This window comes from Ectobacillus polymachus (assembly GCF_048159605.1).
Lineage (GTDB): Bacteria > Bacillota > Bacilli > Bacillales > Bacillaceae_G > Ectobacillus > Ectobacillus polymachus.
The window spans coordinates 230687-346029 of the sequence record NZ_JBLREB010000001.1; the positions used below are offsets into that span (position 1 = coordinate 230687).

Here is a 115343-nt window from a genome sequence, read left to right on the forward strand (position 1 = left end):
AGATTGGGAATGGCTACTGTACCGATATCTGGCGGAAATTCTACTCGGCAAATAACGATTATAGAAGACTTTAAGCCTACCGTTATAGCAGGTACTCCTTCGTATATTTTAAAGCTTATTGAAGATATGGAGGATATGGGGAAAGATCCAAGTGATACTTCTTTACAATTTGGTATTTTTGGTGCTGAACCTTGGTCAGAAGAAATGAGATGTATCCTAGAAAAGAAGCTAAATATTAAGGCCTGTGATATATACGGACTTAGCGAAGTGATGGGACCTGGGATTGGAATGGAGTGTCATGAGGCTCAAGATGGACTGCACATAGCAGAAGATCATTTTATTATCGAAGTAATTAATCCCGAAACACTTGAACCTGTTCCTGACGGTCAGGAGGGAGAATTAGTATTTACGAGCTTAACAAAGGAAGCGTTTCCAATTATTCGTTACCGTACTGGGGATATAGCTTCCATTACGAAAGAAAAGTGCAGCTGTGGTAGAACGACAACAAGAATGTCCCGCGTGAAAGGGCGTATCGATGATATGCTGATTGTCCGAGGAGTTAATGTGTTCCCGTCGGAAATCGAGCATTACCTTGTTCAGCTTGAAGAAATAGGACCGCATTATCAAGTCCATCTAAATCAACATGGATCACTAGATTCCATTGAACTACATGTTGAAGTGAAAGAAGACATTTACAAGGAAATTAATTTTGACTTAAATCATATATGGGTTCAATCGATTATAAAGAAAATACAACATTCTATGAAGAATAACTGCTTAGTCACTATGAATGTAAAAGTACTGGCACCAAGAACCATCCCTCGATCAGAAGGCAAAGCCATCCACATTGTTGATAATCGTCTAAAAACATTGACACCTTAAACCTAGATATTTTTTTGTTTAATAATATAACGATTTTCTGTCAGCCGTTAAATAATAGTTATAAAGAGGTGATAAAGAATGACGACTCAAGTAGAGACAAATGAGGAAAGCAAGAACTACGAGCAATTTTTAAGAAAGATTGATGCCGGGGAAAAAATCGAGGTAGATGATTGGATGCCTGAAGAGTATAGAACAACGCTAATCAAGCTTATTTCTATGCATGGCATCAGTGAAATTATGGGGGCATTACCGGAAAAGGAATGGGTTCCAAAAGCTCCGAGTCTTCGGCGTAAGCTTGGCATTATGGCTAAAGTACAGGATGAGATGGGGCATGGTCAATTGCTGCTTCGTGTAGCGGAGGATTTACTAAAGCCCTACGGAAAAACAAGAGGAAATATAATGGAAGATTTGTTTAATGGAGATTTGAAGTTTCATAACGTCTTTCATATGCGAACACAAACCTGGGCAGATGCAGGACTTATTGGCTGGTTAGTAGATGGAGCTGCCATTATTACGCAAACGAATATGCTGCATGCATCGTATGGCCCCTATTCAAGAGCTCTTCAGCGGATTTGTGCTGAGGAAGTGTTTCATGCACAGCACGGAGAATCCATTATCATGGCATTAGCGGAAGGAACGAACGAACAAAAGGCGATGGTTCAAGATGCTTTAAACCGTTGGTGGGAGGCGCTACTAATGTTTTTTGGCCCGCCAAGTAAGGATACAGTTGGAACTTCAAAGCAAGATATTACAGTCAAATATAAAATTCGAACGAAAACGAATGAACAACTAAGACAGGATTTCTTAACCAAATATATTCCTCGTATTTTATCTCTAGGATTAAAAATTCCAGATGACACCCTTTGCTTTGATGAGAGCAAACAAGTGTGGATTTATCAGCAGCCGGACTGGAATGAATTTAAAAAGATTCTAACGAACAACGGACCGTGCTCGAAGGAACGACTTCAACTTCGCTCCCTTTCCTACAAAACGAATACATGGGTGCGAGAAGCATTAAGTGTAAGAAGTAGTTAGAAGGGAGGTAGACGTGATGGATAAGGTGGAACAAGAATTCTATCAAGAGTTTGAAGTATTTAGTAAGCGTACCCAGAATGCTTCCTTTACACATCAGTTTAGCTTACTAGCTCCAAATAAGGAGATGGCCCTCATCTTGGCGCAGGAGAATTTCATGCGGCGAGAGCCAGTTGCTGATATTTGGGTTGTGAAAAGTGAAGACATTCGGAAATTATTACCGGAAGAACGAAATATGGTAAAACGTTTAGACAACAAAGATTATCGGACTACGAAAGGTTATGGCTATTTGAAAAAGAAGTGGAGACATTACGAGCAGGTCATGCTAGATGAAAACGAAATACTTTCTTGGGCTAGGAGGGGAGAAGAATGATAAATACTACGCAAATTCAAGATCCAGTCTACAAAGCAGCGCTCGTTGACCTATTGTTTCAGCTCGCAGATGATGATTTTATCTTTGCATATCGAGGCTCAGAATGGCTTGGACTTGCACCCCATATTGAAGAGGATGTAGCGTTTTCTTCCATTAATCAAGACACGATGGGGCATGCATCTCTGTATTATCGTCTATTAGAAGAGTTAGGTGTCGGTGAAATGGATGCATTAGCTCATGGGCGCGCGGCAAGTGAAAGAAAAAATAGTATTCTAGTTGAACTAGCAAATGGCTCAGGCCATTATATGAAAGATCCCGACTACGATTGGGCTTTTACTGTAGTAAGAAATTACTTCTATACAACTGCGAAAAAGATAAAAATAAACTCTTTACAAACGAGTTCCTATCCTCCTCTATCCGAAGCAGCTATAAAAATCAACACGGAACTTTATTATCATCTGATCCATTGGAAAACATGGTTTACACAACTATTAAACTCAACTGAGGAAGCAAGAATAAGGATGCTACAAGCAATCGAAAAGGTATGGGCAAATTTCGGAGATATGTTCTTGTTAGGACCAAATCAAGAGGATATCGAAGCGTTCGGTTTCATTGAAAGCGAGACTATATTAAAGGAACGCTTTATAGCAGAGGTAAAACCGATCTTCGATTTCGTGCAAATCGTATTTCCAACGAATTTTGCAGAGTTGAACAGGAATGGACGTAACGGAGTTCATACACAAGATTTAGAGGATGCTATACGTATTTTAGCAGAAGTATATAACGCTAATCCTGAAGCATGCTGGTAACAGTTATATAGGGAGGTGACTTACATGATGTCTCAAGCCCTTATGAAAGTTTGGGAAATTTTAAATACTGTGAAAGATCCTGAGATTGATACAGTTAGCATTGTAGATTTAGGTATGGTGGAGGATGTAAAGATCCATGACACAGGTATAGTAATTACACTTCTTCCTACCTTTTCTGGTTGTCCTGCTCTTGACATTATTAAAAACAATGTAATGCAAAGCTTACAACGTACACTTGATTATCCTGAGATTCAAGTAGAATTCTCTTTTTCGCCAGCATGGACATCGGACCGTGTTACGGAGAAAGGGAGAGCAGGTCTTAAAGTATTTGGAATTGCTCCGCCGCCCGAAAAATTAGAAGAAAATGGTGGGTGGGTTGTGGAATGTCCGTACTGCGGCTCCAAACATGTAAGGATGGAGAATATGTTCGGTCCAACTTCTTGCAGAAGCATTTTATATTGCAAGAATTGCAAAAATCCTTTTGAGGCTATGAAGCCGATTATAAATCTAAACAATGAGGTGAAACAATGATTAAGTTAATCGCATTATATGAACATCCTGAAAATAAAGAAGCGTTCGATGATCATTATTTCAATGTACATGGACCGATTACGTCTAAAATTCCCGGTCTTCGTAAGATGGAAGTAACAAGAATAGTAGGTTCTCCGATGGGAGGAGAGGGGAAATATTACTTACAGTGTGAAATGTATTATGACAATCATGAGGCCTTGCAAGCAGGTATGCGATCTGCAGAAGGAAAAGCTTCTGGAAAAGACTTAATGGGGTTTGCCGGTAAGCTCGTCACGTTAATGATTGGTGAAGAAGTACAATGAGCCTTTACGAATTTATCATCGTTTCCGAGTTAGATAGGATTGGGATGATTGTATTGAATCGTCCCAATCAATATAACGCTTTAAATCGGACAATGGTTCGAGAGATTGTGGAAGCAATGGAAATGTTCGATCGAAAGGATTCGATTCAAGCCATTTTGATTACAGGGAAAGGAAAATCTTTCTCTGCAGGTGCTGATATTGAGGAAATGATGAACGATGATTCAACTACATTGGAATTATTAAATCAATTTGCAGAATGGGATCGATTGGCGTTAATAAAGAAACCTATTATTGGCGCCGTAAAAGGATTTGTGCTTGGCGGAGGGTTTGAATTGGCTCTATGCTGTGATGTACTGTTTGCAGCATCCAATACAGAGTTTTCCTTTCCAGAAGTAACACTTGGCGTTATGCCAGGAGCAGGCGGCACACAACGATTGACCAAGCTCGTTGGCCGTGCGAAAGCTTTAGAATGGCTGTGGGCAGGAGAACGTATCCATGTAGAAGATGCGTTACATTATGGAATTGTAAATAGAATCGTAGCACCCGAATTATTAGATGAAGAGGCAATAAAGTTTGCCCAAAAAATTGCTAAGCAGCCCGCTATGTCAGTAAGACTAATCAAAGATTCGGTGAACAAGGCTGTCGACTATTCATTATATGAAGGAATGCAATATGAACGTAAAAACTTCTATTTATTGTTTTCTACGCAGGATCAAAAGGAAGGTATGCAGGCTTTCAAGGAGAAACGAAAGCCGCAATTCGAAGGGAGATAGATGATAAATGTTTGAAACTATTCAGTATGATGTGAAAGATAACGTTGCTTGGATTGTATTAAATCGTCCTGAAAAATTGAATGCATTTATAGCGAAGATGAATATGGAATTGAAAGAAGCTGTTAAAACAGCTTCTCATGATGACAATATTCGCTGCATTGTCATAACGGGTGCAGGTCGTTCCTTCTGCTCGGGGCAAGATCTATCTGAAGTAAAAGAGGATACGGATCTTGGTGACGTCATTCGAAGTAGTTATACGCCTATGATAAACCAAATCGTACAATGTGAAAAACCAATTGTAGCTGCGATTAATGGTGCAGTAGCAGGTGCAGGACTTAGTCTAGCATTAGCATGCGATTTTCGCCTAGCATCGGAAAATACGAAATTCGTAAATGCCTTTGTTCAGATCGGATTGATACCGGATGCTGGCAATCTTTACTTTTTACCTAAAATAATTGGATACGCCAAGGCACTGGAATTCTCTATATTAGGCGGAAAACTATCCGCAAAGGAAGCTTCAGAATTAGGAATCGTGACAGAGATAGTACCGTCAGAGGATTGGGAGAAAGAAGTGGAACAATTTGCTCTTCGTTTAGCCAATATGCCAACGACAGCAATTGGCCTTATTAAGCGACAATTGAAGCTTGGATATCAGTTACCTTTTCATGACTTTATGGAACAGGAAGCAGAGGGTCAAAGTATTGCTAGTTTATCTAATGATTTTAAAGAAGGTGTATCGGCCTTTTTAGAAAAAAGAAAACCGGTATTTTCCGGGAAATAGGAGGAGATTAACAATGGCAACAATTCAGGAGAGAAGTTTCGAAACATTACCTTTAAAAAGAGAATTCTATCATTTGCTTATTAATGGTGAAAGAGTGGAAAGCAGTTCAGGAGAAACATTTAAAACCTTTAACCCTGCTACAGGAGAAGTGATTGCTGAGGTAGCAAAAGCAACGCAAACGGACGTAGAACAGGCAATCGTTGCTGCACGAAATGCTTTTGATCACGGAAAATGGAAGAAATACCCAATTAATCGTCGTTCTCAAATTATGAATAAGATTGCTTCCATTATGCGCGCTAGATTCAATGAACTAGTAGAGTTAGAAATTTTAAATAGTGGAAAATCTTTAAGTGCTGCCCAAGGGCAAGTGATGCAAGCAATTGAGGATTTTGAATTTTATGCTAGCGCGATAGTAGGGCATAGAGGAACCGTCAATAATGTACCAGGGCAATTCCATAATTACACGGAAAAAGAACCGGTAGGCGTATGCGGACAAATTATCCCTTGGAATTATCCACTGATGATGGCTGCGTGGAAAATTGCACCTGCCATTGCGGTTGGCTGTTCGGTTATTGTAAAACCGGCAACGTTAACACCGATTACAGCAATTATTTTAGGAGAGATTTGTTTGGAAGCGGGCGTACCTGCTGGTGTTGTAAATATTGTGCCGGGATCTGGTTCAGAGGTTGGAAATTATCTAGTAGAACATGAAAAAGTTGATAAGATCGCATTTACAGGATCCACTTCAATCGGTAAGACGATAATGGCTCGTGCAGCACAAACGTTAAAACGAGTGACATTAGAATTAGGAGGAAAATCTCCGAATCTTGTCTTTGAGGATGCTGATATAGATGCAGCAGTAGATGGATCATTGTTTGGAATTTTCTACAATACAGGACAATCCTGCGAAGCGCGTTCCAGATTATATGTTCATGAGAATATTTATGATGAATTTGTAAGTAAATTCGTTGAAAAAACGAAAAAATTGAAACTCGGCAATCCATTTGATAAGGAAACGCATGTAGGTGCCATTATTGACCAGCATCAGGTGGATGTGATTGATAGCTTTGTCCAATCCGCACGTAAGGATGGAGCAGATATTCTTGTAGGAGGAAAGGTAGCGCATGTAGAGGGATTTGAGAATGGATTCTGGTATGAGCCTACCGTTATCGTAAACGTTACTCATGATATGCAGGTTGTACAGGAAGAAATATTTGGCCCAGTTGTCGTCATTATGAAGTTTAAGGATGAGAAAGAAGCTGTTCGCTACGCCAACGACAGTATATATGGATTAGGATCTGCTGTTTGGACGAAAGATGGTGCTAAGGCTACTCGTATTGCAAATCAAATACAAGCAGGGATTGTTATGCTAAATTGTCCGTTCTCTGCCTTTCCAGGAACACCATTTGGCGGATACAAACAATCAGGATTTGGCCGAGAGCTATGTATTGAAACGCTAGATTTATATACAGAAACGAAAAGTATTCTTTCCTATTACGGAAGCCGTCCTTTAAATCCTATGGGTTTGTAATATAAATCGCGCTATGTAAGGGCAGAACACCCCCATACTTTTAGTTTTTTATTACTACTAGTGGGGGTTTACTGCTCAAATTATTCCAATTTGAAAGGAGTTTTGTAGATGATCCAACGCTTGATTGTGATTGGCGCAGGTGTCATGGGACGAGGTATTGCATACACGGCAGCGTGCAGCGGGTATGACGTATCTTTAGTCGATGTAAATGTAAACTCCTTAGAGCATGCAGAGAACGAAATTGAAAAGATTTTTCAAAAAGGAATCGAATATGGAAAACTTTCTACCTTGCAAGTTCAAGCAGCAAAACAAAGATTGAAGTATACCAATATTTTAAAAGAGGCTTGTAAGGATGCTGATCTTGTCATTGAAGCCGTTCCAGAAATCGCAGAAATAAAAAGGAAGGTTTTTGAGGAGTTAGAAGAATATACACCAGCACACTGCTATTTTGCAACGAACACTTCTACGATGAGCCCCACTGAAATTGGCGCATACACGAAGCGCCCAGAAAAGACAATTGCCATGCACTTCTTTAATCCGGTTCATAAAATGCCTCTTGTAGAAATAATACGAGGGTTGGAAACGGATGATCGAACGGTATCGGTTGTAAAAGAGGTAGCTGAGCAGTTAGGGAAAGAAACGGTCGTGATCAATGAATTTCCTGGTTTTGTAACAAGCAGAATTAGTGCCCTCGTTGGCAATGAAGCGTTTTGCATGCTGCAAGAAGGACTCGGGACGCCGGAAGAAATTGATAAAGCGATAAAGCTTGGCTTGAATTTCCCGATGGGTCCATTTGAATTAGTTGACTTAGTAGGTCTTGATGTTCGCTTAAATAATTTAAAATATTTGCATGAAAAGCTAGGAGAGAAGTATCGTCCTGCCCCGCTATTAGAGAAGTATGTAAGTGCTGGAAGATTAGGGCGTAAGACAGGAAAAGGGATTTACGATTACACAAATAAAGCAAATGAGGTTATACAAAAATGAGAGAGGTAGTCATTGTAGATGCTGTCCGCACACCGATTGGGCGTTATAAAGGAGCGTTAAAAGACGTACGACCGGATGATTTAGGCGCAATGGTTATTAAAGCTATTTTAGATCGTAATCCGAATGTTTTACATGAAGAGATTGAAGAAGTGATTCTTGGAAATGCAAATCAAGCTGGAGAAGACAATCGAAATGTAGCAAGAATGTCAGCATTACTAGCTGGACTTCCTATATCAGTAGCTGGAACATCCATTAACCGACTATGTGGGTCAGGGCTAGATGCAGTTATGTATGCTGCTCGCGCGATCGCAGTAGGAGAGGGAGACATATATATAGCTGGTGGTACAGAAAGTATGACACGTGCTCCATTTGTAATGGCGAAACCAAGTGCAGAATTTCCTCGTGGAAATATGGAACTGCATGATACAACCATTGGCTGGCGCTTTATTAATGATAAATTACAGAAGATGTATGGAACAGATTCGATGCCTGAAACAGCAGAAAATGTTGCAAAACGGTTTGCAGTTTCTCGAATCGATCAAGATCGATTTGCTTATGAAAGTCAGCAAAAAGCGAAAATAGCGATAGAAACGAATCGATTTAAAGACGAAATAGTACCAGTTATGTATAAGGACCGGAAAGGGAAGGAATATATCATTGATAAAGATGAACATCCTCGGCCTGATACGAGTCTAGAAAAGCTGGCAAAACTAAAGCCGATTTTTCCAGATGGTACGGTAACAGCTGGAAATGCTTCAGGTGTAAATGATGGAGCCTCCGTGCTATTGCTTATGAGTGCTGATAAAGCGAAAGAGCTTGGACTAAAACCTCTTGTGAAATATGTCGTAGGTGCGACTGCTGGACTGGAGCCTGACATTATGGGATTAGGTCCAATCTTTTCAACTAGAAAAGCTTTGCAGCGTGCACAACTCGGTATACAAGATATTGGATTAGTAGAGCTGAACGAAGCATTTGCCTCTCAATCTATCGAATGTATCCGCCAGTTAGAGCTAGATGAGAACATAGTAAATGTAAATGGGGGCGCAATTGCTTTCGGTCATCCACTTGGTGCGAGTGGAGCAAGGATTTTAACGACACTTATTTATGAAATGAAAAAACGTCAAGTCGGGTATGGACTTGCTACCATGTGTGTTGGAGTTGGGCAAGGTATATCCGTAATTATTGAAAATATTGAAGGATGATAGCACCCCATATTTGGCTAACCAAATATGGGGCATATAAAAAGGGGGAAACTTAGAAATGACTCTTGTAACATGGGATGTTCATTCACATATCGCTTATGTAACCATTTCTCGTCCAGAAGTATTAAACTGTTTAAACTATGAGACACTTCAACAATTACATGAAATTGTAGTCCGATTACGTCACAGCCCAGATGTAAGAATTGTTATATTTACTGGAGCAGGGGAAACGGCATTTTGTGCAGGTGCAGATTTAAAAGAGAGAAAGAGTTTAAATGAAAACGAAGTTCGAAGAAACGTGAAAAAGATTAGAGACGTATTTACTGATATTGCAGAATTGCCTCAGCCTACTATCGCAGCTATAAATGGCTATACGTATGGCGGTGGATTTGAATTAATGCTAGCATGCGATTTTCGGATTGCTGTGGAAGAGGCAAGTATGGGACTAACGGAAGTGAAATGGGCGATTATTCCTGGCGCCGGAGGTACCCAAAGACTTCCTCGCTTAATTGGAGAAGCAAGGGCAAAGGAGCTTATTCTAACAGGAAGAAAAATTACTGCGCAAGATGCATATCAAATGGGGCTATTGAATCAATGTGTAAAAAAAGAGGAATTATTATCATCATGTGAAAAGCTTGCAAAGGAGATCCTTAAAAATGCACCAGTTGCGATTCAGCAGGCAAAATATGCTATCAACCATGGAGCAGGTGTTGATCTTCATACCGGATTAGCGATTGAAGCGAAAGCTTATGAAATCACGATTCCTACACAAGACCGTGTGGAAGCACTTCTCTCATTTGAAGAACGCAGAACGCCTAATTTTATTGGGAAGTAGTTGCATTCCGATTTATTTATTATATAAGATGGAAATAATTACGGAGGTGAACCAGAATTTAGCAAAAGAGCGACTAGAAGAGAGTGTGAATGTATGAGTGTAAATACGCAGTCTATGATTTTTACGATTTATGGTGATTATATTCGCCATTATGATAACAAGATTTGGATTGGAAGCCTAATCCAAATTTTAAAAGAGTTTGGCCATAATGAGCAGGCGGTGCGTGTAAGTATATCACGCATGTTAAAGCAAGGCTGGGTTCAGTCAGAAAAAAAAGGGAACAAGAGCTATTATTTTTTAACTGAACGAGGGGTAAATCGGATTGACGAAGCAGCAAAAAGAATCTTTAAACTCAACCCAACGAAATGGGATGGGAAATGGAGAATGTTAGTATACTCGATTCCTGAAGAAAAGAGGCAAATCCGTGATGAATTTAGAAAAGAACTCATGTGGAGTGGATTTGGCAGCTTTTCGAATGGGTGCTGGATATCTCCAAATGATTTAGAAAAAGAAGTAAATATTCTCATAGACAAATATGAGATTCATGATTATGTTGATTTTTTCATATCAGAATATAAAGGTCCTGATACGAATAAGAGATTAATAGAAAAAAGCTGGAATTTAGAGGACATTACAAATAAATACGAATCCTTTATATCGCAATACAGTAGAAATTATATGATTGATCAAGATAAGCTGGAAAAAGGACAGATGACAGACGCAGAATGCTTTGTTGTTCGAGAAAATTTAGTACATGAATATCGTAAATTTCTTTTCATCGATCCGGGATTGCCAATCGATTTATTACCTGAAAATTGGAGTGGTATCCACGCAGCGGTCGTATTTGATCAATATTATAAACGATTAGCTGAACCTGCAAACCGCTTTTTTGAGGAAAGATTTGAAAAGTAAATAACAGATTCATAGAATCTGTTATTTACTGAAAACTAGATTGTAATCGTATCCCTTTTGGACATATGTATCAATCGAGAGTTGAATCAGTTCCAAATCTTTCGGCCCAATCGGGCGCACAATTTCACCGGGAGATCCTATTACAAGAGAACGAGGCGGAATTTTCTTTCCAGAAGGAATGAGAGTATTTGCGCCAATAATGCATTCTTCTCCTATGACAGCACCATCTAGAATCGTAGAGCCCATGCCAATAATGCAACGTTTCTTAATGGTACATCCATGTAAAATGACATTATGCCCTACGGTCACTTCATCTTCAATGACAACAGGAGAATTTTCATATAAATGGATAGTCGTATTATCTTGAATACTACATCTTTCACCAATAATAATAGAATCCTCATCACCACGTAAAACGGCATTGAACCAGATGGTTGAATTTTTTCCGACTTGAACATCCCCGATTATGTACGCACCAGGAGCTATAAAGACTGATTCATGTACAATTGGATTAAAATCATGAAATGGAATTAGCAAATAGAATCATCCTTTCTATTAAAGTAATTATTTTACATATTATATCATTTTTACAAAAAAGGAGAGAGGGAAAATGAATAATATTTGTGAAATTTTAGGAATTAAATATCCTATTATTCAAGGTGGTATGGGAAATGTAAGCAATGCAATCCTAACAGCAGCAGTTTCAGAGGCTGGCGGCTTAGGTACATTAGGTACAGGAACGATGAAACCAGAAGAAATTGAAGCAATGATTATCGACGTAGGACAAAGAACGAATAAGCCCTTTGCGGTAAACATTGCGATTTCAGTTACTCCATTTTTACAAGAAATTATTGATATTATCGTAAAGCATAACGTACCCGTTGTGTCACTTTCAGCTGGAAACCCTGCTCCGTATGTTTCGCTATTTAAAAAAAAAGGTATGAAAGTAATGGCAGTGGTTGCTTCCGTAAAGCATGCGAAGAAAGCAGAGGATGCCAAGGTAGATATTGTAATTGCTGAAGGATATGAAGCTGCCGGTATTAACTCGAACGATGAAGTGACTACCTTTACGCTTATTCCGCAAATTGCTGATCATGTGAATATTCCAATCATAGCAGCGGGAGGTGTTGGTGACGGAAGGGGATTATTAGCTGCCTTTTCCTTAGGAGCAGATGGTGTCCAAATGGGAACACGATTTATTGCAACGAAGGAAGCTCCCTTTCATGACGAATATAAACAAAGACTGTTGCATGCTTCTGAAACGGAAACAGTCATTATTGGACGATCTCTGAAAAAGGTAAGACGAGTGTTACATGCACCCTATACAACGAAGCTACTTCAAATAGAGCGATCAGGAATGAGTCTTGAAGAATATATCGAACTAACTTCAGAGGATAAGCATGTGCTAGGGGCCGTGAAAGGAAACTTAGAAGAAGGATTTGTGAATAGCGGGCAGGTAGCCGGACTTATTCAATCGATACCGAGTGTTTCCGAACTGATTGAAGGAATGATAACAGAAGCACAAGAACAACATAATCGTGTGAAACATGATTTATTCTTTCCCATTGAAAAATAAATAAGAGAGGGGCTACCCTCTCTTACCCTGCCATTTCCTCCGATTCTCTTACCCTTTTTCTCTTCTCCAGCTCTGGCATAATACGATAAAGAATAAGCCAGCTAGTAAGGCCGATTGCTGTAATGAAGATAGCAACGACGGAGGATGAAACAAAGGCACTTAAGGTTACTGTCAATGAGGCGATAATGGATGCAAATTGAAATTGCATACTGCTAAATGCAAGGTAGGAGCTTCTTGCATGCTTTGGCGGCAGACTCGCTCGGAATGATTGCTCAATCGGTACGCGCGAGACTTCTCCTACTGTTAAAATGAACATAATGATTACCATACTCCATAGATTTTGGGAGAAGGAAAGGATTGCATAACCTCCTATATATAGAAAGACACCTGTAAGCATTACGGTACGATCGCGAAAGCGCTGAATCAATTTAACTGCAATGAAACTGGTCATGACAACAAGCAGGGTGTTTTCCGTACGCAGGATCCCGAGCATTTCAATACCGTTGATCTTCCAAAATAAAAATGATTCATCATGAATCGTTTGACTCATATGGATGCCAATATAGTTTGTCAACTGCTGCTCCATTGACCATTCTAGGCTGCCTGCGAGTACGAATAGAATAAATAAGCGATCTGACCACACGTTTTTATAGCTTTGGAAGATGTGCGAAAACGAAAACCGTTCCTGCATTTTTTCCTTAGAAGGAACATAGCTTTCTGAAATGTAAAAGACAATTAATAAGACAGAAAAAAGGGAAACTATGACTAAGGCGATTAATAGCTCGAATAAATGAGTATTAAATAAAAGCGCTCCTAAAATGCCCCCTATGGCAACAGATAGATTCGAAGACCAATAGGTTATGCTGTACATAAGCTTCCGTTGCTCAGGTGTACTTACATCAATAAGCATGGCGTCACCTGCTGGTGCAGATAGTCCCCAGCAAATACTATTGATTGTCATCATCGCAAAAGTTAACCAGGCTGAATGGTACCATGGACTATTGGCAAATGCCATAATAATAAAGGCGAGCAGCATCATTATTTCTGCAAATACCATGATTTGCTTTCTTCCTCGTCTGTCAGCATAATGTCCGCCGTAAAAGCCAGCAATGATACCAATTATGATATTTAGAAAAAGTAAAATACCTGTTACCTTCACTCCCATATAATGTGCTAAATAAATGGCCATGAAAGGGAAAATCATACCGCTAACAAAGCGAATCGTAAAAATTTGAAGAATCCGAATTTTAATGCTGGGGTGAAAGTCTCTAAATTTCAATACCGTCCCTCCTACTTAAAAACAAAAATATATATACCAATTTATAGTAAATTTGAATTTTCTGCAAATATTCGTTTTGAAAATGGAAGGATATGAAGCTGCTAGAATATAATGTACTAGTTAGGTAAGTTGGAAATCAAAGGAGGTTTGAAACAACAATCAAAAATATAGACAAATGTGGCAAGTGATGAAATGTAATTATGAAACAGTATAAACCAAAAGAATTTGCAGAAATAATTCATGTGTCTGTCAAAACACTACAAAGATGGGATAACGAAGGTGTATTAACAGCTTTCCGAAACCTAAAAGGAAGAAGATACTATACAGATTTTAACACTCCTAGATACAAGAAAAAGAAGAATCAAGATGTCAAATGTTATTTTCCTAAAAACAACAAAACAGATTGGACAGTAGAAAGACACAAAGTAAAAATCCCCACAATTGGTTGGGTGAGAATAAAAGAGTATGGCTATATACCTAAAGATGCAACTGTAAAAAGTGGAACTGTTTCCCAACGAGCAGGAAAGTATTTTGTATCTGTTCTTTGTGAAGTAGACATAATGAAACATGCGGTTAGGGTAAATAATATTGGCTTAGGAATTGATTTAGGTATAAAAGAGTTTGCTGTTTGTAGTGATGGCAAAGTTCATAAAAACATCAACAAGACAATAGATGTGAGAAAATTAGAAAAGAAACTAAAACGTGAACAACGCTCATTGTCACGAAAATATGAAAATCTAAAAAAGAGAGGTGAACAACCTGTTACTAAAAGAGCAAATATAAACAAAAATATTCTTAGCGTACAAAAGCTACATGCCAGGTTAACGAATATTCGGTTAGAGTATGTAAAGTCTGTTGTGAACCAATTGGTGAAAAGCAAACCAATATATATTACAATAGAAGACTTGAATGTAAAAGGCATGATGAAGAATAAGCATTTATCTAAAGCAACTGCACAACAATGTTTTTACACATTTAAAACATGGTTATTGGCTAAATGTAGGGAGTACGGAATAGAACTACGCCAAGTGGACAGATTCTATCCATCATCAAAAGTATGCTCATGTTGTGGTCAAAAGAAAGTAGATTTAAAACTATCTGACCGAGTGTATAAATGTGAATGTGGAAATGTGATAGATAGAGATGTAAATGCTTCTATTAATCTTTTACAAGCAAAAGAATATACCGTTCTAACCTAAATAGTCGGTGTATATGTACGGTGGGCTACATCGGAATTTACGCCTGTGGAGTGTCATATCAAACTGTAGTAGTGAGCAATTGGCGAGGCAGGACACACAGAAGCAGGAAAACTCTAAGAATATACATTTGTTTATATTTTTAGTAGCAGAGAATCGGATGAATATTGTGATTTGGATTATTGTTATTGCCGCAGGTGTTGCAGCATTTTACAGCATGCGAAAAACGCGCCGAAAATATTTATTTCAAACACCACCCAGTAAGTTTGAACTTCATTTAATCGAAGAAGTGGAAGAACTTTCGGATAAATTAGAAGAATCTCTCGATCCGGACTACATGGAAAGCGTACGTGAGCGGGTTGCAGAGCAAACGTTGCTGCTACCGAATGAATGGGATTGGCGTTATTTAGAGCTCAAGCGCTATTTTATTATGTGCAGTCTTTTAAAGAAGGTACCCATGTTTAGCGAGGAAGTGGATGATGTATGGCATGAAATGATTATGTTTACACATAAATATGAAGACTTTACTTCTACTTATTATGAACAGTTTCTCCATCATGAGCCCAATATAACAAAGAGGAGAAATCCAGATTCACGCGGCTTTTTTGACTGGGTATACGGAATCTTGTTTCCCATCTATAAAGAAAGTGAAAAGCTGTATGGAAAGTTTTATCGCTATCCGGTTCATCCAGATATTATTATAGAATTTCAGCTAGATTCGGATGAAGAGCTGAAGAAGCGTTATTTTACTTCTTATCCGTTTTCTCAAGAAGCAGTCGGACACTTAATACAAGTCATGAAACAGCAAGCATTGCAATTACACAATGCTAGCAAGGCGGATGTAATGAAAAAACAATCGAACATAGAGGCTGGCGTAGATCCCATTATGCTTCTTTTTTTATATGAATCCTTTACGAATTATGATCATTTTAACTCTCATCATACCTCTTACGACTCCTCCTGCTCATCATGCTCATCTAGTGATTCTCATTCCTCTGCCGATCATTCGAGCTGCTCCAGCTGCGGAGGAGGAGGGGACTAAGACGATTAAATCGCTCTGTTCAATGGAACGGCGATTTTTTTGTGGAGAAAGGATTCACCTGATAGAATTGTTATCAAAATCAGAGAATAACATTTAGAAAAAACTAACAGTTTTTATTAATGTTTTTTAATTTTCGTACGTTAAACAATAAATAGCAGTATAATAAAGCGTAATCATGAATATTTTTCAAATATTTCTATATTTTTTTCGCAAAAACATATAGAACATATATTCATTTTTTTAATGGTATTATACAATAATACTAGTTCGTATATGAGAAATCAGAGGAGTTAGCTTCTCTGTTAAGGTTCTATAGAGTCATAACAGGATATCGCTTGTATACATAGGAAGGCAATAACGGTTTTGAGGAGGGCATTTACGTGTTTGAATTATTTCAATCTCACTTGCGAAGTGTAAAGAGGGAAATCGAAAAGTATTCTAATTCTATTCCGTCTCTTGCCAATTATCATCTTTTACATTCACAACGGCTTCAAGATAAAATGCTTCATCCACAATTTGTTATTTCCGTAGTGGGGGCAGCGAAAGTTGGAAAATCATCGTTTATTAATGCCCTGCTAGGGGAAGATTTTATTCCAAATGGGGAAACGTTGCGTTCTAGTTTTGTTACAAAAATTATCTTTTCTGATCATGATGATCAGGTACTCGTGCAATCCAAAGATGGAGAAAGAGTCATCAAGGGACAACCGTTAACCTATGCTTTTCATCAGGATGTGAAAGAGGAAGCTGCGACAGAGGGTGCACTGCAATATGTAGTTCGTCATAAATTTCATGCACTCAGAGAGCATGACCCCCATGAACTAATTGATTTTATTGTGATGGATACACCGAGTGTAGACCTAGAAACAAGTGATGATCATACGTTGGCAGCATTCGAAGAGGTCGTGCAGCAAACGGATTTATTATTGTATGTGTTTGACGTAAGTAATCCGCAAGATGAGACTACCTTACGTGCATTAGCCGATATTCGTCCCGATTTGTTAGAGGACGCTATTTTTATCGTAAATAAGATGGATTATCGCGCCACTTCACATTTTGATGAGGAAGCATCTGTACAAGACATATGGCAGCTGCTCCAATCATACGGTGTGCACAATCCGAAATTGATTCCCGCTAGTGCGAAAACGGCTCTCTTTACCCGAATGATTCAAAAAGGGATGCAGCATTCTGAATTTTATTGGCAAGAACTCGCATCATACATACCTGAACAAGAACTTCAACAAGCAACTGATGAAAGTGAACTATTTCAATCGCTTCTTAAGAAAAGCGGTATACCAATGATTGAGGAAGATATTCTAGCTCCTGCCTTTATCCATCTAAGAGAGGCTGCAAGATATGCAATGCAAAAAGGGGTTATGCGGTACGTTGGACAAATGAGCAAAGACTTTGGAAAAAACGTACAAAAGCTTTCTTGGTATGCACAGCAAAAGCAGCTGGTGAAGCAAGAAATAGAAGAACATATGAATCAGCTTACCTCGTTAATGGCAGAACACCATACCATTGCTGAGCGTTTAAAGGAACAAACATCGCAGGCTGCTTCACTCCTTAAAAAGGATGAGACGATGCGCCCCTTTTCGTTTCAAATGCCTGCTTATGTGTACCATACAGTGAACGAAGGCTTTGAAGGGAAAGAAGAGGCTTTAGATGAGGCACGTAAATTGCTAGCGCTTTGGATGAAGAAAGAAATAGAGGATATTCCGGAAAAGGTAAGTGCCTTTTATAACTTAGGCTTACAAGACTCCTCTAAGAGCTACTTTGGGCTTATCTATGATGTAGCACGTAAGGAATTAGCACGGTTGAATCAAGCTATTTATGAATATGGGCTGCATTATCCAAAAACAATAGACTTTCTTTCAGATCCAAAGCAAGTAGACCCGCATCAAATGGAAATAATGGGGAAACGAGCTATCGTTCGGAATATGAAAATGTATGATAATAAAATCAACATTGAATCGTATAAAACGCCTTATAAGGATAAGGTTCTTCTCGTTTTTCATAAAACCAAATATGTAACAAACTATAAATATAGTATAGAAGAGGCAGTACATTTTGCTGAGCAAGATTTAAATGGAAAAATAGAACAATTTTCGGAAATGTATTTCGAAGAGTATATGCTAGAGAAATATGAGAATTATCCGAAACGAGTGTGCCTAAGTGCAAGAAATGAAATCGATCATTCTTTGCAGGCCATTGAGCAAGTGATAATGCAGCTGAAAGAAGAGCTGAAGCAAATCGATGCAGAGCTTGGTGAAATGCAAGATGAAATGTCTCTTATTACTGAATTGCAGCATCGTATTGACAATCGCTCTAAGCTTATAACAGCAACGGAACGAATGAATGTTGCCAATGGTGAAAATCTTACAACTCGGTTAGATCATGCAACTTCAGGAACGACGTTTTTCTTAGATGAAGGTGAATTTATTTTAACAGCAGAAACGTTCTATAAATCAGCAGCCTTCGTTGGGAAAGGGAAGGAAAAGACGAAACTGATTGTAAAACGTCCGCTTGCCAATTCCAATACTCATGATTCGTTCTTCTTTGAAGATATTACGATCGAAATCGACCATTCAGAAGATGTCGCTTTTGCTATTGATGGCTATTCGTTTATCGCAGAAAATTGCAGTATCTATGCAAATTCGCCGGCACAAGTAGTGATGGACGTGAAAGGTGCAACGGAAGGTAGTATTCATGATTGTCTCTTTAATGGTGGTCAGGTCACAATTGCATCAAGTAGAAAATTTCACATTTCAACCTCGGCGTTTATGAATCATGGGACAGCAATATCCTTACTCGCATCAACACAGGCAACAGTGATGGGAAACTTCTTTGAAGGAAGTGAGTATACTTCCATTCATTGCAAAGAAGAATCAATGGGATGTATAACAAATAATCATTTCTCAAATTCTGCTCAATACAGTATCATTTGCCGCGATGCATCTAAGGCAACAATTGAAAAGAACAAATTAGAGGGATCGAAGGTATGTGCCATATTTATGACGGATAAGGCTAAGCCTATAATCTCAGAAAATACGTATCGTAAGAATAAAGCTTGTGTAATCCTTGATAAATTTGCGGCTTCTAAACTTACAGGCAATACAATGATTGAAAATGAGAGCGGAATTACCATGCGAGAAGATAGCGAGCTTGAACTTTTGAAAAACAAACTTGAGTCCAATGAAAAAAATGGATTAACGCTTATAGACCGGGCAAATATTCCTACCTGTATGGAAAATACCTTTCTGCATAATCAGAAAAACGGTATTTATATAGGTGGTGCAGCAACTGGGAAAATTGAAAACAATCAATTTGATGATAATGCAGAAAATGGTATTATAATCAGCATGAACGCGGAGGTTTGGATCGTCAACAATACGATGGCAAATCACGGATTTGCAGGGATATTATGCGAAGGTTCGTCTCGTCTTATCATGGTACAAAATGAAATAGATAGCAACGCAAATGGCGTATACTTAAAGGATAAGGCGAATGTAGAAATTGAGGAAAATAACATCCTTCAGAACAAGCGCTATGGAATTCGTATTTCCGATTCCGTCAATGGTGTGGTGAAAGGAAATGAATGCCAGGAAAATGGTATATCAGCCTTTTGGGTAGATACAGCGAAAGAAATGGAATTTACAGATAACAAACTAGTCGAATCTGGATTAGCCTTATTCAAACCCCAATATTGGAACAGTAAAATGAAAATGCAACGCTCTAATCAAAAGGCAAAACGAATACGACGAAGTAAACAAACGAGACAGGCGTAATGTGAGAAAGGGTGTCCTACAGGAAAGGACGTCCTTTTTCAATTTATGAGTCAGGCTTGTAACGAACTTTTTTTAGGTAAGATTCTACTGGGCTTATTCCGTGCGTATAGTAGGAATAGTTGTCCGTAGTCTTATAGAAAGAGGGGGAGTACAATGATCCATCATCCTGCATCGCTAGTCGCACGTGCATTTGCTGCTGTAATTGACATGAGTATAATAAGTATCGTAGCATTTATCATAAGCCTAATTACTGGTTTTCCTATCCTGCAAAAAGCGTCTGGTGATTGGAGAATTCAGCTCGTATTTGTTCTTTATTTTGCGATTCTTCCTATTTTGTGGAATGGTAGAACAATAGGAAAGTATACGACGCATATTATGATTGTAAAGCGAAATGGAAAAAGAATCGATTACGTAACGATGCTGCTTCGAGAACTCGTCGGTTTCTGGCTACTTGGTGTTATTACGTTTGGTATTACAATTTTGATAAGTATATGTTTAATTGCCTTTAGTAAAGAAAAGCGAGGAATTCATGATTATGTAGCAGGAACGTATGTGACGATGCGGAACTAGAATAGTAAGGTATAACTTCAGTTTAAAGTGTAGACCTTATAAAGATGTAGAAGGGTGGAGAATTGGTGGGGCTAGAAATGTCAACGAAGAAAAGACTCATTTTGATCTGGTTAATTACTAGCGAGGTACTACTGGCATTTTCACTTGTTTTTTGGATTTTAGGATTTATTCTGGCCGTTGCCGAACTAGCTATCCCTTTATGGATACTTATCGGAAGCTATCCAATATTCGTTTTCGTAAGTGCATGGATGGCTTGGAGATCCTATGCAAAAGCAATGTTACGAAATTCCTTCCTTTGGAGTTTGTTCCCTATCATTTGGTATGGTTTGATATACGGAATGTCAATCCTATTCTAATGAAAAGGCTAATAGTGTTGATAAGGGAAGTACTTTTACTTCCCTTCATTCATATGTAAAAAATACATTACCTTGTTATCATTTTAGTAATAGAAAGAATAATAGTGGTAATACCTATAATAATAGAAATGATCCCAGCAATTTTATTACGTTTACTATTTAGTTGCCGTGCCACATTCATTTGACTTATACCACTAAATAATAATGCAAGTCCCACAAATATCCTCATAATATCGATATTTACATAATTAAAAAAAGATAAGATCGCTAAACAAAAAGCAATGACACTAATAACAATTACTGATACTAACAATACCTTTTGATTTTTCATCCTATCACCCCCAAGTTATTCCTATTAAAATATAAGTGTGAACTATACCATTTATATCATAAGTTCCAATAAAATGTATGTATGTAAAAACATAGCCATGAAAAAAAGCTTTCTGTTAAGAATGCTTTTTTTCATGGCATGATTGTTTTTATTGTGTAAAACAGAAAGCTAATCAGTACACTCATACAAGAAAAAATGAGTGCTACACTTGCGAAAACTAGGAAATAGACTTGAAATGTACCGAGCATTTGTGTGAGACCGGATAATGAAATATGAAGAAAGCTAGTAGCTATGTTCAGAATAAGTAGCAAGATGAAAATGGTAACGACACCGTTTAATGCACCATTAATATCAGAATGACTTAGGGCAATGTGAGTGGAAATACATATCGCCAAAAATAAAAATAACAAAAAGGAAGGATGGCTGAAATTGCTTCCGGAAAATAGACTTTTCCAAAGTGCCAACATAGATGAGAAAAAGTGTACTCCTATCTCATTTGCGGGTCCTGCTATTTTAATTGCTGCTACATCCTTCATGAATAATTGGTAAGACTGTGGAACGAAGTAATACATGAGAACGACAAGGGCAGCAATTCCGCTAAACACAGGTGCAACTCCAATGAAAAAATTTCCTATTTTTTGATAACTGCTTTTAGGATTGTATGTGTGGCTTACATAGCCAAGCTGTCCATTTTCAGTACGGGTCGGAAACCATTGTATCCTGACAATTCTATGTCCGAACACAATACACATAATGGCATGTCCAAGCTCATGAATCGGTGTGCCAATCCATGCCGTAAGTAAAAATCCAGTTCGTCCAAATGCAGCAGACCAGTAAGAACGAGATAAATCCTGTAAATAACCGAGTACAAAGCCAACTACTAATATCATTCCGACAAACAAACAAAGCTGAAAGATACTCGTTAAAACGAGATGTATCAACACACTTAGCAGAATAATCATCTCCATCACAGAATTTACAATATAGTACCATGAAATAATAGGGAAGAAAAGGATGCAAATATTCAAATACCATTTTAGGTATATTTACATATTATTCAAAATGAAGAAATACGAAACATACATTATGTTTTTCTTTTCATTTATCGCAAAAACAGGTACCATACATAGGGATAATAAAATGCTTGAAGGAGAATAGGATGAAACAGACGTTAATTCAGCAAAACATTACGCTTCATAATTTGCAGCAATTTATTAAAATCAAGGATAATAATCCAAAACGTAAGAACGTCTATTTTCAAAAATTGATTGAAGAAGTAGGCGAGCTTGCTGTGGTATTGCGGAAAGATAAACGATTAGAGGATACAGGTATTATTAAAGGTACCATTGAAGAAGAATTGTATGATGTACTCTATTATGTGCTTGCGATTGCTAACTCCCATAATATTGATATGGAAGAATGCTTTCGGCTTAAGGAGCAATATAAGCAAGAAAAGAAGAAAAAATAAAAGTCTTAGAGGTTAATAAATAACCTCTAAGAAAAACGGTACAAGAAGGACATTAAAGGCTCCTGTTAAGAGCATAGAAATCGTAGCAATCGTGCCTTCAAGTGGTCCCAATTCATAGGCTTTCGAAGTTCCCGTACCATTTGCACTTGTACCAAGCATAATTCCTTTGGCAACCGCCGTCCGAATACGAAGAATTCGTATTAAGAAAGGACCAGTAAGGATTCCGATTAATGCTGTCATAATAACAAACAACGCAGTTAATTCCCCCGTACCTCCCGTCATCGAACTAATATCCATCGCAATTGGCGTCGTCACAATATGAGGCGCTAAACTATCAGACATCGTAATATTCATATGAAATAGTTTAGATAACAAGGTTGAAATGATAATGGAAATTAGAGAGCCAGCAAATACGTTTAGAACGATTTGAACAGCGTGTTTTTTTAACGTTTCACGGTATTGATACAAAGGATAAGCAAAGGCTACAACAGCAGGATCCAATAATTTGGATAATCGATTCGCTCCTTGTGCATAGTGATCGTAGGAAATATGAAATAGCTGTAAAAATAGGATGAGTAATAATGGACAAAGTATTAAGGGGGATAGAACAGTCCATTTATAGGTTTTGTAAATCTTTTTTGTTAACGAATAGATTAGTATAGTAATAGCTAAACATATAAATTGTAAAACATAAATCATCTTTGCTCTCTTCCTTCCATTTTTTCTGCGACAATTCCTGTGAACAGGATAACCATAACCGTACTAATAAAGAGGATAGTTATAATCTCTATTCCGTCGGCTTTGAGAATGTCACGGTACTGAATGATTGCAACAGCAGAAGGAATGAAAAATAATAGCAATTCCTTTAACAGTAAGTCCGATCCGCGTGCAATCCATGCCAGGGGAATGATATGATAATGGATTGCAAGAAGGAGAAGAAGCATTCCAATTATGCTTCCGGGTATCGGAAGATGAAAGAAAGATGAGATCATATCTCCTATCATTGCAAATACATATAAAAATAAGATTTGTAAGCCAATAACTAAATATTTCAATGTGTAATCTCTTCCTTTTTTTGTTTTTACCAAAAGCACTATATCTATACTGTAAAAGGAAAGCGTAGATTGTGTCCAATATATATATTGTGTATTATTAATATGCAAAACATATTAATAGGGAGCGTAAGCGGATGGAATTACGACAATTACAATATTTTATAACAGTAGCAGAGGAGCTTCATTTTGGCCGTGCCGCAAAGCGCTTAAACATGACACAACCACCGCTTAGCCAGCAAATTCAGCAGTTGGAGGAAGAATTAGGTATTATATTATTTCGTCGTACAAAGCGAGTAGTAGAACTTACAGATGCCGGGAAGTTCTTTTTAGAAGGTGTTAATAGTTCATTGGAACAATTAGATGAAGCGATTGAATCAGCGAGACGGGCAGCGCGGGGAGAAATTGGAACACTCACGATTGGATTCGTTGGGTCAGCAACGTACGATCTCCTTCCACCGCTCATTCGAACGTATCGCAATCAATATCCAAATGTAGAAGTAAAGCTACGGGAACTTGCAACACCGCTGCAACTCGAGGAATTATATCATAGAAAATTAGATATTGGATTTCTAAGACCTCCTATCGAAAGTGACATTCTAACAACAGAAGTTGTTCATGAAACGCCTTGCATACTAGCTTTATCGATTCATCATCCGTTAGCACAAGAGGAGCATATTACTCTAGCACAATTACAGAATGATCCATTTATTCTCGTTTCAAGAAACGTATGGCAAGGATTTTACGATGATATTGTGTTTATGTGCCACCGGGCGGGCTATAGTCCAAATATTAAACAAGAAGCAACAGAGTATCATACCGTCATTGGCTTGGTAGCTGCTGGGGTAGGCATTGCTATCGTACCAGCCGCACTGCAAAACTTTGCATTAAAAGAGGTTGTATATCATAATATTGAAGATATAACAAACACTGTGAAAATGGCCATCGCTTATGAAAAAGAACGAATGTCGAAGGAAGCAGAGAATTTCATAAAGGTAATGAAAGTGATAAAATAAGTATGTTTTAGTATTGTGAAAATTAACATTATCTTAAAAAAACGGTTGCACAAGATATGATATAATATTAACCAATTCAATAATCATTACAAAAAGGAATTGAAAGGCTGGACAAGTACATGACACTTTTGCAAACATTAGTTTTTGCTATTATTCAAGGTATATCTGAGTTATTCCCGATTAGTAGTGTTGCTCATGGTGTATTAACACCATATGTATTCCACTGGAATTTAGATCCGGAGTTCTTAAAGGAAAATTTCCTTCCTTATGTTGTAATGCTTCATCTTGGTACAGCAGTCGCGTTATTTCTTTATTTCTGGAAAGATTGGTTTGGAATTATTAAATCTATTTTTACAGGAAGTAAAAAATTACTTTTACTAGTTATTGTTGCAACGATACCTGCTGGCGTAATTGGAGTTGTTTTGGAAAAACCACTTCGTCATATTTTCAGCAATGTAACAAGCGCCGCTATTTTTCTTATTATTAATGGTTTCTTTCTTTTCTTTGGTGAAAAGGCACGCAATAGAGGGACGAAAGAAATTGAAGATTTAAATGGAAAAGAAGCTTTCATTATCGGGTTGTTCCAATCTCTAGCTCTCATCCCTGGATTTTCTCGTTCTGGATCAAGTATGACAGCTGGATTTTGGATGGGCTTAAAGCATGAAGCCGCCGCTCGTTTTTCTATGATTCTAGCTACTCCCGTTATTTTAGGAGCTGGAATTGTTGAAGTTCCAAAACTTATAAAATCAGGTACAGGAAATCTTATGCAAATGTCTCTAATAGGCGGCTTTGCATCAGGAATCTTTGCATTAATCAGTGTATGGATTTTAATGAATTGGTTTAAAAAGAAAGAAATTAATGCGATGCGTCCGTTCGCATACTATTGCTGGACTGTTGGTATTCTCGTATTGATCAGTAAGTTATTCTAAAATTATAAATAATGATAGAAAAAAGAACTGTATTCGTACAGTTCTTTTTTTGTATTCATTAAAGAAACTCTGCTTGGCCTGTTTAAACACTATATATATGAGTTAATTCATCATTTGGGTTAATAACAAATGTAATATATGATAAACATGGTTATTATGAATTGGGTTAATTAACAATAAAACCGGTTTTATAATTTATGAGTATTTGAACAAATAAAACAGTAATTAAAGATGTTGTTTTAAAGGGATTTTAGGGGTTATTTACGTTATTTATGCATTCTTTAATTATCTTTTTACTTTATCAAAACAAATCATTAATAAAACCGGTTTAATATTATTTACGGAGGTAAGGTAAATGTCTTCAATTAATGAAGTTGCCAAACTGGCCAATGTTTCGAAAAGCACAGTATCAAATGTTTTCAGTCAAAAAAGACCTATTAGCAAGGAGGTGACCGAACGAGTTCTGCAGGCTGCAAAAGAATTGAAATATAAACCAAATTATTTAGCAAGAAGTTTAGCCATTAAGCAAACGAGAATTATTGGTATTAACATGCCGCGAGAAAGGGCGAAATTCAGTCAATTTCATCTGTCTCTATTAAACGGAGTATTGAGCGAATGTTATGAGAAGGGGTATCGACTGCTTATCAATTCATTGGCGGATACTTTTAAGGAAAAAGTCGAGTTTATTGCTTCTGATCCAGTAGATGGAGAGATTATTCTGGATCCAGCGGATGATAAGGACAAGAGAATGGAAGACAGAATGAATCAAGGTGTACCCTTTGTTGTCGTAGGAAAGCCCCCTAAGATTCTTGAAACCTCCATTCCCTACGTTGACAATGATAATTTCGCCGTCGGTTCACAAGTAACGCAATATTTATTATCTCTTGGTCATAAAAGGATACTTTTTCTAAATGCTCCTAAATACCGCACAGTGAGCATCGATCGTTATCAAGGATATAAGCATGCCTTGACTTCGGCAGGCTTACCAAATGATGCAGATTTGGCGTCATTTTTGGAGGAGAGTAAAACATCCGCAGAGTTTGGATACGAGCAAACAAAAGCTATATTAAATACGGGTTCAAATATTACAGCAATTATAACCGATTCATATAAGATGGCTATCGGTGTATATCGCGCGGCGGAAGAGCTTGGATATTGTATTCCTGATGATTTATCCGTTATTTCGTTTAGTAATGACTCGACATACGCCGATGTGTTAAAGCCTCCCTTAACATGCGTTGATCTAAATGCAGAAATACTTGGAAGGGAAGCAGCTAAATTACTTTTAGAAAGACTGGAGGAAAAAAACTCCATAGTTAAACGAATCATTATACCTTCTGAATTTGTAGAACGCGGTTCTTGTAAAAGAGCCAACAAGGAAACTAAATAACTTTAGGAGGCTTTTATGGCTATTTCACTAAAAAAATTTCAGAGGTAGAGAGATATCGGATAGAATCATTATGTAGTCCAATTTATATTCAGAATAAGGAGTAAATGAATTGCTACTAGTTAAGAACAAAACAGAAAGTCCTTCTTTGCTTTCAAACTCTACAAAAATCTTTTTAATCATCCTTTGTTTAAACGGTATTGCTAATAGTTTATCGAATATATTTGTAAACATTTTCTTATATAAAGTTTCTCAAAACTTATATGAGGTAGCGCTATTTAACTTCGTATCTTATGTTGTATGGATGCCAACGTTTTTATATGCAGGTATCTTAAGTAAAAAAATAAATCGAAAGATAAGTATTGTTATTGGAAGTATATTGCAATTGGTGTTTTATCTCTGTATCATTCTGTTCGGAAAAGCCTCTGTTGATATGGTAATTCCGCTTGGCATAATTTTTGGAGTTGGATCCGGGTTTTATTGGCTATCGGTTAATGTACTTACAGTAGATTATACAAATAATAACAATAGAGATTGGTTTAATGCTTTAAATGGAATTTTTCACTCCATTTCACAAATGATCGGTCCTTTGGCTGCAGGGTGGATTGTGGTAATGTTCCCAGGATTTATGGGGTATAAAACAATTTTTACTTTATCTTTTTTGTTCTTTCTTGCATCTATGCTTTTAACTTTCTTTTTGCCAAACACAAAAGAAAAGAATGTTTTTGATTATAAATCTATGTTTCGTATGTATGGAAACAAAGAATGGAGATATATGGCGTATGTTTTCAGTAGCTTAGCATTTCGCGATGGAGTCTTGTCTTTTATTATTTGGATTTGGGTCTACATGGTTACGAAAAGTGAGGGATTACTGGGAAACTACGCTTTTATTACTACAGCTTTCTCTGTGATTACTTTTTATATAATCGGACGTTTTGGAAGGCAAGAACGGAAATGGAATTTTATCGTCTGGGCAAGCTTATTACTAAGTCTCTCTATTTTTTTACTTGTTTTCCATATAAATTATATTACTTTACTTGTTTACGGATTAACCTCTGCTGTCTGTACTCCGTTGTTTCAGATTCCCTTTAATACTTTGTCATTAAATTCAATTTCTAAATTTGATGAGAATGGGAAGTTAAGAATTGAAATGGTAGTATCGAGAGAACTCGCGTTAAGTGTAGGTCGTATACCGAGTGTAGGATGTGTCATGCTCATCTATTTTCTAAATGACAATCCTGCAGCAGTGATTCCTTATTTTATGGCACTGTTAATTTTAATTGGGTTGTCTTCTCTCTACTTTTTACGCGAGTATAAGCATACGTTATAAATAGTGATTGGAACATGTGGAGCGAATCTCGCAACTTATATAAAAAGATGGGGCTGTCTAAAAAGTGCCAATGAAAAACAAATGTTTTTCGTTGGCATATTTTATTTTTCGACTGTTTTATTGACAGTAGGTAGTGGTCGCGGCTCCTATTATCCGAAAAACATAGTGGCCGAACTTTACAAAATTTCATTATAGATACCTATATATTGCCTAATGCTGTAGTCATCCTTTTATATTAATATATCAGCATATATTAAATGGTGTTAGTGTTATAGTATAATAAATTAAACTGTTATCTGTACATAATTTTGTAGGGGGTTGATGATTTTGTTTTGTACGAAGTGTGGTGCACCTATTGAAATAAACAATAAATTCTGTTCATCCTGTGGTGAAAAACTTGAACAAGATAAAAACTATGAAACAAATATAAATAATAGTCAGGATACTTATTCTCGAACCTCGTCCCGAAAAGAAGAGTATGTGAAAGGTCTTTCCGATCAAGTTAGAGGGACTTTTTCACAAGCCACTCAAAAAATAAATTCAATGGTTGGGGAGGAAGGGAATATAGACCTGAATTTACGGGATGTTTTTTCAGCAGTTTTGCAGAGGCATTCGAAAGAGGAAGGAGAAATCTTGCTTACATCAGGTACAAAACTGACAACACCTAGTGAACGGGATATTTCTACATCTTGGCCAAAGCCTTGGTTATTCTCTAGAGTCTTTTTTGTACTTGCCATTACCTATATCTGTTTGTATATTTGTACATATTTCTTTGAAAGCACTAATACCATTCCTGGTCTAATTATGATTGGATCGTTTACTGTCCCTTTTTCGTTACTTATTTTTTTCTGGGAAACAAATGCACCACGAAATATAAGTGTTTATGAGATTTCAAAAATGTTTTTTATTGGTGGTACATCTTCTCTTGTTATAACGCTGTTTTTATATTCTTTTATTTCAGTCAATGAAATAGATGTTACTGGGGCTGTAATTATTGGTATAGTAGAAGAGTTAGGGAAACTTGTGATTATTGCTTACTTTATCTATAAAATAAATCCAAAGTACATCTTAAATGGTCTTCTAATAGGTGCAGCAATCGGTGCAGGATTTGCATCATTCGAATCAGCAGGCTATGCTTACAATTTAGGTACTCTCTATGGAAATCATTCTATGCTTTCTATAATTTTTAGTCGGGCTTGGGAATCGATGGGGACACACACTGTATGGGCTGCTATTTCGGGTGCTGCATTGGTCTACGCCAAAGGAAGCCAACCATTGAAAAGAGATCACTTTTTCAGTAATAAATTTATCAAAATATTTTCAGTTCCTGTTATTTTACATGCACTATGGGATATGCCCTTTCAAATAATGGATAATCTTGGATTTATCGTTTTAATTATAACAGCATGGCTCTTTATCTTTGTCTTTATTAATGCAGGGTTAAAACAGATTACGCGAATAAATTTTGAAGAAACACCATCATCTCTCAATTAAAACTAAAATTAAATTAAGAAGGTCATTATGTTTCTATTATTATACTGATATTCCATCACCAGCCTTAATTCCATTCAGGAATTAGGGCTATTTCTATTTAGGAGGAATTTTGATGAAAACCTTATAAAAGAAAACCGCAAATGGACATTTGGATTTTGTGCTATCCTTTCATTTATTTTACTATTAAGAAGTGATACTATAATAAATATATATTTTGAATATTCATACATATTTAAAATAATAGAGACAACTAATTAATAAAGCTATTTTACATTTCATGCAATGTTCATACAAAAGGGGACGGTTCATCTTGAGAAAGTCTGTTGTGTTTTTATTTCTTGTATTGGCAAATCTGTTTTGGGCAGGCAATTATGTATTTGGAAAATATGTTGTAGCTGAAATGTCACCGTTACAAATTACTTTTTCCCGCTGGATGCTGGCAGTGATATTACTGTTTCCTATCGCCCATTTTATTGAGCATCCAGACTGGAAGCAGGTATGGAGGAAGTGGAAGCTTCTGTTGCCGATGGGAGCACTAGGGATTATCGGTTATAACTTCTTCTTGTACATCGCACTTCAATATACTACATCCTTGAATGCAGCGCTAATTAACTCATTAAACCCAGCGTTAATTGTGTTGTTTTCTTTTTTATTTTTAGGGGAAAAGCTTGCTCCTAAAAATATTGTAGGCTTGTTTGTATCGCTGTTTGGCGTGCTATTAATTTTAACTAAGGGGCAGCTCCAGCAGATTTTTACGATTCATTATAATGAAGGCGATCTGTTAATGCTGTTTGTCATTTTTATTTGGACTGTGTATTCCATTTTAGGAAGAAGGCAAAAGGGAATTCCGCCTATTTCCGCCACCGCGGTTTCTGCCTTTCTTGGTCTTCTTCTTGTTCTTCCATTTGTGATTGCTACTGGGATTCACTTGCCGCATAGTGAACGAGCAATAGTGGGAATTTTGTATATTGGTCTTTTTCCATCTGTTGGATCGTTTGTATTCTGGAATACAGCAGTAAGCCAAATCGGTGCAAGTAGAGCAAGCATATATTTGAACTTGATTACCGTATTTACAGCTATTATTAGCGCTTTTCTAGGACAACCAATTACTATGATTCAAATCCTAGGCGGATTGCTTGTGTTCTTTGGGGTTTACTTAACGAGTAAAAAAACGAGTAAAACCAAAGTGGTTCAACCGGATGTAGTGGATATGTAATCATGGAACGTAAATTTCGCAGCTTATACATAGTCTAGTAAGAAAAAATAGTTTATAATTAAACTGTTCAGATCTGAACTATTACAATAGAAGAAGGTGAGATTCTTGCCTCAAGATACAAGTACAAACCGTACAAGTGAAGTTATTCAATCTTTTACATCCGTAAATCGAACGCTTTTGACATTTACGCAGCAAAATGCTAGCAGCCTGGGGTTAACTGTACCGCAAATGGGGATCTTAAATACGATTTATATAGGACCTTCGATTACATTAAAGGCAATTACAGAAAAACTTGCACTTCCAAAGAGTACAGTGAGCGTAAATGTAGATGGACTTGTAAATCTCGGTTTAGTAGAACGAGCACAATCTGCAGAGGACCGACGAGAAATCCATGTAACAGTAACAGCAAAGGGAGAGGAGGCAGCAAAAGCTTCTATTCAGAATGCCTCTTCATTTCGAGCGATGAAGATTGCCTTGCAGTCTCTTTCTGAGGAAGAAATTACTACACTGCTCCGATTACATTCACAATTACTTTCCTCGTTACAAACTGTTAAGTAAGAGTTCTCTTTCAGTAGGAAGAATATGACTTTTTGAAGTGAAGGATTTTCCTTCACTTTTTTCTATTCATAATACTTTATGGAAATTTGTTACACAAATACGTTAATCCATACGCTATAATGGAATAGAGCTTAATGTTTTTATCGTTACTTATAGTGACTATCATAATGTAATAGTTTAATAGGGTAGTAAAGAAATGAGGATGTTTATCATGAAATCGAAAGTTTTTAAGTGGGTAGTGAGTATTGCTTTGATTCTCCTAATTGGTGGGGGAGTTTTTGCATTCACTGTGTATCAAAAGGTATCGAAAACAATGAATCAAATTCATCAATCACTTGATCGAGAGCATTCACCTGAGCGTACTCAGGATGTGAGTGCAAAGGCCAAAAAACCAATCTCGATTCTTTTACTCGGTATTGATCCGGTTGGAGTAGATGAATTGGGCACTAAAACGGAAACGTATGGTCGTTCTGATACGATTATGCTTTTGACATTAAATCCAAATACAAAATCGATGAAGACACTTAGTATTCCACGTGATACGTACGGAGAAATTGTCGGAAAGAATGAGAACGATAATATTAACCGTGCTTATGCATTTGGGAATATTAATATGGCTGTGAACACAATTGAAAAGTATATAAATGTACCGATTGATTACTATGTCACGGTAGATACAAGTTCAGTGAAGGATATTGTCAATATTCTTGGTGGGATTGATGTAAATAACAACCATGACTTTTCGGTTGACGGAACTCATTTTCCGGAGGGAGTAGTTCATTTAACGGGAGAGACAGCAGAAGCGTACCTTCGAGATCGTGAAAATGATCCGAATGGCGACTTCGGCCGGCAAGAAAGAGTTCGGAGCGTAGTGAATGCTACCATCAAAAAGGGAGCAGACATTCAGACACTTCCTAACCTAGAACCGATCCTAACAGCTGTTGGAAAAGATGTAAAAACAAATCTTAGCCAAGATGATATGATTTCGATGATTCAAAACTATAAAGATTGCCGAAACAACAATGAAGAGCTGCAAATGCTTGGTGGTGAGGGCTTCTTCACGGGTACGATGTGGCATTATCGTGTGAAGGACGATACAAAAAAAGAAATTACGAATAAATTGCGACAAAACCTTGAGATTCCACAACAATAATAGCTTTATGCATAGGTGGAAGGAAGATCAGCTTTTAAGACGAGCTGATCTTTTTTACTAGTTATTACCAAAAATCCCCTCCTATATTAAAGGTAGATAAATTACAATTTACTAGAATCCCCTTTAATTTTTTCAATTTTCGAATTAATATAAAGGTAACCCGTAAAAAGGAGAGATATTCATTGAATGCATTAATATTCCAACAACCACCTACTCTTGAGAATAATAGAGTTAAGCTTGTTCCTATGCAGCAAGAACATGCACCTTTACTTTATAAAATTTGTAACCATGATCTATGGACACATATGCTTGGCAATATCGAAAAGGAAGAGGATATGGAAAAGTGGGTTGCGAACGCATTGCGAGGGCGTCAAGCGAAGACCTCACTGCCATTTGTGGTAATGTTAAAGGAATCAAAACAGGTGATTGGGACGACGCGAGTCTATGATATGAGTAACAAAATGAAATCCTGTGAAATTGGGTATACATGGTATGCTATGCCTTATCAAAGAACGTACGTTAATTCTGACTGCAAATACTTATTACTACAATATTGTTTTGAGCAACTAGAATACATACGAGTACAATTTAAAACAGATGAATGGAATATTCGCTCGCAAAAAGCCATTGAACGATTAGGCGCGGTTAAGGAAGGAATTATCCGTAACGAAAGAATCCATATTAATGGGTATATTCGCAACGCGGTGCTATATTCGATCACGAATCAAGATTGGATGGAAGTAAAACAGAAATTTCTTAAACGTGAAAAAGAATACACGAAGACGCAGAATCAGGCTTAATGGTGTATGTATTCATAGTTAAGAACCCTCCATGGTGAGGGTTCTTTTCCTTTTCCTTTAGAAGTAGGAGTCTTCACGTCTAAAGTGATAAAATAAAGTGAAACTTCCCTCGGTGGGGGTTTTTTCTCATCCCCCACCGAGGGTTAGCCCGCCCAATACGGACTTTTACGGGCAGTTGTCCACCACTTAGCCTTTTCAGTTTTCTCTAAGCCTTGAAGTGGGGGCTTACTGCCCGTTAAAGCGGGATAAACCGTGCATACCTTTTCTTTTCTTTGTAGTTCGTAGATTGTACAAATGGATTTCACTTGTTTTTCGTTTTTATGCGATATAGTGAAAGTAGTATGCACGGGAGAGGAGAATTGACTCTATGAATATATTGCTAGCAGAAGATGATCTACAACTCGGTGAACTAGTTGCCCATATGCTGAAGAAAAAGGGCGGTTATCATGTAGATTGGGTAACAAGGGGTGACGATGCCTACGATTATGCGATTGCCTCGCACTATGATGTGCTGATTCTAGATTGGATGATGCCCGGCGAAGATGGAGTGAATCTATGCCGTCATTTGCGTAAAGAGGGGCTTAAAGGTGCCATTTTAATATTAACTGCTAAGGATGCTTTGCAGGACCGTATACAGGGGCTAGATTCGGGTGCAGATGATTATTTAGTGAAGCCCTTTGAAATAGACGAATTACTTGCACGGCTACGCGCGTTATCACGGCGAAATTATGCTCCGATTCAGGAAGAAATCGTCCGAATTCATGATTTAACATTAAATCGAACGAGCCATACGGTATTTCAAGGGAATGAAGAGGTACTGCTTACGCCGCGAGAATTTCAATTATTGGATCTGTTAGTTCAAAATCAGGGACAAGTGCTGCCAAGAGAGATTATACTTGATCGAATATGGGGCTATGATGCAGATGTATCGGTAAAAACGATCGATGCGACGGTGAAGCTGCTGCGAAAGAAGCTAAACATACCGCGAAATCAAGGATGGATTCAAAGCATAAGGGGGGTAGGCTACAAACTTGAATCATAATCATCGTGTACAAAGACCAAAACGCTTTGTAAAGGATGTGTTTAAGCGAACCCAAACGAGATTAACGCTTTCATACAGCCTTTTACTTATGATGTTTCTCGTACTATTTATTTGTATTGTCTATGGACTTCTTTACGTTATAATGATGTACAATCAAAAGCAAGAGATCCAATCCCTAGCAAACCAGCAAGCAAGTGTGATTCAAGATGTTCTTATGAATCCAGCACAAGATTCTTCGTCTATGATAACGTTTGGACAAAATCAATATTTTTACTATGTAGTGGACCAGCAAGGAAAGCTCATATTAGGTGACGAAACGATTCATTCGCTGCATGATGATTTTTTGAAAACGTTACAGGGCTGGAATCCACAGCAAAGCAAACTTCGAAATGTGTCAATGGAAGTACGTTCCCACCATATGATGCATGGTGAGGATGGACAGCAAGTAAATGTTCTCATACTTGCACAGCCTGTTATGAATGGAAAAGATCAGATTGGGACTCTGTATGTAGGAGAAAATATCTCTTCCGTATACCGGATATTTAAAATACTGCTTATCATTTTAATTGGACTTGCGGTCGTGTTTTTTGGTGTAGCTTTATACTTTAGTCGTTATATGTCCAAGCGCGCACTGATTCCGATTCGCGAATCATATATAAGACAGCGTGAGTTTGTAGGGAATGCCTCACATGAATTGCGCACACCGCTAAGCATCTTGCTATCTTCTCTTGATACATTGGAAATGGAACAAGATGAACATACGAGTGATTTTGCAAGGAAGGTTCAGCGGAATATGAAAGAGGAAGTAAAGCGGATGACAAAGCTCGTCAGTGACTTACTAACGCTTGCTCGCTCTGACTCGAATGAACAGGAGATAGTAAAAACACGATTTGATTTTCATTCGTCTGCAGCAAAGGTGCTGGAAACATTCGAACCGATGGCTGCTTCGAAGCAAATTAAGGTATCTTTCCATGCGGATGACTCCTTACAGGTGTATGGGAACGAAGATCGGCTCACACAGCTTATCTATATATTAGTAGACAATGCGATAAAATACACTCCGGATCAAGGATCGATTACGGTTACGTTACAAATTGAAAATGATAAGAAGCACAGTCTCTGTATGACCGTGCAGGATACAGGAATTGGCATAAAACAGGAGGATTACAGCCGTATCTTTGAAAGGTTCTACCGAACTGATAAATCTAGATCGAAGGAAGTCGGCGGCTACGGTCTTGGTCTATCCATCGCCAAATGGATTGTAGACGCCCATCACGGTACGATTCAAGTAGCAAGTGAAGAAACAGGAAGTACATTTACCGTACGAATACCTAATGTGTAGGAGGATGTTCCATGTGGAGCATCCTCTTTCTTTTTCTCATTATTAATAAATTGTTCTTTACTTACACTCTTAATATGTAATAATGAAAAGGGTGTTGGAAATTATTATATAATAATGGATACAAATGGATGTACTGTATTCATGAAAATCATGTATATAGTAAAGTCAGGTGAAATATTGTAAGCGAACGGAACAATTTAATAGGGGGGATGTAAGGATGAAGAGTGAGTCAACTTCAAATAGTTCGATAGGGGAATTAATTCGTAACAAAGTAGCACGTACAATATTACTATCCGCTATTTTTCTGCAAATAGGTATTTGGGTGCGTAATTATTCTATATTATTGTATGTAATGGAGAGGACAAATGGAAATCCGGTAGCAGTTTCTCTTATTTCATTGGCTGAATTTGCACCTATCTTTTTATTTTCGTTTATTGGAGGGACGTTTGCTGATCGATGGCGTCCGAAACGCACAATGGTTTGGTGTGACTTTCTTAGCGCTATTTCTATTTTTGTTGTTTTACTTACTCTTGTATTCGGCAGTTGGAAAGCCATTTTCTTTGCGACCCTTGTTTCATCCGTATTGTCACAATTTTCTCAGCCATCTGGCATGAAATTATTTAAGTTACATGTATCAGAAGAGCTTATTCCAATAGGAATGTCTATGTATCAGACGATCTTTGCCTTATTTATGATATTAGGACCTATTATAGGGACATTTGTGTATCAGCAATATGGAATCGATGCTGCTATTGGTATTATGGGTGTTGCTTTTTTAATATCAGCTGCTGTGCTTCTGATGTTACCTCCAGACTACGACAGTGTACAAGAAGAAAAAACTACGCTTTGGCAGGAAATGAAGGATGGATTTGGGTATGTTCTTAAAAATAGGTCCTTGACCCTGCTTGGGGGTGGCTTTGCTGCGGCGGGATTAGCATTGGGGTTAACACAGCCACTCACCGTATTTCTTGTTACAGAACGACTTGGTTTAGCAAAGGAACATCTACAATGGTTGATGGCGGCGAATGGAGCTGCCATGATTGTTGGTGGAGGAATTGTTATGACAACAGCAAAGAAATATGCCCCGCAGCATCTACTCATGATTGGGATGGTTGTTAGTAGCGCTGGCTTTTTATTGATGGGGTTATCTACGGAGTTATGGCTTACGCTTGCAGCAGAATTTTTGTCTGGACTTGCTATGCCTTGTATTCAAATAGGAATAAACACAATGATTATGCAAAATACGGAGGCAGAATTTATTGGACGCGTCAACGGGATTTTAACCCCAATCTTTATGGGGGCAGTGGTTATTACGATGAGTGTAGCTGGAGTGTTGAAGGAATCATTCTCACTTGTAGCAATCTACTCAGTAGCAGCGATTCTTTTCCTTGTTGGGGTTATGATTACATTACCATTAAAACAGTCGGTAAGTAATCAGGAAAATTTGGAGAAACTTAAGATATAGTCAACTATATACATAGAGAAATGGTTAAACATACTATGATCAGAAGAGGATACTATGTCCAATATTGGATATATATCCTCTTCTTTTCTTAAATATTCATATTTTTGCCATAACTTTGTGTGCAAATTTTTACAACCTGAAATAGTGTGACCAGCATCACACTGAATCACGGAAAGGTTCTGTATCCTAAAAACAAACAAAGCAGAAAGGTGAGGATAAAATGTTCTGTTATCAATGTGAGCAAACTCCATCCGGCGGTTGTCATGTAATTGGTGTTTGTGGGAAAGATGAAACAATTGCAAGTTTACAAGACACGATTATTTTTGCTTTAAAAGGGATTGCAGCCTATCGTACTCACGCAAACCAGCTGGGGTACACAGATTCATTCGTGGATACCACGACTCATGAAGCACTGTATATGACACTTACAAATTCAAACTTTAACCTACAAGAACACATCGATATGGCGATGAAGGTGGGGCAATCAGCGGTGCGTGTTATGGAATTGCTTGATGAAGCTCACACGAAGCGTCTAGGAATCCCTCAGCCGATTCGCGTAAGCCAAAATAAAATTGAAGGCAAATGCATTGTCGTAACGGGTCACAATCTTTTTGCTTTAGAAGAATTATTAAAGCAAACGGAAGGAAAAGGTATTAATATCTATACCCATTCCGAAATGCTTCCAGCACATGGCTATCCGGCGTTGAAAAAATATCCACACTTGAAAGGAAATATTGGAAAGGCTTGGTATGATCAACGCCGCCTTTTTGAAAACTTCCCTGGGGCCATTTTAGCGACTACCAACTGTGTAATGCCAATAAAAGGTACCTATGCTGATCGTATGTTCAGCTATGAGGTAGCTGGTTTGGAAAATGTCCAAAAAATTATGAATGATGATTTTTCACCATTAATCGAAAGAGCATTAGAACTTCCCGAGGCCAATATGGATTCGGATGAAACCCTGTTAACCGGATTTCACCATGAAACAGTACTTGGTTTAGCACCGGAAGTCATTGCTGCAGTAAAAGAAGGGAAAATAAAAAGGTTTTTCGTCATTGCCGGATGTGATGCACCTGGTAAAGGTGGAGACTACTACCGAGAGCTTGCAACATCCCTTCCACCGGAGACTGTCATACTAACAACATCCTGCGGAAAATTCCGTTTTAATGATGTTGATTATGGTACTGTACCTGGAACGAATATTCCACGTTATATCGATTTAGGTCAATGCAATAACTCTGGCTCAACTGTTAAAATTGCCAAAGCGCTTGCAGATGCTTTTGAATGTGAAATAAATGAACTTCCAGTCAGCATTGTTCTTTCATGGTTCGAACAAAAAGCGGTTGCTATTCTTTTAGGTCTATTCAGTCTCGGCATTCAAGATATTCGAATCGGACCAAAGCCGCCTGAATTTATTTCTGAGGGCGTTTTGAAGGTTCTCCAAGACACTTTTGATTTGAAATTAATTGGTACCGCCCAAGAGGATATGAAGGAAATGCTTCAACTCTAACAAATTCTAGACAAAATACAGTAACGAAAAAGGGAAAGACCGAGCGATTGCTCGGTCTTTCTTATGTATAGGACGAGTTATTAACCGTGAACAAAGCTTTCGCTCTATTCGTTTTCTTCTAAAAAATTTTTATAAAACTTTTTCTTATGATTCTATTTTTTCACCATATTTTCTTTTTTCTTATCTACAATAGGTCTCGTAAGCAAGACAACCTAAGTAAGAGGAGGTGAGAGCATGAAAAAGAAGAAAAGATTTAAATGGCTCATACTTGTACCAATCATGGCTATCATGCTATTCACAGGGTTTCAAGTTGCGGAACATATAGTAGGTCATCGATATGCAAATTATAATATGCATTCCATGATGAGTAGCCAAGGCCAAGGCCTATATCAACAATCTCCATTCCAAGGTGGCAATCAGCTTGTCATTATTGAAGGCAATGGTAATTACCATAATGGTATGATGTACCAAAATGGCATGATGGAGCATAGAGGTTATGGTCATCATGAACGAGAATTTGTTGGTCTCTCTATCCTTGAGTTCTTCCTAGCATTAGGAGCTATTCTTACTGGTTGGTTGTTATGGAGAGGCGCTAAGCAAGGTCCTAGAAAGTGGATTGGCTTAACCTTAATGGGTCTAGGTGCATTGTCTACTTTTCCAATCCTTCTTATTGCAGCAGCTATTTACTGGATCCTTAAGAAAGTTAAACATGATGATAACGATTTTGTAAAAGGTGAATATACTCCTGTTCAAACTGTGAAGCATACAGATTTCTTAGACGAATGGGAACGAAAGATTAATGAGGAGGAAAAATAAAAATGGGACTATTTAGAAGAGTGAAAGATCTTGTTACTGCAGATGCTCATGATGTTATTGATAAATTAGAAAATCCGGTAGTGATGTTAAAGCAATATATGCGTGAGGTAGAAGATCAAATTGGAAAAGCACAGCATGCGTTAGCAGATCAATTATTTACGGAAAAGAAATATGAAACGCTTGTAGAAGAAGCAGAAGTAATGGTTGCAAAGCGAGTTCGTCAAGCTCAATTAGCAGTAGATCGAAATGAGGATCAAATTGCACAATTAGCATTACAAGAAAAGATTACGCAAGAGAAAAAACTGACAATGTATAAACAGCAATTAGAAGCAACGAAAAAGCAAACAGAGCTTCTTTATGAGCAAATTGCAAAAATGCAAGAAACATATAAGGAATTACAATATAAAAAGCTTGTATTGATTTCTAGAGCAAATGCAGCCAAGGTGTTAAAGGCAGGACAAAATACACTTGCATCCTTTCAAACCGAACATACATTAAAAGGCTTTGCTAGAATGGAGGAATACATTCAAAAGTTAGAAGCAGAGGCTGCGGCAAGCCAATACTTCCAACAAACCTATACACAATCTAAGATGCCAGCAGTCGATAATGAGTTGGCAGAAGAAGTACAAAAAGAACTTGAAAAGTTAAAAGCGTCTAAATAAAAAAACTGTCCTTTTTGAAAGAAAACAAATCCCAACGTCACGAATCCACAATTTATATAAAAGAAAGGCAAACTCCCACGGGTTTGCCTTTTTGTATAGAGAGATTTACTATATATACATATCTTATACATACATTAGGGAGACAGATTACATGAAACGATTAGCATCCGATAAAAAATTTTTCTTATATTCAACTATTGTATTACTTGTATTTACATATATATTTGCACAATTTGCCTCCGAATTAGTTGAAAAAGATCTGTATACTTTCGATCTTACCATTATTGGCTGGATCCAATCTTTTATTTCTCCGCGCATTACAATCATTATGAAAGGCTTTACCTTTATGGGATCTGGGGTAACGATTGGCACGATCCTTACTTTGATCCTTATTTTCTTGATTTGGAAGAAAAAGATATGGGAATCCGTATTTCTATTTTTAGCTGCTGCAGGGGGACTCGGCTTTAATGTATTGCTAAAATGGATCTTTCAAAGACAGCGTCCTACCATTCATCCTATCATCCATGAAACAGGATATAGTTTTCCGAGTGGGCATTCCATGGGTTCCTTTGTTTTCTATGGCATGATTGCCTACCTTCTCTATCGCCATAGTAAAGGAAGGGTTCAGAAGGTATGTAGCATCGTGTCTATGGGTCTTCTTATTTTACTTATTGGGATTAGTCGTATTTATCTCGGAGTACATTATCCAAGTGATGTGCTAGCTGGCTTTGCAGCAGGAGGGGCTTGGCTAATGATTTGTATTATGGCCTTGTCTGCCTTGATTGGGTGGAAAGAAAAAGATGGAGTAAGCTGATTTCACTCCATCTGAATAGGTGACGCTAAAAATAAGTGGGATGAATCGCTGTAAAAAACATATGTTCCTATGATATACTATTATTGTAAGTGGATTTTTCCCATTTATGTAATGCTTAATGATTTATGTAACATATTATCAGATAGATGATTCTTAGAAAAACAGTGAATAATTCAAGTAAATAAAGGGGGAGAATAATGGTAAAAAAACTTAATACAGATAGAGATGCAGCTCCACTTTATCTTCAAATTAAATCAGAATTAAAACGGAAAATTGAAGAAGGTGATTGGAATCCCGGAGATAAAATACCATCTGAACTGGAACTTTGTGAATTATATAATGTTAGTCGAATTACTGTGAGAGAGGCAATTAATGAGTTAGTCTGGGAGGATTATCTTATTAGACAGCGTCCAAAAGGAACATTCGTTCTTGATTATCAGCAAAAAGGATCCGATAAAGATTACTATACTTATGTGAAAAGCTTCACTTATGAAATGAATGAGTCCGGAAAAAAAGTCACGACTTTTCATGCGGAAGTGCAAAAAATAAAAGCAGATCAATTTTTAGCAAAACAATTAAATATTAAACCAGATGATGAAGTGCTTGAACTAAAACGTGTAAGAGGATTGACAAATAAAACACCAGTTTTCTTTAAAACATATTTCGCATATAAACCTAATTTTTCTCTTCAATCAAATAAATATTATGGTTCTTTATATGAATTATTAAAAGAAAACGGCATTATTTTAGCAAAAGTAAAGGAATATTTAGAAGCAGTTAAACCTAATGAGGAAGTGCAAAAATGGTTAAATGCGTCTGAAGATACACCTATTTTAAAAAGAGTAAGAAATGCTAAAAATCAAAAAGGCGATTTTGTAGAATATACAGAATGTTATTATATTGGTGAAAGTTATCGTTATTATATTGATTTAATCTTAAATTAAAAAGCAATTGCTATTGTCATAACAATATGATAATATGAACTCAGAAGTTAAATGTTATAACATTATGATAATACTTATTATAAAATTTATTGTTATAACATTATGACTTTATTTTAAATGAGTAGGTGAATCAACATGTCGAACTATGATAAATTTCCGGAGGTTAGGATTATAGGGGAAGAAAATAGTGCATGGCAAGGATATAAGAACATACAAAATGAGATTTCTAAAGCAATAAATGGTATCCAAAACGGGAAAGTAGTGCTTATGGTTGATTGTTATCCGGGAGTACGATATCAAGAAATCTTAGAAGGTCTTATTTTACCACTTCGGCCCGATCTCATTATTCATTCAGATGATCTTGCTTTTTCAGGAGAAAAAATAACCGAGATGATTCACCGCAACTTAACAGATGACCGGGTTTTTGGTGTGTTAAGCAGTCATCAATTAAGCGAGTTTTATGATTCAGCTCTCGTTGAGAAAGCAAGAGACAGCATTGCTAAAAATGAAAGCGGTTTAATCGTTGTTTATGGAGTTGGTGCTCGTCTTATTTGCAGTCCGGATGTTCTGATCTATGCGGATTTAGCGAGATGGGAGATTCAACAACGTTATCGTTCAAAAGAATTAGGTAACTGGAAAATGAAGAATTTTGATGAAGACACTTTACGAAAATATAAGCGTGGATTTTTTGTAGAATGGCGTATTGCTGACCGCCATAAAAAACAGTTATTTACTGAAATCGACTACCTATTAGATACAAATGAAAAAAATGATCCGAAAATGATCAGTGGACAAGCTTATTTAAATGGGCTTCAACAAATCGTTTCACAACCATTCCGTGTCGTACCTTACTTTGATCCAGGTGTATGGGGCGGACAATGGATGAAAGAGGTTTGTAACCTAGATCGAAGTCAAGAAAATTTTGCATGGAGCTTCGACGGTGTTCCAGAAGAAAATAGCCTTTATCTACGTTGTAATGATGTGAAAATTGAAGTGCCTTCGATTAATCTCGTGTATAGGCATCCGATTGAACTTCTTGGAGATAAGGTGCACGCTCGTTTCGGAACTGAATTTCCTATTCGATTTGACTTCCTAGATACAGTGGATGGGCAAAATTTAAGTTTACAGGTTCATCCTTTAACAGAATATATCCAAGAAAATTTCGGTATGCATTATACACAAGATGAAAGCTATTATATTTTAGATGCAAAAGAAGATGCGACCGTATATCTAGGTGTAAAAGAAAATGTTAAGAAAGAAGAGATGCTTGAAGATTTAAGAAAAGCAAACCAAGGGCTCATGTCTTTTAGAGCTGAAAAGTACGTGAATGAATTCCCTGCTAAAAAACATGATCACTTTTTAATTCCGGCAGGAACCATTCATTGTTCCGGGAAAAATTGTATGGTTTTAGAGATTAGTGCAACCCCTTACATTTTCACCTTTAAGTTATGGGACTGGGATCGAGTAGGATTAGACGGTTTACCAAGACCGATTCACTTAGAGCATGGCGAGAAAGTCATTCAGTGGGACAGAGACACAAAATGGGTAGAAGAAAACTTGATCAATCGAATGGAAACAATGAAAGAAGAAGAAGGATGGATGGAAGAAAAAACGGGTCTTCACGAACGAGAGTTTATTGAAACAAGAAGACATTGGTTTTCGAAAAAAACATACCATCAAACAAATGGAAGTGTGCACGTATTGAATCTTGTAGAAGGTGAAGAAGCTATTATTGAAAGCCCAACTGATAATTTTGAACCATTTATTGTTCATTATGCAGAAACTTTCTTTATCCCTGAAAATGTAAAAGAATATACCATTCGTCCATATGGGAAAGCAGAAGGGAATACGATTGCAGTTATACAAGCATATGTGAGAGTTTAGAATCTTCTAGGAGTGTGAATAGAAATGAAAGCGCTTATCGTAACGAGTCATGGAGCTTTATGTAAAGGTTTATTGGAAACAGCAGAAATGCTTGTTGGAAAGTTAGAGAATACATTTAGCCTATCTTTAGATGGAGAAGGGATAACGAAGTTTTCTGAATCCATGGACAAGCTCATAAGTGACTTAAAAGATGATTATGATGAAATATTAATACTGTGCGATTTGAAAGGGGGGACACCTTACAATGAATCAATGAAGCATTTTCTTATGAATCAAGATGTGGTAAAAATCGTAGCTGGTGTCAATTTGCCGATGTTTGTAGAAGTATATATGCAGCTGCAGTCATTGTGTCTAGAGGAATTACGTAAGCTTGTGATTGAAACAGGTCAACTATCAATATCAAACTAATGCTTAACTACTACTGAGAATTTGAGGAGGAAATTGTATGCCAATATCTTTTGTAAGAATTGATGATCGAGTAATTCACGGACAAATTGTAGCAAGATGGTCAAAATTGAAACCATGTAATGGAATATTGGTTATTGATGATAAGATTGCACTTGATCCATTACAAAAGGAAATTTTTAAACATGCAGCTCCTAGTAACATAAAGGTAGGGGTTTATACAGCAGAAGAAGGTGTTGAAAAAGTTAATAAAGCAAAACAAGCGAAAAACAGCTACTTTGTCATTGTTAAATCACCCGTTACACTTAAAAAATTAATCGAACTTGGCGGTGATTTTGGTACTGAATTGAATGTAGGGCCAATGAGTGCAAGAGGGACTACGCAAACGATTGGAAAAAATGTTTCGATTACGGAAGAAGAAAAAGAAGCCTTCGATTATCTTCAAAATAAAGGAATTAACATCATTTTTCAATTAGTTCCAGAAGAAACACCTGTTAAGTGGGGAAAATTGAAAACGCTGTATAAAGGGGAGGAGAAATAGATGGATGTTACATTGTTTATTCAGGCATTATTAATTGGTATCTTCTGTTACTTGGGATCTGTTTCCTCCCCATGGCTTATGGGGGTTACAGGTGGATATTATGTGGTAGGAAGACCGCTTGTTGCCGGGCTCATTATCGGAATCATTTTAGGTGATGTGACAACAGGTATTATTTTAGGTGTAGCTGTACAGGCCGCATTTATTGCTACAATTTCAACTGGAGGAACGCAAAATATGGAGATTACCTATGCTTCATATGGTGGGATTGCACTTGGAATGCTAGCACATGCTACACCAGGAGTTACCGTAACTCTTTCTGTTGGGATTGGCGCACTTGGTCTTGTTCTTTTTAATCTTATGATGGTAACCAACTCATACTGGAATCGAGGAGCTGAACGAGCAGCTAATGATGGAAATGATCGCGGAATTATTTTAAACAATGCAGTTTATCCACAAATAGTTGCATTTCTATTACGAGTTATTCCAGTTACGCTAGCAATATATTTAGGACAAGGTTTTGTAACACACACGTTAGCTATTATTCCTGTACAAGTTACACAGATGATGAGTGTACTTGGCGGACTACTTCCTGCTTTAGGAATCGCCTTGTTAATGAATCTATTAATCAGAGAAAAAGCACATTTCATATTCTTCTTAACTGGGTTTGTATTTATTGGTTTTATTTCGAAAAACATGATAGCGGTTACAGTTATTGCTTCTTTAATTGCATATATTGTGTATTTAACGAAACAAAATGCAGGAGAAAATCCCATAGAACAAGAAGATGAGGTGATTTAAAATGGCGAAATTAGAAAAAAAAGATTTACGCAGAGGTTGGCGCTCTTGGGCTATGTACCATCTTTCTTCAATGAGTTTCGAAAAATTAGAAGCACATGGATTTGCACATTCGATGATACCTGTTCTTAAAAAGTTATATAAGGACAAGCCGGATGAATATCAAGAAGCTTTAAAGAGACATTCTGTTTTTTATAATGTTGAACCTCAAGTCGGAAGTCTAGTAAATGGAATTGTAACCTCTATGGAAGAGGAACGAGCAAATGGTAAACCAATTGATGATGATATGATTCACAGTGTTAAAACAAGTATCATGGGACCTCTATCAGGGATTGGCGACTCCACGATTCAAGGTATTCTAATTCCTATACTTTTAACGATTGCTATGGCGATTTCGAATCAAGGAAGTCCTCTAGGTGTATTACTATATATTTCTGGGTATTTAGTCATTATGTTATCTCTATCGTACTTCATGTATATGAGTGGGTACAAATTAGGAATCAATTCTATCGATGCGATTATTGGAGAGGGATCACAGAGGTTACGAGATGCTTTTAATACACTTGGAATTATGGTTATCGGAGCTCTTGCTGCATCATTTGTACACGTATCAACCGTTATTAAGATTCCGAATGGTAGCGCAGTACTAGATCTTCAAAAAACATTAGATGGCTTTTTCCCAGGATTATTATCTTTATTAGCTGTTTTGTTAAGCTGGTATCTTATTTCCAAGAGAAAAATGAGTACGACAAAGGTTTTATTACTCCTTGTTGTAATTTCTGTTGTAGGTGTATTAGTAGGATTCTTTTAAGAACTGAATTTTATTAATAATTCGTGTATCCCGCTATTTAAGGGCAGTAAGACCCCTGCTTCAAGTCTTAAGAGAAATCGGAAAAGACAAAAAGTGGGGATTACCATCCGTATAAAAATAAAGGTTAGCAGTCTTTCCCTCAGTGAGGATTTAAAACCCTCTTCTGAGGGAAGTTTTACTTTATTAACATCGAACTGAGGGGGAGCAGATATGAAAGTATACCCTATTTTTTTGAAACCAGTTTTTAAAGAACGGATTTGGGGAGGAACAGCCTTAAGAGACACCTTTAACTATAACATCCCATCCAATTTAACAGGGGAATGTTGGGGAATTTCTGCACTTCCTCAAGGTAAAAGTATTGTTAAAAATGGAGAATATGCAGGGTTAACGCTTAGTGAGATATGGACAGATCACAGAGAGCTATTTGGTGGTCAAAAAGGTGATTATTTTCCTCTTTTAACTAAAATATTGGATGCGAATTCCGATCTTTCTGTACAAGTTCATCCGGATGATGAGTATGCCCAAAAATATGAAAAGGATTCATTAGGTAAAACAGAATGTTGGTACATTATTGACTGCAAAAAAGGTGCCGAACTTATTTACGGACATACTGCCACCACGAAAGAAGAATTTCAAAAACGAATGGAGCAGGGGGAATGGGACCGATTGTTGAGAAAAATTCCTATTCATCCAGGAGACTTTTTCTATGTCCCAAGTGGAACAATTCACGCTTTAGGGGCCGGTACACTCGTTCTTGAAACACAGCAAAATTCTGATTCAACCTATCGAGTTTATGATTACGACCGAAAAGACGATCAAGGGAATAAAAGGGAACTTCATTTGCAAAAAGCGCTAGATGTTACAAACATTCCACACAACGATAGGTATTACCAACCAAAAGTAACAAGTTTTGAAGGGATTACAATCACAACTTTTCTTGAGAACCACTTCTTCTCTGTTCAAAAATGGGAAATTTCTGGACCTAGTTACCTCAAACAGACAAAAGACTTTCTATTGATAAGTGTTATTAAAGGAATAGGAGAAATTTTTGTAAACAATGAATCCTATTCGTTCACGAAAGGAGATCACTTTATTTTACCCTATGGATTAGGAAAGTTCTCTATAAATGGAAATGCAGAATTGATAGTTTCTTATAAGTAGATATTTAATTTTCCGGTTCTAACTTAGAAATTCTATCAATATGGAGAACAAAAGAAGATCATCAACTATTTAGTAGAAGATTATCTTTTTTCTATTTATGGAATCTTCACCCTATTTAACAGCCCAATTTCCTTGTCCTACATGTAAAAATTGTGAAAGATCTTGATCCACACGAACCCAGCCCTTCCATCCAATATGATTCGGATCATTCATAAAATAGTTATCATATTCTTCCCCTGAATAATCAACAACTTGAAATCCGGCTGCTTCTACTTGATTGCGGATTTTGGCATAGAGCTGTTCACGATAAGGCTTTGTAAAACCTATGTAATCACTATAACTACCTTTACGTGGTAAAAGTACAAAAAGAGGAGTTGCCTGTTCCTTTCGCAGGATGTCTAACACTATTTGTAAATCATCATACTCACTTGATTCTAAGAACGACGAAGGATTCCAAGAATTCTGACTTTTTGAATATTTATCTTCGTTCTTTTTATACGTTTCATTTACAATACCAAATGGATTGCTATTTGTTTGGACTTTTCCTTCTTGTTCTGCGTCCATTGTGAGCTGTTCCCATGATTCTTTTGGAGGAGGCTGCAGTTTCACTGGTTTAACATTCTTCGCAGCAAGAAAGCTTTCAAAGAAATCTTGTTTTTCACTAAGTTTTAATCGGTAAAAGGCGACGGGTTTTAAAGCGAGTGCTTTAATTTGGTGCCAAGGATCCTTATATATATAGCCTTCAAGCATAGTGGTTAGCAAGCGGTCCTTTTTAATGATTGAATATTTTACTAGTCTAGGAGCGATTTTTGCCTTTGACTCATTACTTATTTCATTGGTAAATAGAAGATTATATACAAGATAACGAGAGTAATATTTCGTAAAGCCGTTGTCTGAGATTCCCTCTTTATTCATGAAATCAGACGGGTCTAGAAAATATACAAGTTTTTTATTATGAAGGGAATGGGATAAGGATGCAAGATTCATGGCATGGAGTAATCCTGTACTTCCAGGCTGACCTTGTAAATAGGGAGTAACCGTTTCGTTTGAAAAATAAAGTGAAGGATGGTAACTGCTGAAAATTCCAATCGTGGAGGAACCAACCAATGGTATATATTTGTTATCTTTTAGAACCTGTTGTTGTATATATACATTTTTAAATCGAAGAACGTCGGGCGAAGGACTCATATTTTTTATGCTATTGTCAGAAACCGTGCTGGGAAAATACGAGACAGGAAGTAGCAAAAACACTATATAAATGAAACCTGCTACAAGTAATGGACTATAAATCGGATTTCTCATAAAATCTCCTTTATTAGCTTAACTTTTTATATAATAGGGAAATGATTGAAAGATTTCTAGAAATAAGTATGAATGGTAATACTATTATACACAAAATTCTTTAGAAATAATGATTTTTTTACTATGAATTTTTTTCTTATTCTATTACGCTATTTTCAGCCAGGGAAAGTGGTTTATTTTCAATAAATGAAACCATTCGTTTTCTTAGAATGTATGAATTGATTTGAATGGAGAAATAAAAATGAGTATTACTGTGAATTATTAAGAGAGAGTACAAGAGGTAAATGGTGTACTGATTGGAGTACACTAAAAGATAATCAATCTTTTAAGTTTGTCATCAAAAAGGAACGTCCCAAATATTCTAAAAGAACTTAATAAATGATAGTAAGAAGAGGATATTGTCGTAAAATCCTCTTCTTTTACGTTTTCTTTTTATCTCCAATAAATAGATTCAAAAATAAAAGAAAGGGTGTTTTTTATCTAAAACCCTTTCTAGTTAAATAATCTGCTTGCTTATTTTTCAATTTTCTGTTGTAATTGTTGGTTTTCGCTTTGCAGCTGTTGATCTAATTTTTCAAGTGCTGCTGTAATAGCTGCTTTGTCTTTACTTTGAATAGCTGTTTTCAATTCAGTGTGAACCGAACGAGTAGTTTGTTTGTCAGCCTTTGCAGGTTCTTGCGGATTGCCTGGCAGTGCATTCATTTGCTGATGAGCTTGCTGTTTCGTTATTTTTCCATCCTTCTCTTGTTGTTTGATCGAATCAATTTGTTGTTTATTTGCTTGGTAAAAGGCATCACGCTCTGCTTTTTCTTGGTTCTTATTGTTTTTGAAAGAAGCCGATTGATGTAGCTGTTTCATCAAATTATTATGTGTTTCCATATCCTTTGTTAGCTGATCCTTAAGGGGAGCAGAAGCATATTCATTGATAATTTTTGTTAGTTGCTGTTGATCATTTCCTCGCCCATGGTTTCCTTTTTGGTGCTTGCCATCTTTTTGGACAGTTTGTTGTGTAACCGTTCCATCCTTTGATGAATCGCCTCCATTGCTTGCAGCTAAACTTGCTACGGTTGGTAGGAATATAGAAGCTGTTAACACAGGAATAATCAAACTAGATCGAAGTTTCATTTTATTTCCTCCTAAAATGAGAATAATCATGTTTCTATTAGGAGTATCCTCTATTTAACTTAATTTATCCTTAAGATTTTGTAGAGTTATATTTTTTGTTTCTAATGTGTGAGCAGGATTTCCTAGCTTTTTGAAAGCACTGGTGTATGCTATTGTCACCTGAATATTCCCAATTGAATCCCAGTCATAATAAAATTTTACTGAATTTGTTTGCTTTCTTTGAAGTTACATGTTATTGTTAGTTTAAACCATTTTACTTTAATATCATAGAGATTTAAATAAGCTGTAACTTCTGGGGGATAGCAACGTTAAATCTTCGCAGTTGTTACAGCTTTTTTACATCCCCTTATTATTTGTGAAATGGTGGAAATTTGTGTACATAAGGTACATCTTAGGAGGATTTTTTTCATGCAAAACGGTAAAGTAAAATGGTTTAATGCAGACAAAGGTTTCGGTTTCATCGAAGTTGAAGGCGGAGACGATGTATTCGTTCACTTCTCAGCTATTCAAGGAGAAGGCTTCAAAACTTTAGAAGAAGGCCAAGAAGTTACATTTGACGTTGAACAAGGTAACCGTGGACCACAAGCTTCTAACGTAATGAAGAAATAATTGTGATCCCTCTCTAATGTAGGGAGAGTTTACATCCTGTTAATACAGGAAAAAACGAGAAGGAAATTTCCTTCTCGTTTTTTTGTTCTTAGAAGCCATTATAAATAAATTTCGAGCTTGGATTAAGATTAACGAAGCCATACATATACGAAAGAATCATAATTATACTGAAGTAAAATAAAAACAAAACGGTCCATCGTACCGCATACAGATTCCACAATGCTAAAATGCGTCGTTTCATAGCAGTTTCCTCCTATATATTCCTCTCATTATTTTACATTTTCAAAGTGTGATAAATCCTGATCGATTTGTACCCAGCCCTTATAGCCTAAATGATTGTGATCTCTCATGGAATATTTGTCATATTCTTTATCTGAGTAATCAAGTACTTGAAATCCATATGACTCTACTTCATTTCGAATTTTCGAATACAGCTGGTCGCGGTATTACTATTTGGTTTTTTAAATTCTAGAAAAGAGGCAAAGAAATCCTGCTTTTCGAGAAACTTCCACCGAAAAAAAGCAGCAGGCTTTAAAAGTAATGCCTTTACTTGATGCCAAGAATCGTGGTACGCATATCCTTCAAGTTCAGCAGGTAGGAGTGGGTCTTTTTTTATTATGGAATAGGTAAGCAATCTTGGTGCTCTTCTCCTTTTGCATGGTATAAATATCAACTATACAATATTATTAAAAAAAATAAGTCTACTAGATGTCAATAGCATAATCTAACTAAAAAAATGTTATATTTAATGTTAACCAATCAAAAATAATAGTTAACATTAAATGCTAATTATTGTATGATAATAGTACAGCGTTTTCACAAATTGGTTACTATGGCTTAGAAAAGGCATTTCGTATGACTTATATGTTAACCTAAATCAAAATAAAGTTTACATAAGGAGAATAACTATGACGATTGATTATGTACAAAAAAGCAAAGAAGTGTTATGGCTTCCATTTACACAAATGAAGGAATACGATCACGATCCACTTGTAATTGAAAGTGGTCAAGGAGTAAAAATACGGGATACGGAGGGAAATGAATACTATGATGCAAACTCATCTGTATGGTTAAACCCTCATGGCCACCGTAAACAGGAGCTAAATGATGCATTGATGGAACAGTTAGGTAAAATTGCCCATTCTACGATGCTTGGGATGGCGAACGTTCCAGCAGTTGAGTTAGCGATGAAGCTAGTTGAATTAACACCAAAAGGACTAGATCGTGTATTTTACTCAGATAGTGGGGCTACAGCGGTTGAAATCGCTTTAAAGATGGCATTTCAATATTGGCTGAATATTGGTGTTACGACTCGGACAAAGTTTATCACCATGCATAACGGCTATCACGGTGATACGATTGGTTCAATTAGTGTAGGAGATATTGATATTTATCATAAAATATATAATCCGCTTATGTTTTCCAGCTACGTGGCACCGTATCCGTATGCATATCGCCATCCATCTGGTGATCCTGAGGAAACAAAAGCAGATTGCCTTGCGAAGTTGAAACAGCAGTTGGAAGAACATCATGATGAGGTATGTGCCGTTATTTTAGAGCCGATGATGCAAGGTGCTGGAGGCATGATCAATATGCCTGCAGGATTTTTAAAAGAGGTACGTAAGCTTTGTACGGAGTATAACGTACTTATGATTGCAGATGAAGTGGCTGTCGGTTTTGGACGTACGGGGAAATTGTTTGCTTGTATGCACGAATCCGTTGTTCCTGATATTATGACGGCTGGAAAAATGTTAACCGGCGGCTATTTACCAGTGGCTATTACGATGGTAAGCGAAGCCATTTACCAAGCATTCTATGATGACTATGAAACAATGAAAACTTTATTCCATGGACATTCTTATACAGGAAATCAGCTCGGGTGTGCGGTTGCCTTAGAAAACCTGCGTATCTATGAACGTGAACGTACAGTAGAAGGAGTGGCAAACAAAACACCTTATATGAAAGAGCAGCTTGATAGCCTCTATGAACTGGATCATGTGGGTGACATTCGCCAAGTTGGCTTTATGTCTGGAATTGAGCTCGTAAAGGATAAAGGTACGAAAGAGCTGTATCCATGGCAAGACCGGGTAGGCTGGAAGGCTACCCTTGAAATGCGAAAATTAGGCTTAATGACAAGACCTCTTGGTGATGTGATTGTCTTTATGCCGCCTTTAGCATCAACAAAAGAAGACATTAAGGAAATGGTGAAACGCATCAAAGAAGGAATATATCAGGTTACGAAGGATGCGATTATGAAATGAATAAGGGATTTTTCATTACAGGTACCGATACCGAAATTGGAAAAACGTTTTTTACAGGCGGATTAGCCGGTGTTCTTCGACAAGCGGGACATGATGTAGGCGTCTTTAAGCCGCTTATGAGCGGGGAGCGGCGTGAGAGTGAAACAAGCGATGCGTATCTCTTAAAGATGATGTCAGGGGTAGACGATTCGTTAGAGGACATCAATCCATTTCAATTGGATGAACCACTCGCACCAGCCTTAGCACAGGAACGAGCAGGAACGAACTACGATCTTGACGATGTGCTGGAGGCATGGTACAACCTATCACCGAAGCATGATAGTATGCTTATTGAGGGTGCGGGCGGTATTACCGTTCCGTATGGCCCAAATTTTACGGTTATTGATTTGGCACAGGAAGTTCGATTGCCTCTTTTAATTGTGGCCCGTCCTAATTTAGGTACGATCAATCATATCTTATTAACGATTCATTATGCAAAGACGCATGGCTTACATGTAGCAGGAGTTATTTTTAATGGGTTACGAGAAAATGGTCTGGCAGAGCAGACGAATCCGATCCTTTTGCAAAAAATGACCGATGTACCGCTGCTAGGAAGTATTCCATGGACAGATAGAAAGATGGACCGTGAGCATACTCTATCATTATTTCAAAAGCATCTCAATCTTGATGCGTTCATTCCATATTTATAAGAAAAGGGAGAACTCGTTATGGCACTTTTTAGTATCCGTATGCGCGCAGCTAATGGCGGTCCTCATGAAGAGGGAGGACGCCATATTTCCGGAGGAGAGCGGCTGGTGCAAGAAAGGGAACTTAAGCAGTATGCGCAGCAGCTGATTGATCGAGCCCTTCATCATAGCAGGGGAGAAGCCGATTTTATTAATATTACAATTGATCGTATCCCAGCTAGTTCGATTCATTATTCATCTCCGCTTTCGGTTGAAAGCATAGAATGCAAAACCGTGACTGAAGCTCGTCAATTTGCGATAAAGCAGCTTATGGAAGAAGGAGTAAGCGATAAAGCAGCTCGTAAAGGCGTTGAGTTTATTACATATGACACAAAAACACGCGGAGCAATTATTATGGATGCCGACAGTGGAGAGCGCTTAGATGATAGAGGAACGCGAGGTGTCCGTGTATCTCATTTAGATTGGGAGGAAGAGGATTGGAAGAAGTGGCAAAAGCGAGAGGGAGGATCCTCTCGCATTCGTGAAGCGATTGCCCTTGCAACGAAAGTTCAGCTGGCAGGGAGTGTAGCCGAGCTTTGCTGGTCTGATGATCCCGAATATGTAACCGGCTATGTAGGTGGTAAATCCTATTGCCGTATTCCGCAGCTTAAGCGCCTGGGAGAGGATAGTGGAGGCAGGGTATTTTATGTACGTCAGCCTATTGACTTAGAGCAATATATTCATTTTTTGGAACTCGTTCCAGTGATGATACGAGGTGATAAGTGAATTGAACTATGAAGAGTGGATGAAAAGTGAACTTCTTATAGATGAAGAAAAAGGATTGCTTCGCACCTTGCATATGGCAGGACCGAGTGAAGCTAGCACAACCATTGACGGAAAAACGGTTATGATGGGTGCATCGAATAACTATTTAGGCTTTGCCACTGATCCGAAAGTGAAAGCAGCGGCCATCCGAGCAATAGAAAAGAATGGGGTCGGAAGCGGCGGAGCAAGATTGACTACCGGCAATATGAATGAGCATGAACAGCTTGAAAAAGCCATTGCAGCATTTAAAGGGACGGAGGCAGCGCTCATTTTCTCAAGTGGATTTCTTGCCAATGTTGGAACGATTACAGCCTTGGCAACGGAAGGAAGCGTGATTTTTAGCGATGAACTGAACCATGCGAGCCTCATTGATGGCTGTCGTCTAAGCAAAGGGAAAACAGTCGTATATCGTCATGCTGACATAAGGGATCTAGAGTCAAAATTATATAAGTACCGTGATGTACAGCGAAAATACATTGTAACAGATGGCGTGTTTAGTATGGACGGAGATATTGCACCGCTGCCGGATATTGCTTTTCTTGCACGTTCATACAATGCACTTGTGATTGTGGATGATGCTCATGCCACTGGTGTAATCGGATCACATGGTCGCGGCAGTGCAGATTATTTTGGAGTAAAGGTCGATATAACGATCGGTACGATGAGTAAGGCATTGGGAAGTGAAGGGGGCTTTGTTTGCGGAAGTGATGTTTTGATTCGTTTCTTAAGACAGAAGGCACGAACCTTTATTTTTCAAACCTCGCTATCTTCAGGAATAGTTGCGGCAGCGAAGGAAAGTATCCATCTCTTGCAGCAAAGTGAGAAACGGGTTCACAGATTGCAGGAGATTTCCATTCGCGTTAGAAAGGAATTGCAAGGAATGGGGTATAAAGTCCCAGCTGGTATCACGCCTATTATTCCAATTATGATAGGAGACGCTGAAGAGGCTGTATCCTTTTCAAAGTCCTTACTAGAAGAAGATATATATATTCCAGCTATACGCCCACCAACCGTTCCAATAGGCAGCAGCCGCTTGCGACTTGCCTTGATGGCTACGCATACAGACGAGCAGATTGCTCATTTACTATCTGTTTTTCAAACATTAACAAAGGAGTAGCACAACCTACGTGCTACTCCTTTGTTTCGTTTTATTCTTTTACAACAATGGCATACTCGATTTTTCCATTTTTCGTCTTTGAGGCAAAAGAGATGCTACTTCCATCGTGCTTATATTTTGTGTAGTAGGTCGTACCTTCCAATCTTGTATCTACAGCCTTACCAAGAGAATTAGCAATTTCAGATTGAGTCATCCCAATATTGGCACCGAAAATAGAAATAGTAGGAGAGGTAATATACATTCCAACTACTTTGTCCTGTTTGTTAAAGAGATATGATTCGCCATCAAATTTAACAAGACGATATCCCGCCCAGTAATCATCTATCGTTTTAACTGGTTTTCCAAGTGCCTGCTCAACTTCTTTTAGGGTAGCATTATATTGGAATCTCGTACCGATGGCAGCTGTACTTGCAGCAGTTGACTGATTGGATGCTGCTTGCTTTGTTGTGTCCTGCTGCGATGTGCTTTGGCTTTGTGCTTGCTGAGGTTGAGGCACATCGGTATTGGTTGGTGTACCTGCAGATTTAAATATAATAAAGGTTAGTAAAAAAGAAGCACAGGCCCCAATAAGCATCGACCAAAACCATTTTGTTTTGAGCTTAGCTCGGAAAAATAAGGTTACTGTAATATAAAGCACAATCGGAACAATAACTTGAATTATGTGTGAACTCATTTCGTTAAAAACTCTCCCTAGAATTAGTAATGATACAAAATAATCGATAAATCGCTATTAGTATTATACAACGTGACCATAGCGGATAGTCCATATTTTATTTTTAGGAATTCTCTTCCTTCTCCTTCTGAAGGATAGACAAAAAGAGTGAAGAGGACCTCTATTCTCTTCTTATTACAAAAGCTGATTCTTTTTGAAATATCTCCACATACCTAAGGTGAGTCCAATCAGACTGAGAAAAATAACAACCGTGAAAATAGGTGAACCTTGGAAAGGTAATGGGACATTCATACCGAAAAATCCTGTAACGAATGTAAGAGGAAGCATGATTGTCGAGATGATCGTAAGGACATTTAATTTTTCACTGGATTTTGCATTAATAATAGAATAGTACGTTTCTAAGGCACTATTTACTAAATCTCTATACGTTTCAGTTGAATCCACGATACGCTCAACATGGTCAATTAAGTCTGTATAGAATGGAATATTGTCCTCGTGAATATCAAATTTCCACCGACCATTGATTGCTAAAAAGATTCTCCGCTGCGGTAAAATGACACGACGAATTAAAATAATCGTACGTTTGAGAGCGAGGAACTCCTCAGTGACTTCCTTTGCTCCTTCTTCATACATCTCATCTTCCAGTTCGTCAATCCGAACACTAATACGGTCTAAGACAGGGAAATATTCATCCGTTATTCCATCAATTAAAGTATAGAGGAGAAAGTCGGGTCCTTTTCTCATATATTTAGAGCTTACGGAACAAACTGCATCCATTTTTCGCAGCCAGAGAAGCTTGCTTTTATGAATACTTACTACGTAATTTGGACCTAAAAACACATTTAATTCTAAAGTAGAAATTTCATTATCATCGCTTTCTTCATTATAGCGGAGAGCGTGAAAGACAAAAAACTTATATTGTTCATAATCATCTACTTTGGCTCTTGGGCTATCATGAAGGCAATCCTCGATAGCTAATGGATGAAATCCAAAAATATCAGCAATATCATACATTTCATCTGCTTTAATGTCATATAAATCAATCCATAATAAATTTCCTGGTTCGGATAAACAAGATTGAATACTGCCAAGCTCTATATCATTGTATACTCGTTGTTCTTTGTCATTATAAAAATATGTTTTTATCATAATGATTCACCTCATGTTAATAGAGATGGTGGAAGTTTCATTCCTGTCTAAGAGAGGAATAGGACTTCAGCCTACCTCGTTTTGTACCTTTATATAATGTATGACTTAACCTGGCATGGTCCGAGTCCATATTCCCACCTCCAAAAAAATGATTGTATATCCATAGGTTGATTGAATAAGAAGGGCAGTAGCAACAAAAAGCCTTTACTCATGGACGAGTAAAGGCTAAACAAAGCAAGTAATCACGTACTAATAAGCATTCTCATTAGAAACCGATGTTAACCGCGCCTCTCCCTCGTCGAGCTTTAGCACTGCATAGCGTAGGATATGAATAACCAGCTACATTAAAAAAGACCTTCTCTCCGATCTTTCCTGTTGACCCATTGGCGTCTCTCGACATTTTTGGGCAGTAGCATTTCTCTATGCAGGAGCCTCACCTAACAGAGACCTATTATAATTCCTAAATAATTTTAACATTGCTAGAAATAAGCGTCAATTTTTTATCGATTGTTTGTGTTCGTAAGAAAAATTGAAAAGGGCTAAGTGGGGGATAACTGCCCCCACCGAGGGAAGTTCAATTTATATAAATAAGTTAAGACCAGCATCTTCTGTGTCGCTTAAATAAGTTGCCACTCCTGCATATTCAATGTCATCGAGTAATTCTTCTTTTTTAATTCCCATTACATCCATACTCATGGTGCATGCAATAAGCTTTACACCAGCTTGCTGAGCGGTTTGAATTAATGATGGGAGACTAGCGACATTTTTCTTATTCATGACATGCTTCATCATTTTCGTGCCCATACCGCCCATATTCATTTTTGAAAGCGGTAATTCATCTGGACCTTTTGGCATCATCATACCAAACATTTTTTCTACAGAATCCTTTTCTACACGAGGGGCAGCCTCTTTTCTTAAAATGTTTAATCCCCAGAATGTAAAGAACATCGTTACTTTTTTACCCATTGCAGCTGCTCCATTAGCAATAATAAAGGAAGCCAATGCTTTATCCAGATCTCCGCTAAATACTACGATTGTAGCTCCGTCTTTTGTTTGAGGAGCAGATTGCTCGGTAGGACAGTTTACCGTACCTTTTTGAATTACAGCCTTTACAACTTTGTTTTCGAAGGAAGAAGAAAGGAGTGTATTATCGGTACGTTTGCACCAAGCTGCAATGTCGCTGGAAAACCCTGGATCAGAAGCAGATACCTCAAGTAAATCACCTAGCTGTAATTTTTCCATCTGTTTTGTTACTTGAATAATAGGACCGGGACATTGAAGACCACAGGCATTAATGGTTATTGTTTTTGCTGTATTCATAGGTATTTCCTCCTGCAAAACAGGCATAAGGCCGGCTTTCTGTTTTGGTTGATTATCTTGTTTGTTTCCGAATACAGTTTTATATGTTTTATAACCGCCATCTAGATTGATTGCTTTACATCCATATTGTTGTAAGATACGTACTGCTAAGTAGCCTCGTAGCCCAACTTGGCAAGAGACATAGATGGTTCTATCTTTTGGTAATTCACTTAATTTCTCGCGTAGTGAATCAAGCGGAATATTAACAGAGCCTGGAATGCAGCCCATTTCTCGTTCGATAGGTTCGCGAACATCGATAAGTAGTCCACCAGCTTGGACAATCTCATCGATCTCATGCCACTGAACAATTTCAACCATACCTTCCATAATATTCGATGCTACATAGCCGGCCATATTTACAGGATCTTTTGCAGATGAATAGGGAGGAGCATATGCGAGCTCTAAATCTGGCAGATCTTGAACGGTTAATTTCCCTTTGATAGCTGTCGCGATTACATCAATCCGTTTATCTATCCCATCTGTACCGACTGCTTGTGCTCCGTAAATGGTTCCTTCCGTTGGGTGGAACAATAATTTTAAGGAAATAGGTGTTGCGCCAGGATAATAGCCTGCATGAGAATTAGGATGAATGTGGATGGATTGATATGGTAATCCTAAGCGCTTTAACGTTTTTTCATTATTGCCAGTTGATGCAACCGTTAAATCAAAAACCTTTGCAATGGATGTTCCCATTGTGCCGCTGTACTTCACATCTTTCCCAGCAATATGGTCGGCAACTAAACGCCCTTGGCGGTTTGCAGGCCAAGCAAGCGGAATCATTGCTTGCGTTCCATTAATATAATCTGTAACTTCAATAGCATCTCCAATTGCATAAATAGAAGGATCTTCTGTTTGAAGAGTTGGCCCGACTTTAATGGTGTTTCGTACCCCTAAAGGTAATCCAGCTTCCTTTGCTAATGTATTCTCAGGCGCTACTCCAATGGAGAAAATAATCATATCTGCATCTAATACGTCGCCATCGTTTAATATTACTTTTCTTCCATTCTCTTCAAAAGCTTTCACACCATTTTCTAAAATAAGCTGAACACCTTTTTGTTGTATATGCTCATGGAGCATAGCTGCCATTTCATAATCAACAGGAGCCATTACTTGATTCCCCATTTCTACAAGAGAAACGTGAATTCCAAGTTCCCATAGGTTTTCTGCCATTTCAATTCCAATGAATCCCCCACCAATAACAACAGCTTTTTCAATATGATGCGATTCGACATACTGTTTGATTTTATCGGTATCTGGAATATTACGCAGTGTAAACAGATTGGTTGCGTCATCAATACCAGGAATTTTAGGCTTTATTGGCTGTGCACCAGGAGATAAAAGTAACACATCGTAGCTCTCCTCATATACTTCTCCTGTCTGTACATGTTTGACTGTAACTGTTTTTTTATCACGGATAATGTTTGTCACTTCACTAAAGTTACGAATATCTATATGATAACGTAAAGACATGCTTTCTACGGTTTGGAGCAGTAATTTATCCCGAGAATCAATGCTGCCGCCAATATAATATGGTAAACCGCAGTTTGCAAACGAAATGTATTCTCCACGTTCAAACAATACGATTTCAAATTGTTCATCTAAACGGCGCAAGCGAGCAGCTGCTGTTGCACCTCCTGCGACTCCCCCGACAATGACGATTTTCTTTCCTGTTGTCATTTGTAACACTCCTTTTTTTGTGTTTTATCTCTAGAAGTATGTTAAATAGGTAAAAAGAACATCGTTATATACCATACCTACTTAGGTATATTAATGAATATAAAAGTAAGAGTCAATCACATTCGAAGTCATTCTTTTACAAAAATATGAATTTTAATAAAGTGAAACTTCCCTCGGTGGGGGTTTTCACCGAGGGTTAGTTGAACGAATCGGACTTTTACGGGCAGTTGTCCCCCACTTAGCCTTCTCCGATTTCTCTAAGCCTTGAAGTGGGGGTCTTACTGCCCGTTAAAGCGGGATAAATCAAATAGCCAATCTCTTGAAATATGAGATTGGCTATACTCGTACTTTAATTGAACTTTACGCTTTATATATGCAATACGGTTCTTCCGCAAGATAATTTCCTTCTGCATAGTAAGCGCGTGCCCGGCATCCGGAGCAGACGTTTGTGAATTCACATGTTCCGCATTTCCCTTCTAGTAAAGACGGATCACGCAGGTTTTGAAATACTTCAGAATCCTTCCAAATCGATTGCAAGGATTGCTCTAACACATTGCCTGCTTTTACAGGGAGATACCCACACGGCCTTACATCTCCTTTATGAGAAATGAAGCATACACCTGTTCCGCCAAGACATCCTTTTGTGACAGCAGACATTCCGTGCGTTTGAAACGTTATCCGTTCTCCATTTTTCTTTGCTTCTTGTCTCATAATACGGTAGTAATGCGGAGCACATGTAGCTCGAACTTCAAAAGAAGCATTTCGAGAACGATTATAAAACCATTGCAATACTTGTTCGTATTTTGTGCTGCTAAGCATATTACTTTCGACAATTTGCATTCCGCATCCGACTGGAACGAGCATAAATATATGGAGTGCATGTACTTCCATCTCTTTTGCTAATTCAAACATGTTTTCCAAATAAGCAACGTTATGCGTTGTGATGGTTGTATTAAACTGCAATTCAATCCCTTGTGATTTTATGTGACGGGCACCTTTTAAAGCTGCTTCAAATGCACCGGGTATACTACGAAATCCGTCATGAATCTCAGCTGTAGGTCCATCCATGCTAATCGCAACACGTTTGATGCCGGCTTGTTTCACACGCTCGGCAATCTCAGCAGTAATTAAAGTCCCGTTAGAAGCCATTGCTACAGAAATTCCTTGTTTGGTTGCATAGCTGGCAATTTCAAAAAAATCAGGACGGTAGAGCGGCTCTCCTCCTGTTAAAATTAAGATGGGTTTTCTTTCAAATTTTGCAATTTCATCAATCACCTGATAGGCTTGTTTCTCCGTTAATTCGTCCGGTGCGCGTTCTGGTTGTGCAGTTGCTCGGCAATGAATGCATTTTAAGTTGCAACCTTGAGTAAGCTCCCAGAAAATTAAACGAGGACCTGTATGTACGTTCATAAAGGGGTGTTTCTTCATAGAATGTTCTGCCGTTTCTAATCTGGTCATATAGCTTTCCTCATTTCGTCAAAGTATAAAGTGAAACCTCCATCAGTGGGTGCTTACTTCCCATAAGGATAAACATTTCCTATTATAAGGGAGAAAACACCATATACTGTTTAAAGGTATAACAATATATTGAACGAACTATTTTTCCTTATTGCAATGATATTTATTTTTTTTATGATAGTAATTTTTTTAATAACTTATGCTAGTACTCTCAATTAATATAGTTTATTCCAAGTCGTCGTATCTATCATATCCAGATTCCAAATCGCAGAACCAGCTAAATGGTACTTTGAAATAAGGGTAAGATAGATTTGTAGAGATTTTTCATTTGCAAGCCAGATTTTATATTCATTATGATTGTTGTCGCGGTAGGATGAATAATATTCACCCAATTGAGGGTCCCAGTTTAGTGTCCGATGATTTTGTAGTAATTGCTGCTCAACGTAATGAAATGGATAAGCAGGATCCGCTAGCATTGCTGTTTGGTTTTGTTTCCAAATTCTTGTGTAGGCTGGAAGCCCTAAGATAATTTTATTAGCAGGAATCCCTGTTTGCATAAGCTCTGTTAGTCCGTTGGTTAACCAAGGTAAGGATGTTATCGGTCCAGGATTGGGATCTGTAGACCAGTGTTCATCGTATCCCATTAAGGCTATATAGTCACAATATTGCCCAAGAACTTGATGATCGAAGGGAGAGGAATCATTTCCTGCTTTTACATCCACCGGAATATCAATGGAAAGGATAATATGGGATTGATGTAAAGTAGATGATATGTTTTTAATAAATTGTGAAAAAGCATTCCTATCTTGATTACTAACATTTTCAATATCTAAGTTAATACCATCCCAATGGTTTTGTTGAGCTGCTTGATTCATACTTTTAATAAGAGAATCGGATTTGGAAGGGCTTGCGAGAAGCTCATGTATGGTTTGCTTTACATCTTGTCCCATCGTGATTCGTGCCCAGACGTGTTGATTTTGGTTATGCAGCGTTTCATTTGTTAGAGGATTTGAACTGACATGTAGATGAAATTGTTTGTCTATCGAACCAGCTGGAGGCGATATTATGTTCAGCCCTTTGTAACGAGCTAATGTATTCGTATTTATCTGATTTCCCGTCCATCCCAACTGAATTCCAGAGTTTGAGAGTGGTTGTTCCGGCGGAATCGGATTTACGTTTTTTGAAGCGCTCGCTTGATGAGTAATGGGAGTAACAGACGGATAGGTAAATCGTAACGGAATTTCTGATATATTCACAATTAGAGCAGGTATGAAAATAACGATGGATAATAGAATCGCCAGAAATACTACCATATGTTTAATAACCTTGATATGACTTTGTTTACGAGCAGGTCGAATATACGCGTTCTGCAAGCAAGCACCTCCGGTTCAGTAATTATAGGGAAGACTTTTTCCCTGTATAAGTATATGATGACAACTTATGATTATTTCTTGTTAACGTAGTTTCAAGGGGCTATCTAAAGGTCTTTTTGTCATATAGAAAGAGATGACTAAAGAGCCATCTCACGAAATAGTTTTTTGTTTCACGGATTTTTCCACGCTTTTCATTTGCATTTTTTCTGGAAACTTACTTTACAGGCTAGATCATATAAAAATAGATTATATGGTAGATTTTACAGTTAAAACATACCCATGCCAGGCATCATGCCCATACCAGGAGTCATACCCATACCAGGCATCATGCCCATACCGGGAGTCATACCCATACCGGGAGTCATACCCATACCGGGAGTCATACCCATGCCGGGAGTCATACCCATGCCAGGCATCATACCCATACCAGGAGTCATGCCCATGCCAGGGAATCCGCCCATACCAGGAGCCATACCCATGCCAGGGAATCCGCCCATACCGGGAGTCATGCCCATACCAGGGAATCCGCCCATACCAGGAGTCATGCCCATGCCAGGGAATCCACCCATACCAGGAGCCATGCCCATACCAGGACCCATACCCATGCCAGGACCCATACCCATGCCAGGACCCATACCCATACCAGGACCCATACCCATACCAGGAAAGCCGATAATACGTTGAGAATTGAATGTCATATTTTCACCTGCTTCCTAAAATACTTCTGATTCTTTACAGACTATGCCGAAAGAAAGGAAGAGAGCTTATCTGTTTAGAAAATAGGCGAACAAACATGATTGCTTTGATTTGTTTTTTTAGTCCTAATCTCACAGAAAAAAGTATAAATGGTATTTAAACATTTTTTCAAAAAGATTCATAGAAAAGAGGAAAAAAAGAAAGGGATTTTCAAATAATTGGATAATACATACAATCATAAGTTTTGATACAAAAACAAGGGGGTTACAAATGAAGAAAATTCTGTTTCTTATTGTGCTGTCGTTGTCACTAATGGGTTGCTCTAACCCACCTGATACGAAGAATGATGCTACTACAAAGCCTGCCGCTACAGATCAAACTAAGCCAGTATCTACAAATCAATCTAGTCAAGATGCAGCGAAATCTACCAATTCCACCGATTCAAAAACAACCGATCAAGCAACGAATTCTACAGATTCCAAGCAAGATTCAACGAAATCATCAAATTCTACATCGACTTCCTCTAATTCTACCGATTCAAAAACAACCGATTCCGTTAAAATTGTGAATGTATCAACGCCGGCGCCGAGAAATAGTATGGTAACTGTTACAGCAAAAGTTACGCCGCATGCAACAGCACAAATAACCGTAAATGATGGAAAGGATACAAACCATATCTCTGGCTTAGAAGCACGCAAAGCAGATGCAAATGGCACCGTATCCTGGTCATGGCATATTGCCGAAAAAGAGACGATTGGAACCGAATCGGTAAAGGTAACGTGTAATGGAGCAAGTGCATCCACGAAACTCAGCATCATTCAATAATTAGGAGCTGATTCAAAAGGGAGAATTCCCTTTTGAATCAACCTATTTCTCATAGCCTGCATTATTTTAATTTTGAAATAGTCCTAAAGCATCTTTAGGTTCTAAGGTGCTTTTTTTGTTATTCTTGTATTTATTTAATAATCAGGTGCATAATTTTGTTATATATGTATCAATTGTTTTAAAAAATGAAAAAATGTAAACAAATATTGAAATATGGTATTATTTTATAGTTGCAATATAGAAAATCGAGTAAAATAAAAATGATAGAAGATTAAGTGAATTTTACTTCAAGAGGAGTTGAATAGCTATGCCATTATTTTTCGTTATTTTTATTGTTCTTGTTCTTTTAGTTTTCTTTAGCTCGATTCGAATCATACAACAGTATCAACAAGGTGTAGTTCTTCGATTAGGGCGTTACAATCGTTCATTGGAGCCTGGTATTCAGTTTATCATTCCGATTGTTGATGCTGTGAAAACGGTAGATATGCGGATTCGAGTTGAAAATGTAGAAAATCAAGATATTATTACGAAGGATAGTGTACCAGTTACACTTAATGCGGTTGTTTACTATCAAGTTGTGGATGCACATAAAGCGCTTCTTGATGTAGAAAACTACAGAAAAGCAACTTCTACTGTAGCACAAACGATTCTTCGTTCTAACTTAGGTGCCCATACAATGCAGGAAATGCTTACGGAGCAAAAGAAGTTAGATGATATACTTAGAAAAGAATTGGATCAAGCTACTGAGCCATGGGGTATTAAAATTACAGGCGTTGAAATACGATCTATGGACTTACCGGAAGGCTTGCGCCGTGCAATGGCAAAAGAGGCCGAGGCGGAACGAGAACGTGTAGCTAAAGTTATTGCAGCTAAAGGGGAATTCGAAGCAGCTGAAAAACTTGCAGAAGCTGCAGAAGTAATCAGTAAACAGCCAGCGGCTATTCAGCTTCGTATGCTGCAAACCATGACAGAAATTGCAGCAGAAAAGAACAGTACTATCTTATTCCCGTTTGAAGTATCATCTGTAGCAAACTTATTAGCAAAAAAGCCACAAGAATAAGAAGATAAGTAAAAATCCCCCACTTCACCTTGGTGGGGGATTTTTACTTGGGGAAGTTCCACCTTATTCAATTGTATAAGGCTTTTCCTCTTGCTCTAACTCCCGCGATTCTTCGATATTTGTTTTACTACCTTTCATATGAACAGAACCACCCGCAAGACCTTCATTAATCATTCGATCAACATCTAGAAAGGCTTTGTCTTTCCCTTCATGTAATGTATCTGTATCTCTACATTCAATTCCTTCATAGCCTTGCGTGTCATTCTCTTTTTTCATTTTATATCCTCCTCGGTACAGTGTACGATTCCTGCCTATTTGTACGAATGTACTTAGTATGTAAAAGAGGAGGAAGGATTATTCACTTAGTTTTTCTGATCCATGATAAATACCAAACCTGCTGGTCAAGTATAGGCTTGTTCAATTATTCTGTTTTTATTACATGCCAGCCGCCATCTGTTGGAGGTGTTCTAGGTGGTTTAGGTGGGATTGGCTGCGACTTCGGTTGTGCTTTTGGTTCAACTTCTGTTTTTTCTTTAGGTGCAAGCACGGGCTTGCTTACGGGTTTTGGTTCTGGTTCCATTACTTCTTCTGGTTCTGGTTTCGCTACTTCTTTTGGCATAGCAGCTTCCTCATTAAATCCAGTATCTATTACATAGTTTTCAATACTCCATATGCCAGCTTTTGTAGATTGGGTATGTTCTTGAATCGCACGGAAAAGATCTAAATATTTCGTATTTGACGGATTCGAAGCAGTGCGAGCAAAGCCTTTATCTAACAGTGTTCCATTAAATAATTGCTTATCTAGCCATACATAAGCAATGAGTTGTCCATCTTGATCTCGATTTTGCGCATCAAATTCTAATCCGATTTGCTTTCCAGTCAATTCTTGTTTTGTAAAGTTACTTGCTTCAAGCCCCCATGGCTGTGCAGTCTTATTTTGATCCTCTATTTGCGGTGTATCAATGAGAAGCATGTGAACAATTTCGTCTTTTCCATCTATTTTTACTTTGATCGTATCGCCATTCAAAACTTCTGTTACATCTACTGGTGTTACGACAGGCTTAACAATGGAATATCCAGCGATTTCATAGGTCAGTACTTCTTTTTTTGCTTCGTTTGTTGTCTCCGCTTGCGGGTGCTGATCCGAACTAGCATTTTGATTGGTGTTGTATACAGCAGAGCAGGATCCTAGAAGAAGAACAAAAGGGATGCCTATGTATATCAAAAAATAGGAGTTTATTTGTTTATTCCATAGCTTATTGTGACGTGGTAATAGGGTAAGGAAAAATGTTTGAATCTTTTTTAGTTTGTTACCCGTCATGGAAATCCTCCTTATTTCATTTCTTGAAATACATTTTTCACTTTACTTGCCACATAGCCGCTGCCACCACGATTTTGTACATCTTCAATCATCATTGCAACGATCATATTCGGAGAATCTGCGTTATAGCCGATAAACCAGCCGTTCTCTGTTCCTGTTTCGTCCTTTGCTTGTTTTAATTCTGCTGTTCCCGTTTTTCCTGCTAGCGTCATTCCGTCCATTTTAGCATTTTTTCCAGTTCCTTCAGGATTGTTGACAACAGCGATTAACTCTTTATTTATCAAGTCAGCGTTTTCTTTTGATATGACACCTGTTTTCCATACTTTATTTGCATTTTCACCTTGTAACAAGGATGGGTATGGAATATTTCCGCCGTTTACAAACGGTGCATAGGAAAGCGCAGCCTGCAGTGATGTGAGGACAACTTCTCCTTGACCATATGAAGTGTCGGCTAGCTGAATATCATTTTTGATGTCACCTAATTTTGAATCCTGAAATGGATATTCGAGCGGAAGCTTTTCACCAAGTCCAAAGTTTTTTGCCCCTTCAACAAATTTGTCTTTGCCAATTTTTAACCCAGCTTGGGCAAAATAAATATTATCCGAGTTGATCATGGCAGTATCTAAGTTGACCGGGTTTACATCATGCACTCGCGTGACGTAGTAATTTCCCCAAGACGCATCTTTCGCCCACTGTAATCCTGAAATATTGACTGCTTCGGCAGGCTGCAGTGTTTTTGTCTGTAAGCCAATTGTAGCGGTGATCGGTTTAAATATAGAACCAGGCGTATAGGCTTTTGAAAAGCGATTCATCATCGGTTTTTTCGGGTCATTGTTTAATGCTTGCCAATCGGCATTCTTTAATCCTCTTACAAACCCATTTGGATCATAGGATGGGCTGCTTACTAGTGCAAGTACTTCTCCTGTTTTTGGCTCAACTGCTGCAGCAGTACCTGCATCTTGACTCATTTGATTATAGATGGATTGCTGCAGATGACTATCGATATTTACGGTAATAGATTGACCATCTTTTTGTTTTTTCTCTGCCAGCGTTTCTTTTTCCTTGCCTGACGCATCTGTAATGTAGATACGTCCGCCATTTTCACCCTTTAGCTTAGCTTCGTATACCTGCTCCAATCCAGCCTTACCCACTACATCACCTGTTTGGTACCCATGTAATATCTTTAAATCATCGGTATTTACTTCCCCAATGTAGCCAGTTAAATGGGCAGCTGCCTCTTTTAATGGATATGTCCGCACTGGTACAGACTTTGTAGCCACACCAGCTAAGCTAACGTAATCTGTAATATTTGCCGAATCAGGAAGATATGCTAGTGGAACAAAAAGGGAAGGCTGTACCCATTTTTCTTTTAGCTTATTGTTAATTGTATTAACGGAAATTCCTAGCTTTGTAGCTAATTCTTGCTTCGTTTGCTCCCCATTATCGCCGAGCTTTCCTGGTACGATTCCAACCTGAGTAGCATTCCCATTTACAGCAAGTCCCTGACCGTTACGATCGAGAATTTCCCCGCGTTTTGCTTTATAGGTTTGAATCCCAATTTTATCTCCTTCCTTCATCGAAGGGAAAATGAGTGAGGGATTCCATTCTACTTTCCATACATTTTTCTTATTTTGTACTTCTTTGACGAGTGGAAGATTATGATTAAACGAAATTTCTCCAGCTACTGTATTTAGTTTTGCGGAGAAAGGAAGTGTGATTTTTCCGTTTTGTTCTTGATTTTTTGTTTTTGAATCAACACTACCTGTTGCAATTTGTGTAACTTCCATATCCTTGTATATTTTTTGATAGCGCTTAACAAAATCATCTTTAGAAATGGCTGCCTGAGATGCGCTCGAAAGCTGATCGTACATCACATCAAATTTTTGTTCATTCCATGCCTTTGTATATGCTTGAAGCGTTTGCTCAGGTGTTGATTCTTGTCCACAACCTACTAATAGAATAAATAAGCCGATAATCATTAGGTATATTTTCTTCATTTTCCTCCTCCTACCAATTCAATTATATCTATAAGTCTACAATAATAAACAAAAAATACAAATTTATCAATTTGTATTTTTGTAGGTTTGTAACGTGGATAAAGTATAAATGTTATATAGGAAAAATGTTTAAAAGCTGTAACATTTTTTCCTGAATTGCGGTGTTATAATCAGTTCTGGTAAAAGAAATAGGAGAAAAAACCTATAAAATGGAGGCTTTCACATGTGGGTAATCACTGTTCATTCAGAAGACCAAACAACAATGTTTGAGTTTGACACATTAAAAGAAGCGAAAGAAGTATTTGAAAAAATTAAGGGTGTCAAATATCTTTCACAAGTTATCTACTTTAATGATACAAATATAGCACCAGCGGTTTAAATTATTCTAAAATAATATAAAACACCATGATGATTCATCATGTTTATCAGCCTTAGATTGGTTTACAATCTAAGGCTATTTTATTTTGTAAATAACAAGGTGAGAGAGAAGATGAAAGAGAATCTAGTATGAACGAGTATACAACGAACATACCACTGCAGGACTTATCTGTTTTTTTTGTATCATTCTCGGAGGGTGGAGCGTCTTATTTAACCGTCCAGAAAAAAGAGGCGATACAGATTATATGGTGCTGTGCTTCGTGTTTTGTTACCGTTACATTATTTTTTGCTGCATACATGCTTTAACACATAATCGGTAAAGAATGGGAGGAACTACTATAGTGAAATCATTTCAAGTAGGTCAGGTATGGTGGATTGTAGCAAGAGAACACGAACCAGAGGCGCAAATAATCATACTTGGTGTAGAACCATTTCAAGATTCAACTGTCGTTCATGTTCAAATAGTAGGGATCCAAATGGAAGGTTTAGATGGAGAGATTCTTACGGAGGTAGGGCATGTACCAGTATTTGAAAATAGAGTAAGAGCAAGTATACGTACCTATGAAGGAGAAACAGAGGTCAAGGATTTTGAAGCGATTGAGTATTGGAGAAATGCTGGCGGTGGTGTGTTTGATAAATGCTTGGCGGAAATTGTAAACTACATTGAGAAGACATTACAAGAGGAATCATAACCTTCAGCGAGCTTGTTTTGTATCATTTTGTCAAAGGAAACGAAAATGCAAGATGTAAAAATCAAATCAGTTTTGCTTGAAGACAAGCTGCATCCATAGTATATTAGAAATTATTGTAGTCTATAACGTAATAGATAATGATATAATGAATCTACGATTAAAAATGTAAAGTACATCATTACTTTATAACTGTCTAGGAGTGAGTAATAGTGAAGATTAAGAGTGTTACATTCGATAAGGATCAAAACGGTGAAATCCAATTTAAAAATAATAGAGTGATTCTCTATTTAGATATGGAAAAGGGAGGAACCGTACTTCTTTTCTGTGAAGTAAATCCGGATGAACATACAATCAAGGCAAACAATGTATCACATAAGGGATTGTGGTGCCCTTGTTGCCATACAAGAAATACATCCACATGTCCAAGCTTATACAGCAAGAAAAATACATTGTTGCGTGAAGCATATGACTTTATAGAACAACATTCCGATACGAAATTCTCTACTCTTACAGGTCCATTACAGGCTATATAAGAAAGATGGAAAGGTGTCATACAAAATGGCACCTTTTTAAATTTGTCTGCTTGATCCCCGGACCCCGCCTCGTTTTTCAAAATGACGAGATAAACTTCAAAAAATGGAAAATAATGTTATGTTAAGATACTTTAAGTAAAATGTTGAAAACTTTACGAAAACAACAAATTAGACTGCATCATTGTAGTTAGCTCCTATTATTAGCTATTTTTCTGTAAAGCTTAATCAGGTTCTTGCATTATGAATCTTTATTTCAAAATATTTGTCAGAAATACTATATAAAAATTTCTATGAAAATAGTAATATAAAAAAGTAGTGAAGAGGGACATTTGTTACGTATCCTTTTCATTAGAACGGATCATAAAGGATGCACAAAGTTAGACCTCTTCTAACTACAAGATTACTATATTCAAGGAGAGGATGTGCAGGAGTGAGGAAGTTTTGGCTAACTGCATGTACCGTTGCTACGGTTTACGGTGCCCAGACAGTACCTATTTCATTTGTGAACATGACAAGCTCCGTTTTGGCAGCTAGTACGGTCGCAAATGAGCAAGCAGTAAATTTGGATGGTATGATTGGTGATAACATGAGCGGCAATGGCGTATGGTCCGTGCCATACGGTTTGCAAGGGGCAAGTTACGTAGGAGACGTTACGATGTACAGTGGTACGTTAGTTCATGTTATAGGAAGTGCCCAGGTTAACAATGTGCTATGGTATCATGTCCAGGTGAATGGGAAAGACGGAGGCTGGCTTGACGGCAAGGTTCTAAATGCTGCAACGAATGTGAGCCAGAATCAGCTAATCGTTACTACATCAGGAAATGCAGTATGGTCCATTCCGTACGGTTTAAATGGTGCGAGCTATATCGGCTCTACGAATGATTATGTTGGAAAAGACATAAAGCTGGTTCAGAAATTAACGATAGGAAATGTAGTATGGTATCAATTTAGCGTAAATGATCAAGTCGTTGGCTGGCTCGATAGTCGCGCGTTAAGTGGTCTGACCAATTTGCAGACTATTTATCAGACGGCTGTGATGGGCGCGACAAAGGTCAATGGTATATGGTCCATGCCATATGGTCTATCAGGTGCAAATTATTTAGGCCAGACAGATCAATATGCTTTTCGAGATCTGCAATTACTCGAGAGCGCTACATATGGAAATGTACAATGGTATAAGTTTAGTTTAGATGGTAAAGTGATTGGCTGGATTAGCAGCAATGCATTAGACAATGGGGCAGTAAAACCAGCAAACTTTTCTGTTACAATCGGAAGCACGCCTAACGGAATATGGACCGTACCGTACGGCATTACTGGCGCTCAGTATGTAGCAAGTACAAGTGATTATACCTATCAAACACTTCAAGTTGTGAAGACTGCTACAATAGGAAATGTTACATGGGATCAAGTAGAAAAAGACGGTAAACTGTTAGGCTGGATCGATAATGGGACGGCACTGACAGATTTAACAAATGTGAAAGATGAGAATCGCTCTGCGGTAATTGCTCCATCTACAAAAGGTGATGCAATATGGACCTTACCATATGGGGAATATGGTGCAAGCTATGTAGCGCCTACAAATAATTATAGCTTTCAAATGGTGCAAATTGTACAAAGTGCAACAAAAGGAACAACCACTTGGAACAAAATTAAGCAAGGCGATCGCATTTTAGGCTGGGTCGATGCAAATGTATTTTCTACGCAAAATGCATTTACACAGCTAGATCCAAATGGAGAGGTACATTATAATTGGGTCTCTGGAGGTCCTGCTGGTTTTCCTTCTGATCAGTTCCAAGGAGACTTCTTGCAGACGAAACAACTGTCTGGAGGAGATTATTTCGTTCAGACGTTTGCGGATGACGGTGTAAAAGTTTCCGTTGATAATAATTCAGTTATTGATCGCTGGACAGCAGCTGCTGGTCAAACCGATTATGCTTATTTACAAAATGTAGCAGCAGGCACACACACCATTCATACGCAATATTATCAAAATGGTGGGGGCGCAGCTCTTTTCTCAGATGTCGTACCATTTGGTAACTGGCTCGCTTATTATTATCCAAATGAAACACTTTCTGGATATCCAGTTGCAGCAAAAACTCTTTCACAGGCAGCAAATGGCGGTCTTCAAGATGATAACGGCTATGAAGGTTCTCCAGCGCAAGGAGTACCAGGAACTCACTTCTCAGCACGTTATGTCACAGCCGAGCATCTGAAAGCTGGCCAGTATCTTCTATACACGGGAGCAGATGATGGTGTTCGTGTATATGTAGATGGACAAAAGGTTGCAGATACATGGGGATATAATACTTACGATGAACAAGCGTCAAGAATCAATATTTACGATAACCCAAATGCAGCGAATGGTTTAGCTGATGTGCACAGAATTGAAGTAGAATACATGCAAGGTACAGGATCTAGTAAAGTTACGACAACACTGAAACCTGCCTATACTTTCATCGATGTTTCACACTGGGAAGGAAATAGTATAGATTGGAATCAAGTAAAGCAATCTGGTATTAATGCTTCTTATATGAAAGCAACAGAAGGTGTAACGTATACAGATCCTAATTACTTCCAATATGTGAAGGATGCTTCTTCTGCAGGTCTTTTAGTCGGTGCTTATCATTTTGCACATCCAGAACAAGATGATGCGATATCAGAAGCAAAGCATTTTGTTGATGTACTAAACCAAGCTCATACCGATTTAATGCCTGTACTCGATCTTGAATCACCATCTGGCCCAACGAGTACATTAACAGGTTCTTATGTTTCAAACTGGGCACGTACCTTTATTAATTACGTACAACAGCAAACTGGGAAACGCGTTATGCTCTATACAGGTCGCTGGTATGTAAATGGCTTTAACCTAACTGGACTTGGCGATGTTCCCCTTTGGATTTCTAAGTATAGTTCAACCATTCCTTCTACATTAAGTGATTGGAACGGCTGGAATTCTTGGCAATACACAGACAGTGGGACTGTTAATGGAGTAGGAACTGTGGATATGAATGTGACCACTTCGTTAGATGGACTAAAATAGTTTCACTTCTTAGCTTAATAAAAGAATCATAGAGACCACTGAAACCGTACGATGTTTCAGTGGTCTCTTTTCATGAAAAGGAACAGTTGTTTTTATTAGTAGGAGATATGAAATCTATACAAATTTTAAATATATGTATGTTTGGTAAATAGGAAGGAGAGCATTTATCAAAAAAAAGCAGCTGAAAAGGATATAAATTTTCAGCTGCTTCATCTCTTTTAGAATAGATTCGATTATTCCCCTAGTTCTACGTTGTGATACACTTGTTGAACATCTTCTAAATCTTCTATAGCATCAATCATTTTTTCAAATTTTGCTTGTGCTTCTTCATCTAGGGTTACATAATTTTGCGCTAGCATGGTTAGCTCAGACACAACAAATTCTGTAATTCCAGCATTCTTAAACGCTTCTTGTAAAGCATTGAATTGATCTGGTTCAGCATATACGATCACGGAATCTTCTTCCTCGATAATGTCACGGGCATCTACGTCCGCTTCCATTAATAGCTCTAATACGTCATCTGCTGTTTTTCCTTCAATTCCGATAACAGCTGTTGCGTCAAACATATAGGCAACTGATCCGCTGACTCCCATGTTACCGCCGTTTTTCCCAAAGGCAGCACGTACATCTGATGCAGTACGGTTTACGTTATTTGTTAGGGCATCTACAATAACCATTGAGCCGTTTGGACCGAAGCCTTCATAGCGAAGTCTATCGTAATTTTCATCTGATCCGCCTTTTGCTTTTTCAATCGCACGATCAATAATCGTTTTTGGTACACTGTATGTTTTTGCACGTTCTAGTACAAATCTCAAAGCTTGATTTCCTTCAGGATCTGGTTCACCCTGCTTAGCAGCTACATAAATTTCGCGACCGAACTTAGCATAAATCCGACTTGTATTTGAATCTTTTGATGCTTTTTTTTCTTTAATATTATTCCACTTACGACCCATAATGAACACTCTCTTTCCAGTTTAAATCTATATAATAAACCTGCTATACGATCTCTTCAATATTACGATTAAATAATTGAAGATGATATCCACCTGAATATTATACCTCAAATGTAGAATGAGTTACGAATAATAATGAAAAATAGAGGGAGTATAGTAACAAATTGTTCATATATAAGTTTTCCAATTGTGATTTTAATCACACCTCTTCTAAATAGGATTACGTATAATCATAGTGTAAATGATGATAACTAATGATAATAACTTTGGGAGGTACGACAAGATGAGTACAGTAACTCTTTATGAAAAATATGGCGGCGAAGAAACAATTGGGAAAGTAGTGGAGTATTTCTATGAACTTGTGCTAGCAGATGATACTGTTAATTCATTTTTTAATAATACCGATATGCAGAAGCAAATTCGTCATCAAACAAAATTTATTAGTTTTGCTTTAGGTGGTCCGAATCAATATTCAGGAATGTCTATGGCTAAGGCACATGAAGGAATGAATTTACAACCGGAACACTTTAATGCCATTGCTACACATTTGCACGATGCACTGGCTCATTTTGGTGTTCTAGAATCAGACATTGACCAAGCCCTTACCACAGTTGCTTCTTTACGTGATGATATTTTGTATAAATAAATGGTTGCCTACAAAAAGGGTGCTCATTCTAGGAGAGCACCCTTTTTGTATATAAATATATGGGATTAGACTAATTTAATTCTTTCAAATGGCTTTTTGCATGATAAGGAATCAATTCTTCTCCATTTTTCAGGCGGTGTAGAAAATCAGGATTAGCGATGAGTGGACGTCCAAAGGCAGCAACGTCAATTGTTCCTTCGGCAATTGCGGTCTCAGCAGTTTCAGGAGTTATATTTCCAACCCCGATACTAATACCATCCCAATATTTTCGTACAAGCTGATGCAGGGTTAATCCATCAGCAATTGGTTTTGTAAATTCCATCGTTGAAGGATGAATCATCTTTACGCCAGTTTCCTTGAAGGCTTCGATAAAGGTTTGGATGGCCTTTTCTGGATCGTCCCACATATAATCAGGTTGATCAATTTTAAGAGCAGAAAAACGAATGAGCGTACGATCAGCGCCTATTGCCTCGATGACGCTTGTTAATACTTCTTTCATGAAAGTGAGACGGTTTGAAAGATCGCCGCCATATCGATCCGTTCGATGATTGGAAATATCGGAGTTGAATTGGTCAATTAAATAGCCGTGTGCACCGTGTATTTCCACACCATCAAAGCCTGCATCGATGGCATTTTTAGCAGCTTGTGCATATTGTTGGATAACCTCTTTAATATCTTCGATGCTCATTTCTTCTGGTATATCAAATGATTTTCCAAACCGAGATACTTTTCCTTCAGCGCGAATGGCAGAAGGAGCTTGCGGAGGTAAGTTTCCGGCAAGTTCATGATGGCTTGCTCTTCCTACATGCCAAATTTGTGCGATGATCGTTCCGCCTTCTTGGTGAACGGCTTCCGTTACCTTCTTCCATGCATTTATTTGCTCCTTTGTATAAATGCCAGGAACTCCAGGATTTCCTTTTGCACGCGGGCTAATAACAACGCCTTCAGTAATAATAAGACCAATTCCATCTGCAGCACGGCGGCGATAATATTCCACAACATCTTCCCCGACTACTCCTGTTTGATTATCAGCAAAACAGCGCGTCATTGGTGCCATCGCTGTTCGAGAACGTAAATTCCAAGCCTCGATTTTCACAGGAGCAATAAGCTTACTAATCATCGTATGCGTCATTATGTATTCCTCCCATTCCTTCTAATCTATTTTCGCTAGCTAACAAAAAATTAGCTGTGTAATTTAGAATAACGTCATTTTACAGAAATTACAAATTATATACTCATAGAAAGTGAGAGAAAATCCATCGATATATATTTGATATAATAAGAAATAAATGTATGTACTAGGGGAGGGGAGTAAAGCTTGGTAAACGTTTACGGATTTACAGTAGATAATCAGACAAGGTGTAAGCATTATGCAACCGAGAAAGACATTATTGCTATCAAATTCAAATGCTGTAATACATATTATCCATGCTACAAATGTCATGAGGAATGCGAAGATCATCCCATCGTCGTATGGAAGAAAGAAGAATTCGATAAGCTTGCTATTCTTTGCGGCGTTTGCAAAACAGAACATACGATTCAACAATATATGCATGCCAATCATTGCTTGCATTGCGGTTCAACGTTTAATGAAGGGTGTAGAAAGCACTATCATCTTTACTTTGAATACAATGAAAATCAATACGATCAAGTATGAAATATACTTCAGGAGATGGAACGATGAACTTTGTTTTTGATTTAGATGGAACCATTTGTTTTCAAGGGCGGCCTGTATCAGAGCCTATTTTGAAATGTTTAGAAAACATCAATCGAGAAGGACACCAAGTTATATTCGCATCTGCACGGCCAATTAGAGATTTATTACCTATTTTGCCTACACGATTTCATTCGTATCCGATGATTGGCGGGAATGGTTCTTTACTCTATAAAAATGGGAAACTGTTACACTCGGTTTGTTTTCCGAACGAACAAATTGAAGATATAAAACGACTTATACATAAGTATAGTGCAACCTATTTAATCGATGGAGAATGGAATTATGCGTACACTGGAAGTCGGAATCATCCTATTTTACAACATGTAGATCCGTATCATTTAGCTGAACAAGTGGAAGTACAAAGCTTAGAAAAAATCATAAAAGTGTTACTTCTATCTGCTTCCGACTTTTCTTCTCTTGATCAAGAATTGCAAACTCATCAAGTCGTTATTCATAAACATAAAAATGAGAATGTTCTTGATATTAGTCCGCAAGGGATACATAAATGGAGTGCGTTACGCGAATTAGGAATTCCAGAACAAGAATATATTGCGTTCGGAAATGATGCGAATGACATCACGATGTTTCAGCACGCGAAACATACGGTAATGATAGGACATCATGAATCACTTGCCGTGTATGCAAATGAATCGATTCCACATACAGAGGATATAGAAGAACGGATTATAGAAAAGGTATATGGATTGGCGAAGAATGTTAAGGTAGAATTGGGCATTACAAAAAGCTAATAGAAAAAACATAGATAACGGGTGCCTAGACCCGTTATCTTATTCATATGAAATGAGTAACTTATGCTGCGATGCCGTATGTAAATCACGGTAGATTCGATTGAGGTTCGTATGTTCCATAATTGCATCCATTCCAAGGTATCGGAATAGTACTTGGGCGCCTTGCACGGCGTGATGCGCAACCTTTTTACATTGTAAGTTAATCTCGCATAATTCATCATCTGTTGATTCGGCCCCACTTACATGCGTTTGCCATGATGCTTCAATCGCAAGGAAAAAGTCGCGTACTGCTTGCGTGAAAGGTGCTTCCATTTCTTCTATTTTGTCTATTACAAACTGAAAACGGTTAGAATCCCATGTATCTCTTTTTCGAAAGGAATGTGCTTTTGCTTCGTCAAAAAAGTGTCTTGCAATTCCAATTGTAGTAGAGGCAATATTGGCTTCTGCAAATGGAATGAACGGATAATGGAACACAGGATGATCATAGTAGTAATGCGGCTTTGCCACATCAAATGTTCTTTCTTCCGGAACAAACGCGCTCGTAACATGAATGGTATGGCTACCTGTTGCTTTCAATCCAAAGGCATGCCAGTCTTTTTCAATTTCTACCTGTTCTGGTGTAAAAATAAAAGCTCGAATGGATCCATTCTTTTCATCGTCTGTTTCAAGGCGGCAATTTGCTGTAAACACAGAAGCATGTACTGAACCGCTGCAATAGCTCCAGTTTCCAGTTACAAGATAGCCCCCATCAATTTTTTTCGCAATTCCTGTTGGCCGGTCGCTTCCGGCGATAAAAACATCACGCTTAGAAAAAATATCAGTAGCAACATCTGGCAACATGGTTGTAACAAAAAAACCTGCACCCGAACCAATTTGTACAAGCCAACCAAAACTCCCATCAATCCAAGCAGCTTCCTCAAACATCTTAATTGCTTTTGGAAACGGCGTCATGTTTCCATGTAATTCATTTGGAATAAACAATTTAAATAAACGTTGTTCATAGATGATCTCAAGAACTTCAGGAGTCAATGTGCCGAGCTTTTCCATTCTATCAATCTCATTTCGAATAACCTGAACGGTTTGTTCATCAAACACGGGTATCATCCTCTTTTTTTATTTTAGTGAAACAAAGATAATCTGTTACGTATAGGAGTAACCTAATCTAATTATAACATTTGGATAAACAGTACTAATCAAGACTGTTGACTATTATCATCTTACTGTATATATTGAGTATATACAGTATAAACAATTAGGGGTTGGAAATGGATATTATACTTTTGAATTCAGCAGATCATCCTATTTATCAGCAAATTAAAGATCAAATAATTGAACAGATATTGACGGGAGATTTGCCTGAGGGAGAACAACTCCCGTCGATACGCATGCTTGCGAAAGAGCTGAAAATTAGTGTGATTACAACAAAACGAGCCTATGAGGAGTTGGAAAAGGAAGGATACATTGATACTGTTCCGGGGAAAGGATCGTTTGTTTCCTTCCATAATAAGGAAATCTTAAAACAGAAACAACTGCAAAGCATCCAAGTTCAATTCAAACAAATTGTTCGTGATGCGAAAAAATATGAAATGACGCTAGAACAGATGATTGAATGTATTAAGCAATGCTATGAGGAGGAATAACAATGGAAACCATTTTGGAACTAGAACATGTGCATAAGAAGTTTAAGGACTTTGCCTTGCAGGATGTGAGTTTTTCTCTAAAAAAAGGATATATTATGGGCTTTATTGGCCCAAATGGTGCAGGTAAGAGTACGATTATTCGCTGTATTATGGATTTGATTCATATCGATAGCGGCAATATTAAATTATTTGGTCAAAATTATCATGATCATGTAACTGCTTTAAAACAGCGAATTGGGTTTGTTTATGATCAAGACGTATTTTTTGAGGATTTGACAGTCGAGGCAAACAAACGAATTGTCGCTTCATTTTACGATCAATGGGACAATGAGGTCTTTTATCGGTATGTAAAAGAGTTTGAAATACCTCTTAAGAAGCCCGTAAAAACCTTATCAAAGGGAACGAAGATGAAATTAGCTTTGGCTGTTGCACTTTCTCACCACGCTGATTTGATTATTATGGATGAACCTACATCGGGGCTGGATCCGGTTTTTCGAAAAGAATTACTTGATGTTTTACAGGATGTAATTCAGGACGAAAACAAAGCAATCTTTTTCTCTACACATATCACTACTGATTTGGAGCAAGTGGCAGATTATATAACGTTTATATTAGATGGACAGATCGTATTGTGCCAAGAGACAGAGGAATTGATGGATGCATATACCCTTGTCAAAGGACCGGTAAGTTTGAAAGAAGAGATACAGGCATGCATTCCCATTGGTTTTAAGGAAACATCAGTAGGGTTCGAAGCGTTTTTGAAAAAAGAGAATACGAGAAACCTATCAAATTCGAACATTCGCTTTGATAGACCAACGTTAGAGGAAATTATGTATTACATGGTAAAGTCGTACAAATGTTAAGAAATCATACTAGTTGGGAAAGGAGTCTTCCTCCATGCTTCATTTAATAATAAAAGATATGTACACACAAAGAAAAATTGCTTATGTAGCCCCCATTTTCTTATTACCCTATTTTTTAACAATGGGCAAAAATATTCCTAGTACTGGGATTTACGCAAGCATAATCTATAGCTTAGCTATTGCTTTTATCGCTTACTTTATGGCGCTGTATTCTAATTTTAATACAAACGAAGGCGAAAACGTGCAAAGTCGGCTGATACTAAGCTTGCCCATCAAGAGAAAAACGGTCATTCATGCGAAATATATCATGGTCAGTGTGTGGTGGCTGCTTAGCTTTCTTTCCTCTTTCTTACTATTAATCATCTTACGAGTTGTGTTTCATATTGAAGGGATCCAAATTCTCAATATTCGAATTGTGATGTTTTCCTTATGTTTCACGTATATCTTAACGGGTGTTTTTTATCCGATTCATTTTCGATTTGGTTATAGAGTAGGTACCTTCCTTGGGATTGCGATGTTTTTTGCTATATCGAGCGGACTAGGAAAGCTATTATCATTAAATAAAGATACAACGATTGTTTCGGGACTCCTAGAACGGCCAACAGTGTCTCTTGTTGTTATTACATTTATTTTTGTACTGGTTTCCTATTTTATATCTGTCTCTGTTTTTGAGAAAAAAGACTTTTAACATAACTGTTAAATGAAGGGGAATGGCAAAATGAATGTATTCAAGAACAAGCTGTTTTCATATGTCTTTGCTATTATTCTAGCTGTGATCGCAGTTTTACAAGCAATTGAAAAAAATATACTAGCAATTTTCCCATTGATTTGTGCTATTATTACTTTCGTCAAAGCGCTCCGGATGAAAGATGAATAAAAATCTAAAAAGCTAGTACTATGTTTCTGATCACTAGAAAAAAGGAAAAACTATTCCTGGTGATCAGAATTTTTTTGTCAGCCCAAGATAACTTATTTTTTATCTATACATAAAATTTATATAAGTTTAATTTTTTTATACTAGACTTAAAAAGTTTCCCGAGGTAAAATGTTGTTTGAAGATATTATTACTATGCTGATTGTGAAAAATAGATAACTAACATAAAAGAAGAGAAGATTTATTTTTTTTGGTTTCAAATTTGACCTGGGGCAAAAAAGTAGAGATAGACCAAGAAAGGAGAGCAAATAAAGTGACAGAGTTAAGATTAGGGAATCAGACGAAGAGTGTTATGAAAAACGATAAAACAGTTATTGCCTGTAGGGCCGCGATTTTAGGAGAACGTAAAGGGATTCGAGCGATTTTACCGTTTATTGGACCTGCATTTGTCGCCTCGATTGCATATATAGATCCAGGTAATTTTGCAACGAATATTCAGAGCGGATCGCAATTTGGATATAAGATGTTATGGGTAGTAGTATTAGCCAACGTTATGGCAATGTTATTTCAGAATTTGTCTGCAAAGCTTGGGATTGCAACAGGAAGAAATCTTCCTGAACTATGTCGGGATACATTTCCTAAATGGTTATCGTATACCTTGTGGGTATGCTCGGAAATCGCAGCGATGGCAACCGATATTGCTGAATTTCTTGGTGCCACGATAGGTTTGCATTTATTATTTGGGATGCCGATGATTTATGCGACTGTCCTAACAGGAATTGCTACTTATTTAATTTTAACCCTTGAAAAGTTTGGATTTCGTCCATTAGAAAAGTTTATTGCTGCTTTTGCTATACTGATTGGTTTATGTTATATCGTCGAGACATTTTTTTCGAAGCCAAGTTTCTCACAAATTGCTTACCATAGCGTTGTTCCTTGGCTTGGGAATAAGGAGAGTTTATTGCTTGCTGTTGGTGTCATTGGGGCAACGGTTATGCCGCATGCTATTTATCTTCACTCTAGCCTAACGCAAAGTCGTATCATACCGAGAAATGAGCAAGAGGCGGTGAAAATCAACCGCTTTAGTACGAAAGAAATCTTGATTGCAATGTCGTTTGCAGGATTTATTAATCTTGCTATGATGTACATGGCAGCATCTGTGTTTAATGGATCAGGTAATGATCAAATTGCCGATATAAGCACTGCATATATGACTTTAACGCCGCTATTAGGATCTGCAGCAGCGAGCGTATTTTTAATTTCGCTTCTCGCATCAGGAATTTCAAGCTCTGTTGTCGGTACGATGGCGGGGCAAGTGATTATGCAAGGGTTTGTTGGCTTTTCAATTCCGTTATGGCTTAGACGGGTCATTACGATGCTTCCAACGTTTATCATTGTGTTAATAGGAGTAGACCCAACGAAGACGCTTATCATTAGTCAGGTTGTACTAAGCATTGTTCTTCCTCAGCCTATTATTGCATTAATTTATTTCACGAGCCGAAAAAAATTAATGGGAGTTTTAGTGAATCGAAAAAGTACGAATGTTCTTGCTGTACTTGCATCTGGAATCATCATTCTTTTGAATTTCGTACTTATCTATCAAACGTTAGTAGGCTAAGCGTACAAGAGTATTACGGAACTTTCCATCAGCAGGGGAATCCTGCTGATTTTTTTTCGTTATGATAGTAAGTTCTTCACTGCATAAAACTTAATATGGTAGGTATTAGCACATTCCCTGGTCATTTCGAATACAATACTTTAGATGTTGTGAAGGGGGAATAGGGATGAATTTCGGACTTTTGCTCCAAATGGTTGCAATCGGTGCTGCAGCGAATTTGGATAATGCAGGAGTAGGAGTTGCCTATGGAATAAAGCAAATAAAAATTCCTTTTTCGGCAAACTCCATGATTGCACTAATCGGATTTTTATTTGCACTAGTGGGAGGAATATTTGGAAATTGGATTTCCCATTGGTTGCCTTTATTTGTTTGTAATTTTATTGGTATGGTTGTACTCGTTTCTGTAGGAACGTGGGTACTTATCCAGCCATTACTTGAGAAAAAAGCAAGAGAGCAATCGTCCGATCGTAATTTGCTTTTGCAAATTTTACAAAATCCTGAAGATGCAGATTTAGATGCCTCAAAATCCGTAGGCTTTCTGGAATCCATCATACTGGGAATCGCTCTATCCATCAATAATTTAGCAGGCGGATTTGATGCAGGTATTATTCATTTAAATATTTGGATTTCATCGTTAATTTCGGGAGCATTCAGTTTTATGTGTGTAGGTTTTTGTGCTTATCTAGGGGCAAAATATGCTACTGAAAAACTAGGCAAGAAAGCCAATGTAATCTCCGGTATTCTTCTAATTTTGGTCGGCCTTCATCAAGTCTTAAGCTAGTTTTTTGGGTGTATCATTACGAAGACAAGAAAGAAGTGAAACTTCTAGGTAGGGGAAGTTTCACTTATACATAAATTGAGAGTAGACGATAGAAGACTAAGTTTTTGAAGATGTGTATTTTTTTCGTATTAAACCAACAAACAAAAGAAAAAGCGGAATGATCATTTCTAGAAAAGGAACGAAAAAAGATCCTGCGGTAGAAAAAAAGTGAGCAATTTCTTGATAACTTGGGGCGATCCATATACTAAATAATACTTGGAGAAATCCCAATGGAAGTACAAATAATTTGTAATCAGACACATTCAGCACTTGGGCTGTCCCTAGCACAAGTGCATAATACAAGAGCGAAAACTTAACAAATACACCGGTAATCCAGACGGCAACGCTAATCGCTTCAACGTGCTCAAAGAAATGAACAAGACTGATATACTTGACAGCTTTCATAACTGGATATAATTTATCTTGTGTAATATCACCAAGTACAAAAACGGTAGTTAAATTTGTAATCGCCATCGTTAGTGTAATAGCTATAACCGAGATTGAACTCCATTTCCATTCCTTTCCTTTATCTTTCAAAAAAGGCAGCAAAAAGGAGAGGTAAAGAAAATCACTAAACCACAACATAAGAAAAAAAGCTCCTTGTAAAGACGGTAGAATTCCATTTCCCATGATAGGAAGAATATTTTGTGGTTCCATATCCGGCAGGAGCATCACCGTCACGAGTAGAAGAGGAAGCGCAAACACGGGGAGAAAAACCAGTGCTGCACGTGCCAGTACTTCTAGGCCACCGAAAATAGCAAATGCACTAATTAGAGTCATACTAGCAATTATCACGATGATTGGAGTTTTTGGAAGAACGGTGCTAACGATGAATTCACCATACTCCCGTAGAACAATGCCGCTATTGAAAAGAAAAGAAAGCAGATAAATGATCCCAAGGAATTTCCCGATAAAACGCCCCAAAATATGCTCGCTATATTGAATGATATTCTCTCCAGGATAAAGCTTATGCAGCTGGAGGAGAATAAACACGAGCAGTAAGCCGATTGGACAGTCCCATATAGGAGATATCCAAAGATCCTGCTTTGCATAGGTTGCTGAAATAGATGGAACGGTAAGAATTGCAGTAGCTAGGATACTTGGATACATGATTATGCTCATCTGTATAGCGGTAATTCGCCCTTTTTCCATTATTTTCTATTCTCCTTTTTATTTCTATTGCTCACTTTTCTTTAAATATTTGATGTAGGATAATTTACCGGCCGTCATACGAAAATAGTGGTCCAAGTCTTAGCAGGTTTTAGGGAAGTTAAAACTAAGTGCTTGTAGATCTATATTTTTTTCGTATAAGACCGACAAACAAAAGAAAAAGCGGAATGATAATTTCGATAAAGGGATAAAAAATAGATCCAGCCGTAGAAAAAAAGTGACTGATTTCTTCAAAACTTGGAGCGACCCATATACTAAATAATACTTGGAGAAATCCCATTGGAAGTATAAACAATTTGTAATCCGACACATTCAGCACTTGGGCGGTCCCTAGCACAAGTGCATAATACAAGAGCGAAAACTTGATAAATGCACCGGTAATCCAGACAGCAATGCTAATTGCTTCAACGTGCTCAAAGAAATGAACAAGACTGATATACCTGACAATGTTGATTACTGGATATATTTTATCTTGTGTAATATTGCCAAGTACAAAAACGGTAGTTAAATTTGTAACCGCTATCGTTAGTGTAATGGCTATAACCGAGATTGTACTCCATTTCCACCCCTTTCCTTTATCTTTCAAAAAAGGAAGCAAAAATGAGAGGTAAAGAAGACCACCAAACCACGTCATAAGAAAAAAAGCTCCTTGTAAAGACGGTAGAATTCCATCCCCCATGATAGGAAGTATATTTTGTGGTTCCATATCTGGCAGGAGCATCACCGTCACGAGTAGAAGAGGAAGCGCAAACACGGGGAGAAAAACCAGTGCTGCGCGTGCCAGTACTTCCAAACCACCGTAAATGGCAAACGCACTAACTAATGTCATACTAGCCATTATCACGATGATTGGAGTTTTTGGCAGAGCGGCACTACTGAGAAATTCGCCATACTCCCGTAGAACAATACCGCTATTGTAAACAAAAAACAGCAAATAAAAAATTCCAAGGAGTTTCCCGAGAAAACGTCCCAAAATATGCTCGCTATATTGAATGATATTTTCTCCAGGATAAAGCTTATGCAGCTGGATGAGAACAAACACGAGCAGTAAGCCGATTGCACAATCCCATATAGGAGACATCCAAAGATCCTGCTTTGCATACTTAGCTGTAGTAGACGGAACGGAAAGAATTGCAGTAGCTAGGATACTCGGATACATGATTATGCTCATCTGTATAGCGGTGATTCGCCCTTTTTCAATCATTTCTATTCTCCTTTTCTATTTCCATTGCTCTTACTTTTACTTACATATCTTAAATAGGTTCATCGATCGTCCATCAAATTAGAAACCTAAGTGCTTGTAGATTTGTATTTTTTTCGTATAAGACCGACAAACAAAAGAAAAAGCGGAATGATAACTTCGATAAAGGGAAAATAAAAAGCTCCAGCTGTAGAAAAAAAATGAGCAATTTCTTGAAAACTTGGGGCGACCCATATACTAAATAATACTTGCAGAAATCCCAATGGAAGTACAAACAATTTATAATCCGACACATTCAGCACTTGGGTTGTCCCTAGCACAAGTGCATAATACAAGAGCGAAAACTTGATAAATGCACCGGTAATCCAGACGGCTATGCTAATCGCTTCCACATGCTCAAAGAAATGAACAAGACTGATATACTTGGCAATGTTTTTAACTGGATATAATTTATCTTGGGTAATATCACCAAGTACAAAAACGGTAGTTAAATTTGTAATCGCCATCGTTAGTGTAACAGCGATAACCGTAATTGTACTCCATTTCCATTCCTTTCCTTTATCTTTCAAAAAAGGCAGCAAAAAGGAGAGGTAAAGAAAATCACTAAACCACGTCAGAAGAAAAAAAGCTCCTTGTAAAGATGGTAGAATTCCATTCCCCATGATAGGAAGTATATTTTGTGGTTCCATATCCGGCAGGAGCATCACCATCCCTAGTAGAAGAGGGAGAGCGAACACGGGGAGAAAAACCAGTGCTGCACGTGCCAGCACTTCCAAACCACCGTAAATAGCAAGTGCACTAACTAGAGTCATACTAGCCAATATCACGATGATTGGAGTTTTTGGAAGAACGGTGCTAACAATAAATTCGCCATACTCCCGTAGAACAATACCGCTATTGTAAAGAAAAAAAAGCAAATAAAAAATTCCAAGGAGCTTCCCGATAAAACGCCCCAAAATATGCTCGCTATATTGAATGATATTTTCCCCAGGATATAGCTTATGCAGCTGGAGGAGAATAAACACGAGCAGTAAACCGATTGCACAATCCCATATAGGAGATATCCAAAGATCCTGCTTTGCATATTTTGCTGTAGTAGAAGGAACGGAAAGAATGGCAGTAGCTAGGATACTCGGATACATAATTATGCTCATCTGTATAGCGGTAATTCGCCCTTTTTCCATCATTTTCTATTCTCCTTTTCTATTTCCATTGCTCTTACTTTTCCTTACATATCTTATATAGGATAATCTGCCGGAAAACATATGAAAATAGTGGTCCAGGTCCTAAAATCGTTTCAAGATTTATCCCTACTTACCTAATAATTTATCCAACGGCTTGAAAAGCATTTCAATCATTTGCGTAGGCCCAGGCATATCCGGAAAGAAAAGAAGGAGGATAGAAAGAAGCCAACCTATTACTGTTATGGTCACAAGGGAGATTTTTTCTTTTTTATGGTTTATCCCTATTTTGGGCCATTCATATAAAATGATGAGAAGTAGGAAAATTGTTATTCCAAGTGTCGTTATCCATTTCATTTTTTTCAACCTCAGTCCTTCATTCCAGCCAGTTTGGTCGATAAACCAGGGCGTCGTATATGCATGGTAACATCTATTTTCACTTCAACCTGCGGAAGAATCTTATCCCACCCGTCTTTGACTTTCTCCCACTCTTTCGGATATTTACGATGAAATGCATCTGCAAAACCAAATGCGTCCACATTCATTTCTTCCTGCACTTGTGTAAGGGTCTTGCCTATAAGCCCCTTGATTTCCTTTTCGGTGTTACTTTCTATTTTTTTGATAATAGTTGGCTCCATAATGTCGATATCACTACCATTTTGTACAATTACACCATCAAATTCTGTTTTTACTAACATGCTCCATTTTCCGTCTGTGATAGAAGGGATGAGTTTTGTCTTTTGACGAATGGGATCTATTGATACAATTCCTCCGTTTTGATTGCTTACTGACACGGAAGTCACTTCATTTTTATTTCGTAACCACAACAGTCCCCTTGTTAAGGTAGTATCAACTTGAGTGACCATTTCATCATTTTTCAAAATAGCTGTCCCTATAAGAAAATCAGTATGTTTTTCTGTAGTTTGAATCAATGGCAGGAGAGCCACCCCTGCATCGCTTGTTAACATCTGTTCAAAATCTTTCAAGGTAGTACTAGTACCTATATGCATCTCAGATATTTTTCGGAGCCCTTCGCCTACGAATAGTTCTAATTGCGGCTTAGCTTCCAGAAAATTAGATGCTTCCCCAGTACTGATAAACATATAAGCACGCTCCCGTGGTTCTGGGTGGCGAAGTAAATAGTCAATTTGTTTATGAAGACCACCCGCTTTAGCAAGTTTTTCCCCAATAATATACGTTTTACAGTGCCCCCAGAAGATTTTACGTGGAAGCTTTGTTTGGAGCTTTGACACAGCATCAGCCATATCTTCTCCAATCGCTGACCTCATCATGACACGGGGACCTCCTTGACCTTGTCCCGCTTGCCCGCTGCTTACAGCCGATGGGATTAAAACTTGGATGGTAAGCTTAATTTTTTTCCCTTCATTGGCATCCATAGCAACTCCTAATACTAGTGCAGTATCATTAAGTTCCCTTCTGTCCCAGCAGCCAGTAAGCAGAAATATAGAGGAAAAAGAGAGAAGAATGATGAATGTTTTCATAATATTTTGAGATAGAAAGGGATTCATCCTTTATCACAGCCTTCCCTTCATGCTTGCATTCTATTATTTATTTCTTTGTCTCTGATTCGTTTTTTGTTTAGGATTTCGCCTATCCATCATCCACCATGGAACCCGAATCAGAGCATCTTTCCATTTACGCCCTTTCATCGGGGTATTTGGGGAAAGGTAAGGAACTCCAAACGATTGCAATGCGCACAAGTGAATGACGATTGTAATGATTCCTAGCATAATACCCACTAATCCTAGTGAACCTGCAAGAAGAATCATAGGAAAACGTAGCATTCGAAATGCAATCCCTTGCGTATAGTGTGGAACCATAAAGGAGGAAATGCCTGTGATAGCAACAACGATGATCATGGGTGCAGAAACTAGGCCAGCTTGAACTGCAGCCTGCCCGATGACCAATGCGCCGACAATACTAACAGCAGCCCCAACCTGTTTTGGTAGTCGAACCCCAGCTTCACGCAATGCTTCAAACGAAATTTCCATCATTAATGCTTCTACAAGTACTGGGAAAGGAACAGTTTCCCGAGAAGAGGCTGCACTAATCAGTAAGGATGTCGGCACCATTTCCTGATGAAAAGTAAGAACAGCCACATAAAGAGAAGGTAGTACAAGAGAGAACACAAAGAATACAAAGCGCAATATGCGTATGGCTGAACTAATCAGGAAACGTTGATAATAATCTTCCGGCGATTGAAGTAAAGAAAAAAAGCTAATGGGAGCAATTAAGACAAAAGGAGTACCGTCCACTAAAATCGCCACGCGACCTTCTAGGAGATTAGCAGCAGCTATATCAGGCCGTTCCGTATTTACGAGTTGAGGAAAGGGAGAGTAAGAATTGTCTTCTATCAATTCTTCGATATAGCCGCTTTCCAATATGCTATCTATATCAATGCGTTGCAAACGATTTTCGACTTCCTTAATAAGGCTTTTTTCCGTAATTTCTTCTATATAAGCAATTACAATACTCGTATCCGTGAAACGTCCGATTTTTATTGGTTTCATTTTAAGTTGAGTGCTTTTGATTTTTCGCCTTAGAAGGGCAGTATTGACTGCCAAGGTTTCTGTAAAACCTTCTCGTGGTCCTCGTACGATACTCTCTGCCGTTGGTTCCTCTACTGAGCGTTTTTCCCATTTAGCCAATCCCAGTGCGAATCCAGACATTTCTTGTTGGATCAATAGCACCGTGTTACCGATTGAAAGATTTTCTATACAATCCCCGATTGTCTTAATTTCTATCACCTTTGCAATGGGTATCTTTTGCTCTAATTTTTCCTGTTGATTACTATCCATTCCTTCTGTCTCTAATGTAAGTGGAGTGAGTACATGCTTTTCAATCTCCTCTCTATTTGATAAACCTTCTATATATATAAGAACAGCTCTTGTTTGTCCATCAATCAAAAAGGGCCGGAAGGATACATCAAAGCAATCTTTATACACAGAGTGAAGAACTTGTAGATTGTCATCTAAATTGGAAGAAATCGAAATTTGTTGCTCAGCTATTTGTGGTTGTTTCGCATGGGAATCTTTTTTCTTATGGAATTGTTTGCGTTTATTTCGAAACAACATGATGAACGCCTTCCTTTTATCCAAGGTTGTATGGAAAAGTATGAAAAAAGCTATCTTTATTCTGTGAAGTATGGAGTAAAATTATCCAAATGGAATGTGATTTTTTACTACTGTTTTCATTATGTATGACTATAAAAGATTTTTTTACTTGATGGTATAATTAGGAAAAGAGGTGGTGATAAGATGCCTTGGGGAACAATCATTTACCAGATTGTGTTTTTTGTAATATTGATTTTTGTGGTTCAAGGCATATTCTTCCTTATAAAAAAAGTGTATATACACGCAAAGGGTCCCTCAGAAATGGAAAAGAAATTAGATCGAATTATTGAACTATTGGAAAAGCAAAAGAAAGAATAAAATTAACGGTAAAATGATTAGATATTTCCTAGATAGTTTCTTAGTTTTCGAAAGACAATCTTACAACAATGCAAGAAAGCTCATTTGAGGAGTAGTATTTATCTTGGGGTTCAAGTAGTATTTTTTTGCTTTCTTGATATAATAGCCTTACAAAATGATAGTAGAAGGTGGTCTTATGCTGATCGTCCATATTCTTGTAGGTATTTTATTTGGATTTATTCTCTGGAAGCTTCTCAAAGTAACGATAAAGTTCGTATTGTGGCTTTTATTAATTGGTATAATCGTAGCAATTATTTTTCCACAGGGATTATTTTTGGTTGGCGGTATCGGAGTTTTCGGGCTTAGTGCGTTAGTAGTACTTTTCATTTTAAGTTTACTAGGTTTCTTGTTTTTTGAGGGTCATTAAAGTGGAGAGGGTAGTCGAAATAATAAACTGTAAGTATTTACATCCCCTGGGTTCTCTCAGGGGATGTTTTGTGTATCTTAATGGACGACAGTAAATTGAGTATCACTACTTGCTCCATTACACATTACTGTAATAGAAACACTTCCTAATGTAGTATTGCCACCAACATGCCATGACCATGAGACATTACCATTTGCATCAGCTTGTTTTGGTTCAAGTCCTTGAGCATGACTATCCCCACTTTTATAATGAATAGCGATAGATGCTGTAGCGCCTGGTGTAACTTTTGCTCTTAGAGTAGCTGTGCTATTTCGAGGGGCTGGACTAGATACACTAAAAATTTCGACATTTGCTTGTTGTGTACTGGATTGTATCTGTTGTGTTTGAGCATAATTTGCTTTTGCGTCAGCATCAGCTTTTGCTTTTGCGTCAGCATCGGCTTTTGCTTTTGCGTCAGCATCAGCTTTCGCTTTTGCGTCAGCATCGGCTTTTGCTTTTGCGTCAGCATCGGCTTTTGCTTTTGCGTCAGCATCGGCTTTTGCTTTTGCGTCAGCATCAGCTTTTGCTTTTGCGTCAGCATCGGCTTTTGCTTTTGCATCTGAATCGGCTTTTGCTTTTGCATCAGCATCGGCCTTCGCTTTTGCATCGGCATCAGCTTTTGCATGTGCAACCGCATTGGCTTGAGCTTGAATTTCAACTTGATGTTTTGCTTCTAACTGTTTTGCGGTTGCAGATTCCATTCCAATTCCAACTACGGAAGATAAAATAAATACTATTACAGTATAACTAAGAATACCAAAAGCTTTCCCAATAACTGATTTTCGATTAAAAAAGAATAATTTACGCCGAATAGAGAAAGTGTTTGTGAAAGGGATCAAAGCAAACAAAAAAAGTAAACTCCATCCTAAAGTATGTACAAATGAATCCCATATAGTTGGACCAGATGATATTTGTCCAAGAAATCCTAAAACAAACACAATATACCCCAGTGAAGCAATGACTTTATTTTTGGAATTTCCAGATCGAAAACCAATAAATTTGTTAATGAATTTCATTATTTCCCCCTATTAAAAAGACATAATTAGTGCGACAAATAAATTATATCATTCTTTATTTTCTGGAAATACCATTTGGTTATAAAAAATACAAATATGTACAAATGTGAATGAAGGGGGAACTAATAATAAATTAGAAAATATTCCCAATATGTCAATTAGAATGACTTTATCTTGCTATTTAAGGTTAGTTAACGATTTGTAATTTCCCTTGTTTTTTATAAGAAGCTTACCCAAAAACAGTATCATAAATCTCCATAAATGATCGTGCAGCTAAACTCAAGTACCGTTCTTCTAAGTAAGTAAACACTAATGTGCGTGTCGGGTGGGTATCAATTGGAACATACAACGGGTTAAGGCTTGAATGTTGTCGCATTACCATTTTCGGGACGATGGTAATCCCTAACCCTGAGGCAACTAGCGATTGGGCTGTCTCGATATTACTAGTGATGAAAGCAGCTAGAGGCTGAAACCCACTATCTGCACAAAGATCTAGAAGGATGCGGCGAAATCCAAATCCCTGTTTTAACAATATAAATGGAGATTCCGCTACAGCAGATAAAGGGATTGCTTGTTCTGCGACTTGTACGTTTTTCCCTGCAGACTTCACGAGTATGCGGACTTCTTCTGACATCCAGTTTTTTTCTTCTCGTGGAATCGCAAGGAACAGCGGTTCAGTTAACATAGAACGAGTGACCAATCGATTACTTTCAATAGGTAACGGTAAAATGGATAGATCCACTAATCCTCTTACTGTTAAATTTTCTAGCTCCTCAGTTGACTCTTCAATTAAGTGTACCTTTACTTGTGGATATTTCTCTAAGAAAGCCTGAATAAGTGGTGGTAATATGTGTCCACCGGTGACAGCAGGAACCCCAATGGTTATTTCGGATCCAATCCCTTCATTGCTCTCATGCATTTCGCGTAACAGATCGTCATGTGCCCTTAGGATTTGCTCTGCTTTTTCAATAAAGCGAATTCCTTCAGGAGTTAGGGCAACAGGACCGTGTCCTCGATAAAATAGACAAACACCAATTTCATTTTCAAGTTTTTTGATTTGTTGGCTTAGTGATGGCTGCGCAATATGTAAGCTATTCGCTGCTTTAGAAAAGCTTTTTTGTCGATAAACCTCTAGAGCATATTGTAATAATCGTAGTTCCATATGATCAACTCCATAGTTTGTAACTATCGTTTTTATAGATTATATATCTTAGACGAATACCTGTCGATTCGTTATGATACATATAACAATCAATTAATGGAAGATACGAGGGAGGAAAAGAACATGAAGGAAGAAAAAACATTGGTTCAAAAGCAGTTTTCAAAACACCCCGAAAAATATCGAGATGAACAGTTATTTTCTGCTGGTGATGATTTACGCGCAATGATTCAAGCAGTTCCTTTAACAGGAAAAGAAAAAGTACTTGATATCGGAACAGGCGCTGGGCATACAGCAATTACATTTTCCTCCTTTACCAGGGAATGCATTGGTTTAGACGTAACAAAAGAAATGGTGGAAGTCGCTACAAATTATGCGAAGGAACGTGGTGTATCCAATGTGGAATTCCGTCAAGGAAATGCAGAAAGTCTACCGTTTCCAGATGGGACGTTTGATATTGTAACGTGCCGTTATGCTGCGCATCATTTTGCAAATGTTCGAAAAGTAGTGCAAGAGATATCCCGTGTACTAAAGACTGGCGGGCACTTTTTATTAATTGATCACTATGCCCCGGAAGATATATCGTTAGACCGCTTTATCAACCAATTAAACAAAATGAGGGATCCATCCCAAGTTCGTGAAAGTTCCCTTTCCGAATGGAAGGATATGTTTGCCGAAAATTATTCCCAGTATCAGGAAGTGTTAAAATGGGATTTACCAATTGAATTTGCTAGTTGGATTGAACGAGCAGGAACAACACCTGAAGTGAAGCAGAAAATTGTATCCCTTTTACAGAATGCTGATCCATTATGCAAAGAAACATTTAATCCAGTCTTTGATGAACAGAATGATCCGATTTCCTTTTGTTTAAAAGCGATTTTGTTACATGGTAGTAAGGATTAAACTTTCATTTTATATAAGAAAATCCAAAAAAATCCATTCTATATTCACAGCTAGTTCACAGTAGTTTCACAACAATTGGACATACTTGTTATGTACCAGAATTTACTAGCTTATGAAGTTTAGGAGGAATGGAAATGAAAGTAAGATCAAGCTTGATTGTACCTATTTTAGCAGCGTCTATATTATTACCGGCAGCAGGAGAAGCGACTGTAAATCAGAATACCAGCACAAATGCATCCCAGCAGCAGCATCATGAAAAAGGAGATAAGCAGCAAAAACTAACCAATATTATCAATCAATACGCTTCTCCTGAGTTAAAGGATCAACTTACAAAAGATCTTGCTACCCAAAAGAGCCTAGTACAGCAATTACGCCAAACGCCAGGATTTCAAAAGAAAGTAGAGCAAAAGAAGGCGCAGCAAAAGGCTTTTTATCAAGCACATAAACAGGAAATTGATTCTATTCATTCACAAGTGAAAGAAGGGAAACTAACAAAACAACAAGCACACCAGCAATTACAAGCATTATCTGGACAGAATAATGGTGAGAAAGATAAACTAGGAGATCGTTCGATTTATAAGGAGTTACAAACAGCTGTTCAAAAGAAAGACAAAGCAGCTATCAATTCTGCATTAGAAAAATTAGATCAACACATCCAAAGCTCTAATCAGAAATTACAACAAGAAATAGCAGCAAATAAATAAAATAAAGGAAAACAAATTCACCCTACCATAGTCTATCCTGTGGTAGGGTGATGTATGTTTTATTAAGCTTTTTTCCATTGTGCATCAATTCGTATTCCAGCGTCGTTCAAAAGGTTATAGAGTGGACATCTTTTTTCAACGATTTCTTTTAACTGTTGTATTCTTTCGTCACTTTCATCGGTTTTAATATTTACTGTAAATCGAACATTTTGGAAATGTGGAGAGACTCCTTCAACCCCTGATAATCCACGAATATCAATAACCCCTGTTGAGTCAAATTCAATAGCCGAGAAAGAAAAATCGATTTCTTTAGCAATTACAGAAATCATTACACTTTTACAACCGTTCAATGCGGCCAAAACAAATTCCATTGGATTAGGTGCCTCATCGGTTCCTCCTAATTGTATGGGTTCATCCATAAGAAAAGGATGAAAATGACGTACAGTTAAACTCGTTTTAACTCCAGATTCCCACTTTCCAGAGGCAGATACTTTCGTAAGTGTAGAAGTATTTAACATGTGAAACCTCTCCAATCCGTATTATTTATATAGGAATTATATAATATATTTTCCATTAGGTAAATATGATTTGATGGTTTTCTTAGAAAATTCTTACTACTTTCATTGTTCTTTAGGTGCCTTTAATTTATGCATTTGTAATATTCATTACAAATTAATTTCTTCTTTAAATGTTAACCTAATTTAAAATATAGTTAACATTTATAAGCTAATATTGTATGATAAATAGCAAGAATGCGGAATTTGTAGGGGCTGTTAATAGATGGGGGAATAAAAATGGAACAGTTGCATCTGGTTATATTACCTGGATGGGGAATGGAGAAAGCAGTATTTCAACCATTCATTACATCACTTTCGGGATGGGCTTCCGTTACAGTTGTCGAATGGAAAAAGATACATGAAGAAAGTGAATTCAGTAAACGGGCTCTTGATACAGTTGATTTGATTGAAGGGCCTATTGTATTACTTGGCTGGTCATTAGGGTCGCTTGTAGCGTTTGAATATGCAAGTATGCATCCTGGAAACGTGAAGGGGCTCATTATTATGGGAGGGACTAGCTGTTTTACGAACAATCAACACTATACTGGCGGCTGGGATCCGATTGTAATTCAGCGGATGAAACGCCGTTTACATAAAGATAAAGAGGGTACACTAGCTGCTTTCTATGAGTCCATGTTTTCTGCAACTGAAAAAGAGTTTTATCATCAATTTTCAGAAATCGTGCAATCTGAATGGAGTGGGGACGACACGGAATCGTTACTCACTGGATTAGATTATTTATTGCACAAAGACATGAGCTTGCATTTAGATGAAATCTCTGTTCCTTGTTTAGTCATTCACGGAACAGACGATCTAATATGCCCTATATATTCTGCATTGTTTATAAGAGAAAAATGCAAGAATCAATTACATCTTTCAATGATGGAAGAAACCGGACATATTCCTTTCTTTACAAAACCAAGTGAATGTGTTCAACTGCTTTCACAATTTATACAAGAGGAAGTGAAGATATGATAAATAAACAGTTGCTGCAAAAACGATTTAGTGAACAAGCAATAACGTATGATCAATATGCAAATGTGCAGAAGAGGATGGCAAGGCAATGTATTCACTTGCTTTCTAAACAAAAAGGTGATCATAATATTGAGATTTTAGAAGTCGGCTGCGGTACAGGCTACTTCACACAGCTATTATGCGAAACATTTCCTAATGCGAGAATTACATCTATCGATTTAGCACCTGGAATGATTGAGCGTGCAAGAGAAAAGGTAAAGGAAAAACGTGTTACATTCCTATGTGGGGATATAGAAGAAATGTCATTACGAGGAGGCTATGACCTGATTGTATCAAATGCAACCTTTCAATGGTTGAATCATCTTCCAAAGACAATTGAACGCTTAAGTGAATTACTTAATAAAAATGGAATCTTTTTATTTTCAACGTTTGGAAATGAAACGTTTCATGAACTCCATACTTCTTATGAACGTGCGAAACAAAAGCTTCAGCTTACAACGAACAGTTCCCCTGGACAAACCTTTCGTTCGTTTGAAGAGCTTAAGGTTATTTGCAAACAAGCATTGGCCTCCCAGAATTCCTACAACATAATAGGTTCGCAATTTTTAGAGATTGAGTATTTTCCTACTGTTCGGGCTTTTTTTACTTCGGTAAAAAAAGTAGGAGAAAATAATAGTAATAAAGAAAATTATTGTCAACGTCCAGCTTTTTTTCGTGAATTTTTAAATCAATATGAAGTGAATTACCGAGATGAAGCAGGAGTGAAAGCGACGTATCATTGTATATTTATGTATATAACAAAAAGGTGATCATAGGGGCGACCCAGCTTGTAGCATACGTCGCCTCTTTGAATAATTAGGTATTTGCCCGCGTTACCTTTTCAATTATGGACACATATCATGATTTAGACCTTGAGAGAAAAGGAGGGAGGCAAATGTATCCGTATCCCTACTACGTAAGTTACTATCCACCTTATCCACCTTATCCACCTTATCCTTATTATCACTATCCATATCACCATCATCACTTTTATCCATATCATCACCACCATTACTACGGTCATTATTAATAATGTAAAACCAAAAACTACCTGAGAAAAACAGAAGAGTTTCTAAAAATTTGGTGCCTTTAGGGGTACTTTTTATTTTGAATATATGAATTGGAATGGTGCTAGCATGATTCAAGCTTTACTGGTAATACTAAGAGGTATCATTAACTTAATGAAAAAGGATGATACCTATGATTTACATATATAATGATTTTGGTGGAACACATACTACTGCTTTAGCTGCAGCTTATCATCTAAAAAAGTTATCTATATATCAAGAGTTAACCAAAGAAGAAATATTAAATGTGCCTTATTTCAATCAACTAACTACTTCTGATATGGGTAAAATTATATTTCATGGGATCGATGAAGAAGGAAATTCAGTTTATACGGTTGGACGAGGTGCCTCAAAGCATATGCTTCCAGCTTTAAAAAATTTAAGTTTATTATTACAAGAGAAGTATGAAGGTCGTCAAAAAATTATTTTTTCTAATACATCACCTACGGTACCATTTGCAATGACGATTGGTGGATTATGTTCCAGATGGCTAAAGATAGATTTTATTGGTGTGCCGTTGTTAGTTTTTGGTGCAAAACAATGTTATCAAGACGTTATTCGATTAGTAGAGCATACGAAAGAAATAGGAAAAACAACGCACAAGAAAGTGACTGTATTAAAAAATAAGAAATTTGATTAACCGTATTGGGGGAAATGTTACTTACAAATCCCTTATATGTTTTCTAATATCTGCTGCTACTTTAGTAGGGGAATCAATCTCAAAAAAGACATACTTATATTTTTCATGCCCTTCTAATTTAATCATTACGAGGGGTACTCTGTTTTCATAGGAGAGAAAATACCATTCATCATTGTATTTAAAACTCCCCTCATAAATAGTAAGAGCTGAAATGGATGTTCCAGGCATACGAAGCATCCAAAGTGGAGCGTCAAAATAGTCAACATATACACCTTTGATTGTGTTATAAGGCATTTTTACCTCTAGCTTTAATGCAAAAAAGGCGGTTACCCCATTCAACTTGAGAATTACCCCAGCATCATCAAACTGTACTTCTCTTCCCATAAGATTCCCCCTAACTTATGCTAAATCACGACGTTCTGTAAATTATAACATTTTGAATGTACCCATTTTCAGTTTATCGATGAAAGATTGGAATTTACCGACGAAACAAACAGGTTTATCGACGAAAATTTAGACATATCAACGAAAATCACAGGTTTATCGACGAAAATGACTGGTTTATCGATTTTTCGACAAAAGCCTTACCCCGTTCATGTTGGATAACCGTTAAAAATTAGATTAATCGTACTTGAACGAGTATAATACACGTATAGTCTTAAAATATTTAATTTAAATATATTTTAACTACTAAAATAAAATAAGGGATGATGAAATGGAAAAGTCTTCAGATGATGTTATTCGTGGTCTCATGGAGGAAATGATTAAGATTCAAAATAAATCCAGAGATTTTATGAAATTACTTACCCAGGATGAAAACCTCTCAGAAAATTTGATACTTTTATTACTGATACTTAAATTATACAGATATATGAAAATTACTGAGATTTCTGAAGCATTTATGTTAACACCGGGTGCAGCAACGAATATGTGCGATAAACTTGAAGATTTAAATTATGTAGAAAGAATAAGAATGAAAGACGATAGAAGAGTTGTGAGAGTTTCACTTACTAAAAAAGGAGAACAAAGAGTCGAGGCTATATTCTCAAAATTTTCTAAGGAAAGGATAGAGAGAATATCTAGCATTTTAGCAGAAATCAATAAGTTATTTGAAAAAATAGAGTCTTAAAAAACAGATTATATAAAATCTGTTTTTTTTATTTTCTGAAAATAATTGACAGTAAATGTTAATGATTATATATTATAGTAAATATATATTTTAGTAATTAAAATATATATTTAGTTATGATGTTAAAGAAAATTATGATCAATAGGAAAAAGGAGAAAAAGTTGAAGAAAAAATTATTGATGATTGGGGTGTTGATTTTGTCAATAACTGGAGTCTATGCTGCATTTCATACTAGTAAAAAAGATTTTGAGTATAAGAGTAATCTAAAGGACGTAAAAAAGATTGTTGTCGATTCTGACATTTCTAACATTCTTCTTGTTACGGGGGATTCAAATATGAATGTAGGATATGCAAGTCAGAAATCATTTTTAGGAAATCCCAAAATAGAAATCGTTTATGACCAAAATCAAGCGACTATTAAGGTAAATGCTATTCCAAAAAAATGGATGTATCTAGTACCTGGCATAATACAAAGAGGAAAAGTGGTACTGAATATTCCACCAAAATTATTAGAACAGGTTGAAATTAATACTCGAAATGGAAATATAGATGTTAAAAATGAAAGTGATGTAAACAAATTATTTTTAAGTTCAAATGTAGGTAATATCAACGTGGATTCTTTTAAAGGAGAATCCTTAAATATAGATGCAAAGAATGGTTCTATAAATTTAGGAACAGTTGATGGAGAAGTAAACATAAAAAACCGAACAGGGAATCTAAAAGGCTTAACTTTTTCTGATATGAAAGGCAAAAACAACATTACATTGTCAAATGGAAATGTAAAGATAACACTACCTAGTGAATTAGCACTTAATGATATAGGATTTAATATTTCAACTAGTAATGGAAGGATCATTTCTGATAATGGATTAGTAAGCAAACAAATAACGAAACGAGGTGCAGGGCAGAAAATTACGAATGGCTCTCAAGGAAATAAGGAATTAAATATATCTGTTTCCGTAGGAAATATTGAGATTAATTAAAAAAGGTGTATTTGTAAGAGAAAAGGTGGGAAGGATAATCTTTAGTGAAGGTTCATTTTGTTATTATTTTAATATAAAAAAGAATCGAAAATGTGAATACTTTAAAAAATAATTATCTTTTGAATTGACAACGTAATTTCAATTCTCTATAATTGGCTGTAATCTAATATATCAAATACATTGAAAGAGCCCAGTAGCAGTTTGTCACTGTTTATCGAGAAAGCTAGGGGTTGATGGAACCTAGCACAAACAAACTTGTGAATTACACTCCGGAGTATCTTAGGTAATGCTAAGCGGATCAGCAATCGATACAATTGCTAAGAGTGGTATGAATAGGCAACGGACTATTTATGCAATCTGGGTGGTAACACGGTTAAAAATCGTCCCTATGTCTACTTATGTAGATGTAGGGGCTTTTTTTATATATAAAATTTACCAAAATAGGGAAAAATCTTACAAATTAAAGGAGCTGGAAAGACATGAACATCATTGACGAATTGGAATGGCGCGACGCTATTAATCAACAAACTGATGCAGAAGGTTTACGCAAACTAGTAGAAGAGAAAGCGATCTCCTTGTACTGTGGCGTAGATCCGACTGGTGACAGTATGCATATTGGACATTTAATTCCATTTATGATGATGAAGCGCTTCCAATTAGCTGGACATCACCCAGTAATCTTAATTGGTGGGGCAACAGGAACAATCGGTGATCCTAGTGGACGTACAACAGAAAGAACACTTCAAACATTAGAACAAGTACAGCATAATGTTGACGCATTAACAGCGCAAATGCAAAAGCTGTTTGACTTTGGTGGAAATAGCGAAGTGAAAATGGTTAATAACTACGACTGGACACATCAAGTCAACATTATTGATTTTTTACGTGATTACGGGAAACACTTTAGTGTAAATACGATGCTAGCTAAAGATATAGTAGCTAGTCGTTTAGATACAGGTATTTCATTTACAGAATTCGCATACCAGATTTTACAATCAATGGACTTCCATCATTTATTCACAAAAGAAGATGTTCAACTGCAAATTGGTGGAGCTGATCAATGGGGAAATATTACAAGCGGTATCGATTTAATTCGTAAAAAAGAAGGACCAGAAGCAAAAGCCTTTGGATTAACAATTCCATTACTATTAAAAGCAGATGGTACGAAGTTTGGTAAAACAGCTGGAGGAGCAATTTGGTTAGATCCTAAGAAAACAACACCATTTGAATTTTACCAGTTCTGGGTAAACACAGATGATCGTGATGTAGTTAGATACTTAAAATTCTTCACATTCTTAACAAAGGATAGAATTGATGAACTAGCTGTTAAGGTTCAAACAGAGCCTCATAAACGTGAAGCACAAAGAGTATTAGCAGAAGAAATGACGAAATTTGTTCATAGTGAGGAAGCACTTGTACAAGCACAAAAAATTACAGAAGCATTGTTTAGTGGGGACGTTAAAGCACTAACAGCAGATGAAATTGAACAAGGCTTTAAAGATATGCCGACTTTCCACGCTGCAAAGGAAACAAAGAATATTGTCGAGTGGTTAGTAGATTTAGGAATTGAACCTTCTAGACGTCAAGCCAGAGAAGATATTACTAACGGAGCTATTTTGATGAATGGAGAAAAAGTAACAGATGTGGATACAAACGTTACAGTAGAAAATTCATTCGATGGAAGATTTATCATTATCCGTAAAGGTAAAAAGAATTACAGCTTGGTGAAATTAGGAGAATAATGCTCTATAAATAGATGTAGTTTTATGGAGTGAAAGTGAGGCGATTAATTATGCTTCTATCATGGGAACGAACATTGGATTTAGCATATTTTAATCACCGTGTGATATCAGAAGTTAATAAACAGCAGCAAGTGAATTGGTTATTGGTAGATTTGGGCTTAGAGAATATAACTGAGGAACAGATTAATCAAATGTTAGACAAGATGTTAATTGGATTCAATCGGTTGTTTAAGTATAAGTCTATCCAACAAGCAAATCTAGGTTACTTTAGAATGCTGGATATTTCAAAAAAAGGTGATAGGTTCCATTCGAGAATTCACATTTTACTTCCGATGATTAAAAGTTACTTTCAGGGGAGATACTATATCAAATATGATAATTGGATCTCTTTGTGGAAAAGGGCTTTAGGGATTGAGAATGACGTATATGTAAAAGTGAAAGTCGTTAACGGAAAAGAAAACGGACGTGAAGTTTTTCAAGAAAAATTGTTAAAACTTCGTGAACAGGAAAGTGAAATCCCTTATCGGAAAAGTAAAATGATTACATCTAGACGTTTAATTGGATACAGTAAATTGTTAAAACATGTAATGGACCAATTGATAAATGAAAATAAATCTCATTTAGATACGGATAAATTATGTATAGAAGACGCAGTTGCGAACCAAGCGTTCGTCAATATGTTAGACTGGCATCCAGGTTTAAGGGAAGATGGGGAAACACTTTTTTAATATAATAATTATATGCCTTTTTACTTTAAAGAAGAGTGAACATTGTTCACTCTTCTTTTTTTATGATCTTTACTGTAATGAGTTATTCCGTTACTTTTGGGGGTTAGGACTTTCATTCCAAATGCTGAGGAAACTAAGAAGCTAGGTGGAGGATAATGAATTATAAGAACCCGATTAGGTTGTCTAACCATCATAGAATATGAAAGGGCTTACATTAATTATTAATGCATAAGTATACATAATTTCTTATATTGATTTTCTGCATTTTTATAAATGAAAGGCTTAACGCTTTCATGGATAAAAGCGTTAAGCCTTTCACGTGTTAAATAATAAGTTTTCATATATTTGTAACAAACGTTGTAACACCAAGGCTTTGTGAGTTATTGACAAAACAAAAATACGAGAGTAAACTGACGTCGTAAGCTAAGTTGTGTAATGATTCACAAATAAAAAGATTAGTATTATGAATGTATTTCTATTAAAACAAATGATTATTTTGTGAATATTATTCTTTCGTGTTAGAAAGAAGTGAAATGGGAGTATTCCGAAATAATTTCATTGTTTAAAGAAAGGACTGATTTACCAATCTACAAATTTTGTATTCGAACTAATTTATAAAATTTGTAATTTGAAAGCAGTTTCTTTTAAAAATTAAATAGAGAAAGAAGGATTTAGTTATGGCTAAGTCAAGCAAATTAACGCTTTTTGGGTTAATTGGTATTACGATGGCGTTTTTTGGTACGGTACGTAGTGTGCCGACACTTGCAGCGACAGGATGGACGCAAATTTTTTATATGACAATTGCAGCGGTTGCATTTGCCATACCAATTGCATTAATGTCTGCAGAACTTTCAACAGGATTTCCTGAAGAAGGCGGCCCTCAAGTTTGGGTGAAAAACGCATTAGGTGAAAAATGGGGATTTGTTACCTCATGGTTATTATGGGCTCAAATGTTTTTCGGGATGGTAATGGTTGCGTCAACTGTCGGTGTTTTATTTGGATATGTTGTTAATAAACCAGAGCTATCTTCAAACAACATCTTTATTTTTGCAGTTATCTTAATTTCATATTGGGGTGTAACTCTACTAAACCTTAAGTTTGATATGGTTAAAATCGCGGGTAACTGGGGTGCAGTAATTGGTGTATATATTCCATTTGTTATGCTTGTTGTTCTAGGTGTTATTTATATGATTAAAAATGGAATTCAACCAAACAGTTATTTAGGACATTTTCAACCAAGTGATTTAGTACCTAATTTTAAAGATCTAGGTAGCTTAACGTACTTATCAGGGATTATCTTTATTTTTGCTGGGGTAGAGATCTCATCTGTACATGCAAATAACATTGAAAATCCGAAACGAAACTATCCGGTTGCTGTTATCGCTTCTGTTCTTTTGTTAGTATTCTTTAATACTGTTGCTGGTCTAACTGTTGCTAATGCAGTTCCACAAGGAAAAATTGAATTAGCTAACATTACACAACCATACTTAATTATGTGTCAAGATTTAGGAATTCCATCTATCTTTGTAAACCTTGTTTCTTTAATGATTTTAATTGGTGTTTTAGTGCAGCTTAGTGCATGGGTACTTGGACCAAGTAAATCAATGATTAAAGTAGCTGAGGAAGGACTTCTTCCTAAATTCTTCCAAAAGAGAACAGATAAAGGTATTCCTATCACTTTTGTGCTAGTCCAAGCAGTCGTTATTTCAGTAGTATCTTTCTTATATGTAGTAGTTCCAGATATTAGTAGTGCATTCTTAATCATTACCATTACAACAACAATTTTATATTGTATTGTATATATTCTAATTGCTATTTCAGCTATTCGCTTACGCTATAATATGCCTGATGTTAAGAGACCATTTAGATTAGGTAGTAAAGGTAATGGCTTAATGTGGTTTGTGTCTCTTTTCTCAATGACAGGTATTGTCCTTACAATTGGTGTAAGTTTAATCCCACCATCCATTTTAAAACCAAGTCAATCTACTGGTTATGTAATTTTCCAAGTAGTTGCTACAGTGGTTATGGTCGGAATTGCTTTATTAATTCACAAGAATAAGAAACCAGAGTGGAAGAAAGAAGAAAACAACGAAGAAATTAAAGCAAGCTAATTAAAAGGTATTAACTTCTATATATATAAATAAAATATTTTAATAATGGAGGAACTAAAAATGAAATATGAGATGCCAGATCTTAATTTAAAAGCATTATTCATTGGTGATAAAGGTGAAAATACAGATTTATTTAAAGAAATACTATTAAAAATGGTAGATGAGCATGTTGGCTGGAGACAAAATTATATGCCACAAGACTTACCTGTTATCACGCCACAAGATAGAAGTTCTCAAAGTTTCCAAGAAACTGCAGATCATATGCGCAGCGTGTTCAATGTATTATCTTCTAAATTACGTACAAACTCTTTGCCTTGGCATTCAGCAGGTCGTTTCTGGGGACATATGAACTCTGAAACTTTAATGCCTGCTATCATCGCTTATACAACAGCAATGTTATGGAATGGTAATAACGTAGCATATGAATCTTCACCAGGTACTTCTCAAATGGAAGAAGAAGTTGGCCATGAATTCGCTACACTTATGAGCTATAAAAAAGGTAAGAGCTGGGGACATATTTGTGCAGATGGCTCGATTGCTAACCTAGAAGGTTTATGGTATGCACGTAACATGAAATCTTTACCACTTGCAATTAAAGAAGTAGCTCCTGAATTTGTTGAAGGTAAATCTGAATGGGAATTACTTAATATGTCTGCAGAAGAGGTTCTAGAAATTATAGATCAAATTCCTGAAAAAATGGATGAAGTTAAAGCTCATTCTGCACGCAGTGGTAAAAATCTACAAAAATTAGGTAAATGGCTAATTCCGCAAACAAAGCACTATTCTTGGTTAAAATCTGCTGATATTATCGGTGTTGGTCTTGATTGTGTAGTGGAAGTAGATGTTGATGACCACTATCGTATGGACATTACTAAATTAGAAGAAAAAATTCGCGAACTTGCAGCTCAGCAAATTCCTGTTCTTGGTGTAGTTGGGGTTATCGGTACAACAGAAGAAGGTCAAGTTGATCGTATTCATAAAATGGTAGAACTCCGTGAAAAATTAGCAAAAGAAGGCATCTATTTCTACCTTCACGTAGACGCTGCTTATGGCGGTTATGCTCGTTCTATCTTCTTAGATGAAAATGATGAATTTATCGAATGGAATCAAATTGAAGAAGTGTACGCAAAACACAACATCTTCTCTGAAAAATGCAACTGGTTAACAAAAGAAATCTATGATTCATTTAAAGCAATGAACCAAGCAGAAACGATTACAATTGATCCACATAAAATGGGATATATTCCTTACTCTGCAGGCGGTATTGTTATTAAAGATATTAGAATGCGCGATGCAATTTCTTACTTTGCAACTTATGTATTCGAAAAAGGTGCAGATATCCCAGCATTGTTAGGTGCATATATATTAGAAGGTTCTAAAGCAGGTGCAACTGCAGCAGCAGTTTGGACAGCTCATAAAGTATTGCCACTAAATGTAACAGGTTATGGAAAACTAATTGGTGCAAGCATTGAAGGAGCTTATCGCTTCTATGACTTCTTAAGTAATAAAGAATTTAAGGTTGGCGATAAAACAATTCGTGTATATCCATTAACTAAACCTGATTTCAATATGGTTGACTATGTATTTAACGAAGAAGGCAATACAGACTTAGAAAAAATGAACAAGTTAAATCATGATTTCTTCGATCAAGCTTCTTATGTTAAAGGCGGATTGTATAGTAATGAGTTTATTACATCACATACTGACTTTGCTATTCCTGACTACGGTAACAGCCCACTTCCATTTGTGAAGAGTCTTGGATTTAGCGAAGGAGAATGGGATCGTGAACGTAAAGTTACAATATTACGTGCTTGTGCGTTATCTCCATATGCTCATGATAAAGATGTATTTGAAGAATATGCTGTTAAGTTGGAACAAGCTATTCAAGGTAAACTTGAAAGAATCTACAATGTAGTGAAATAAGTTTAGTAGCAAACAACTTTAATAGATTGAATGCATAACGCTAAGAATCCGTTATGCATTCATCTATATATATAATTGCTCTTATTTATCTAAGTGAGTAACGAATATAAGAGGTGAAAACATGGTGGTAAAAAAAGTTTTGACGGTAGCAGGTTCTGATTCAAGTGGTGGAGCAGGATTACAGGCAGATCTTAAAACATTTGAAGAGTATGGTACTTTTGGTCTAACCGCCATCACAACAATTGTTACAATGGATCCCGATGATAACTGGCATCATCATGTTCGTCCCATTGATAAGGAACTTGTACAAGAACAGTTAAAAACCATTTTTTCCGGTGGCAAATTAGACGCGATGAAAACCGGAATGCTTGGATCTATCGATATTATCAAGCTTGTAAGTGATGTAATTGAAACATATAAGATGCAAAATGTTGTAATTGATCCGGTTATGATTTGTAAAGGAGAAAATGAACCACTACAGCCTGAAAATGGACTTGCCATTCGTGATCTTCTTTTACCTAAGGCAACAATTGTAACACCAAACTTATTCGAAGCAGGTCAGCTTTCTGGAATACTGAAGGTACAAACAGTAAATGACATGAAAGAAGCGGCCAAGAGAATTATCGATTATGGTGCTAAAAATGTTGTAATAAAAGGTGGGAAATCTCTAGCGGATCATAAAGCAATCGATTTACTTTATGATGGAACAGATTTTGTGCTGTATGAAGTAGAGAAAATTCAAACGAACTGTAACCATGGTGCTGGGTGTACGTTTGCAGCAGCGATTACAGCTGGGCTAGCGAAAGGGCTTTCAGTGAAAGAGGCTGTTGCTAAGGCGAAGGACTTTACGACAGAAGGAATTAAATCGGGATTTGCATTTAATAAATTTGTCGGTCCAGTATGGCACGGTGCATATAATCAAGCTGAATTGCGGTAACTGTTTAATAGTTTTAGTTAAAAAAAATAGGGCATAAACATCCATTGGCATGATTTGTAAGTATTATATATATTCATCCAAAGCATTGTTTATGCCCTTTCTATGTATGTATGAAGTAGCAGAAGTGTTTTTTATTGATTCTTGTTAGATATAGTGGTTAGATAAGAAACGTGCAATCATTCACAAATAATCATAGAATGGATTCGTTGTTAGAATCCGATAACAACTAAGGAGTGCATTATTATGGAAAGAAATGTAACGCTTAAAGAAAGTATCTTTCTTTTAAGTTGTTCTATTAGCAATTATAGGAACTAGTATTATAGGCTTTAGCTTACCTCCGCAAGTACCTATTTTAGTTGCCATAGGAATTGTCGTGCTATTTGCAAAAATGAAAGGTTTTTCATGGGATAACATTCATAATGGAATTCAAAATGGAATTATACCAGGTTTAATCCCGATCATTATCTTTATGTTAATTGGAATTTTAATTAGTGTTTGGATTGCAGCAGGTACAATTCCGACTATAATGATTTATGGATTTAAAATTTTATCTGCACAATTCTTTTTACCTTCTGTTTTTGTCATTTGTGCACTTGTAGGTATCATGGTGGGAAGCTCCTTTACAACTATTTCAACTGTAGGTATTGCATTTTTAGGAATGGGACAAATGATGGGCTTGAATCCAGCGATGATTGCAGGGGCCATCATATCAGGAGCTTTTCTAGGAAATAACGTTTCTCCGTTATCTGATACAGCTAACTTAGCATCTGCTATTGCAGAAGTAGATTTATTTCAACACATTCGTAACATGATGAAGACAGTTATTCCAGCTTTTGTTATAACCCTTATCTTTTTCTATTTGTGGGACATGGAGCATCCGTATCATCAGGAAGTAAAATTGATGAGTTGGTGAATACACTCCATTCATCTTTTACCATTTCAGTTTTTACATTAATTCCAGTATTGGTATTATTCTTATGTGCATGGAAAAAAGTACCGGAAATTCCGACGTTATTACTTAGCATAGTCGTTACGATTGTTATCTGTTTTATTTATAATCCGCATACTAGCTTAGCTCAAATTGCTGCTATATGCAAGATGGATTTGTTTCTAAAACAGGTGTGAAGGATGTAGATATGTTACTTACTCGCGGTGGAATGCAAAGCATGATGTGGTCTGTTTCCCTTATCCTTCTTGCTTTAGCACTTGGCGGATTATTAGTAGAAGTAAAAATTATTGAAAAGCTAATTTCTAAAATTTCAGGCATGGTAAGTACGAAAGGAAACTTAATACTCATGACTGGATTAAGCTCTATCGGTATCAATATTATTTTAGGAGAGCAGTATTTATCCGTTATTTTACCAGGTAAAGCCTTTAAATCACAATATGAAGCTATTCATTTAGATTCGAAAAATCTTTCAAGTATATTAGCAAATGCCGGAGCTGCCGTGAATCCATTAATTCCATGGGGAGTAAGTGGTGTGTTTATCACGGGTACACTTGGTATCTCTACGTTACACTATTTGCCGTTTGCAATCTTTTGCTTGGCGGTTCCTATCATTAATATTGTTTTAGGATTTATTGGAAAAGATAAAAATCAATTACAAGAAGCCAAAAAAGTTAGTTAACGTATAATTTTCCTTCGTAAAAGGAAAGGTTAATAACATATAGAAATGGGTATAAAAAAAAGCTGGTAAATGCCAGCTTTTTTATTTACAATAGGATACATAAAATTCGACATAATTCTGCTACGAATATTTAATATAGAAGAGGTAGGCATATGCTAATAGATAAAATACGTGGTAAAGATTTAGATGAATTTTTTGAAGCGCTTTTAACACTAGAAACAGTAGAGGAGTGTTATCGTTTTTTCGATGATTTATGTACAGTGAAAGAGATGAATACAATCTTTCAAAGATTTAAAGTAGCTAAAATGTTATATAATAACAATACCTATAATGAAATTGAAGATGAAATCGGGGCGAGTACCGCTACTATTTCTCGCGTGAAGAGATCGTTACACTATGGAAATGATATGTATGATGTTGTTTTTAGTCGGATGAAGAAAGAATAGCTTTATTATGTTAATATCCGATTTTCTTATATACAGCTATAGCAGCGATATAAAATGAAGCTCCAACTTTGTAGAAAAAAGTTGGAGTTTTTTTAACTAAAATAAGGGACTATCCCAAAATTAAAATAATGTGAGCCACTCAACTCTTTCTATTATTGAAATAGTTGAGGGAATTGCTTTATGATTCCTTCTGTAAGGGCATCCGCCATTTGTAGAGCTTCTTTCTCAATTTTATCGTACCACCCCACACCGGATTGATAATCTTTACTCAGGATGGATACTGCTTCAGATTTAGTCATTGCCAGATGCTCATAAAACATTTTCCTAAATGCTTCTTTAGGTATATACGGATTGATACTGCTTAAGAATTCAACAATTTCATCTCCATTGGCGTACCATTTTTTCTCTGCAATGGATGCGGCGTTTTGATCGCCTGCCTTTGCGGCTTTGACAAGATCCGCGGCAATGACTAAGTGATCTTTTATCAAATTACTATATTTCATCGCTGCATTTTTACCATAGAAAGGCTTGAGTGAATTCCCCATATCCGGACCGTTTTGAAGAAGCCTTGAAATAGTAACTGTTACATCCGGTAAATTAAAAATAATGCTAATGATAGCCATCCTTGTCCAAGCAACATGCTGCTCCCATAGTAAACGCATATAACTTTTTAAATCAACTGCATCCTTACTGATGTGATCATTCCGTACTGTTGGGGCTGGTGGATACCACATTACATTAGGTATATTATATGTGAAAGAATTGGATTGCCAATAAGGGTACATAATGAGTACACTCCTTTGAACCGATATACATTAAGATATGATGAAATTTATACCTATGTTCTTGTGTCCAATTATGTATTTGAAATAGTCATTCACGAATGAAATGAAAAGAGCGTCCATCATTGGACGCTCTTTTCTACATTACTTCTAGATTGAAATTGGGGAGAAGTATAAATGCTACCGTGTTTGAGACGTAGCAGATTCATCCTTAATATCTATGCGAGTAACCGTTAGGTAGCCGACAAGGATAATGATAAAAATCGTTAAAACAAGGCTGACCGTACCTTTTCCTAGACCAAGACCACCGCTGCTTTGAGGAGCCCCGATCCAGTCCGAAAACGAGGCGCCTACCGGACGTGTCATAATGTAGGCGAACCAGAAAGCGAATATCTTATTTAGACCAAACAACCAAGAGCCAATAGCCGGGATAGCAAGCAAGATAGCAAACACCACTCCGGAGGTGAAGTAACCCAAGTGCATCGTTGACGCAGTCATGTCTCCTGCAGCGGTACCGAGAGCGAACGTTCCTAGTACAGTGGCCCAGTAAAAAAACTCACGTCGACGGGTGAAGACACTGTGTATAGACAGTGTCTTCTCACTCACATACCAGATGATGAAGATAAGGGTCAGAGCCACCACAAAGAATATAGTTGATGCAAGGTATGGGACACCTAACACAACGTGCACAGCATCGGCAGCCATTGTGCCAAATATACTGACCATCACGACAACTAACCAGTAAATCCATGCGACATAACGGCGTACGATAAACTGTAATACCAATGAAGCTACTAAACCAATTCCCGCGAGAGCTACTGCAATCACCGGATCTAGTTGATGGGATAAATAATCCGAGAATACCTCACCCATTCCAGTGGTCAGCAACTTGGTGATCCAGAAGAAAATCGTAATTTCTGGAACCTTAGATAAAAGAGGATTCGTTTGATCCATGGAGACCGATAATTGCTTATTCATTTCCTAGTTCTTTCCTCCTGACGATACGTTTTTTCACAAAAGAAACTCAATTTACCACGCTTTAACGGGCAGTAAGATCCCCACTTCAAGGCTTAGAGAAATCGGAAAAGGCTAAGTGGGGGATAACTGCCCGTAAAAGCCTGATTGGTTCAACTAACCCTCGGTGGGGGACCCACCGAGGGAAGTTTCACTGTATATGCAAATTGAATTATTTGCAAAATCTATCATATTTTCTATTTGTAAGTTGGGATTATGCAAGAAGCTTTGTTAATCTTTAGAGCATCCATCCCTGAAAACATGTTACACCTAAACGACATTTACTGTAAACAGCGAGAACATAATGGAAATTTAACAATTACGAGTATGAAATCAGTTGAAATGATTAAGATTAACGTAATTATAATAGGGAAACTGTTTATCGAATCTCTGTTTTTTAAACACATAATGGTATTGGTGTGTCATATTTCTTGTTAAATCTTAATGGGAAGAAATTCTTTTTCAGTCTCCAGAAAATGATATATAATAGGAAAGACTTTGACATAGGGGGCTGGCATATGGCAAATCGAATTATGGTAATAGGGGTTTCAGCAGGAGTAGGAAAATCGACATTTGCAAGGAAATTAGGGGAAGCCTTACATATTAGAGTTTATCATTTAGATGCACTCTATTGGAAGCCAGGCTGGGTGGAGGCTTCTACAGTGGAATTTTCAACAGCACAGCAGGAAATTGTGAACCAACTTCAATGGATTATGGAAGGCAATTACAGTAAAACGTTCGAGATTCGTGTAGAACATGCTGATACGATTATTTATTTAGAACTTCCACTCTATATATGTCTATACCGTGTTATTAAACGGTGGATCACAAATATTGGAAAAACACGACCGGATATGGGGGAAGGGTGTAAGGAAAAAATAGATAGGGATTTTATAAAGTTTATCTATACGACATATTCTCCACGTAAGAAAAGAATGGAGGAACGAATGCAGCTCTTTCAAATGCTAGGATCTAAAAAGGTTATTATGTTGAAGAGTAAACGAGAGATTAACTCTTATTTAGAAAATGTTAAAAGACAGGGGAAAACTCTTCACCAAAGGAGTTAACCCTATTAACGAATCTGCTAAACAGGAATGGTTAAAAGAAAAGTGGTTCCTTTTCCTTTTTCACTCTCTACATCAATTTTACCGTTCACTTTATTTATTGTACTATACACCATGAGCATTCCAAGGCCTGTTCCTTCTTTTTTCGTAGAATAATAGGGTTTTCCTAAACGTAAAATTTCCTCTTTCGTCATTCCAATCCCCGTATCTTTTATTTTAATCACAATGTTTTTCTTTTGTTCTGAAACATCAATGGTAAGGATACCGCCTTGTTCTCTCATCGCTTCTACTGCATTTTTATATAAATTCAGTAAACACTGCTGTATTTGATTTTTATCATATTGAAAAAAAAGAGTGTTAGTAAAGCTATATTGGATGTCTACATGATACATGTTTGCATAAGGTGTAATGATGTTTTTTACATACTCTGTTTCATCCTTTAAATTTGAATATATCATGTTTTCAGATTGAGGCTTAGCGAAAGCTAGAAAATCACTTACAATTTGTTCCGCTCGTTTTAATTCTAGTAATGAAAACTCTATATACTTCTTATCTTCCTTCGCCATTGTCTTTGATTGATTTAATAGCTGAAGAAATCCGCTTGTAACGGTAAGAGGGTTTCGAATTTCATGTGAAACACTAGCTGATAGCTCACTGATTACATTTAATCTTTCTGCATGTAATAAGGATTCACGTCTTTTCATATTTGCAATAATCTTCTCAATTAAAATCATAATAATGACCGTGCCAATAACGAGGGTACTTAAAGTATAGAAAGTTAAAGTCCAGAATTCCTTGTTTAATGCAGGTATAAAGAAAACAAGGCTAGTAAGGTAGAGAACTGCCGTTAAAATAGATGCGACTACTGCTATTAGAGTTCGTCGCTTAGGGTTTTGTTTTATAAACAACTTATTTAGTAATGGTGCGAAAATAAACATAAAGGTAGAAAAAATAAGAGAGTTAATGATACCTGCCCCGCCAATAAAAAAACGAACGACATTTAACGTAATATAAAGCGGAAAGGAATATTTGTATCCCCCGTAAAGTGCAGCAAGTAAGAAAGGGATGTATCGTAAATCAACTAGAAAGCCAATTGATAATTTTATAGGAAATGCCATGCAAAGAGTCATTGTAATCGATGCAAGAAATGAAAGAATATACTTGTTATAAGAATAAGGTCTATTTTCAAAGAATAGAAGAAAAATTAAGACCGGGAAAAGAAGAAAAAGAAAATTTAAAAGAAACGATTCAATCAATGTGCGACTCCTTTCATGGCTGCTTTAAAGTTAGCGTAGTAGGGTATTTCTGTGGGATTACCAAAGTAATACATTATATTATAATAGATTTTAGGAAATAATGGAAGGAAAACCAATAGTTATTACGTTAGTGAGACTATGGTAGGAGTGTAGTCTTCCATCCGTCTAATACCAACAGTAAACGAATATTTAATAGTCCAATAACATATGAAGTATAGGAGAGATTGAATTATTTTTTAGATTTATCCTGCTATTTAAGGGCAATAAGACCCCCACTTCAAGGTTTAGGGAAATTGGAAAAGTAAGTGAGGGAAGTTTCACTTTATCTTGAAAGGGAGGGACTCAAGATAACTGAGGATATATATGTTACAAATGCAGGTGGTGTTCCGTCTTTACAAGCGGGTTTATTATCAAATCGCCCCAATAAAGCTGCAATAGGAAGCCTATATTTAGATACGAGAAATCGAGTTTTCTATCGCTATAACGGGAAAAAATGGGAATGGATTATTACTCCAATAAACATTGTTTCTAAAGAAAGACCAGTACCACCAAGACCAATGCAGACGAGTAATGTATTATACTTTACATATTCAGACGGTCAAAAAATTGTGTATACAGATCAGGATGGTTTAGCGGAATATGGTTCAACTCATATATTGGCACCAACTGAAGTATCTTATATTAATTTTTTTATTAATGGAATGCTCCAACCTACTGTTAACTATGAGGTTGAGAAAGGGAAATTAACTTTACTAACAGAGAATGCTCCAATGGATGGGGTACTTATGATCCTTCAATTTATTACAATTTATACATGAACGGAAAAAGTCCCTGTAGAAGGAACTTTTTTCGTTTTTGTACTTTTTAGGTTGTTACAGTTATTGTAGAAGATGGTGCATACGTTACGATTTCTAACACTACAGGAGTGCTAGCTGGAATGCCAGATCCACCTGCTGGTACATTAATAGCGAGTGAACCAACACCTGTTATACCTGGAGTATATGTGGAAATACCCTCCATTTGCAGAACACCATTAATATAAACATTAAAGTAACTATTATTGGTTGGTAATGTAGGAAGTGTAGTTACTGCGGTACCAGTATCATTTAGAAAACTTGCTGCATCAATAGATAATGTTGCTCCAGCAGCAGTTGACGTAGTAGTGACATAAAAAAATCTTGAATCTGTTGGGACAACTTCGGTTGTAGTAGAAGCAGCAACGAGAATTTTCATAAGTTGAAGTGCCATGTTTTACCTCCTTTTCAGAAAATAGTTTATTACAATTCTTATACTATGACTTTGTAATATGGAATGAATGAGGTAAAACTCTATTTTTTGAAAAATCAACTCATATTTTGCAGACTGAAATAAGTAAATAAGCCTTAATGTAGGTAGGAAG

Annotated in this window: 116 protein-coding genes, 4 pseudogenes, 1 riboswitch and 1 other annotated feature (1 of these 122 cut by a window edge); of the genes and pseudogenes, 83 read left to right on the forward strand and 37 right to left on the reverse strand. The window is 37.1% G+C overall.

The genetic code is table 11. The features are described 5' to 3' along the window. From ACM5BR_RS01065 to paaX, 13 genes are all read left to right on the forward strand, one after another. Positions 1-882: the 3' portion of a phenylacetate--CoA ligase family protein gene (locus ACM5BR_RS01065; RefSeq protein ID WP_416825340.1), read on the forward strand. The gene continues 444 nt to the left of window position 1, outside the view; 882 of the gene's 1326 nt are visible here — the last part of the coding sequence; its start codon lies off the left edge, out of view; its stop codon occupies positions 880-882. Positions 883-960: 78 nt separating this feature from the next. Continuing rightward, positions 961-1917, forward strand: coding sequence for a 1,2-phenylacetyl-CoA epoxidase subunit PaaA (gene paaA, locus ACM5BR_RS01070; RefSeq protein WP_416825341.1), 957 nt, complete (start codon positions 961-963; stop codon positions 1915-1917). Positions 1918-1933: 16 nt separating this feature from the next. Next, the gene (paaB, locus tag ACM5BR_RS01075; protein ID WP_416825342.1) at positions 1934-2287 is read left to right on the forward strand and encodes a 1,2-phenylacetyl-CoA epoxidase subunit PaaB; all 354 of its coding nucleotides are present in this window, start codon (positions 1934-1936) and stop codon (positions 2285-2287) included. After that, entirely contained in the window at positions 2284-3096 is an 813-nt protein-coding gene (paaC, locus tag ACM5BR_RS01080; protein ID WP_416825343.1) for a 1,2-phenylacetyl-CoA epoxidase subunit PaaC, read from the forward strand. The genes paaB and paaC overlap by 4 nt, the downstream gene beginning before the upstream one ends. Positions 3097-3120: 24 nt before the next feature. Continuing rightward, on the forward strand, positions 3121-3627 hold the full coding sequence (gene paaD, locus ACM5BR_RS01085) for a 1,2-phenylacetyl-CoA epoxidase subunit PaaD (RefSeq protein ID WP_416825344.1): 507 nt from the start codon (positions 3121-3123) through the stop codon (positions 3625-3627). Continuing rightward, positions 3624-3929, forward strand: coding sequence for an EthD family reductase (locus ACM5BR_RS01090; RefSeq protein ID WP_416825345.1), 306 nt, complete (start codon positions 3624-3626; stop codon positions 3927-3929). Before paaD ends, ACM5BR_RS01090 begins: the two co-directional genes overlap by 4 nt. After that, positions 3926-4702 carry an enoyl-CoA hydratase-related protein gene (locus ACM5BR_RS01095; RefSeq protein WP_416825346.1) on the forward strand — a complete coding sequence of 259 codons (777 nt, stop codon included), beginning with the start codon at positions 3926-3928 and terminating at the stop codon, positions 4700-4702. The genes ACM5BR_RS01090 and ACM5BR_RS01095 overlap by 4 nt, the downstream gene beginning before the upstream one ends. 7 nt (positions 4703-4709) lie before the next feature. After that, positions 4710-5483, forward strand: coding sequence for an enoyl-CoA hydratase/isomerase family protein (locus ACM5BR_RS01100; protein ID WP_416825347.1), 774 nt, complete (start codon positions 4710-4712; stop codon positions 5481-5483). Positions 5484-5496: 13 nt separating this feature from the next. Continuing rightward, positions 5497-7014, forward strand: coding sequence for an aldehyde dehydrogenase family protein (locus ACM5BR_RS01105; protein WP_416825348.1), 1518 nt, complete (start codon positions 5497-5499; stop codon positions 7012-7014). 108 nt (positions 7015-7122) lie between these two features. Further along, complete coding sequence (locus ACM5BR_RS01110) at positions 7123-7998, forward strand: 3-hydroxyacyl-CoA dehydrogenase (protein ID WP_416825349.1); 876 nt, start codon at positions 7123-7125, stop codon at positions 7996-7998. Further along, on the forward strand, positions 7995-9200 hold the full coding sequence (locus ACM5BR_RS01115) for an acetyl-CoA C-acyltransferase (protein ID WP_416825350.1): 1206 nt from the start codon (positions 7995-7997) through the stop codon (positions 9198-9200). The genes ACM5BR_RS01110 and ACM5BR_RS01115 overlap by 4 nt, the downstream gene beginning before the upstream one ends. Positions 9201-9258: 58 nt before the next feature. Next, a complete protein-coding gene (locus tag ACM5BR_RS01120; RefSeq protein ID WP_416825351.1) occupies positions 9259-10035 on the forward strand; it encodes an enoyl-CoA hydratase-related protein in 777 nt (258 codons plus the stop codon). A gap of 93 nt (positions 10036-10128) precedes the next feature. Continuing rightward, positions 10129-10947, forward strand: a complete 819-nt coding sequence (paaX, locus tag ACM5BR_RS01125; RefSeq protein ID WP_416825352.1) for a phenylacetic acid degradation operon negative regulatory protein PaaX — start codon at positions 10129-10131, stop codon at positions 10945-10947. 21 nt (positions 10948-10968) lie between these two features. Here the strand turns inward: paaX and ACM5BR_RS01130 are convergent, their stop codons facing one another. Next, complete coding sequence (locus tag ACM5BR_RS01130) at positions 10969-11484, reverse strand: gamma carbonic anhydrase family protein (RefSeq protein WP_416825353.1); 516 nt, start codon at positions 11482-11484, stop codon at positions 10969-10971. Between the two features lie 73 nt (positions 11485-11557). Between ACM5BR_RS01130 and ACM5BR_RS01135 the strand changes: the two genes are divergently transcribed. Next, positions 11558-12523: an NAD(P)H-dependent flavin oxidoreductase gene (locus ACM5BR_RS01135; RefSeq protein WP_416825354.1), complete on the forward strand. Its 966-nt coding sequence runs from the start codon at positions 11558-11560 to the stop codon at positions 12521-12523. A gap of 22 nt (positions 12524-12545) precedes the next feature. On the opposite strand, the gene ACM5BR_RS01140 is transcribed toward ACM5BR_RS01135, so the two are convergent. Beyond that, positions 12546-13802, reverse strand: coding sequence for an MDR family MFS transporter (locus ACM5BR_RS01140; protein ID WP_416825355.1), 1257 nt, complete (start codon positions 13800-13802; stop codon positions 12546-12548). Between the two features lie 200 nt (positions 13803-14002). Here ACM5BR_RS01140 and ACM5BR_RS01145 point away from each other — a divergent pair, with 200 nt between their 5' ends. The 5 genes from ACM5BR_RS01145 to ACM5BR_RS01165 all read left to right on the forward strand — a co-directional run bounded on the left by ACM5BR_RS01145 (position 14003) and on the right by ACM5BR_RS01165 (position 20751). Then, positions 14003-15001, forward strand: coding sequence for an RNA-guided endonuclease InsQ/TnpB family protein (locus tag ACM5BR_RS01145; RefSeq protein ID WP_416825356.1), 999 nt, complete (start codon positions 14003-14005; stop codon positions 14999-15001). 157 nt (positions 15002-15158) lie between these two features. Continuing rightward, positions 15159-16040 (forward strand): glycine-rich domain-containing protein, encoded by an 882-nt coding sequence (locus tag ACM5BR_RS01150; RefSeq protein ID WP_416825357.1) that lies wholly within the window; start codon positions 15159-15161, stop codon positions 16038-16040. Between the two features lie 380 nt (positions 16041-16420). Then, on the forward strand, positions 16421-19825 hold the full coding sequence (locus tag ACM5BR_RS01155; RefSeq protein WP_416825358.1) for a right-handed parallel beta-helix repeat-containing protein: 3405 nt from the start codon (positions 16421-16423) through the stop codon (positions 19823-19825). Between the two features lie 153 nt (positions 19826-19978). Continuing rightward, positions 19979-20395: an RDD family protein gene (locus ACM5BR_RS01160; protein WP_416825359.1), complete on the forward strand. Its 417-nt coding sequence runs from the start codon at positions 19979-19981 to the stop codon at positions 20393-20395. A 77-nt stretch (positions 20396-20472) separates the two neighbouring features. Continuing rightward, the gene (locus ACM5BR_RS01165; RefSeq protein ID WP_416825360.1) at positions 20473-20751 is read left to right on the forward strand and encodes a hypothetical protein; all 279 of its coding nucleotides are present in this window, start codon (positions 20473-20475) and stop codon (positions 20749-20751) included. A gap of 67 nt (positions 20752-20818) precedes the next feature. Here ACM5BR_RS01165 and ACM5BR_RS01170 read toward each other — a convergent pair whose 3' ends face one another. Beyond that, the gene (locus tag ACM5BR_RS01170) at positions 20819-21082 is read right to left on the reverse strand and encodes a hypothetical protein (RefSeq protein ID WP_416825361.1); all 264 of its coding nucleotides are present in this window, start codon (positions 21080-21082) and stop codon (positions 20819-20821) included. A 131-nt stretch (positions 21083-21213) separates the two neighbouring features. After that, the gene (locus ACM5BR_RS01175) at positions 21214-22050 is read right to left on the reverse strand and encodes a hypothetical protein (protein ID WP_416825362.1); all 837 of its coding nucleotides are present in this window, start codon (positions 22048-22050) and stop codon (positions 21214-21216) included. 191 nt (positions 22051-22241) lie between these two features. Between ACM5BR_RS01175 and ACM5BR_RS01180 the strand changes: the two genes are divergently transcribed. After that, a complete protein-coding gene (locus ACM5BR_RS01180) occupies positions 22242-22550 on the forward strand; it encodes a MazG nucleotide pyrophosphohydrolase domain-containing protein (protein ID WP_416825363.1) in 309 nt (102 codons plus the stop codon). 12 nt (positions 22551-22562) lie between these two features. On the opposite strand, the gene ACM5BR_RS01185 is transcribed toward ACM5BR_RS01180, so the two are convergent. Together ACM5BR_RS01185 and ACM5BR_RS01190 are read right to left on the reverse strand one after the other, a co-directional pair. Next, positions 22563-23249 (reverse strand): LrgB family protein, encoded by a 687-nt coding sequence (locus ACM5BR_RS01185; protein WP_416825364.1) that lies wholly within the window; start codon positions 23247-23249, stop codon positions 22563-22565. Beyond that, the gene (locus tag ACM5BR_RS01190; protein WP_416825365.1) at positions 23246-23605 is read right to left on the reverse strand and encodes a CidA/LrgA family protein; all 360 of its coding nucleotides are present in this window, start codon (positions 23603-23605) and stop codon (positions 23246-23248) included. Before ACM5BR_RS01190 ends, ACM5BR_RS01185 begins: the two co-directional genes overlap by 4 nt. Positions 23606-23739: 134 nt before the next feature. Between ACM5BR_RS01190 and ACM5BR_RS01195 the strand changes: the two genes are divergently transcribed. The 23 genes from ACM5BR_RS01195 to manA all read left to right on the forward strand — a co-directional run bounded on the left by ACM5BR_RS01195 (position 23740) and on the right by manA (position 47677). Further along, positions 23740-24618, forward strand: coding sequence for a LysR family transcriptional regulator (locus ACM5BR_RS01195; protein WP_416825366.1), 879 nt, complete (start codon positions 23740-23742; stop codon positions 24616-24618). A gap of 119 nt (positions 24619-24737) precedes the next feature. Then, a complete protein-coding gene (locus tag ACM5BR_RS01200) occupies positions 24738-25547 on the forward strand; it encodes an undecaprenyl-diphosphate phosphatase (RefSeq protein WP_416825367.1) in 810 nt (269 codons plus the stop codon). Between the two features lie 355 nt (positions 25548-25902). After that, entirely contained in the window at positions 25903-26937 is a 1035-nt protein-coding gene (locus tag ACM5BR_RS01205) for a LacI family DNA-binding transcriptional regulator (protein WP_416825368.1), read from the forward strand. A gap of 109 nt (positions 26938-27046) precedes the next feature. Further along, complete coding sequence (locus tag ACM5BR_RS01210) at positions 27047-28264, forward strand: MFS transporter (protein ID WP_416825369.1); 1218 nt, start codon at positions 27047-27049, stop codon at positions 28262-28264. 327 nt (positions 28265-28591) lie between these two features. Further along, positions 28592-29758, forward strand: a complete 1167-nt coding sequence (locus ACM5BR_RS01215; protein WP_416825370.1) for a PrsW family glutamic-type intramembrane protease — start codon at positions 28592-28594, stop codon at positions 29756-29758. Between the two features lie 310 nt (positions 29759-30068). Next, complete coding sequence (locus tag ACM5BR_RS01220; RefSeq protein ID WP_416825371.1) at positions 30069-30974, forward strand: DMT family transporter; 906 nt, start codon at positions 30069-30071, stop codon at positions 30972-30974. Positions 30975-31079: 105 nt separating this feature from the next. Next, positions 31080-31532, forward strand: a complete 453-nt coding sequence (locus tag ACM5BR_RS01225) for a MarR family winged helix-turn-helix transcriptional regulator (RefSeq protein WP_416825372.1) — start codon at positions 31080-31082, stop codon at positions 31530-31532. 211 nt (positions 31533-31743) lie between these two features. Then, on the forward strand, positions 31744-32685 hold the full coding sequence (locus ACM5BR_RS01230) for an LCP family glycopolymer transferase (RefSeq protein ID WP_416825373.1): 942 nt from the start codon (positions 31744-31746) through the stop codon (positions 32683-32685). A 182-nt stretch (positions 32686-32867) separates the two neighbouring features. Then, on the forward strand, positions 32868-33485 hold the full coding sequence (locus tag ACM5BR_RS01235; RefSeq protein WP_416825374.1) for a GNAT family N-acetyltransferase: 618 nt from the start codon (positions 32868-32870) through the stop codon (positions 33483-33485). 367 nt (positions 33486-33852) lie between these two features. After that, on the forward strand, positions 33853-34527 hold the full coding sequence (locus ACM5BR_RS01240; RefSeq protein WP_416825375.1) for a response regulator transcription factor: 675 nt from the start codon (positions 33853-33855) through the stop codon (positions 34525-34527). Beyond that, positions 34517-35869: a sensor histidine kinase gene (locus ACM5BR_RS01245; RefSeq protein WP_416825376.1), complete on the forward strand. Its 1353-nt coding sequence runs from the start codon at positions 34517-34519 to the stop codon at positions 35867-35869. Before ACM5BR_RS01240 ends, ACM5BR_RS01245 begins: the two co-directional genes overlap by 11 nt. A gap of 217 nt (positions 35870-36086) precedes the next feature. After that, complete coding sequence (locus ACM5BR_RS01250) at positions 36087-37334, forward strand: MFS transporter (protein ID WP_416825377.1); 1248 nt, start codon at positions 36087-36089, stop codon at positions 37332-37334. A gap of 220 nt (positions 37335-37554) precedes the next feature. Then, complete coding sequence (gene hcp, locus ACM5BR_RS01255; RefSeq protein ID WP_416825378.1) at positions 37555-38844, forward strand: hydroxylamine reductase; 1290 nt, start codon at positions 37555-37557, stop codon at positions 38842-38844. A gap of 234 nt (positions 38845-39078) precedes the next feature. Continuing rightward, on the forward strand, positions 39079-39660 hold the full coding sequence (locus tag ACM5BR_RS01260; protein ID WP_416825379.1) for a hypothetical protein: 582 nt from the start codon (positions 39079-39081) through the stop codon (positions 39658-39660). Between the two features lie 2 nt (positions 39661-39662). Further along, a complete protein-coding gene (locus ACM5BR_RS01265) occupies positions 39663-40322 on the forward strand; it encodes a PspA/IM30 family protein (RefSeq protein WP_416825380.1) in 660 nt (219 codons plus the stop codon). Between the two features lie 151 nt (positions 40323-40473). After that, on the forward strand, positions 40474-41136 hold the full coding sequence (locus ACM5BR_RS01270) for a phosphatase PAP2 family protein (RefSeq protein WP_416825381.1): 663 nt from the start codon (positions 40474-40476) through the stop codon (positions 41134-41136). A 197-nt stretch (positions 41137-41333) separates the two neighbouring features. Continuing rightward, positions 41334-42080 carry a GntR family transcriptional regulator gene (locus ACM5BR_RS01275; RefSeq protein WP_416825382.1) on the forward strand — a complete coding sequence of 249 codons (747 nt, stop codon included), beginning with the start codon at positions 41334-41336 and terminating at the stop codon, positions 42078-42080. Between the two features lie 135 nt (positions 42081-42215). After that, positions 42216-43964 carry a class I mannose-6-phosphate isomerase gene (locus ACM5BR_RS01280; protein WP_416825383.1) on the forward strand — a complete coding sequence of 583 codons (1749 nt, stop codon included), beginning with the start codon at positions 42216-42218 and terminating at the stop codon, positions 43962-43964. Between the two features lie 24 nt (positions 43965-43988). Further along, positions 43989-44372 carry a PTS sugar transporter subunit IIA gene (locus ACM5BR_RS01285; RefSeq protein ID WP_416825384.1) on the forward strand — a complete coding sequence of 128 codons (384 nt, stop codon included), beginning with the start codon at positions 43989-43991 and terminating at the stop codon, positions 44370-44372. 37 nt (positions 44373-44409) lie between these two features. Then, positions 44410-44910 carry a PTS sugar transporter subunit IIB gene (locus tag ACM5BR_RS01290; RefSeq protein WP_416825385.1) on the forward strand — a complete coding sequence of 167 codons (501 nt, stop codon included), beginning with the start codon at positions 44410-44412 and terminating at the stop codon, positions 44908-44910. Further along, positions 44911-45708 (forward strand): PTS mannose/fructose/sorbose/N-acetylgalactosamine transporter subunit IIC, encoded by a 798-nt coding sequence (locus ACM5BR_RS01295; RefSeq protein WP_416825386.1) that lies wholly within the window; start codon positions 44911-44913, stop codon positions 45706-45708. A gap of 1 nt (position 45709) precedes the next feature. Further along, the gene (locus ACM5BR_RS01300; protein WP_416825387.1) at positions 45710-46516 is read left to right on the forward strand and encodes a PTS system mannose/fructose/sorbose family transporter subunit IID; all 807 of its coding nucleotides are present in this window, start codon (positions 45710-45712) and stop codon (positions 46514-46516) included. Between the two features lie 210 nt (positions 46517-46726). Continuing rightward, positions 46727-47677 carry a mannose-6-phosphate isomerase, class I gene (gene manA, locus ACM5BR_RS01305; RefSeq protein ID WP_416825388.1) on the forward strand — a complete coding sequence of 317 codons (951 nt, stop codon included), beginning with the start codon at positions 46727-46729 and terminating at the stop codon, positions 47675-47677. A 111-nt stretch (positions 47678-47788) separates the two neighbouring features. Here the strand turns inward: manA and dltD are convergent, their stop codons facing one another. Further along, positions 47789-48979, reverse strand: coding sequence for a D-alanyl-lipoteichoic acid biosynthesis protein DltD (gene dltD / locus ACM5BR_RS01310; RefSeq protein ID WP_416825389.1), 1191 nt, complete (start codon positions 48977-48979; stop codon positions 47789-47791). A gap of 513 nt (positions 48980-49492) precedes the next feature. Then, complete coding sequence (locus tag ACM5BR_RS01315) at positions 49493-50104, reverse strand: hypothetical protein (protein WP_416825390.1); 612 nt, start codon at positions 50102-50104, stop codon at positions 49493-49495. A 408-nt stretch (positions 50105-50512) separates the two neighbouring features. Here ACM5BR_RS01315 and cspD point away from each other — a divergent pair, with 408 nt between their 5' ends. Continuing rightward, entirely contained in the window at positions 50513-50713 is a 201-nt protein-coding gene (cspD, locus tag ACM5BR_RS01320) for a cold-shock protein CspD (protein WP_416825391.1), read from the forward strand. A gap of 88 nt (positions 50714-50801) precedes the next feature. Here cspD and ACM5BR_RS01325 read toward each other — a convergent pair whose 3' ends face one another. Then, the gene (locus tag ACM5BR_RS01325; RefSeq protein WP_416825392.1) at positions 50802-50954 is read right to left on the reverse strand and encodes a teichoic acid D-Ala incorporation-associated protein DltX; all 153 of its coding nucleotides are present in this window, start codon (positions 50952-50954) and stop codon (positions 50802-50804) included. A 28-nt stretch (positions 50955-50982) separates the two neighbouring features. Beyond that, positions 50983-51147: a D-alanyl-lipoteichoic acid biosynthesis protein DltD gene (locus ACM5BR_RS01330; protein WP_416827807.1), complete on the reverse strand. Its 165-nt coding sequence runs from the start codon at positions 51145-51147 to the stop codon at positions 50983-50985. 474 nt (positions 51148-51621) lie between these two features. Between ACM5BR_RS01330 and bioA the strand changes: the two genes are divergently transcribed. Genes bioA through bioF form a run of 4 tightly spaced genes read left to right on the forward strand, consistent with a single transcriptional unit; the run spans position 51622 to position 55581 of the window. After that, the gene (gene bioA, locus ACM5BR_RS01335) at positions 51622-52974 is read left to right on the forward strand and encodes an adenosylmethionine--8-amino-7-oxononanoate transaminase (protein WP_416825393.1); all 1353 of its coding nucleotides are present in this window, start codon (positions 51622-51624) and stop codon (positions 52972-52974) included. After that, positions 52971-53663, forward strand: coding sequence for a dethiobiotin synthase (gene bioD, locus ACM5BR_RS01340; protein WP_416825394.1), 693 nt, complete (start codon positions 52971-52973; stop codon positions 53661-53663). The genes bioA and bioD overlap by 4 nt, the downstream gene beginning before the upstream one ends. An 18-nt stretch (positions 53664-53681) precedes the next feature. Then, positions 53682-54425, forward strand: a complete 744-nt coding sequence (locus ACM5BR_RS01345; RefSeq protein WP_416825395.1) for a 6-carboxyhexanoate--CoA ligase — start codon at positions 53682-53684, stop codon at positions 54423-54425. Between the two features lies 1 nt (position 54426). After that, positions 54427-55581, forward strand: coding sequence for an 8-amino-7-oxononanoate synthase (gene bioF, locus ACM5BR_RS01350; protein WP_416825396.1), 1155 nt, complete (start codon positions 54427-54429; stop codon positions 55579-55581). A 31-nt stretch (positions 55582-55612) separates the two neighbouring features. Here bioF and ACM5BR_RS01355 read toward each other — a convergent pair whose 3' ends face one another. The 6 genes from ACM5BR_RS01355 to ACM5BR_RS01380 all read right to left on the reverse strand — a co-directional run bounded on the left by ACM5BR_RS01355 (position 55613) and on the right by ACM5BR_RS01380 (position 63968). Beyond that, positions 55613-56254, reverse strand: coding sequence for a hypothetical protein (locus ACM5BR_RS01355; RefSeq protein ID WP_416825397.1), 642 nt, complete (start codon positions 56252-56254; stop codon positions 55613-55615). 174 nt (positions 56255-56428) lie between these two features. Continuing rightward, complete coding sequence (locus ACM5BR_RS01360) at positions 56429-57403, reverse strand: magnesium transporter CorA family protein (RefSeq protein WP_416825398.1); 975 nt, start codon at positions 57401-57403, stop codon at positions 56429-56431. A 282-nt stretch (positions 57404-57685) separates the two neighbouring features. Further along, a riboswitch (M-box (ykoK) riboswitch) is annotated at positions 57686-57855 on the reverse strand. A 127-nt stretch (positions 57856-57982) separates the two neighbouring features. After that, a complete protein-coding gene (locus tag ACM5BR_RS01365; RefSeq protein WP_416825399.1) occupies positions 57983-60439 on the reverse strand; it encodes a CoA-disulfide reductase in 2457 nt (818 codons plus the stop codon). Positions 60440-60799: 360 nt separating this feature from the next. After that, complete coding sequence (locus ACM5BR_RS01370) at positions 60800-61897, reverse strand: radical SAM protein (protein WP_416825400.1); 1098 nt, start codon at positions 61895-61897, stop codon at positions 60800-60802. 215 nt (positions 61898-62112) lie between these two features. After that, a complete protein-coding gene (locus ACM5BR_RS01375; RefSeq protein WP_416825401.1) occupies positions 62113-63270 on the reverse strand; it encodes a glycosyl hydrolase family 18 protein in 1158 nt (385 codons plus the stop codon). Positions 63271-63536: 266 nt separating this feature from the next. Next, positions 63537-63968, reverse strand: a complete 432-nt coding sequence (locus tag ACM5BR_RS01380; RefSeq protein WP_416825402.1) for a hypothetical protein — start codon at positions 63966-63968, stop codon at positions 63537-63539. Between the two features lie 268 nt (positions 63969-64236). Between ACM5BR_RS01380 and ACM5BR_RS01385 the strand changes: the two genes are divergently transcribed. Both ACM5BR_RS01385 and ACM5BR_RS01390 read left to right on the forward strand, forming a co-directional pair. Further along, positions 64237-64791, forward strand: coding sequence for a hypothetical protein (locus ACM5BR_RS01385; RefSeq protein WP_416825403.1), 555 nt, complete (start codon positions 64237-64239; stop codon positions 64789-64791). Between the two features lie 307 nt (positions 64792-65098). Next, the gene (locus ACM5BR_RS01390) at positions 65099-65851 is read left to right on the forward strand and encodes an SPFH domain-containing protein (RefSeq protein WP_416825404.1); all 753 of its coding nucleotides are present in this window, start codon (positions 65099-65101) and stop codon (positions 65849-65851) included. A 63-nt stretch (positions 65852-65914) separates the two neighbouring features. On the opposite strand, the gene ACM5BR_RS01395 is transcribed toward ACM5BR_RS01390, so the two are convergent. From ACM5BR_RS01395 to ACM5BR_RS01405, 3 genes are all read right to left on the reverse strand, one after another. Beyond that, on the reverse strand, positions 65915-66127 hold the full coding sequence (locus ACM5BR_RS01395; protein WP_416825405.1) for a hypothetical protein: 213 nt from the start codon (positions 66125-66127) through the stop codon (positions 65915-65917). 145 nt (positions 66128-66272) lie between these two features. Continuing rightward, positions 66273-67172, reverse strand: a complete 900-nt coding sequence (locus tag ACM5BR_RS01400; RefSeq protein WP_416825406.1) for a thermonuclease family protein — start codon at positions 67170-67172, stop codon at positions 66273-66275. A gap of 11 nt (positions 67173-67183) precedes the next feature. Then, on the reverse strand, positions 67184-69169 hold the full coding sequence (locus ACM5BR_RS01405; RefSeq protein ID WP_416825407.1) for a penicillin-binding transpeptidase domain-containing protein: 1986 nt from the start codon (positions 69167-69169) through the stop codon (positions 67184-67186). Positions 69170-69392: 223 nt separating this feature from the next. Between ACM5BR_RS01405 and ACM5BR_RS01410 the strand changes: the two genes are divergently transcribed. The 6 genes and pseudogenes from ACM5BR_RS01410 to ACM5BR_RS01435 form a co-directional block, all read left to right on the forward strand. Next, the gene (locus ACM5BR_RS01410) at positions 69393-69548 is read left to right on the forward strand and encodes a hypothetical protein (RefSeq protein WP_416825408.1); all 156 of its coding nucleotides are present in this window, start codon (positions 69393-69395) and stop codon (positions 69546-69548) included. A gap of 128 nt (positions 69549-69676) precedes the next feature. Beyond that, complete coding sequence (locus ACM5BR_RS01415) at positions 69677-69853, forward strand: hypothetical protein (protein WP_416825409.1); 177 nt, start codon at positions 69677-69679, stop codon at positions 69851-69853. Positions 69854-69888: 35 nt separating this feature from the next. After that, positions 69889-70239, forward strand: a complete 351-nt coding sequence (locus ACM5BR_RS01420; protein WP_416825410.1) for a hypothetical protein — start codon at positions 69889-69891, stop codon at positions 70237-70239. A gap of 209 nt (positions 70240-70448) precedes the next feature. Next, positions 70449-70772 carry a hypothetical protein gene (locus tag ACM5BR_RS01425; protein ID WP_416825411.1) on the forward strand — a complete coding sequence of 108 codons (324 nt, stop codon included), beginning with the start codon at positions 70449-70451 and terminating at the stop codon, positions 70770-70772. Positions 70773-71280: 508 nt separating this feature from the next. Then, positions 71281-72765 (forward strand): annotated as a pseudogene (locus ACM5BR_RS01430) (GW domain-containing glycosaminoglycan-binding protein); the annotation flags it as partial. Further along, positions 72742-73809, forward strand: a pseudogene (locus ACM5BR_RS01435) (GH25 family lysozyme); the annotation flags it as partial. The pseudogenes ACM5BR_RS01430 and ACM5BR_RS01435, both read left to right, overlap by 24 nt. Positions 73810-74045: 236 nt before the next feature. Here ACM5BR_RS01435 and ACM5BR_RS01440 read toward each other — a convergent pair. Then, complete coding sequence (locus tag ACM5BR_RS01440) at positions 74046-74765, reverse strand: YebC/PmpR family DNA-binding transcriptional regulator (protein WP_416825412.1); 720 nt, start codon at positions 74763-74765, stop codon at positions 74046-74048. A 283-nt stretch (positions 74766-75048) separates the two neighbouring features. Between ACM5BR_RS01440 and ACM5BR_RS01445 the strand changes: the two genes are divergently transcribed. Continuing rightward, positions 75049-75411 carry a group I truncated hemoglobin gene (locus tag ACM5BR_RS01445; protein WP_416825413.1) on the forward strand — a complete coding sequence of 121 codons (363 nt, stop codon included), beginning with the start codon at positions 75049-75051 and terminating at the stop codon, positions 75409-75411. Positions 75412-75481: 70 nt separating this feature from the next. Here the strand turns inward: ACM5BR_RS01445 and ACM5BR_RS01450 are convergent. Next, positions 75482-76525: pseudogene (locus ACM5BR_RS01450) on the reverse strand (alkene reductase); the annotation flags it as partial. A gap of 204 nt (positions 76526-76729) precedes the next feature. On the opposite strand from ACM5BR_RS01450, the gene ACM5BR_RS01455 reads away from it, so the two are divergent. Both ACM5BR_RS01455 and ACM5BR_RS01460 read left to right on the forward strand, forming a co-directional pair. Beyond that, a complete protein-coding gene (locus ACM5BR_RS01455) occupies positions 76730-77068 on the forward strand; it encodes a CHY zinc finger protein (protein WP_416825414.1) in 339 nt (112 codons plus the stop codon). Between the two features lie 23 nt (positions 77069-77091). Further along, entirely contained in the window at positions 77092-77877 is a 786-nt protein-coding gene (locus ACM5BR_RS01460) for an HAD-IIB family hydrolase (RefSeq protein WP_416825415.1), read from the forward strand. Between the two features lie 39 nt (positions 77878-77916). Here the strand turns inward: ACM5BR_RS01460 and ACM5BR_RS01465 are convergent, their stop codons facing one another. After that, complete coding sequence (locus ACM5BR_RS01465; protein ID WP_416825416.1) at positions 77917-78972, reverse strand: acyl-CoA dehydrogenase family protein; 1056 nt, start codon at positions 78970-78972, stop codon at positions 77917-77919. Positions 78973-79142: 170 nt separating this feature from the next. On the opposite strand from ACM5BR_RS01465, the gene ACM5BR_RS01470 reads away from it, so the two are divergent. The 6 genes from ACM5BR_RS01470 to ytaF all read left to right on the forward strand — a co-directional run bounded on the left by ACM5BR_RS01470 (position 79143) and on the right by ytaF (position 83653). Further along, a complete protein-coding gene (locus ACM5BR_RS01470; protein WP_416825417.1) occupies positions 79143-79517 on the forward strand; it encodes a GntR family transcriptional regulator in 375 nt (124 codons plus the stop codon). Between the two features lie 2 nt (positions 79518-79519). Then, a complete protein-coding gene (locus ACM5BR_RS01475) occupies positions 79520-80380 on the forward strand; it encodes an ABC transporter ATP-binding protein (protein WP_416825418.1) in 861 nt (286 codons plus the stop codon). Positions 80381-80414: 34 nt separating this feature from the next. Then, positions 80415-81068: an ABC-2 transporter permease gene (locus ACM5BR_RS01480; RefSeq protein ID WP_416825419.1), complete on the forward strand. Its 654-nt coding sequence runs from the start codon at positions 80415-80417 to the stop codon at positions 81066-81068. Positions 81069-81098: 30 nt separating this feature from the next. Next, entirely contained in the window at positions 81099-81257 is a 159-nt protein-coding gene (locus ACM5BR_RS01485) for a hypothetical protein (protein ID WP_416825420.1), read from the forward strand. Positions 81258-81567: 310 nt separating this feature from the next. Beyond that, positions 81568-82872 (forward strand): Nramp family divalent metal transporter, encoded by a 1305-nt coding sequence (locus ACM5BR_RS01490; RefSeq protein ID WP_416825421.1) that lies wholly within the window; start codon positions 81568-81570, stop codon positions 82870-82872. 166 nt (positions 82873-83038) lie between these two features. Further along, a complete protein-coding gene (ytaF, locus tag ACM5BR_RS01495; protein ID WP_416825422.1) occupies positions 83039-83653 on the forward strand; it encodes a sporulation membrane protein YtaF in 615 nt (204 codons plus the stop codon). 96 nt (positions 83654-83749) lie between these two features. Here ytaF and ACM5BR_RS01500 read toward each other — a convergent pair whose 3' ends face one another. From ACM5BR_RS01500 to ACM5BR_RS01525, 6 genes are all read right to left on the reverse strand, one after another. Next, a complete protein-coding gene (locus ACM5BR_RS01500) occupies positions 83750-84844 on the reverse strand; it encodes a GerAB/ArcD/ProY family transporter (RefSeq protein WP_416825423.1) in 1095 nt (364 codons plus the stop codon). A 124-nt stretch (positions 84845-84968) separates the two neighbouring features. Next, positions 84969-86066 (reverse strand): GerAB/ArcD/ProY family transporter, encoded by a 1098-nt coding sequence (locus tag ACM5BR_RS01505; protein ID WP_416825424.1) that lies wholly within the window; start codon positions 86064-86066, stop codon positions 84969-84971. An 86-nt stretch (positions 86067-86152) separates the two neighbouring features. Next, a complete protein-coding gene (locus ACM5BR_RS01510) occupies positions 86153-87250 on the reverse strand; it encodes a GerAB/ArcD/ProY family transporter (RefSeq protein WP_416825425.1) in 1098 nt (365 codons plus the stop codon). A 123-nt stretch (positions 87251-87373) separates the two neighbouring features. Continuing rightward, entirely contained in the window at positions 87374-87601 is a 228-nt protein-coding gene (locus ACM5BR_RS01515) for a hypothetical protein (RefSeq protein ID WP_416827808.1), read from the reverse strand. A gap of 11 nt (positions 87602-87612) precedes the next feature. Further along, positions 87613-88773 carry a Ger(x)C family spore germination protein gene (locus tag ACM5BR_RS01520; RefSeq protein WP_416825426.1) on the reverse strand — a complete coding sequence of 387 codons (1161 nt, stop codon included), beginning with the start codon at positions 88771-88773 and terminating at the stop codon, positions 87613-87615. A 36-nt stretch (positions 88774-88809) separates the two neighbouring features. After that, positions 88810-90339 (reverse strand): spore germination protein, encoded by a 1530-nt coding sequence (locus tag ACM5BR_RS01525; RefSeq protein ID WP_416825427.1) that lies wholly within the window; start codon positions 90337-90339, stop codon positions 88810-88812. A 183-nt stretch (positions 90340-90522) separates the two neighbouring features. Between ACM5BR_RS01525 and ACM5BR_RS01530 the strand changes: the two genes are divergently transcribed. Further along, positions 90523-90696: a DUF4083 family protein gene (locus tag ACM5BR_RS01530; RefSeq protein WP_416825428.1), complete on the forward strand. Its 174-nt coding sequence runs from the start codon at positions 90523-90525 to the stop codon at positions 90694-90696. Positions 90697-90871: 175 nt separating this feature from the next. Continuing rightward, a complete protein-coding gene (locus tag ACM5BR_RS01535) occupies positions 90872-91102 on the forward strand; it encodes a hypothetical protein (protein WP_416825429.1) in 231 nt (76 codons plus the stop codon). A 77-nt stretch (positions 91103-91179) separates the two neighbouring features. Here ACM5BR_RS01535 and ACM5BR_RS01540 read toward each other — a convergent pair whose 3' ends face one another. Then, complete coding sequence (locus ACM5BR_RS01540; protein WP_416825430.1) at positions 91180-92157, reverse strand: hypothetical protein; 978 nt, start codon at positions 92155-92157, stop codon at positions 91180-91182. A gap of 229 nt (positions 92158-92386) precedes the next feature. Beyond that, positions 92387-93319 (reverse strand): LysR family transcriptional regulator, encoded by a 933-nt coding sequence (locus tag ACM5BR_RS01545; RefSeq protein WP_416825431.1) that lies wholly within the window; start codon positions 93317-93319, stop codon positions 92387-92389. A 123-nt stretch (positions 93320-93442) separates the two neighbouring features. Between ACM5BR_RS01545 and ACM5BR_RS01550 the strand changes: the two genes are divergently transcribed. Then, on the forward strand, positions 93443-94219 hold the full coding sequence (locus ACM5BR_RS01550) for a class I SAM-dependent methyltransferase (RefSeq protein WP_416825432.1): 777 nt from the start codon (positions 93443-93445) through the stop codon (positions 94217-94219). A gap of 134 nt (positions 94220-94353) precedes the next feature. Beyond that, positions 94354-94923, forward strand: a complete 570-nt coding sequence (locus tag ACM5BR_RS01555) for a hypothetical protein (RefSeq protein ID WP_416825433.1) — start codon at positions 94354-94356, stop codon at positions 94921-94923. A gap of 62 nt (positions 94924-94985) precedes the next feature. Here the strand turns inward: ACM5BR_RS01555 and ACM5BR_RS01560 are convergent, their stop codons facing one another. Further along, a complete protein-coding gene (locus tag ACM5BR_RS01560; RefSeq protein WP_416825434.1) occupies positions 94986-95441 on the reverse strand; it encodes an OsmC family protein in 456 nt (151 codons plus the stop codon). A 276-nt stretch (positions 95442-95717) separates the two neighbouring features. On the opposite strand from ACM5BR_RS01560, the gene ACM5BR_RS01565 reads away from it, so the two are divergent. Further along, complete coding sequence (locus tag ACM5BR_RS01565; protein ID WP_416825435.1) at positions 95718-96455, forward strand: alpha/beta fold hydrolase; 738 nt, start codon at positions 95718-95720, stop codon at positions 96453-96455. After that, positions 96452-97264, forward strand: coding sequence for a malonyl-ACP O-methyltransferase BioC (gene bioC, locus ACM5BR_RS01570; protein WP_416825436.1), 813 nt, complete (start codon positions 96452-96454; stop codon positions 97262-97264). Before ACM5BR_RS01565 ends, bioC begins: the two co-directional genes overlap by 4 nt. Positions 97265-97339: 75 nt before the next feature. On the opposite strand, the gene ACM5BR_RS01575 is transcribed toward bioC, so the two are convergent. Next, positions 97340-97492, reverse strand: coding sequence for a hypothetical protein (locus ACM5BR_RS01575; RefSeq protein WP_416825437.1), 153 nt, complete (start codon positions 97490-97492; stop codon positions 97340-97342). A gap of 202 nt (positions 97493-97694) precedes the next feature. Between ACM5BR_RS01575 and ACM5BR_RS01580 the strand changes: the two genes are divergently transcribed. Next, a complete protein-coding gene (locus ACM5BR_RS01580) occupies positions 97695-98201 on the forward strand; it encodes a DUF3189 family protein (RefSeq protein WP_416825438.1) in 507 nt (168 codons plus the stop codon). 21 nt (positions 98202-98222) lie between these two features. On the opposite strand, the gene ACM5BR_RS01585 is transcribed toward ACM5BR_RS01580, so the two are convergent. Then, positions 98223-98585: a hypothetical protein gene (locus tag ACM5BR_RS01585; RefSeq protein WP_416825439.1), complete on the reverse strand. Its 363-nt coding sequence runs from the start codon at positions 98583-98585 to the stop codon at positions 98223-98225. A gap of 331 nt (positions 98586-98916) precedes the next feature. On the opposite strand from ACM5BR_RS01585, the gene ACM5BR_RS01590 reads away from it, so the two are divergent. The 9 genes and pseudogenes from ACM5BR_RS01590 (at position 98917) to ACM5BR_RS01630 (ending at position 109828) form a co-directional block, all read left to right on the forward strand. After that, on the forward strand, positions 98917-99330 hold the full coding sequence (locus tag ACM5BR_RS01590) for a MarR family transcriptional regulator (RefSeq protein ID WP_416825440.1): 414 nt from the start codon (positions 98917-98919) through the stop codon (positions 99328-99330). A 161-nt stretch (positions 99331-99491) separates the two neighbouring features. Beyond that, positions 99492-100313, forward strand: a complete 822-nt coding sequence (locus tag ACM5BR_RS01595; protein WP_416825441.1) for a DUF4097 family beta strand repeat-containing protein — start codon at positions 99492-99494, stop codon at positions 100311-100313. Between the two features lie 171 nt (positions 100314-100484). Then, positions 100485-100704: a binding site (T-box leader), on the forward strand. Positions 100705-100792: 88 nt separating this feature from the next. Next, positions 100793-102055 carry a tyrosine--tRNA ligase gene (gene tyrS, locus ACM5BR_RS01600; protein ID WP_416825442.1) on the forward strand — a complete coding sequence of 421 codons (1263 nt, stop codon included), beginning with the start codon at positions 100793-100795 and terminating at the stop codon, positions 102053-102055. A 50-nt stretch (positions 102056-102105) separates the two neighbouring features. Beyond that, entirely contained in the window at positions 102106-102783 is a 678-nt protein-coding gene (locus tag ACM5BR_RS01605; RefSeq protein ID WP_416825443.1) for a protein rep, read from the forward strand. A gap of 677 nt (positions 102784-103460) precedes the next feature. Next, complete coding sequence (tyrP, locus tag ACM5BR_RS01610; RefSeq protein ID WP_416825444.1) at positions 103461-104894, forward strand: tyrosine-tyramine antiporter; 1434 nt, start codon at positions 103461-103463, stop codon at positions 104892-104894. A 60-nt stretch (positions 104895-104954) separates the two neighbouring features. After that, positions 104955-106817 carry a tyrosine decarboxylase gene (gene tdc, locus ACM5BR_RS01615; protein WP_416825445.1) on the forward strand — a complete coding sequence of 621 codons (1863 nt, stop codon included), beginning with the start codon at positions 104955-104957 and terminating at the stop codon, positions 106815-106817. A gap of 121 nt (positions 106818-106938) precedes the next feature. Next, on the forward strand, positions 106939-107754 hold the full coding sequence (gene pdxK / locus ACM5BR_RS01620; RefSeq protein WP_416825446.1) for a pyridoxine/pyridoxal/pyridoxamine kinase: 816 nt from the start codon (positions 106939-106941) through the stop codon (positions 107752-107754). Positions 107755-107997: 243 nt separating this feature from the next. Further along, a pseudogene (gene nhaC / locus ACM5BR_RS01625) lies at positions 107998-109382 on the forward strand (Na+/H+ antiporter NhaC). Positions 109383-109534: 152 nt separating this feature from the next. Then, positions 109535-109828: a YerC/YecD family TrpR-related protein gene (locus ACM5BR_RS01630; RefSeq protein ID WP_416825447.1), complete on the forward strand. Its 294-nt coding sequence runs from the start codon at positions 109535-109537 to the stop codon at positions 109826-109828. Between the two features lie 152 nt (positions 109829-109980). Here ACM5BR_RS01630 and ACM5BR_RS01635 read toward each other — a convergent pair whose 3' ends face one another. Together ACM5BR_RS01635 and ACM5BR_RS01640 are read right to left on the reverse strand one after the other, a co-directional pair. Continuing rightward, positions 109981-110613 carry an acetylglutamate kinase gene (locus tag ACM5BR_RS01635; RefSeq protein ID WP_416825448.1) on the reverse strand — a complete coding sequence of 211 codons (633 nt, stop codon included), beginning with the start codon at positions 110611-110613 and terminating at the stop codon, positions 109981-109983. A 177-nt stretch (positions 110614-110790) separates the two neighbouring features. Further along, positions 110791-111588, reverse strand: a complete 798-nt coding sequence (locus tag ACM5BR_RS01640; protein WP_416825449.1) for a COG4705 family protein — start codon at positions 111586-111588, stop codon at positions 110791-110793. A gap of 554 nt (positions 111589-112142) precedes the next feature. On the opposite strand from ACM5BR_RS01640, the gene ACM5BR_RS01645 reads away from it, so the two are divergent. After that, positions 112143-112691, forward strand: coding sequence for a P-loop NTPase family protein (locus tag ACM5BR_RS01645; RefSeq protein WP_416825450.1), 549 nt, complete (start codon positions 112143-112145; stop codon positions 112689-112691). Positions 112692-112708: 17 nt separating this feature from the next. Here ACM5BR_RS01645 and ACM5BR_RS01650 read toward each other — a convergent pair whose 3' ends face one another. Next, the gene (locus ACM5BR_RS01650) at positions 112709-113944 is read right to left on the reverse strand and encodes an ATP-binding protein (RefSeq protein WP_416825451.1); all 1236 of its coding nucleotides are present in this window, start codon (positions 113942-113944) and stop codon (positions 112709-112711) included. 305 nt (positions 113945-114249) lie between these two features. Between ACM5BR_RS01650 and ACM5BR_RS01655 the strand changes: the two genes are divergently transcribed. After that, the gene (locus ACM5BR_RS01655) at positions 114250-114762 is read left to right on the forward strand and encodes a DUF4183 domain-containing protein (RefSeq protein ID WP_416825452.1); all 513 of its coding nucleotides are present in this window, start codon (positions 114250-114252) and stop codon (positions 114760-114762) included. A gap of 46 nt (positions 114763-114808) precedes the next feature. On the opposite strand, the gene ACM5BR_RS01660 is transcribed toward ACM5BR_RS01655, so the two are convergent. Next, positions 114809-115192: a DUF4183 domain-containing protein gene (locus tag ACM5BR_RS01660; RefSeq protein ID WP_416825453.1), complete on the reverse strand. Its 384-nt coding sequence runs from the start codon at positions 115190-115192 to the stop codon at positions 114809-114811. Positions 115193-115343 lie beyond the last annotated feature (151 nt).

Excerpts from the sequence above, each read along its gene's own strand:
- ACM5BR_RS01270 (WP_416825381.1), top strand. The coding sequence starts at position 40,474 with ATGAAACGATTAGCATCCGATAAAAAATTTTTCTTATATTCAACTATT.
- ACM5BR_RS01290 (WP_416825385.1), top strand. The coding sequence starts at position 44,410 with ATGCCAATATCTTTTGTAAGAATTGATGATCGAGTAATTCACGGACAA.
- ACM5BR_RS01345 (WP_416825395.1), top strand. The coding sequence starts at position 53,682 with ATGGCACTTTTTAGTATCCGTATGCGCGCAGCTAATGGCGGTCCTCAT.
- ACM5BR_RS01360 (WP_416825398.1), bottom strand. The coding sequence starts at position 57,403 with ATGATAAAAACATATTTTTATAATGACAAAGAACAACGAGTATACAAT.
- ACM5BR_RS01575 (WP_416825437.1), bottom strand. The coding sequence starts at position 97,492 with ATGGATAAAAGTGATGATGGTGATATGGATAGTGATAATAAGGATAAG.
- ACM5BR_RS01200 (WP_416825367.1), top strand. The coding sequence starts at position 24,738 with ATGACACTTTTGCAAACATTAGTTTTTGCTATTATTCAAGGTATATCT.
- bioC (WP_416825436.1), top strand. The coding sequence starts at position 96,452 with ATGATAAATAAACAGTTGCTGCAAAAACGATTTAGTGAACAAGCAATA.
- ACM5BR_RS01520 (WP_416825426.1), bottom strand. The coding sequence starts at position 88,773 with ATGAATCCCTTTCTATCTCAAAATATTATGAAAACATTCATCATTCTT.
- ACM5BR_RS01535 (WP_416825429.1), top strand. The coding sequence starts at position 90,872 with ATGCTGATCGTCCATATTCTTGTAGGTATTTTATTTGGATTTATTCTC.
- ACM5BR_RS01095 (WP_416825346.1), top strand. The coding sequence starts at position 3,926 with ATGAGCCTTTACGAATTTATCATCGTTTCCGAGTTAGATAGGATTGGG.
- ACM5BR_RS01100 (WP_416825347.1), top strand. The coding sequence starts at position 4,710 with ATGTTTGAAACTATTCAGTATGATGTGAAAGATAACGTTGCTTGGATT.
- ACM5BR_RS01485 (WP_416825420.1), top strand. The coding sequence starts at position 81,099 with ATGAATGTATTCAAGAACAAGCTGTTTTCATATGTCTTTGCTATTATT.
- ACM5BR_RS01460 (WP_416825415.1), top strand. The coding sequence starts at position 77,092 with ATGAACTTTGTTTTTGATTTAGATGGAACCATTTGTTTTCAAGGGCGG.
- ACM5BR_RS01250 (WP_416825377.1), top strand. The coding sequence starts at position 36,087 with ATGAAGAGTGAGTCAACTTCAAATAGTTCGATAGGGGAATTAATTCGT.
- ACM5BR_RS01325 (WP_416825392.1), bottom strand. The coding sequence starts at position 50,954 with ATGAAACGACGCATTTTAGCATTGTGGAATCTGTATGCGGTACGATGG.
- ACM5BR_RS01090 (WP_416825345.1), top strand. The coding sequence starts at position 3,624 with ATGATTAAGTTAATCGCATTATATGAACATCCTGAAAATAAAGAAGCG.
- ACM5BR_RS01515 (WP_416827808.1), bottom strand. The coding sequence starts at position 87,601 with ATGAAATGGATAACGACACTTGGAATAACAATTTTCCTACTTCTCATC.
- ACM5BR_RS01540 (WP_416825430.1), bottom strand. The coding sequence starts at position 92,157 with ATGAAATTCATTAACAAATTTATTGGTTTTCGATCTGGAAATTCCAAA.
- ACM5BR_RS01635 (WP_416825448.1), bottom strand. The coding sequence starts at position 110,613 with ATGTACCCTTATTGGCAATCCAATTCTTTCACATATAATATACCTAAT.
- ACM5BR_RS01480 (WP_416825419.1), top strand. The coding sequence starts at position 80,415 with ATGCTTCATTTAATAATAAAAGATATGTACACACAAAGAAAAATTGCT.
- ACM5BR_RS01500 (WP_416825423.1), bottom strand. The coding sequence starts at position 84,844 with ATGGAAAAAGGGCGAATTACCGCTATACAGATGAGCATAATCATGTAT.
- paaA (WP_416825341.1), top strand. The coding sequence starts at position 961 with ATGACGACTCAAGTAGAGACAAATGAGGAAAGCAAGAACTACGAGCAA.
- ACM5BR_RS01385 (WP_416825403.1), top strand. The coding sequence starts at position 64,237 with ATGAAGAAAATTCTGTTTCTTATTGTGCTGTCGTTGTCACTAATGGGT.
- ACM5BR_RS01545 (WP_416825431.1), bottom strand. The coding sequence starts at position 93,319 with ATGGAACTACGATTATTACAATATGCTCTAGAGGTTTATCGACAAAAA.
- ACM5BR_RS01530 (WP_416825428.1), top strand. The coding sequence starts at position 90,523 with ATGCCTTGGGGAACAATCATTTACCAGATTGTGTTTTTTGTAATATTG.
- ACM5BR_RS01370 (WP_416825400.1), bottom strand. The coding sequence starts at position 61,897 with ATGACCAGATTAGAAACGGCAGAACATTCTATGAAGAAACACCCCTTT.
- ACM5BR_RS01390 (WP_416825404.1), top strand. The coding sequence starts at position 65,099 with ATGCCATTATTTTTCGTTATTTTTATTGTTCTTGTTCTTTTAGTTTTC.
- ACM5BR_RS01110 (WP_416825349.1), top strand. The coding sequence starts at position 7,123 with ATGATCCAACGCTTGATTGTGATTGGCGCAGGTGTCATGGGACGAGGT.
- ACM5BR_RS01505 (WP_416825424.1), bottom strand. The coding sequence starts at position 86,066 with ATGATTGAAAAAGGGCGAATCACCGCTATACAGATGAGCATAATCATG.
- ACM5BR_RS01560 (WP_416825434.1), bottom strand. The coding sequence starts at position 95,441 with ATGTTAAATACTTCTACACTTACGAAAGTATCTGCCTCTGGAAAGTGG.
- pdxK (WP_416825446.1), top strand. The coding sequence starts at position 106,939 with ATGGTGGTAAAAAAAGTTTTGACGGTAGCAGGTTCTGATTCAAGTGGT.
- ACM5BR_RS01590 (WP_416825440.1), top strand. The coding sequence starts at position 98,917 with ATGGAAAAGTCTTCAGATGATGTTATTCGTGGTCTCATGGAGGAAATG.
- tyrS (WP_416825442.1), top strand. The coding sequence starts at position 100,793 with ATGAACATCATTGACGAATTGGAATGGCGCGACGCTATTAATCAACAA.
- paaB (WP_416825342.1), top strand. The coding sequence starts at position 1,934 with ATGGATAAGGTGGAACAAGAATTCTATCAAGAGTTTGAAGTATTTAGT.
- ytaF (WP_416825422.1), top strand. The coding sequence starts at position 83,039 with ATGAATTTCGGACTTTTGCTCCAAATGGTTGCAATCGGTGCTGCAGCG.
- ACM5BR_RS01550 (WP_416825432.1), top strand. The coding sequence starts at position 93,443 with ATGAAGGAAGAAAAAACATTGGTTCAAAAGCAGTTTTCAAAACACCCC.
- ACM5BR_RS01230 (WP_416825373.1), top strand. The coding sequence starts at position 31,744 with ATGAAATCGAAAGTTTTTAAGTGGGTAGTGAGTATTGCTTTGATTCTC.
- ACM5BR_RS01645 (WP_416825450.1), top strand. The coding sequence starts at position 112,143 with ATGGCAAATCGAATTATGGTAATAGGGGTTTCAGCAGGAGTAGGAAAA.
- ACM5BR_RS01405 (WP_416825407.1), bottom strand. The coding sequence starts at position 69,169 with ATGAAGAAAATATACCTAATGATTATCGGCTTATTTATTCTATTAGTA.
- paaX (WP_416825352.1), top strand. The coding sequence starts at position 10,129 with ATGAGTGTAAATACGCAGTCTATGATTTTTACGATTTATGGTGATTAT.
- tdc (WP_416825445.1), top strand. The coding sequence starts at position 104,955 with ATGAAATATGAGATGCCAGATCTTAATTTAAAAGCATTATTCATTGGT.
- ACM5BR_RS01415 (WP_416825409.1), top strand. The coding sequence starts at position 69,677 with ATGAACGAGTATACAACGAACATACCACTGCAGGACTTATCTGTTTTT.
- ACM5BR_RS01165 (WP_416825360.1), top strand. The coding sequence starts at position 20,473 with ATGTCAACGAAGAAAAGACTCATTTTGATCTGGTTAATTACTAGCGAG.
- ACM5BR_RS01630 (WP_416825447.1), top strand. The coding sequence starts at position 109,535 with ATGCTAATAGATAAAATACGTGGTAAAGATTTAGATGAATTTTTTGAA.
- ACM5BR_RS01475 (WP_416825418.1), top strand. The coding sequence starts at position 79,520 with ATGGAAACCATTTTGGAACTAGAACATGTGCATAAGAAGTTTAAGGAC.
- ACM5BR_RS01275 (WP_416825382.1), top strand. The coding sequence starts at position 41,334 with ATGGTAAAAAAACTTAATACAGATAGAGATGCAGCTCCACTTTATCTT.
- paaD (WP_416825344.1), top strand. The coding sequence starts at position 3,121 with ATGATGTCTCAAGCCCTTATGAAAGTTTGGGAAATTTTAAATACTGTG.
- ACM5BR_RS01565 (WP_416825435.1), top strand. The coding sequence starts at position 95,718 with ATGGAACAGTTGCATCTGGTTATATTACCTGGATGGGGAATGGAGAAA.
- ACM5BR_RS01355 (WP_416825397.1), bottom strand. The coding sequence starts at position 56,254 with ATGAGTTCACACATAATTCAAGTTATTGTTCCGATTGTGCTTTATATT.
- ACM5BR_RS01440 (WP_416825412.1), bottom strand. The coding sequence starts at position 74,765 with ATGGGTCGTAAGTGGAATAATATTAAAGAAAAAAAAGCATCAAAAGAT.
- ACM5BR_RS01365 (WP_416825399.1), bottom strand. The coding sequence starts at position 60,439 with ATGACAACAGGAAAGAAAATCGTCATTGTCGGGGGAGTCGCAGGAGGT.
- hcp (WP_416825378.1), top strand. The coding sequence starts at position 37,555 with ATGTTCTGTTATCAATGTGAGCAAACTCCATCCGGCGGTTGTCATGTA.
- ACM5BR_RS01120 (WP_416825351.1), top strand. The coding sequence starts at position 9,259 with ATGACTCTTGTAACATGGGATGTTCATTCACATATCGCTTATGTAACC.
- ACM5BR_RS01135 (WP_416825354.1), top strand. The coding sequence starts at position 11,558 with ATGAATAATATTTGTGAAATTTTAGGAATTAAATATCCTATTATTCAA.
- ACM5BR_RS01580 (WP_416825438.1), top strand. The coding sequence starts at position 97,695 with ATGATTTACATATATAATGATTTTGGTGGAACACATACTACTGCTTTA.
- ACM5BR_RS01380 (WP_416825402.1), bottom strand. The coding sequence starts at position 63,968 with ATGACATTCAATTCTCAACGTATTATCGGCTTTCCTGGTATGGGTATG.
- ACM5BR_RS01285 (WP_416825384.1), top strand. The coding sequence starts at position 43,989 with ATGAAAGCGCTTATCGTAACGAGTCATGGAGCTTTATGTAAAGGTTTA.
- dltD (WP_416825389.1), bottom strand. The coding sequence starts at position 48,979 with ATGAGAAATCCGATTTATAGTCCATTACTTGTAGCAGGTTTCATTTAT.
- ACM5BR_RS01555 (WP_416825433.1), top strand. The coding sequence starts at position 94,354 with ATGAAAGTAAGATCAAGCTTGATTGTACCTATTTTAGCAGCGTCTATA.
- ACM5BR_RS01470 (WP_416825417.1), top strand. The coding sequence starts at position 79,143 with ATGGATATTATACTTTTGAATTCAGCAGATCATCCTATTTATCAGCAA.
- ACM5BR_RS01660 (WP_416825453.1), bottom strand. The coding sequence starts at position 115,192 with ATGGCACTTCAACTTATGAAAATTCTCGTTGCTGCTTCTACTACAACC.
- ACM5BR_RS01205 (WP_416825368.1), top strand. The coding sequence starts at position 25,903 with ATGTCTTCAATTAATGAAGTTGCCAAACTGGCCAATGTTTCGAAAAGC.
- ACM5BR_RS01105 (WP_416825348.1), top strand. The coding sequence starts at position 5,497 with ATGGCAACAATTCAGGAGAGAAGTTTCGAAACATTACCTTTAAAAAGA.
- ACM5BR_RS01640 (WP_416825449.1), bottom strand. The coding sequence starts at position 111,588 with ATGAATAAGCAATTATCGGTCTCCATGGATCAAACGAATCCTCTTTTA.
- ACM5BR_RS01605 (WP_416825443.1), top strand. The coding sequence starts at position 102,106 with ATGCTTCTATCATGGGAACGAACATTGGATTTAGCATATTTTAATCAC.
- tyrP (WP_416825444.1), top strand. The coding sequence starts at position 103,461 with ATGGCTAAGTCAAGCAAATTAACGCTTTTTGGGTTAATTGGTATTACG.
- ACM5BR_RS01175 (WP_416825362.1), bottom strand. The coding sequence starts at position 22,050 with ATGGAGATGATTATTCTGCTAAGTGTGTTGATACATCTCGTTTTAACG.
- ACM5BR_RS01265 (WP_416825380.1), top strand. The coding sequence starts at position 39,663 with ATGGGACTATTTAGAAGAGTGAAAGATCTTGTTACTGCAGATGCTCAT.
- ACM5BR_RS01195 (WP_416825366.1), top strand. The coding sequence starts at position 23,740 with ATGGAATTACGACAATTACAATATTTTATAACAGTAGCAGAGGAGCTT.
- ACM5BR_RS01145 (WP_416825356.1), top strand. The coding sequence starts at position 14,003 with ATGAAACAGTATAAACCAAAAGAATTTGCAGAAATAATTCATGTGTCT.
- ACM5BR_RS01280 (WP_416825383.1), top strand. The coding sequence starts at position 42,216 with ATGTCGAACTATGATAAATTTCCGGAGGTTAGGATTATAGGGGAAGAA.
- ACM5BR_RS01445 (WP_416825413.1), top strand. The coding sequence starts at position 75,049 with ATGAGTACAGTAACTCTTTATGAAAAATATGGCGGCGAAGAAACAATT.
- ACM5BR_RS01150 (WP_416825357.1), top strand. The coding sequence starts at position 15,159 with ATGAATATTGTGATTTGGATTATTGTTATTGCCGCAGGTGTTGCAGCA.
- ACM5BR_RS01260 (WP_416825379.1), top strand. The coding sequence starts at position 39,079 with ATGAAAAAGAAGAAAAGATTTAAATGGCTCATACTTGTACCAATCATG.
- cspD (WP_416825391.1), top strand. The coding sequence starts at position 50,513 with ATGCAAAACGGTAAAGTAAAATGGTTTAATGCAGACAAAGGTTTCGGT.
- ACM5BR_RS01300 (WP_416825387.1), top strand. The coding sequence starts at position 45,710 with ATGGCGAAATTAGAAAAAAAAGATTTACGCAGAGGTTGGCGCTCTTGG.
- paaC (WP_416825343.1), top strand. The coding sequence starts at position 2,284 with ATGATAAATACTACGCAAATTCAAGATCCAGTCTACAAAGCAGCGCTC.
- ACM5BR_RS01180 (WP_416825363.1), top strand. The coding sequence starts at position 22,242 with ATGAAACAGACGTTAATTCAGCAAAACATTACGCTTCATAATTTGCAG.
- ACM5BR_RS01395 (WP_416825405.1), bottom strand. The coding sequence starts at position 66,127 with ATGAAAAAAGAGAATGACACGCAAGGCTATGAAGGAATTGAATGTAGA.
- ACM5BR_RS01400 (WP_416825406.1), bottom strand. The coding sequence starts at position 67,172 with ATGACGGGTAACAAACTAAAAAAGATTCAAACATTTTTCCTTACCCTA.
- ACM5BR_RS01240 (WP_416825375.1), top strand. The coding sequence starts at position 33,853 with ATGAATATATTGCTAGCAGAAGATGATCTACAACTCGGTGAACTAGTT.
- ACM5BR_RS01115 (WP_416825350.1), top strand. The coding sequence starts at position 7,995 with ATGAGAGAGGTAGTCATTGTAGATGCTGTCCGCACACCGATTGGGCGT.
- ACM5BR_RS01185 (WP_416825364.1), bottom strand. The coding sequence starts at position 23,249 with ATGATTTATGTTTTACAATTTATATGTTTAGCTATTACTATACTAATC.
- ACM5BR_RS01315 (WP_416825390.1), bottom strand. The coding sequence starts at position 50,104 with ATGAAACTTCGATCTAGTTTGATTATTCCTGTGTTAACAGCTTCTATA.
- ACM5BR_RS01160 (WP_416825359.1), top strand. The coding sequence starts at position 19,979 with ATGATCCATCATCCTGCATCGCTAGTCGCACGTGCATTTGCTGCTGTA.
- ACM5BR_RS01585 (WP_416825439.1), bottom strand. The coding sequence starts at position 98,585 with ATGGGAAGAGAAGTACAGTTTGATGATGCTGGGGTAATTCTCAAGTTG.
- manA (WP_416825388.1), top strand. The coding sequence starts at position 46,727 with ATGAAAGTATACCCTATTTTTTTGAAACCAGTTTTTAAAGAACGGATT.
- bioD (WP_416825394.1), top strand. The coding sequence starts at position 52,971 with ATGAATAAGGGATTTTTCATTACAGGTACCGATACCGAAATTGGAAAA.
- ACM5BR_RS01510 (WP_416825425.1), bottom strand. The coding sequence starts at position 87,250 with ATGATGGAAAAAGGGCGAATTACCGCTATACAGATGAGCATAATTATG.
- ACM5BR_RS01170 (WP_416825361.1), bottom strand. The coding sequence starts at position 21,082 with ATGAAAAATCAAAAGGTATTGTTAGTATCAGTAATTGTTATTAGTGTC.
- ACM5BR_RS01410 (WP_416825408.1), top strand. The coding sequence starts at position 69,393 with ATGTGGGTAATCACTGTTCATTCAGAAGACCAAACAACAATGTTTGAG.
- bioA (WP_416825393.1), top strand. The coding sequence starts at position 51,622 with ATGACGATTGATTATGTACAAAAAAGCAAAGAAGTGTTATGGCTTCCA.
- ACM5BR_RS01525 (WP_416825427.1), bottom strand. The coding sequence starts at position 90,339 with ATGTTGTTTCGAAATAAACGCAAACAATTCCATAAGAAAAAAGATTCC.
- ACM5BR_RS01295 (WP_416825386.1), top strand. The coding sequence starts at position 44,911 with ATGGATGTTACATTGTTTATTCAGGCATTATTAATTGGTATCTTCTGT.